116 protein-coding genes and 3 pseudogenes (1 of these 119 cut by a window edge) are annotated in these 110,829 nt (G+C 63.7%); 52 read left to right on the top strand and 67 right to left on the bottom strand.

Annotated features, from left to right (window positions below; all coding sequences use genetic code 11):
- Window positions 1-632 carry the 3' portion of a GntR family transcriptional regulator gene (locus tag MESS2_RS24315; RefSeq protein WP_008877185.1) on the top strand. Its footprint begins 46 nt before the window's first position, so the window shows 632 of its 678 coding nt (coding positions 47-678); its start codon lies beyond the left edge, outside the window; it ends in the stop codon at window positions 630-632.
- 22 nt (window positions 633-654) lie between these two features.
- Here the strand turns inward: MESS2_RS24315 and MESS2_RS24310 are convergent, their stop codons facing one another.
- The 3 genes from MESS2_RS24310 to MESS2_RS24300 form a co-directional block, all read right to left on the bottom strand.
- Entirely contained in the window at window positions 655-1,683 is a 1,029-nt protein-coding gene (locus tag MESS2_RS24310) for a hydroxyacid dehydrogenase (RefSeq protein WP_008877184.1), read from the bottom strand.
- A gap of 213 nt (window positions 1,684-1,896) precedes the next feature.
- Window positions 1,897-2,361 (bottom strand): NUDIX hydrolase, encoded by a 465-nt coding sequence (locus tag MESS2_RS24305; protein ID WP_008877183.1) that lies wholly within the window; start codon window positions 2,359-2,361, stop codon window positions 1,897-1,899.
- Between the two features lie 21 nt (window positions 2,362-2,382).
- A complete protein-coding gene (locus tag MESS2_RS24300; RefSeq protein ID WP_008877182.1) occupies window positions 2,383-4,095 on the bottom strand; it encodes an HAD family hydrolase in 1,713 nt (570 codons plus the stop codon).
- Window positions 4,096-4,294: 199 nt separating this feature from the next.
- Here MESS2_RS24300 and MESS2_RS32830 point away from each other — a divergent pair, with 199 nt between their 5' ends.
- A complete protein-coding gene (locus MESS2_RS32830) occupies window positions 4,295-4,459 on the top strand; it encodes a hypothetical protein (protein WP_008877181.1) in 165 nt (54 codons plus the stop codon).
- 82 nt (window positions 4,460-4,541) lie between these two features.
- On the opposite strand, the gene MESS2_RS24295 is transcribed toward MESS2_RS32830, so the two are convergent.
- On the bottom strand, window positions 4,542-4,958 hold the full coding sequence (locus MESS2_RS24295; protein ID WP_008877180.1) for an HD domain-containing protein: 417 nt from the start codon (window positions 4,956-4,958) through the stop codon (window positions 4,542-4,544).
- A gap of 25 nt (window positions 4,959-4,983) precedes the next feature.
- Window positions 4,984-5,175 (bottom strand): hypothetical protein, encoded by a 192-nt coding sequence (locus tag MESS2_RS24290; protein ID WP_040593900.1) that lies wholly within the window; start codon window positions 5,173-5,175, stop codon window positions 4,984-4,986.
- Window positions 5,176-5,333: 158 nt separating this feature from the next.
- Here MESS2_RS24290 and MESS2_RS24285 point away from each other — a divergent pair, with 158 nt between their 5' ends.
- The 3 genes from MESS2_RS24285 to MESS2_RS24280 all read left to right on the top strand — a co-directional run bounded on the left by MESS2_RS24285 (window position 5,334) and on the right by MESS2_RS24280 (window position 6,838).
- Window positions 5,334-6,107 carry a glucose 1-dehydrogenase gene (locus MESS2_RS24285; RefSeq protein ID WP_008877177.1) on the top strand — a complete coding sequence of 258 codons (774 nt, stop codon included), beginning with the start codon at window positions 5,334-5,336 and terminating at the stop codon, window positions 6,105-6,107.
- Window positions 6,108-6,228: 121 nt separating this feature from the next.
- Window positions 6,229-6,570 (top strand): FGGY family carbohydrate kinase, encoded by a 342-nt coding sequence (locus MESS2_RS34185; RefSeq protein ID WP_008877176.1) that lies wholly within the window; start codon window positions 6,229-6,231, stop codon window positions 6,568-6,570.
- Complete coding sequence (locus MESS2_RS24280) at window positions 6,461-6,838, top strand: SDR family oxidoreductase (RefSeq protein ID WP_040593899.1); 378 nt, start codon at window positions 6,461-6,463, stop codon at window positions 6,836-6,838. The genes MESS2_RS34185 and MESS2_RS24280 overlap by 110 nt, the downstream gene beginning before the upstream one ends.
- A 174-nt stretch (window positions 6,839-7,012) precedes the next feature.
- On the opposite strand, the gene MESS2_RS24275 is transcribed toward MESS2_RS24280, so the two are convergent.
- The 5 genes from MESS2_RS24275 to MESS2_RS24255 form a co-directional block, all read right to left on the bottom strand.
- Entirely contained in the window at window positions 7,013-7,900 is an 888-nt protein-coding gene (locus tag MESS2_RS24275; RefSeq protein ID WP_008877174.1) for a hypothetical protein, read from the bottom strand.
- A gap of 391 nt (window positions 7,901-8,291) precedes the next feature.
- Window positions 8,292-9,128, bottom strand: a complete 837-nt coding sequence (locus tag MESS2_RS24270) for an N-acyl homoserine lactonase family protein (RefSeq protein ID WP_008877172.1) — start codon at window positions 9,126-9,128, stop codon at window positions 8,292-8,294.
- A gap of 10 nt (window positions 9,129-9,138) precedes the next feature.
- A complete protein-coding gene (locus MESS2_RS24265) occupies window positions 9,139-10,134 on the bottom strand; it encodes an ABC transporter permease (RefSeq protein ID WP_008877171.1) in 996 nt (331 codons plus the stop codon).
- Window positions 10,131-11,660, bottom strand: a complete 1,530-nt coding sequence (locus tag MESS2_RS24260; RefSeq protein WP_244440076.1) for a sugar ABC transporter ATP-binding protein — start codon at window positions 11,658-11,660, stop codon at window positions 10,131-10,133. The genes MESS2_RS24265 and MESS2_RS24260 overlap by 4 nt, the downstream gene beginning before the upstream one ends.
- A 53-nt stretch (window positions 11,661-11,713) precedes the next feature.
- Window positions 11,714-12,655: a sugar ABC transporter substrate-binding protein gene (locus MESS2_RS24255; RefSeq protein ID WP_008877169.1), complete on the bottom strand. Its 942-nt coding sequence runs from the start codon at window positions 12,653-12,655 to the stop codon at window positions 11,714-11,716.
- Between the two features lie 158 nt (window positions 12,656-12,813).
- Between MESS2_RS24255 and MESS2_RS24250 the strand changes: the two genes are divergently transcribed.
- Window positions 12,814-13,827, top strand: a complete 1,014-nt coding sequence (locus MESS2_RS24250) for a LacI family DNA-binding transcriptional regulator (protein WP_008877168.1) — start codon at window positions 12,814-12,816, stop codon at window positions 13,825-13,827.
- An 839-nt stretch (window positions 13,828-14,666) separates the two neighbouring features.
- Window positions 14,667-15,101 (top strand): hypothetical protein, encoded by a 435-nt coding sequence (locus MESS2_RS24245; RefSeq protein ID WP_008877164.1) that lies wholly within the window; start codon window positions 14,667-14,669, stop codon window positions 15,099-15,101.
- A 71-nt stretch (window positions 15,102-15,172) separates the two neighbouring features.
- Here the strand turns inward: MESS2_RS24245 and MESS2_RS24240 are convergent, their stop codons facing one another.
- The 5 genes from MESS2_RS24240 to MESS2_RS24220 all read right to left on the bottom strand — a co-directional run bounded on the left by MESS2_RS24240 (window position 15,173) and on the right by MESS2_RS24220 (window position 17,946).
- Complete coding sequence (locus tag MESS2_RS24240; RefSeq protein WP_008877163.1) at window positions 15,173-15,409, bottom strand: DUF378 domain-containing protein; 237 nt, start codon at window positions 15,407-15,409, stop codon at window positions 15,173-15,175.
- An 82-nt stretch (window positions 15,410-15,491) separates the two neighbouring features.
- Window positions 15,492-15,794: a DUF982 domain-containing protein gene (locus MESS2_RS24235; protein ID WP_008877162.1), complete on the bottom strand. Its 303-nt coding sequence runs from the start codon at window positions 15,792-15,794 to the stop codon at window positions 15,492-15,494.
- A 173-nt stretch (window positions 15,795-15,967) separates the two neighbouring features.
- A complete protein-coding gene (locus MESS2_RS24230; protein WP_008877161.1) occupies window positions 15,968-16,252 on the bottom strand; it encodes an acylphosphatase in 285 nt (94 codons plus the stop codon).
- A gap of 20 nt (window positions 16,253-16,272) precedes the next feature.
- Window positions 16,273-17,463 carry an NADH-quinone oxidoreductase subunit D gene (locus MESS2_RS24225; protein ID WP_008877160.1) on the bottom strand — a complete coding sequence of 397 codons (1,191 nt, stop codon included), beginning with the start codon at window positions 17,461-17,463 and terminating at the stop codon, window positions 16,273-16,275.
- Between the two features lie 75 nt (window positions 17,464-17,538).
- A complete protein-coding gene (locus tag MESS2_RS24220) occupies window positions 17,539-17,946 on the bottom strand; it encodes a hypothetical protein (RefSeq protein WP_008877159.1) in 408 nt (135 codons plus the stop codon).
- 242 nt (window positions 17,947-18,188) lie between these two features.
- Between MESS2_RS24220 and MESS2_RS24215 the strand changes: the two genes are divergently transcribed.
- The gene (locus tag MESS2_RS24215) at window positions 18,189-18,626 is read left to right on the top strand and encodes a CBS domain-containing protein (RefSeq protein ID WP_008877158.1); all 438 of its coding nucleotides are present in this window, start codon (window positions 18,189-18,191) and stop codon (window positions 18,624-18,626) included.
- A gap of 51 nt (window positions 18,627-18,677) precedes the next feature.
- Here MESS2_RS24215 and MESS2_RS24210 read toward each other — a convergent pair whose 3' ends face one another.
- The 4 genes and pseudogenes from MESS2_RS24210 to MESS2_RS24195 all read right to left on the bottom strand — a co-directional run.
- Window positions 18,678-19,352: a superoxide dismutase gene (locus tag MESS2_RS24210; protein WP_008877157.1), complete on the bottom strand. Its 675-nt coding sequence runs from the start codon at window positions 19,350-19,352 to the stop codon at window positions 18,678-18,680.
- Between the two features lie 162 nt (window positions 19,353-19,514).
- Window positions 19,515-19,874 carry a YybH family protein gene (locus MESS2_RS24205; protein ID WP_008877156.1) on the bottom strand — a complete coding sequence of 120 codons (360 nt, stop codon included), beginning with the start codon at window positions 19,872-19,874 and terminating at the stop codon, window positions 19,515-19,517.
- An 84-nt stretch (window positions 19,875-19,958) separates the two neighbouring features.
- Window positions 19,959-20,636: a GntR family transcriptional regulator gene (locus tag MESS2_RS24200; protein WP_008877155.1), complete on the bottom strand. Its 678-nt coding sequence runs from the start codon at window positions 20,634-20,636 to the stop codon at window positions 19,959-19,961.
- A gap of 210 nt (window positions 20,637-20,846) precedes the next feature.
- Window positions 20,847-21,374 (bottom strand): annotated as a pseudogene (locus MESS2_RS24195) (transketolase family protein); the annotation flags it as partial.
- 44 nt (window positions 21,375-21,418) lie between these two features.
- Between MESS2_RS24195 and MESS2_RS30315 the strand changes: the two are divergent.
- The gene (locus tag MESS2_RS30315) at window positions 21,419-21,721 is read left to right on the top strand and encodes an aminotransferase class IV (protein ID WP_051069160.1); all 303 of its coding nucleotides are present in this window, start codon (window positions 21,419-21,421) and stop codon (window positions 21,719-21,721) included.
- Window positions 21,722-21,849: 128 nt separating this feature from the next.
- On the opposite strand, the pseudogene MESS2_RS31445 reads toward MESS2_RS30315, so the two are convergent.
- The 8 genes and pseudogenes from MESS2_RS31445 to MESS2_RS24160 all read right to left on the bottom strand — a co-directional run.
- A pseudogene (locus MESS2_RS31445) lies at window positions 21,850-22,114 on the bottom strand (helix-turn-helix domain-containing protein); the annotation flags it as partial.
- 149 nt (window positions 22,115-22,263) lie between these two features.
- Window positions 22,264-22,488: a hypothetical protein gene (locus tag MESS2_RS24185; RefSeq protein WP_008877150.1), complete on the bottom strand. Its 225-nt coding sequence runs from the start codon at window positions 22,486-22,488 to the stop codon at window positions 22,264-22,266.
- A 36-nt stretch (window positions 22,489-22,524) separates the two neighbouring features.
- A complete protein-coding gene (locus MESS2_RS30305) occupies window positions 22,525-22,851 on the bottom strand; it encodes an LOG family protein (protein ID WP_008877149.1) in 327 nt (108 codons plus the stop codon).
- Window positions 22,851-23,192: an SLOG cluster 4 domain-containing protein gene (locus MESS2_RS30300; RefSeq protein ID WP_008877148.1), complete on the bottom strand. Its 342-nt coding sequence runs from the start codon at window positions 23,190-23,192 to the stop codon at window positions 22,851-22,853. Before MESS2_RS30300 ends, MESS2_RS30305 begins: the two co-directional genes overlap by 1 nt.
- A 35-nt stretch (window positions 23,193-23,227) precedes the next feature.
- Window positions 23,228-24,055: a hypothetical protein gene (locus MESS2_RS24175; protein WP_008877147.1), complete on the bottom strand. Its 828-nt coding sequence runs from the start codon at window positions 24,053-24,055 to the stop codon at window positions 23,228-23,230.
- A 489-nt stretch (window positions 24,056-24,544) separates the two neighbouring features.
- Window positions 24,545-24,931 (bottom strand): ester cyclase, encoded by a 387-nt coding sequence (locus MESS2_RS24170; protein ID WP_008877144.1) that lies wholly within the window; start codon window positions 24,929-24,931, stop codon window positions 24,545-24,547.
- A gap of 12 nt (window positions 24,932-24,943) precedes the next feature.
- Entirely contained in the window at window positions 24,944-26,113 is a 1,170-nt protein-coding gene (locus tag MESS2_RS24165) for an NAD(P)/FAD-dependent oxidoreductase (protein WP_008877143.1), read from the bottom strand.
- 2 nt (window positions 26,114-26,115) lie between these two features.
- Window positions 26,116-26,802: a GntR family transcriptional regulator gene (locus MESS2_RS24160; RefSeq protein WP_008877142.1), complete on the bottom strand. Its 687-nt coding sequence runs from the start codon at window positions 26,800-26,802 to the stop codon at window positions 26,116-26,118.
- A 162-nt stretch (window positions 26,803-26,964) separates the two neighbouring features.
- Between MESS2_RS24160 and MESS2_RS24155 the strand changes: the two genes are divergently transcribed.
- Window positions 26,965-28,341, top strand: a complete 1,377-nt coding sequence (locus tag MESS2_RS24155) for an aspartate aminotransferase family protein (protein WP_008877141.1) — start codon at window positions 26,965-26,967, stop codon at window positions 28,339-28,341.
- Window positions 28,342-28,395: 54 nt separating this feature from the next.
- Window positions 28,396-28,518, top strand: a pseudogene (locus MESS2_RS31440) (YkoF family thiamine/hydroxymethylpyrimidine-binding protein); the annotation flags it as partial.
- An 18-nt stretch (window positions 28,519-28,536) separates the two neighbouring features.
- Here MESS2_RS31440 and MESS2_RS24150 read toward each other — a convergent pair.
- The 13 genes from MESS2_RS24150 to MESS2_RS24095 form a co-directional block, all read right to left on the bottom strand.
- On the bottom strand, window positions 28,537-29,628 hold the full coding sequence (locus MESS2_RS24150) for a siderophore-interacting protein (protein WP_008877140.1): 1,092 nt from the start codon (window positions 29,626-29,628) through the stop codon (window positions 28,537-28,539).
- A complete protein-coding gene (gene fhuB, locus MESS2_RS24145; RefSeq protein ID WP_008877139.1) occupies window positions 29,621-31,624 on the bottom strand; it encodes a Fe(3+)-hydroxamate ABC transporter permease FhuB in 2,004 nt (667 codons plus the stop codon). The genes MESS2_RS24150 and fhuB overlap by 8 nt, the downstream gene beginning before the upstream one ends.
- Complete coding sequence (locus tag MESS2_RS24140; protein ID WP_008877138.1) at window positions 31,617-32,501, bottom strand: iron-siderophore ABC transporter substrate-binding protein; 885 nt, start codon at window positions 32,499-32,501, stop codon at window positions 31,617-31,619. Before MESS2_RS24140 ends, fhuB begins: the two co-directional genes overlap by 8 nt.
- Before the next feature lie 78 nt (window positions 32,502-32,579).
- Window positions 32,580-34,751, bottom strand: a complete 2,172-nt coding sequence (locus MESS2_RS24135) for a TonB-dependent siderophore receptor (RefSeq protein WP_040593898.1) — start codon at window positions 34,749-34,751, stop codon at window positions 32,580-32,582.
- A 125-nt stretch (window positions 34,752-34,876) separates the two neighbouring features.
- Window positions 34,877-35,299, bottom strand: coding sequence for a helix-turn-helix transcriptional regulator (locus MESS2_RS33570; RefSeq protein ID WP_008877136.1), 423 nt, complete (start codon window positions 35,297-35,299; stop codon window positions 34,877-34,879).
- A gap of 29 nt (window positions 35,300-35,328) precedes the next feature.
- Entirely contained in the window at window positions 35,329-35,706 is a 378-nt protein-coding gene (locus MESS2_RS33565) for a hypothetical protein (protein ID WP_008877135.1), read from the bottom strand.
- 183 nt (window positions 35,707-35,889) lie between these two features.
- On the bottom strand, window positions 35,890-36,720 hold the full coding sequence (locus tag MESS2_RS24125) for a 3-methyl-2-oxobutanoate hydroxymethyltransferase (RefSeq protein ID WP_008877134.1): 831 nt from the start codon (window positions 36,718-36,720) through the stop codon (window positions 35,890-35,892).
- A 1-nt stretch (window position 36,721) separates the two neighbouring features.
- Window positions 36,722-37,183 (bottom strand): D-ribose pyranase, encoded by a 462-nt coding sequence (gene rbsD, locus MESS2_RS24120; RefSeq protein WP_040593897.1) that lies wholly within the window; start codon window positions 37,181-37,183, stop codon window positions 36,722-36,724.
- Window positions 37,180-38,163 carry a ribokinase gene (locus tag MESS2_RS24115; RefSeq protein WP_008877132.1) on the bottom strand — a complete coding sequence of 328 codons (984 nt, stop codon included), beginning with the start codon at window positions 38,161-38,163 and terminating at the stop codon, window positions 37,180-37,182. The genes rbsD and MESS2_RS24115 overlap by 4 nt, the downstream gene beginning before the upstream one ends.
- A 23-nt stretch (window positions 38,164-38,186) precedes the next feature.
- Window positions 38,187-39,704 carry a sugar ABC transporter ATP-binding protein gene (locus MESS2_RS24110; RefSeq protein ID WP_008877131.1) on the bottom strand — a complete coding sequence of 506 codons (1,518 nt, stop codon included), beginning with the start codon at window positions 39,702-39,704 and terminating at the stop codon, window positions 38,187-38,189.
- A 61-nt stretch (window positions 39,705-39,765) separates the two neighbouring features.
- Window positions 39,766-40,734 (bottom strand): sugar ABC transporter substrate-binding protein, encoded by a 969-nt coding sequence (locus MESS2_RS24105; RefSeq protein ID WP_008877130.1) that lies wholly within the window; start codon window positions 40,732-40,734, stop codon window positions 39,766-39,768.
- A gap of 51 nt (window positions 40,735-40,785) precedes the next feature.
- Window positions 40,786-41,808, bottom strand: a complete 1,023-nt coding sequence (locus MESS2_RS24100; protein WP_008877129.1) for an ABC transporter permease — start codon at window positions 41,806-41,808, stop codon at window positions 40,786-40,788.
- Window positions 41,809-42,046: 238 nt separating this feature from the next.
- A complete protein-coding gene (locus tag MESS2_RS24095) occupies window positions 42,047-42,880 on the bottom strand; it encodes a phytanoyl-CoA dioxygenase family protein (protein ID WP_157357805.1) in 834 nt (277 codons plus the stop codon).
- A gap of 114 nt (window positions 42,881-42,994) precedes the next feature.
- Here MESS2_RS24095 and MESS2_RS24090 point away from each other — a divergent pair, with 114 nt between their 5' ends.
- Window positions 42,995-43,849: a helix-turn-helix domain-containing protein gene (locus tag MESS2_RS24090; RefSeq protein ID WP_244440075.1), complete on the top strand. Its 855-nt coding sequence runs from the start codon at window positions 42,995-42,997 to the stop codon at window positions 43,847-43,849.
- A gap of 107 nt (window positions 43,850-43,956) precedes the next feature.
- Window positions 43,957-45,396, top strand: a complete 1,440-nt coding sequence (locus tag MESS2_RS24085; protein WP_008877126.1) for an FAD-binding oxidoreductase — start codon at window positions 43,957-43,959, stop codon at window positions 45,394-45,396.
- Between the two features lie 68 nt (window positions 45,397-45,464).
- Here the strand turns inward: MESS2_RS24085 and MESS2_RS24080 are convergent, their stop codons facing one another.
- Genes MESS2_RS24080 through MESS2_RS24070 form a run of 3 tightly spaced genes read right to left on the bottom strand, consistent with a single transcriptional unit; the run spans window position 45,465 to window position 47,795 of the window.
- Window positions 45,465-45,974 (bottom strand): cytochrome c, encoded by a 510-nt coding sequence (locus MESS2_RS24080; RefSeq protein ID WP_008877125.1) that lies wholly within the window; start codon window positions 45,972-45,974, stop codon window positions 45,465-45,467.
- Between the two features lies 1 nt (window position 45,975).
- Complete coding sequence (gene cueR / locus MESS2_RS24075) at window positions 45,976-46,374, bottom strand: Cu(I)-responsive transcriptional regulator (protein WP_008877124.1); 399 nt, start codon at window positions 46,372-46,374, stop codon at window positions 45,976-45,978.
- 14 nt (window positions 46,375-46,388) lie between these two features.
- Entirely contained in the window at window positions 46,389-47,795 is a 1,407-nt protein-coding gene (locus MESS2_RS24070; RefSeq protein WP_244440073.1) for a multicopper oxidase family protein, read from the bottom strand.
- A 174-nt stretch (window positions 47,796-47,969) separates the two neighbouring features.
- Here MESS2_RS24070 and MESS2_RS33085 point away from each other — a divergent pair, with 174 nt between their 5' ends.
- From MESS2_RS33085 to MESS2_RS24055, 4 genes are all read left to right on the top strand, one after another.
- A complete protein-coding gene (locus MESS2_RS33085) occupies window positions 47,970-48,224 on the top strand; it encodes a hypothetical protein (protein ID WP_008877122.1) in 255 nt (84 codons plus the stop codon).
- A gap of 206 nt (window positions 48,225-48,430) precedes the next feature.
- On the top strand, window positions 48,431-49,216 hold the full coding sequence (locus MESS2_RS24065; RefSeq protein ID WP_008877121.1) for a ThuA domain-containing protein: 786 nt from the start codon (window positions 48,431-48,433) through the stop codon (window positions 49,214-49,216).
- Window positions 49,217-49,226: 10 nt separating this feature from the next.
- Window positions 49,227-50,285, top strand: a complete 1,059-nt coding sequence (locus MESS2_RS24060; RefSeq protein WP_008877120.1) for a Gfo/Idh/MocA family protein — start codon at window positions 49,227-49,229, stop codon at window positions 50,283-50,285.
- The gene (locus tag MESS2_RS24055) at window positions 50,282-50,707 is read left to right on the top strand and encodes a GFA family protein (protein ID WP_244440072.1); all 426 of its coding nucleotides are present in this window, start codon (window positions 50,282-50,284) and stop codon (window positions 50,705-50,707) included. The genes MESS2_RS24060 and MESS2_RS24055 overlap by 4 nt, the downstream gene beginning before the upstream one ends.
- An 18-nt stretch (window positions 50,708-50,725) precedes the next feature.
- Here MESS2_RS24055 and MESS2_RS24050 read toward each other — a convergent pair whose 3' ends face one another.
- The 9 genes from MESS2_RS24050 to MESS2_RS24010 all read right to left on the bottom strand — a co-directional run bounded on the left by MESS2_RS24050 (window position 50,726) and on the right by MESS2_RS24010 (window position 60,003).
- Complete coding sequence (locus MESS2_RS24050; protein ID WP_008877118.1) at window positions 50,726-51,469, bottom strand: amino acid ABC transporter ATP-binding protein; 744 nt, start codon at window positions 51,467-51,469, stop codon at window positions 50,726-50,728.
- Between the two features lie 25 nt (window positions 51,470-51,494).
- Entirely contained in the window at window positions 51,495-52,169 is a 675-nt protein-coding gene (locus MESS2_RS24045) for an amino acid ABC transporter permease (RefSeq protein ID WP_008877117.1), read from the bottom strand.
- Window positions 52,166-52,843: an amino acid ABC transporter permease gene (locus tag MESS2_RS24040; RefSeq protein ID WP_008877116.1), complete on the bottom strand. Its 678-nt coding sequence runs from the start codon at window positions 52,841-52,843 to the stop codon at window positions 52,166-52,168. The genes MESS2_RS24045 and MESS2_RS24040 overlap by 4 nt, the downstream gene beginning before the upstream one ends.
- Window positions 52,844-52,933: 90 nt before the next feature.
- On the bottom strand, window positions 52,934-53,722 hold the full coding sequence (locus MESS2_RS24035; RefSeq protein ID WP_008877115.1) for an ABC transporter substrate-binding protein: 789 nt from the start codon (window positions 53,720-53,722) through the stop codon (window positions 52,934-52,936).
- A gap of 102 nt (window positions 53,723-53,824) precedes the next feature.
- Window positions 53,825-54,988: a saccharopine dehydrogenase family protein gene (locus MESS2_RS24030; protein WP_008877114.1), complete on the bottom strand. Its 1,164-nt coding sequence runs from the start codon at window positions 54,986-54,988 to the stop codon at window positions 53,825-53,827.
- A complete protein-coding gene (locus MESS2_RS24025) occupies window positions 54,985-55,491 on the bottom strand; it encodes an Lrp/AsnC family transcriptional regulator (RefSeq protein WP_008877113.1) in 507 nt (168 codons plus the stop codon). Before MESS2_RS24025 ends, MESS2_RS24030 begins: the two co-directional genes overlap by 4 nt.
- A gap of 246 nt (window positions 55,492-55,737) precedes the next feature.
- Window positions 55,738-56,463 (bottom strand): 3-keto-5-aminohexanoate cleavage protein, encoded by a 726-nt coding sequence (locus MESS2_RS24020; protein ID WP_008877112.1) that lies wholly within the window; start codon window positions 56,461-56,463, stop codon window positions 55,738-55,740.
- A gap of 304 nt (window positions 56,464-56,767) precedes the next feature.
- The gene (locus MESS2_RS24015; protein ID WP_008877111.1) at window positions 56,768-58,123 is read right to left on the bottom strand and encodes a sigma-54-dependent transcriptional regulator; all 1,356 of its coding nucleotides are present in this window, start codon (window positions 58,121-58,123) and stop codon (window positions 56,768-56,770) included.
- Window positions 58,120-60,003, bottom strand: a complete 1,884-nt coding sequence (locus tag MESS2_RS24010) for a sensor histidine kinase (RefSeq protein WP_008877110.1) — start codon at window positions 60,001-60,003, stop codon at window positions 58,120-58,122. The genes MESS2_RS24015 and MESS2_RS24010 overlap by 4 nt, the downstream gene beginning before the upstream one ends.
- A gap of 240 nt (window positions 60,004-60,243) precedes the next feature.
- Between MESS2_RS24010 and MESS2_RS24005 the strand changes: the two genes are divergently transcribed.
- The 6 genes from MESS2_RS24005 to MESS2_RS23980 all read left to right on the top strand — a co-directional run bounded on the left by MESS2_RS24005 (window position 60,244) and on the right by MESS2_RS23980 (window position 65,182).
- Window positions 60,244-61,575 carry a dicarboxylate/amino acid:cation symporter gene (locus tag MESS2_RS24005; RefSeq protein WP_008877109.1) on the top strand — a complete coding sequence of 444 codons (1,332 nt, stop codon included), beginning with the start codon at window positions 60,244-60,246 and terminating at the stop codon, window positions 61,573-61,575.
- A gap of 168 nt (window positions 61,576-61,743) precedes the next feature.
- Window positions 61,744-62,040, top strand: coding sequence for a type II toxin-antitoxin system RelE/ParE family toxin (locus MESS2_RS24000; protein WP_008877108.1), 297 nt, complete (start codon window positions 61,744-61,746; stop codon window positions 62,038-62,040).
- Between the two features lie 34 nt (window positions 62,041-62,074).
- On the top strand, window positions 62,075-62,383 hold the full coding sequence (locus MESS2_RS23995; protein WP_008877107.1) for a HigA family addiction module antitoxin: 309 nt from the start codon (window positions 62,075-62,077) through the stop codon (window positions 62,381-62,383).
- 375 nt (window positions 62,384-62,758) lie between these two features.
- The gene (locus MESS2_RS23990; protein WP_008877105.1) at window positions 62,759-63,853 is read left to right on the top strand and encodes a glycosyltransferase family 2 protein; all 1,095 of its coding nucleotides are present in this window, start codon (window positions 62,759-62,761) and stop codon (window positions 63,851-63,853) included.
- A 79-nt stretch (window positions 63,854-63,932) separates the two neighbouring features.
- A complete protein-coding gene (locus tag MESS2_RS23985; RefSeq protein ID WP_008877104.1) occupies window positions 63,933-64,292 on the top strand; it encodes an antibiotic biosynthesis monooxygenase family protein in 360 nt (119 codons plus the stop codon).
- On the top strand, window positions 64,292-65,182 hold the full coding sequence (locus MESS2_RS23980) for an alpha/beta fold hydrolase (protein WP_008877103.1): 891 nt from the start codon (window positions 64,292-64,294) through the stop codon (window positions 65,180-65,182). The genes MESS2_RS23985 and MESS2_RS23980 overlap by 1 nt, the downstream gene beginning before the upstream one ends.
- 54 nt (window positions 65,183-65,236) lie before the next feature.
- On the opposite strand, the gene MESS2_RS23975 is transcribed toward MESS2_RS23980, so the two are convergent.
- The 5 genes from MESS2_RS23975 to MESS2_RS23955 all read right to left on the bottom strand — a co-directional run bounded on the left by MESS2_RS23975 (window position 65,237) and on the right by MESS2_RS23955 (window position 70,402).
- The gene (locus tag MESS2_RS23975) at window positions 65,237-66,043 is read right to left on the bottom strand and encodes an ABC transporter permease (protein WP_008877102.1); all 807 of its coding nucleotides are present in this window, start codon (window positions 66,041-66,043) and stop codon (window positions 65,237-65,239) included.
- A complete protein-coding gene (locus tag MESS2_RS23970; RefSeq protein ID WP_040593895.1) occupies window positions 66,043-66,876 on the bottom strand; it encodes an ABC transporter permease in 834 nt (277 codons plus the stop codon). Before MESS2_RS23970 ends, MESS2_RS23975 begins: the two co-directional genes overlap by 1 nt.
- 24 nt (window positions 66,877-66,900) lie before the next feature.
- On the bottom strand, window positions 66,901-68,016 hold the full coding sequence (locus MESS2_RS23965; RefSeq protein ID WP_008877100.1) for an ABC transporter substrate-binding protein: 1,116 nt from the start codon (window positions 68,014-68,016) through the stop codon (window positions 66,901-66,903).
- Window positions 68,017-68,095: 79 nt separating this feature from the next.
- Window positions 68,096-69,190 carry an ABC transporter ATP-binding protein gene (locus tag MESS2_RS23960; RefSeq protein ID WP_008877099.1) on the bottom strand — a complete coding sequence of 365 codons (1,095 nt, stop codon included), beginning with the start codon at window positions 69,188-69,190 and terminating at the stop codon, window positions 68,096-68,098.
- 315 nt (window positions 69,191-69,505) lie between these two features.
- The gene (locus MESS2_RS23955; protein WP_040593894.1) at window positions 69,506-70,402 is read right to left on the bottom strand and encodes a LysR substrate-binding domain-containing protein; all 897 of its coding nucleotides are present in this window, start codon (window positions 70,400-70,402) and stop codon (window positions 69,506-69,508) included.
- An 82-nt stretch (window positions 70,403-70,484) separates the two neighbouring features.
- On the opposite strand from MESS2_RS23955, the gene MESS2_RS23950 reads away from it, so the two are divergent.
- The 11 genes from MESS2_RS23950 to MESS2_RS23900 all read left to right on the top strand — a co-directional run bounded on the left by MESS2_RS23950 (window position 70,485) and on the right by MESS2_RS23900 (window position 81,708).
- On the top strand, window positions 70,485-72,113 hold the full coding sequence (locus MESS2_RS23950; RefSeq protein WP_040593893.1) for a zinc-binding metallopeptidase family protein: 1,629 nt from the start codon (window positions 70,485-70,487) through the stop codon (window positions 72,111-72,113).
- Entirely contained in the window at window positions 72,100-73,032 is a 933-nt protein-coding gene (locus MESS2_RS23945; RefSeq protein ID WP_040593892.1) for a dimethylarginine dimethylaminohydrolase family protein, read from the top strand. The genes MESS2_RS23950 and MESS2_RS23945 overlap by 14 nt, the downstream gene beginning before the upstream one ends.
- Before the next feature lie 134 nt (window positions 73,033-73,166).
- Window positions 73,167-73,781, top strand: a complete 615-nt coding sequence (locus MESS2_RS23940; protein ID WP_008877095.1) for a cupin domain-containing protein — start codon at window positions 73,167-73,169, stop codon at window positions 73,779-73,781.
- A gap of 140 nt (window positions 73,782-73,921) precedes the next feature.
- Window positions 73,922-74,863 (top strand): ABC transporter substrate-binding protein, encoded by a 942-nt coding sequence (locus MESS2_RS23935; RefSeq protein ID WP_008877094.1) that lies wholly within the window; start codon window positions 73,922-73,924, stop codon window positions 74,861-74,863.
- Window positions 74,864-74,954: 91 nt separating this feature from the next.
- Entirely contained in the window at window positions 74,955-75,755 is an 801-nt protein-coding gene (locus MESS2_RS23930; RefSeq protein WP_008877093.1) for an ATP-binding cassette domain-containing protein, read from the top strand.
- Window positions 75,752-76,771, top strand: coding sequence for an ABC transporter permease (locus MESS2_RS23925; RefSeq protein ID WP_008877092.1), 1,020 nt, complete (start codon window positions 75,752-75,754; stop codon window positions 76,769-76,771). The genes MESS2_RS23930 and MESS2_RS23925 overlap by 4 nt, the downstream gene beginning before the upstream one ends.
- 1 nt (window position 76,772) lies before the next feature.
- The gene (locus MESS2_RS23920; RefSeq protein ID WP_008877091.1) at window positions 76,773-77,876 is read left to right on the top strand and encodes a phosphotriesterase family protein; all 1,104 of its coding nucleotides are present in this window, start codon (window positions 76,773-76,775) and stop codon (window positions 77,874-77,876) included.
- 31 nt (window positions 77,877-77,907) lie between these two features.
- On the top strand, window positions 77,908-78,678 hold the full coding sequence (locus MESS2_RS23915) for a glutamine amidotransferase (protein ID WP_008877090.1): 771 nt from the start codon (window positions 77,908-77,910) through the stop codon (window positions 78,676-78,678).
- A gap of 2 nt (window positions 78,679-78,680) precedes the next feature.
- On the top strand, window positions 78,681-79,592 hold the full coding sequence (locus MESS2_RS23910) for a ribokinase (protein ID WP_008877089.1): 912 nt from the start codon (window positions 78,681-78,683) through the stop codon (window positions 79,590-79,592).
- Entirely contained in the window at window positions 79,589-80,461 is an 873-nt protein-coding gene (locus MESS2_RS23905; RefSeq protein ID WP_008877088.1) for a BtpA/SgcQ family protein, read from the top strand. The genes MESS2_RS23910 and MESS2_RS23905 overlap by 4 nt, the downstream gene beginning before the upstream one ends.
- Window positions 80,458-81,708, top strand: coding sequence for a Zn-dependent hydrolase (locus MESS2_RS23900; RefSeq protein WP_008877087.1), 1,251 nt, complete (start codon window positions 80,458-80,460; stop codon window positions 81,706-81,708). Before MESS2_RS23905 ends, MESS2_RS23900 begins: the two co-directional genes overlap by 4 nt.
- Here MESS2_RS23900 and MESS2_RS23895 read toward each other — a convergent pair.
- Entirely contained in the window at window positions 81,705-82,124 is a 420-nt protein-coding gene (locus MESS2_RS23895) for a VOC family protein (protein ID WP_008877086.1), read from the bottom strand. The two genes, MESS2_RS23900 and MESS2_RS23895, sit on opposite strands and share 4 nt — an antisense overlap.
- 763 nt (window positions 82,125-82,887) lie before the next feature.
- On the opposite strand from MESS2_RS23895, the gene MESS2_RS23890 reads away from it, so the two are divergent.
- The 5 genes from MESS2_RS23890 to MESS2_RS33560 all read left to right on the top strand — a co-directional run bounded on the left by MESS2_RS23890 (window position 82,888) and on the right by MESS2_RS33560 (window position 88,562).
- Window positions 82,888-84,090: an acyltransferase family protein gene (locus MESS2_RS23890; RefSeq protein WP_008877084.1), complete on the top strand. Its 1,203-nt coding sequence runs from the start codon at window positions 82,888-82,890 to the stop codon at window positions 84,088-84,090.
- Window position 84,091: 1 nt separating this feature from the next.
- Window positions 84,092-85,195, top strand: coding sequence for a glycosyltransferase family 2 protein (locus MESS2_RS23885; protein WP_008877083.1), 1,104 nt, complete (start codon window positions 84,092-84,094; stop codon window positions 85,193-85,195).
- 46 nt (window positions 85,196-85,241) lie between these two features.
- Window positions 85,242-86,231, top strand: a complete 990-nt coding sequence (locus MESS2_RS23880; RefSeq protein ID WP_051069162.1) for a glycosyltransferase family 2 protein — start codon at window positions 85,242-85,244, stop codon at window positions 86,229-86,231.
- A gap of 9 nt (window positions 86,232-86,240) precedes the next feature.
- Complete coding sequence (locus MESS2_RS23875; RefSeq protein ID WP_008877081.1) at window positions 86,241-88,052, top strand: ABC transporter ATP-binding protein; 1,812 nt, start codon at window positions 86,241-86,243, stop codon at window positions 88,050-88,052.
- Between the two features lie 90 nt (window positions 88,053-88,142).
- Window positions 88,143-88,562, top strand: a complete 420-nt coding sequence (locus tag MESS2_RS33560; RefSeq protein ID WP_244440070.1) for a hypothetical protein — start codon at window positions 88,143-88,145, stop codon at window positions 88,560-88,562.
- Between the two features lie 51 nt (window positions 88,563-88,613).
- Here MESS2_RS33560 and MESS2_RS23865 read toward each other — a convergent pair whose 3' ends face one another.
- Window positions 88,614-89,579, bottom strand: a complete 966-nt coding sequence (locus MESS2_RS23865) for a VOC family protein (RefSeq protein ID WP_244440069.1) — start codon at window positions 89,577-89,579, stop codon at window positions 88,614-88,616.
- 151 nt (window positions 89,580-89,730) lie between these two features.
- Between MESS2_RS23865 and MESS2_RS23860 the strand changes: the two genes are divergently transcribed.
- Window positions 89,731-90,540 (top strand): class I SAM-dependent methyltransferase, encoded by an 810-nt coding sequence (locus MESS2_RS23860; protein ID WP_008877078.1) that lies wholly within the window; start codon window positions 89,731-89,733, stop codon window positions 90,538-90,540.
- Window positions 90,541-90,672: 132 nt separating this feature from the next.
- Window positions 90,673-90,981 carry a hypothetical protein gene (locus MESS2_RS23855; RefSeq protein ID WP_008877077.1) on the top strand — a complete coding sequence of 103 codons (309 nt, stop codon included), beginning with the start codon at window positions 90,673-90,675 and terminating at the stop codon, window positions 90,979-90,981.
- A 43-nt stretch (window positions 90,982-91,024) separates the two neighbouring features.
- Here the strand turns inward: MESS2_RS23855 and MESS2_RS23850 are convergent, their stop codons facing one another.
- Together MESS2_RS23850 and MESS2_RS23845 are read right to left on the bottom strand one after the other, a co-directional pair.
- A complete protein-coding gene (locus MESS2_RS23850) occupies window positions 91,025-91,657 on the bottom strand; it encodes a Vgb family protein (protein ID WP_008877076.1) in 633 nt (210 codons plus the stop codon).
- A gap of 31 nt (window positions 91,658-91,688) precedes the next feature.
- The gene (locus MESS2_RS23845; RefSeq protein WP_008877075.1) at window positions 91,689-92,909 is read right to left on the bottom strand and encodes a hypothetical protein; all 1,221 of its coding nucleotides are present in this window, start codon (window positions 92,907-92,909) and stop codon (window positions 91,689-91,691) included.
- Window positions 92,910-93,051: 142 nt separating this feature from the next.
- Between MESS2_RS23845 and MESS2_RS23840 the strand changes: the two genes are divergently transcribed.
- Window positions 93,052-93,801, top strand: a complete 750-nt coding sequence (locus MESS2_RS23840) for a DUF899 domain-containing protein (protein ID WP_008877074.1) — start codon at window positions 93,052-93,054, stop codon at window positions 93,799-93,801.
- Window positions 93,802-93,914: 113 nt separating this feature from the next.
- Window positions 93,915-94,208, top strand: a complete 294-nt coding sequence (locus tag MESS2_RS23835; protein ID WP_008877073.1) for a hypothetical protein — start codon at window positions 93,915-93,917, stop codon at window positions 94,206-94,208.
- A 118-nt stretch (window positions 94,209-94,326) separates the two neighbouring features.
- Here the strand turns inward: MESS2_RS23835 and MESS2_RS23830 are convergent, their stop codons facing one another.
- Window positions 94,327-95,181, bottom strand: coding sequence for an aldo/keto reductase (locus tag MESS2_RS23830; RefSeq protein WP_008877072.1), 855 nt, complete (start codon window positions 95,179-95,181; stop codon window positions 94,327-94,329).
- Between the two features lie 194 nt (window positions 95,182-95,375).
- Here MESS2_RS23830 and MESS2_RS23825 point away from each other — a divergent pair, with 194 nt between their 5' ends.
- Complete coding sequence (locus MESS2_RS23825; RefSeq protein WP_083918677.1) at window positions 95,376-96,047, top strand: ankyrin repeat domain-containing protein; 672 nt, start codon at window positions 95,376-95,378, stop codon at window positions 96,045-96,047.
- Between the two features lie 400 nt (window positions 96,048-96,447).
- On the top strand, window positions 96,448-97,908 hold the full coding sequence (locus MESS2_RS23820) for a coiled-coil domain-containing protein (protein WP_008877070.1): 1,461 nt from the start codon (window positions 96,448-96,450) through the stop codon (window positions 97,906-97,908).
- Between the two features lie 49 nt (window positions 97,909-97,957).
- Here MESS2_RS23820 and MESS2_RS23815 read toward each other — a convergent pair whose 3' ends face one another.
- Window positions 97,958-99,481, bottom strand: coding sequence for a winged helix-turn-helix domain-containing tetratricopeptide repeat protein (locus MESS2_RS23815; RefSeq protein WP_008877069.1), 1,524 nt, complete (start codon window positions 99,479-99,481; stop codon window positions 97,958-97,960).
- Here MESS2_RS23815 and MESS2_RS23810 point away from each other — a divergent pair.
- A complete protein-coding gene (locus MESS2_RS23810; protein WP_244440068.1) occupies window positions 99,481-99,816 on the top strand; it encodes a hypothetical protein in 336 nt (111 codons plus the stop codon). The genes MESS2_RS23815 and MESS2_RS23810 overlap by 1 nt on opposite strands.
- Before the next feature lie 210 nt (window positions 99,817-100,026).
- Here the strand turns inward: MESS2_RS23810 and MESS2_RS23805 are convergent, their stop codons facing one another.
- Window positions 100,027-100,644, bottom strand: a complete 618-nt coding sequence (locus MESS2_RS23805; protein WP_008877067.1) for a TetR/AcrR family transcriptional regulator — start codon at window positions 100,642-100,644, stop codon at window positions 100,027-100,029.
- A 479-nt stretch (window positions 100,645-101,123) separates the two neighbouring features.
- On the opposite strand from MESS2_RS23805, the gene MESS2_RS23800 reads away from it, so the two are divergent.
- The 3 genes from MESS2_RS23800 to MESS2_RS23790 are packed head-to-tail and all read left to right on the top strand — an operon-like array spanning window position 101,124 to window position 104,892.
- Window positions 101,124-101,609 (top strand): (2Fe-2S)-binding protein, encoded by a 486-nt coding sequence (locus MESS2_RS23800; RefSeq protein WP_083918676.1) that lies wholly within the window; start codon window positions 101,124-101,126, stop codon window positions 101,607-101,609.
- The gene (locus MESS2_RS23795; RefSeq protein WP_008877064.1) at window positions 101,606-102,589 is read left to right on the top strand and encodes an FAD binding domain-containing protein; all 984 of its coding nucleotides are present in this window, start codon (window positions 101,606-101,608) and stop codon (window positions 102,587-102,589) included. The genes MESS2_RS23800 and MESS2_RS23795 overlap by 4 nt, the downstream gene beginning before the upstream one ends.
- Window positions 102,586-104,892, top strand: coding sequence for a xanthine dehydrogenase family protein molybdopterin-binding subunit (locus MESS2_RS23790; protein WP_008877063.1), 2,307 nt, complete (start codon window positions 102,586-102,588; stop codon window positions 104,890-104,892). The genes MESS2_RS23795 and MESS2_RS23790 overlap by 4 nt, the downstream gene beginning before the upstream one ends.
- An 87-nt stretch (window positions 104,893-104,979) precedes the next feature.
- Here MESS2_RS23790 and MESS2_RS23785 read toward each other — a convergent pair whose 3' ends face one another.
- Window positions 104,980-105,990 (bottom strand): zinc-dependent alcohol dehydrogenase family protein, encoded by a 1,011-nt coding sequence (locus MESS2_RS23785; RefSeq protein WP_008877062.1) that lies wholly within the window; start codon window positions 105,988-105,990, stop codon window positions 104,980-104,982.
- Between the two features lie 105 nt (window positions 105,991-106,095).
- On the opposite strand from MESS2_RS23785, the gene MESS2_RS23780 reads away from it, so the two are divergent.
- Window positions 106,096-107,025: a LysR family transcriptional regulator gene (locus tag MESS2_RS23780; protein WP_008877061.1), complete on the top strand. Its 930-nt coding sequence runs from the start codon at window positions 106,096-106,098 to the stop codon at window positions 107,023-107,025.
- An 11-nt stretch (window positions 107,026-107,036) separates the two neighbouring features.
- On the opposite strand, the gene MESS2_RS23775 is transcribed toward MESS2_RS23780, so the two are convergent.
- Entirely contained in the window at window positions 107,037-107,801 is a 765-nt protein-coding gene (locus MESS2_RS23775) for a slipin family protein (protein ID WP_008877060.1), read from the bottom strand.
- Window positions 107,798-109,189 (bottom strand): NfeD family protein, encoded by a 1,392-nt coding sequence (locus MESS2_RS23770; protein WP_008877059.1) that lies wholly within the window; start codon window positions 109,187-109,189, stop codon window positions 107,798-107,800. The genes MESS2_RS23775 and MESS2_RS23770 overlap by 4 nt, the downstream gene beginning before the upstream one ends.
- Window positions 109,190-109,615: 426 nt before the next feature.
- Here MESS2_RS23770 and MESS2_RS23765 point away from each other — a divergent pair, with 426 nt between their 5' ends.
- Together MESS2_RS23765 and MESS2_RS23760 are read left to right on the top strand one after the other, a co-directional pair.
- Window positions 109,616-109,840, top strand: coding sequence for a hypothetical protein (locus MESS2_RS23765; RefSeq protein ID WP_008877056.1), 225 nt, complete (start codon window positions 109,616-109,618; stop codon window positions 109,838-109,840).
- Window positions 109,841-109,945: 105 nt separating this feature from the next.
- Window positions 109,946-110,689 carry a 2OG-Fe(II) oxygenase gene (locus tag MESS2_RS23760; protein WP_008877055.1) on the top strand — a complete coding sequence of 248 codons (744 nt, stop codon included), beginning with the start codon at window positions 109,946-109,948 and terminating at the stop codon, window positions 110,687-110,689.
- The last annotated feature ends 140 nt before the right edge of the window (window positions 110,690-110,829 follow it).

Genomic DNA, 110,829 nt, shown 5'->3' with positions numbered 1-110,829 from the left:
GGACGCTGGCGCTTGAACGCATGCGCGAGGCGATCATGGACTTCCATTTCCAGCCCGGCGAAAGGCTGGTCGAGCGGCCGCTTTGCGATCAGCTCGGCGTCAGCCGTTCGGTCGTGCGCGAAGTCCTGCGGCAATTGGAGGCGGAAGGCCTCGTGCAGATGATACCGGGCCATGGGCCTGCCGTGGCGAAGCCCGATCTCGGCCGCACCGACGAGATCTACGAGTTGCGCGCCTTGCTGGAAGGCATAGCGGCGCGGGCTTGCGCGAGCTCGGCTACCGACGCGCAGATCGCTGTACTCGACGGTGCCCTGAAAAAACTTCTCGAAGCCTGGGCGTCGGGTGCGCCGGTCGAAGTGATGCGGGCGACGACCAAATTCTACGAGGCGCTGTTCGATGCGGCCGACAAGCGCATTGCCTGGGAGATCGTCACCGGGCTGAATGTTCGCATCAACCAGCTGCGTTCGATGACCATCGCCTCGGAGAACCGCCGCGAGCCGGCGATCGCCGAAATGCACGCCATCATGGACGCCATCCGGTCGCGCGAGCCGGAGGCGGCGGAAGCGGCGGCACGGCGGCATGTCGAATCCGCCTGGCGGATTGCCCGCAACGCGCTTCGGCTGGATTCGCTCTGAGCCTGTGTGTGCTTTTCCGACCCTAGTTCTTGTCGACCGGCTTCGAGCGCATTCGCGAAACGGTCTCGCGTTCGGCCCGCTTGGAGCGCATCGGCGGCAGGCCGCGGTCGATCAGGTCCATGTCCTCCAGCACCATGTCGCCCATGCGCTTGAAGGCGATGTCGAGCGCGCCGGCACGATGGGCGGAGCGCAGGAAGCCGGGCAGCGCGCGCACGGGATGGTCCTTGGCCAGCGGCTCGTCCGGGAAGACATCGCTGGCGGCGACGATGTGGCCGCTGCGAACGGCGTCCATAAGCGCCGGAAAATCGACGACACCGGCGCGGCTGAGCAGGATGAAGGCCGCTCCCTTGCGCATTTTGGCGAAGGCTTCCGCGCCAAGGAATCCCTGGTTTTCGCTGGTCACGGAAGCGACGACGAAAACGAAATCGCTCTCCGACAGGACCGTATCGAGCGATGCAGGTTCGACGCCGTTCTCGATCAGGATCGACGGTGGCAGCCACGGATCGAAGACCTTGGTCCGCGTGCGAAAGCCGGACAGCAGCCGGTTGAGCGCGCGGCCGAGATCGCCGAAGCCGATGATGCCGACATCGGCGCCGGAAAGCAGCCGCGCCGTCTTATTGCCGTCGCCGCCCCACAGCTCCTTGCCCTGCCGAAAAGCGAGGTCGGCATCGACGATGCCGCGGGCGAGGTTGAGCGCCATGGCGAGGCCGAGTTCTGCCACCGGCTCGGCAAACACCAGGCCGGTGGTGACGACATGGATGCCGCGCGCAAACAGCGTCTCATAGGGCATGTTGTTGATCAGGTTGCTCTCGACATTGAAGACGCAGCGCAGCGCCTTCATCTTGTCCAGCGTTTCGGGTGCGATCGACGGCTGGCCGACAATGTAGCGCGCCTTGGCGATCACATCTGCCGGAAGCGCGGCGACGCCCTCGGGCGTCGTTTCGACGATGCGATATTTCGCCCTGAAGCGCGCCAGCTGCGGCGGCGTGAAAATGAGGTCGAGCGTGCGCGGTTCCGGCGCGCTGATGACCAGCGGCAATGAATGCGGCATTTCTCCTCCTGCGCCTATAATCAGGGCATCCGTGCAAATCTGACTATTCGATGATTGAACGGTTTACCAGTGTTGCCGCAGGGCTGGCTATCGGCGGCAGTTGCCGCGCGTCGAGATGACGGTGCGCTCTGACGCAACGGCCTCAACGTCTTTGCCCGCCCTCATTTCGAGTGACCATGAGATGGCTGCAGGGCGCCTACGCCCCGGTTGCGGTCATCCTGCGTCATGCAGTTCGGCAAAATCCTTCAGTATTGGGCGCTGGCCTTTCAGGATCTTGGTTTCGGCCTCGGGCAAGCTGAACCATCCCACCTTGTCGACCTCCGGAAACTCCCGCATCGAGCCGGACCTTGGCGGCCATTCCATCAGGAAATTGTTGCTCCTCGCGGCGGCCGCATCGACATTCGTTTCCACGCACCAGGCCAGCACGATCTTGCCTCCCGGCTGCTTATAGCGGCCGAGAGGCTGGAAGCGTCCGTCGATGCGCACGCCCAACTCCTCTTCGGTCTCACGCCGCGCCGCAGCCAACTCGTCCTCGTCCGACTCGATGAGGCCCTTCGGGATCGACCACGCGGCTTCGTCCTTCCTTGCCCAGAATGGCCCGCCCGGGTGCACCAGCAGAACCTGCAGCAGGCCCGAGCTGCGGCAATAGATCAACAGTCCGGCACTTGTGACAGGCATCCGCGGGTCTTTCTCATCGGCCTATTCCGTAGGAGCAGTGGCGGGAGCCGTGTAACGGCGACGCACCGCATCAAGAACCAGTTGGCGGCTCTCCTGCGCCGACAATGTCTTGTCCTTTTCCGCGGCCGCGGTTTCACGGGCCAGTTCCTTGTCCCTGATCTGGTGGCGGAACCATTCGGAATAGTCGCCGCTCCGCAGATGGTGCTCCCAGGTCTTGTCGTCGATGCCCTCCGCCATCTGCGCGAAAATCATCAGATTGTGCGCCCTCAGATTCATAGCATTGTCGGGGCCTTTGAAATAGAAGCTGCCGGCCTCATCGAGCTGGCCTTCGGCATATTTGCGACTGTGCCGCTTGAGGGACTGGCGCGGCTCGATCGCTTTGATTGTCGCAGGTTTCTTGTTCGCGTGCGGCCGCCAGAAAAGCACGCGTTCGCCCTTTGGCGATGACATCTCCCTTGGCGCTTCCATTCCGGTTTCCTGGCAGAATGTCTTGATGACGCTCTTCGCCTTGGGGCCAAGCGCGATGACGGCCGTCACCAGGCGCAGGGCGTCGGTCGAGATTGCTTCCGGATGCACCGTGATCAGGATCGTGCCCGGCAATTCCAAAGACAGGACCGCACGGGTGTCGTCGCGCCGCTTGGGCAGAAGGTGATGCGCTTCGTCGATGACCAGAAAATGCGGTCGCGCCGTGCGGTAACGGAAATTGCCCAGGCCGGGCAGCAGGTCGGCAAAGAAGTCTGGTCGCTCGTTGACCCTCAGAGACAGTCCGTTGACGACAACATTGGTGTCCACCTTTTCGATCAGGTCAAGCAACTGTTCCTTTGTCGGCACGCTCGAACCGTCGCCAAGTCGGACGGCGCCTTGCAGCCCATCATAATCCCCTTCCGGATCGAAGATGCAAAACTGAAAGCCGGTCTCCACGAAGCGCTCCGTCAGCGCGGTGGCCAGCGTGGACTTGCCGATGCCGGAGCTTCCGGCGATCAGAACGGTATCGGTCGGCGACAGATATGTCTCCTTTCCGGCCGTGGTGCCAAGCAGGATGCCGTCGCGCGGCTCCCGCACAAGCTCGCGATCATGCTTGATCAGCTTGCCGATCAGTTCCTCGACGCCCTTGCCGCGGGCGCCGCGCGTGACAAGATCGGCGGTGTCCTTGACTGCCGGCAACGCGTTGTCGACGGCGACACTGCAACCGCAGGCCCGCAGGAAGGCATGGTCGTTTTCCGCATCGCCAATGCCGACCACATTGCGCGGTGAGAGGCGAAGATCCTGGAGCGCGGCGGCCAGACCCGCCGCCTTGTTGATGCCGCTCGGCAGGATCATCACGGCGCCCTTGTTGAAGATGATCTCCAGTTCCAGTCCCAGTTTCTTGATGACATCGAGCACAGTCACCTGATGAGGTTCCCAGGTGGCGACGATCGAGCGCCCGACCGAAAGCGGCTTGACCCCGCGCTTCTTCAGCCTGGCGACGAGATCGGGCGATGGCGATGGCGAAATGGTGCGCTCTTCCTCGCTGGCAGGGGTGTAGATCAGGGCGCCATTTTCTGCGACCACCTTGTCGAAGATGCCAAGTTCGGGAAAAATCTGCTTAAGGTCGGGCAATTCGCGGCCGGTGACCAGGATAAGCTTGCGGCCGGTCTTCTTAATCCGTTCGAGTGCTGAAAACGTCTTTTCGGAAACGATGCCGTTGTGCGCGAGCGTGCCGTCATAGTCCGTTGCCAAGGCTATGAAATACATATCCGGGCCTTTCATGTCAGGCATCGCCATTTGCGCCAATTACAAATCACGCTGCCCAAGGGTTGCCTGGGAACAACGCATGTCCGGCGAAAAGGTTTACGATGCGTCATTCCTTTGGCAGTGCGGAACCCACTCCGCCCAGCCATCGTTGTGAAGTTGCGGGTAGCCACAGTCTCCACAGGCAAGGTCAGGTGAAAGCATGGTTGAGAAAGCTACAGCCGGAAGAAAGAGCAAAAGCGTCGACAAGGATGCTCTCCATCTTGCCGACGTGTCGCCCAGACAGGCAAAGGAGTTGCTCGAAAAGCACCACGGCGACCGCAAGAAGGCAGAGAAGGAAGCGAAGAATTTCAAGGCCGAGGGGTGATCGACCTTGCCGATGCGGGGCAAGTCGGAACGCCGTACATGCCTCGAACAAGTGCGGCATTTCGCCAGGCCCAAACAGGCCTTCAATTAGGGAACTCCTCGTCAAGGAGCCGAAGGCCTTTCTCGTATTTTGATGTTGAAGCGCCGATCTGTCGTGCCTGCCAGATATTGTCGGCGAGATCCGCGCGTTTGACCGGCAGCGCCAGGGGATTGGACGCCGCTCTGCGCACGAAAGCAAGCTCATCTTCGTCGGGCCGGCGGGTCATGGCATCGACTGCCGAGACTATGGACGTTCCGAAGCCGGCCGCCTCCAGCCGATCGCGGCTCCATCCGTCGCCTTTCTCAAGAACGTCGTGAAGGTAGGCGATAGCCTTGCCATCAAGCGTGTCCACGGCATCAACGACGCGGCGGCAATGCTCGATATACGGCTCTCCGGTCTTGTCTTTCTGCCCGGCATGAGCCTGTTCGGCAATCTTTGCCGCACGATAAAGCACGCTCATTCATTCCTCACCTTGTCCGATGAAGTCATTGCCTAAACCGGCAATTCGCCGCCGGGTTCCATTCGAGGAGAAGCGCTTCGGCGACAAGGCGAAGATCATCGAGGTGCAGGGAAGGTGCGGAAGCGACATTCCCTGTCTCGACGATCGTCACCAAGGAGATCGAGTTGAGCGGCGCCTTCCGCTTCCACGAGGAATTCAGGACCGCGGTATCGTTCATTGCCGACGGCCTTGTCGATGTCTCACCATTGCTGACGGCGGTCGTCAGCGCCTACGATGTGCGGCAGGCCTTCGATCTGGCTGCCGACAAGTGCCGGCGCATGAGGTTCAACTGCAATCTTGACCGCCTGACGGTGGCCGCCATTTGGGAAAGACGCTTTGACCGACCTATCGGACCTGTTCGGCCTTGCCGGCAAAACCGCCTTCATTTCAGGATCGAGCCGGGGCATCGGCCTGGCGCTTGCCAAGGCCCTCGGCAAGGCGGGTGCCGCCGTCATCATCAACGGGCGCGATGAAGATCAGGTTCAAAAGGCCCTGGAATCGTTGAGCGCATCGGGAATCGAAGCGATCGGTTCCACTTTCGACGTCACCGTGGCCGAAGATGTCGAGCGCGAAATCGGCAGGCTCGCAGCGGAATTCAGGCCTATCGACATCCTCGTCAACAATGCCGGCATGCAGCACCGGGCGCCCTTCGCCGACTTCCCGGCCGATATGTTCGACAAATTGATGCGGACGAATCTCTACAGCGCGTTCCATCTCACCCAGCCGGTCGTCCGGTCGATGATAGGCCGCAAACAGGGTTCGATCATCAACATATGCTCGGTGCAGAGCGAACTCGGGCGTCCCTCGATCGTGCCATACACCGCATCGAAGGGCGCAATGAAAATGCTGACCAAGGGCCTTGCGGCGGAACTTGGTCCGCACGGCATTCGGGTCAATGGTTTGGCGCCCGGCTATTTCCGGACGGATCTGAACGAGGCGCTGGTGAAAGATGCCGAGTTCTCGCGCTGGCTGACTGGCCGGACGCCGCTGGCCAGGTGGGGCGAGGTCGACGAATTGGGCGGCGCGGCGATCTTCCTGGCTTCCAATGCATCGAGTTTCGTCACCGGCCAGATCATCTATGTCGATGGCGGAATGACCAGTACCGTGTGAGTTGAGGCGCGAGTCTTACCATGTGTCTGCCCGGTAGGAATCCGCATCGGCGAACTTGCTTGACGGCAGTCGCGGCGAGCGGCATGTCTACTTGTTGACTCAAAGAGACAAGTGACCTTCCATGGGCGATCGATACATCATTGGCCTGGATGTCGGAACGTCGGTGACGAAGGCCGCGCTGTTCGACCGGGCCGGTCGCAAACTGGCGGCGACATCGCTGCGCACGGCCGTTCTTTCGCCGCATGCCGGCTGGTACGAGATGGAGCCTGACGAGCTTTTCGACGCCGCTTGCGCGGCCTGCCGCGAGTTGATGGCAGCGGTCGGCATTGCCAGCAGGTGGTGCGGCCGGAATCTTGTGGAACGACGGCAGGGCACAGGAACTGGTCGACCGGTTGACCGCGGCGAATCCATCCCTGATGTCGCAACTCTTCGACAGTTCGGGGCAAACCGGTGCAGTCGATGAAGAAGTCGAGAAGGCGCTGGTCACGGCCGTGCCTTTCGGCCGTCGCGGTACGCCGGAGGAAGTTGCCAACGTCTATGCGTTCTTGGCCTCGGACGAAGCGAGCTACGTTACTGGCGCCGTCTGGCTGGCCGATGGAGGCGTCACGCCGGCCAAGGGCGCGGTCGGTGCGTTAGCAAAGGGCGAGGTCACCGCGCCGCCGCCTGTTATGCTTGGCCTGCATCATTCGCATGATGGCAACCGCAACAAAGACATCGTGAAAATCCAATAGCATGCCCGCTTCCGCACCCGCGTGCAGTCCTTGTCAGAAGCCTGACAGGTCCGCATTTCCGAGGCGCTCTATTCCGCACCCGGCGTTAGCGAGATGCTCCATCTTCGTCGACAGCCGCAGCATGCAAGCTCTGCCGGCCTGGCACCGGCGGAAAAAGGAAACAATCCCCGCCTCTTAAGTTACCACCGAAAGGCTCGCCGAGGTCGGCTGCAACACGCCTGGGAATGGCCCGATCCTGGCCGGGCGATGCCCGGACTGGAAGAGGTTGCTGTGGAGGTTGGCGATCCACTGCTTGCCTTCGGTCGTCAGCTCCAGATAGCGGATCGCGTCGCCGATATAGGGCTCGACCTGCAGCGTGAAGAAATCGGTGAAGATGGCGCCGAGATCGGCGGCGGTCTTGCAGCCGAGCTTTTCCACCATCCCGATCTCGGAGAACTCGGCAAACAGCGCCGGCAGCTTGCGGTGGTAGAAGGGATCAGCGAGCTGGCCGATCAGATCCGCGGCCCTGACCAGCGCCGGCTCGGTGTTGGTTAACTGGTAGGCCGGATCGTTCGGTACCGGAAAGCGCGTCATCTCGATCGCCTCGACAATGCGCTCCTCGTTGATGAACTTCGAGGAAGCAAAACGTTGGCGCGCATAGATCTTGGCGCGCTCGATATGATAGGGCGCAAGCACAGCGTCGGAGGCGCCGCGCGGTGGCGTATGGCGGTCGCCGGCCTCGTTAATGACGAAGCTGTCCTCGGTGTCGCCCTCGCACACGCCGTGCACCATGCCAATGTCGTGGACAAGCAGCGCGCAGGTATAATGCAGCCAGTCATCGGGGGTCAGGGATTCCGAAAGCAGCCGGCCGCGGATGATCTGCTGGCCAGCGAGCGTAACCATCAGCGTGTGCTCGATGTTGTGATAGAGGGCGTTCGAATTGCCGATGCGCTCCAGGACAAGGCGGGCCGCCCCGCCTATGTAGCTCGCATATTCCGGATTGCGATGCGAGAAATACTGGAGATAGAGTTCTGACAGATTGTCGCCAAGCCGGTCGGCCATGATGGAGATTGGATTGAGCATGACAATCGTTCCTGACCGCTTTGAAGCACGACAAGGCGCGTGCAGCGGCCATCCTAGCACGGTTCCGGCGTGGATTTTATCTTAGGACCAAGGTCCCAAGGCAGCGACGACTTCCGAATGTTGCTGCGGTCGCCATCGCAACTCACGAGGCCGTGGCAGCTGTCGGTTCCATGCCGCTGAGGGCGCTCTCGGAGACCGGCTTCGTCTGAAACCTCCAGCGTGGTCAACTGCAATGTCTGTTTCCAGGCGGAGGCAAAGTCGCCCCATGGCCGCTATGCGTGCAAAGCTGTCGTTGACAAACTATAGGCATGAGGTCGCCATCGGGTCCATTCTCGTCGGCTCGGGCCTGTCCGCTCGTCAAACCGCGCATGACTGAATCTACGTCCTAGACTTATCCGGCCCTGACGATACGAAATCCTTCGAGCTCGGCCACGATGGGCAGACCCTTCCATCGCTCGATGTCGTGCAGGATGATCAGTTGCCCAAGATCGCCGCCGATCTCGGTGTTGATGCGGTCGATGGTCTTGAGCTGTTCCCAGACGCTGCCGACGGCATTGTTCAGCGGCGCGTAGACGCCGTCGTGCTTGTGTCCGGTGAGCTGCCGGCTCGAATAGACGCAGTCGCCGGAGATGACCAGCCTGCCGCGCGCGGACTGGACGATGACGAATTGCTGTCCGATCGTGTGGCCGCTTCCCAGGCGGACATGGATGCCCGGCAGCACATCGTCCTTGTCGCCGTCGATCAGCGAGACGCGGTGTTCGACCGATGCATCGAGGGCGGCGCGCAGCGTATCGGGATCGATGATGGCGGTCAGATAGCCGAAGCGGGGAGGCAATGCGATCGCCTCATACCAGGAGAGCAATTCGCTTTTCTGGATGTGCAGATTGGCGTTCGGAAACTCGGCGATCGATCCCATGTGATCGAAATGCGCATGGGTGACAAAAATGTCGGTGATTGCGCCGGGTCCAATGCCAAGCTCAGCCAGCATGCGAACCGGCGAGACCCAGTAGGGAATGCCGAATCTCAGCGAGAAGGCGTCGCTCGATTCCTGAATGAAGCCGGTGTCGACCAGCACGTTGCGGTCGCCGCGCCGCAGCAGGACGAAGGAGAAAGGCAGATCGACCTTGCCATCGTCATACATGCCGGCGACGAGATCCACCCAGGGCTGCTGCTTGGATCGGGCGAACTCGATGACGTAGACCTCCCAGGGCTTGTTATCGCTTGTCATCGTTTCCTCCTCAGCGTTCCGCCAGCGAGCGGCCGAGACTGGCCATGCCCACGGCAATGATCAGAATGGCGCCCTGCAGCACATATTGCGAGAAAGTCGGGGCGCCGAAAATGTTGAGGCCGTTGAAGCCGAAGGCGATGATGAGGGCGCCGACCAGCGTGCCCAGCACATGGAATTCGCCGTCGCGCAGCGTTGCCGAGCCAAGGAAGACGGCGGCGAAGGCGGTGAGCAGATAGGAGTCGGCCGCACTCGCCGTGCCGCTGCCGAGCCGCGAGGCAAGCAGTATCCCGGTGAGTGCCGCGCACATTCCCGAAATGACGAAGCCGAGGATCTTGATGCGGTCGACATTCACCCCGGCAAGGCGGGCCGCCACGGCGTTGCCGCCGACCGCCTGGATCTCCTGGCCGAGTGGCGTCCGCTCGACCAGCAGCCAAAGCCCGCCGAGAACGAGGATCATGACGATGATGTTGTTGGGGATGCCGAACAGCCAGCGGCCAAGCGAGAGCTGGAGGAACGCCTCCGGCACGCCGGCGACAATGGGAACGCCGGCGGAATAGGCGAAGGCGAGACCAGTCAGGATCGTGCCGACGCCGAGCGTCGCGATGACGGAATTGACCTTGACCTTGGTGACGATGAAGCCGTTGACGAGGCCGATCACCGCGCCCAATGCGATGACGATGACCACCGCAAGCGGGATCGGCAGCTTGTCGTGGACCACAAGCCCGGTGATCAGAATGCCGTGCAGGCTGGCGGCGAAGCCGATGGACAGGTCGAGTTCGCCGACGACCACGGCGAGCGTCAGCCCGCCGGCAATGATCATGGCCAGCGAGGCCTGGTTCAGCACATTGGTGAAATTGTTGACGGTGGGAAAGGCGTGCGGCGACAGGATCGAAAAGGTGACGATCATCGCCAGAAGTCCGATGATTGTCCCGTAGCGGGCAAAGATGCCGAGCACCGCCTTGGTTCCGGGCGACAGACGCCGGGCGCTAATCGCAACATCGCTCATGCCACATGATCCTCCATCAATGCTTGCGGGTCGACGTAACTTGCCTCGACGATCGCCTTTCGCGACACTGCCTGGCCGGTCAGTTCGCGAACGATGCGGCCTTCCGCCATCACCAGCACGCGGTCGCATAGATCGGGCAGTTCATCCGGTTCCGACGAGATCACCAGAACCGCCATTCCGGAGTCTGCCTGCTGGCGGATCAGCCGGTGGATCTCTGCGCGCGCGCCGATATCGACGCCTCGCGTCGGTTCGTCGAGGATCAGCACCTTCGGCGTGCGCTGGAGCCAGCGGCCGATCGCGACCTTCTGCTGATTGCCGCCGCTGAGGCGGCCAACGGGCGTGCTGGCGTTGCGCGCCTTTATCGACAACGACCGGATCATCTCGCCGGCCATTAAGGTGCGGGCGCGGCGGTTCATCAGCGGCAGGTATCGGCCGTGCACAAGCTTGTCGAGATTGGCGATGCTGAGATTGAAGGCGATGCTCTTGGACAGGAACAGCGCTTCGGCCCGGCGCTCCTCGGGGATCAATCCAAGTCCGGCCCGGACAGCGGCCGCGGGGGAGGCGGGCTGATAGGGCTGGCCCGCCAGCCTCATCTCGCCGCTGTCAGGCCGGTCCGCCCCAAAAAGCAGCCGGGCGAGTTCGGTCCGCCCGGCGCCGACAAGGCCGCCAATGCCCAGCACTTCGCCGGCGTGGAGTTTGAGGCTGACACCGCGAACCTTCGGCGCCCGCGTCAGCTTGCTCGCTTCCATCACGACATCGCCGCGCGGCCTTGTTGCGGCTGTCCGTTGCGAGTCGCGAATGGCGCCGCCGACAATCGCCTCGACCAGCGCGGGCCGGTTGAGTCCTTTCCCGGCGAGTTCGGCCACGGAGCGGCCGTCGCGAAACACCGACACGCGCGAGCAAAGATTGAGGACCTCATCCAGCCGGTGCGAAATATAGAGCACCGCCACTCCTGACGCGGAGAGATCGCGCACGATCGCAAAGAGCCGTTCCGCCTCGCTCGCGGCAAGCGATGCCGTCGGCTCGTCCATGACGATCAGCCGCGCCTTGCGCACCAGGGCGCGGCAAATGTTGATCAGCCATATCTCGGCCGTCGAGAGGCCCTTCACGCTGGCATTGAGCGGTGCCGATATGCCGACGCGCCTGGCGATGGGTGCTACGTCGCGCGCGATCGCCCGCCAGTCGGTCAGGCCGAAGCGCGATTTCTTCGGTACGCCCAGCATGATGTTCTGCAGCACGGTCATGCCCGGCACAAATGCCAGCTCCTGGTGAATGAAGCTCATGCCGAGTTCGGTCGCACGCTGCGGCGTGGCGATCTCTCGAGTTTGGCCGTCGATTTCGATACGGCCGGCATCGGGATGGTTCAGTCCGGCGAGGATGCGAATGAAGGTCGACTTGCCGGCGCCATTGGCGCCGACAAGTCCATGGATTTCACCTGGTGCAATGTCGAGCGACACACCCTTCAGCGCCTGTGCGCCGCCAAAGGCCTTGGCGATATCGTGTGCGACCAGGAACGGAGTTGTCATCGGCGCCGCCTGCTGCGGCGCACCCCTTGTGAACGCCGTCTGCAAACCAAGTCCTACTTTATGGCTTCCGGATGGTCCTTGAGAAAGGCGTCGACGGTTTCCTTGGTCACCAGCACGGCCGGGACTTCGGCAGCCTTGGCTTGCCATGCGCTGCCTGCGTCCTTGATGTCCTTCAGCATCTTGACCATGTTGTAGCCCTCGGTGAAGCTGTCCTGCCAGGCCGTCGCGGTCATGAAGCCGTTCTTGATGTTCTCCAGCGCCTGGGCATTGCCGTTGATGCCGTAGACGAGGACGTCGTCGCGGCCTTGCGCGCGCAGCGAACCGATGGCGCCGATCGCCGGGTCGTCCCAGCATCCCCAGATCGCCAGATTTTCCTGGCCGGCCGGATGCGAGGCCAGCCAGGCATTGGCGTATTGGGCGCCGTCCTCGAAATAGCCGGGAATGCGCACTTCGTTCTTGGTGACGGTGATACCGGGATTTTTGGCGACGATCTCGTCCATGACGACTTCACGGTTCCGGCAGACTTCGCCGGTCCGGTAGGTGAGGGCGAGTATCGAACCCTTTCCCTCCATTTTCTTGACCATCAGATCCACGACCGGGATCGCCATCGGGCCGCCCGAGCCGTTGGTGGCGGCAACCGTCGAGCCAAGCCCGCCGCCCCAGGTCACGACAGGTATTCCAGCGTCGCCGGCGGCAGCCAGGCCGGCGCCGATCGACGAATAGGGGAACACCATGTCGATGATCGCATGCGCCTTGAGCTGCGCGAAATTCTGGATCGCCGAGTTGGCCTGATCGGCGCTGCCGGCTGCATCGACGACATTGGTCTGCCAGCCAAGCTCGTCGGCGGCTTTCGTGGCGCCCTGGATGTAGCGGACATTGTTCGCTTCGGTGGCGCTGATCGACACGATGCCGAGAAGCGGCTTGTCCTGCGCGGCAGCACCAGAAGTCGCCAGCGAGAGCGCTGCAAGCGCGATGATGTAGGCAATTTTCTTCATGATTTTCCTCCCTTCGCCTATCTGCCGTCAGAGCCTCATTGACAGCAAACCGTTTCGCTAACGTCCCGCAAAATGCGACCCAATGCAAGCATGAATCCGCTGGACACGGCCATAAATCTAAACCAGACTTTGGCGAAACGATTAGCTATCAGGGCAAAATGGCCACTATCAAAGACGTTGCCAGAAAGGCAGGCGTGTCGACCGCGACAGTCTCGGCCGTCATGAACGATTCTGCCTTTGTCAGCCCCGAGTTGAGGGCCCGCGTCGTCACCGCCATTCGCGAACTGCGCTATGAACCGTCGCAGGCCGCCCGCAATCTGCGCCGCAACCGCAGCCAGTTGATCGCCCTGGCGGTGGCCGATCTTTCGAACCCGTTCTACGCACGCATCGTCTGGTCGGCGGAGGCGGCCGTCGCGGCATGGGGCTATTCGCTGGTTCTCTTCAACAGCGATGAAAAGCCCGACACCGAACGGCGCATCCTGTCGCGGATTCGCACCCTTGGCTGCGACGGCATGGTTCTGGTTCCCGTGGGCGCGGCAAATCAATATCAGCCACATGAGTTCGAGGGCATCGCGACCGTGCTTCTCGGCCGCTCGATCGAAGGCAACAGCGCCGATACGGTGACCATAGACAACCAGGCGGCCGGCCGGCAGGCGGTCGATTATCTGCTCGATCTCGGGCATCGCCGTATCGGCTCGGTCACCGGTCCGATGCAATTGTCGACCAGCAAGGGCAGGCTCGACGGCATGATCGACGCGATGGCGGCGCGTGGGCTTGCGCCGCAGCCCGGCCATGTCAGGTCCGGCGAATTTCGCGAAGAAGCCGCCTATTCGGTTGCCCGCGACATGATGGGCTCGCCCGATCGCCCGACCGCGATCTATGTCGCCAACGGTGTCATGGCGATCGGCGTGATGCGCGCCATCGCCGATCTTGGCCTGCGCTGTCCGCAGGACGTCTCGATCGCCTCGACGGATACGGTCGCCGGCGCCGGCGGCCTGAAACCGCGGCTGACGAGAACGGAGCACCCCATTGCCGACATGACCAACGAAGCGCTGCGCCTGCTCGTGGACCGCATCGAGGAGAGGGGGTCCGAGCCCGTGCGCAACATCGTTTTTCAGCCGGCGCTGATCGTCGGCGAAAGCTGCATGCCGTTGCGCGTGGAGGCCGGCTGAGCGGCAGGCTCACTCGGCTTCGGTGGTCAATGTGCGGATATCCGTCAGCACGAGGTCGGGATCGAGGAAATCCATGCTGTAGATGTTGCGGACCAGCCCTGCCTCGTCGATCAGGAAGACGCGAAGGATATGCCCGACCGAGGCCTGTTGTCAGTTGGCATAGAGGCGCGCGGGGCCGAATGCACATCATGTGCGGCCGGCCGAGTTCCCGCTTGGTGAAAGTCGATTGCAAAGCGCGGCGACCGGCGGCAGCACCGGGACGACGGCGACCGCCCAGACCATGCTGTTGTCGAGATACCCGCGTAACTGGTTGAGAAGTTGCCGGGGCCGGTGCCTTGGGGAGAATGATCACGACGGCCAGCAAGGACTACAGGCCGTGCTTGGGCGGCGCGTCGTTTTCATCCGGATTGGGGACGGGGTCCTCGTCCGGGAGCCGCTCCGGGTCTGGTTCACGCATCGGTTTCGGCTCGGGAAGCGGCGGTGGCGTGGGCACAGGCGTGGGCGTTGGTTCGGGAGTTGGAAGAATGGCCATGGGATGATTTCCTTCCGCTCGGCGCTCTCTGCCTTGGCGTGTCATCGACATCGGCAGAACGCGAATTTTCGGATTCGCCACACCAGGTGTTCGCTCTGCGGCTGATGCAGGCAGAACGACCGCGCCTGCCTATGGTTCCGATGTGAGCCTCTGACGATCCTGCACGGATTGGGCGCGCTCGTGGCAGGTCGGCAAATTCAGCAAAGTGTGATCGAAAAGTCCGCGCATGCGGGCCTTGCCGACGTCACGCAGCGCCATAATTTCATTGAGGGCCCGGGCAAATTCACCTGCTGAATAGGAGGCGGCCGTGAAGCACCAGACACTTGACCAACTGCATGCCGTTGCCGACGTTCACGCTGAAGCAACATATCTCGTAGAAACCAGGAGCCAACGTCTCGAACGCTGGGCGAAGCTTCTGGAGCAGAATCCCGATCGGCGCCTCGAAGCGCTCCCGGGTACCGAATACAAACCCGCGGAAATTCGCGAAATGATGCGCTACGAAGGCTCGCCGATCACTGTGGCCTTCGAGGATCCGATTTTTCGCGCGCAAGGCTTGAAGGATGACACCTACGGTGAAGCCAGGCGCTTCTTCGAACTAACCGACTGGCAGTTGCACGACATCGTCTGCCATTGCCATGTCGGCGCCACGATAAGAGCGCGATGGGCTGCCTCTCGCGTGCGTGCGGCGATGTCCGAGAGGCATGGCTTCTTCGCCTGGTTGCGGGGAACGTTCGCGTATTGACGCTGCTGCGTAAGGTCGGCTTGTTCGGATGATGGAGGCGGCGAAATGATTCCACCGCCTCGCATCAATAGTCATTGATGGCGGATATGCCGTTCGGCGGCGATCTCGCCATCGGTGAAGCTCGATACCATCGGCATGAGCTGCCAAAGTGCTGACAGGCCCACGATCACATAGGCGATGCGGGCTGCGGCGACGCTTGCACCTCCGAAAACTCCAGCAACGATGTCGTAACCGGAGAGTCCGACGGAAAGCCAGTTCAGCCCGCCTAGGATGATCAGGATCAGGGTGATGATGTTCATGGCGCGCATTTGAGCCTCCATTTGGAGTTGCAACGCTGCCCGAACGTCGCTTGCCTGTCAGGGTTCCGCGACCTCTCCAACTTGTGAACGCTCAGACCGGTATGCCGCCGCGGCCGGTGTTTGGCGCCGTCATCCACGGCAGAACGCCCGAAACGTCTTCGAGGATATTGACCGACCGTGCAAAGCCGGCGAAGGCGTCGCGCGCAACCGAGACAGGCACAAGGCCGTCATGGGCGCGATGGCAGGCTCGCTTTGCCGTATCGTAGATGGGTCCGCGGCGGTTCCTGGGCCATTCGTCGAGAAAATCGAGAGCGTCCGCAACGCAAGCGATCTCCAGCGCGATAAATTGCCCATCCTTCACGAAAACAGGGTTGTCGAAGGTCTTGTCGTTCATCATTTCCTCCAATCTTTTGAGCGAGGTCTCGACCAGGGAAAGCGGCCAACGCCGATAGCAGCGGGGCCTTCGGAAAAATATGTGAGGACCGGTTTTCGCCGTCAAGAAGCTGGGCGCCGATCCTCGCGACGGGAAGGCGTGGTGGAGGTCCGCCAGCGCGCCGAGGGCGAAATCTAGCCGATGACCCTGAAGCCGTCAGGCTCCTGGCCGGGATCGATGTCCTGGGATGTCACACTGGAGACCGACGCCCCGTTCGGCCCTGTCCAGAACCGGTCCATCATCGTCGAAACCGCGCCCTCGGTCCCGACGATCAGGGCTGTTACGGATCCGTCGTCCTCGTTGCGAACCCATCCGGCAAGGCCCAACCGTTCGGCCTCGATGCGTGTCCATACGCGAAAGGAGACGCCTTGCACCCTGCCGCCGATCCTGACGCGGATGGCCTTGCGCTCTTCGCCCATGGTCGCCTCCGTAGTGTCGGTCAGCGGTCGATCTCGCCGAACACGATATCAAGCGATCCGATGATCGCCGCGACATCGGCGATCATATGCCCGCGCGACAGAAAATCCATCGCCTGCAGATGGGCAAAGGACGGCGCACGTATCTTGCATCGATAGGGAGTATTGCTTCCGTTCGAAACCAGATAGACGCCGAATTCTCCCTTCGGCGCCTCCACCGCGGCGTAGACCTCTCCGGCGGGCACACGAACACCCTCCGTATAGAGTTTGAAATGGTGGATGGTCGCCTCCATCGAACGTTTCATCGTCGCGCGCGGCGGTGGCGTGATCTTCTGGTTCGGGATCGCAACCGGTCCGCTGCCTTCCGGCGAGCGCAATTTCTCCAGACATTGCTTCATGATGCGGACCGACTGGCGCATTTCCTCCATGCGGACGAGGTAGCGGTCGTAGCAGTCGCCGTTCTTGCCGATGGGAATGTCGAAATCCATCTCGGGGTAGCATTCATAGGGCTGCGCCTTGCGCAAATCCCACGGTGCACCCGATCCGCGCACCATCGGGCCGGAGAATCCCCAGGCCCAGGCGTCGTCGAGAGCGATGACGCCGACATCGACATTGCGCTGCTTGAAAATGCGGTTGCCGGTGAGCAGGCCCTCAAGGTTGTCGCAGACCTTGAGGAACGGGTCGCAGAAATCCCAGATATCGTCGAGAAGCTTGGGGGGCAGGTCCTGATGCACGCCGCCGACCCTGAAATAATTGGCATGCATGCGAGCGCCGGAGGCACGCTCGTAGAAGACCATCAGTTTTTCGCGCTCGGCGAAGCCCCACAGCGGCGGGGTCAGCGCGCCGATATCCATGGCCTGCGTCGTGACGTTGAGCAGATGCGACAGAAGCCGGCCGATCTCGCAGAACAGGACACGGATAAGCTGCCCTCGCCGGGGAACCGATATTTCGAGCAGCTTCTCGGCGGCAAGGCAGAACGCATGCTCCTGGTTCATCGGCGCGACATAATCGAGCCGGTCGAAATAGGGCAGGGCCTGCAGATAGTTCTTGTACTCGATGAGTTTCTCCGTGCCGCGGTGGAGCAGGCCGATATGGGGATCGGCGCGGTCGACGATCTCGCCGTCCAGTTCGAGCACCAGCCGCAGAACGCCGTGAGCAGAAGGGTGCTGCGGTCCGAAGTTGAGGGTGAAGTTGCGAACTGCGGCCTCGGTCATGGCGGTCCTCCGCGATGCTGCATGTTTTCACGGCCGAAGCCGAAGGATCCTGTCCGCCGCTCCCGGGACTGCCTGTCAGGTAGTTGTCTGAATGATCAGCGTCAGGGTGCCGTCGCCATCGACGTTGGCAGCGACAACCTGCGAGGAGTTGAGCCCGTTGGCCGCCAGCGCCGATGTTGCCTGCGGCGATGCGTCGATAGAGCTTTGCAGGACATGCAGATCCTCGGCGCTGGTCTGGGTAATCACCGCCTCTGCTTGCGTCTTGAGATCCGGAGGCAGATCCTCAAGGGCGATGATCGCCACACCGGTAAAATTCTGATCGGAAAAACCTTGGTCAGGTGATGTTTGATCAGGCAGGGTCTGATCAGGCAGGATTCCTTGCGCAGGGGGGTCGATTTGCGGGAGCGGGTCGATGGTTTGCGCGTGGATCGGCTGAGCCAGGGCCAGTCCCGAAAGGGCGGCGATCGTCGTCAACATGCGCATGATCTTTCCTTCCGTTTTGCTCGAGGAGGGCCATCTTGGTGACCACACAACCACCATGCCGGACTATGGTTCCTTTCCGTCGCGGAAAAGGCCATCAGTGAAGGCTCTGCCATAACGGACATAGGGTTCATGACGGCCGCTCGACCTGTCATCGGGTGGTCGAAAGATGGAACGTTTCCGACAGGCGTTCATTCCTCCTTGATCACAGGACCGGCGGGGCGCTGAAACTCAAGGAGAAGATCATGAGAATTAGCGATTGCATGACGCAAAACGTTCGGGTCGCCAATCCGGACCAGACCTTGCGGGATGCCGCACGCACCATGGCCAGCCTCGACGCCGGTGTTCTGCCGGTCGGTGAGAATGACCGGCTGGTCGGAATGATCACGGACCGCGACATTGCCATCCGCGGCATCGCGAAGGGCAAAGGTCCCGATGCCAAGATCAGGGACGTGATGAGCGCGGAGGTGAAATTCTGCTTCGACGACCAGGAGGTCGGCGAGGTGCTTCAGAATATGGGCAATCTCAAACTGCGGCGAATGCCGGTGATCAGCCGCGACCGGCGGTTGGTCGGCATCGTCTCGATCGGCGATCTCGCGACCAATGGCGAGGCAGCTTCGGCCGGCGAAGCGCTGGGCGACATTTCGCAGCCGGGCGGCGATCACTCGCAGACGGCGCACTGACGGATCACATTCCTTCGCAGGGTGAGGACCGGCGGCCTGACCCTGCCGTTTCTAGGCGGAGAACTGCTCGCTAGCGAATTGCCAGTTCACCCGGTCGCTCAGCGTCGCGCGGACATGGTCGGAGCGCCGGTTCTCGTAGTCGAGATAGTAGGCATGCTCCCAGACATCGATGCCGACGACGGGTGTTTTGCGCTCGCCGATCGGATTGCCTGCATCCTGGAGACTGAGTATCGCCAGCTTTTCGCCGTCCCTGACCAGCCAGACCCACCCGGTGCCGAAGACCTTTTCGGACTCGGCGACCATCTTGTCCTTCAGGCCGTCGAGGCCACCGAAATCCCGTTCGATTGCCTGCAGCAATGCCCCTTGCGGACCGGCGGGGCCGGCTTTGAACTGCTGCCAGTAGAAATTATGGTTCCACGCCTGTCCGGCATTGTTGAAGATCGCCTGATCGCCGTCGTTCTTGGCTTTCCTGATCACCTCTTCCAGTGAAAGCGCGGCGTAGGGCGTGTTGTCGACAAGCTGATTCAGTTTCTCAAAATAACCTTTGTGGTGCTTGCCGTAGTGAAGCCTGACTGTGCGGGCCGAAATGGTCGGCGCCAGCGCATCTTCATCATAAGGCAGGCGTGGCTGCTCGAAGGGCGCGGCGGCGAAAGCGCGGCCGGACATCACTGTCGCGGTCGCCGCGGCACCGGTCAAAATGAGCATAGCTCTGCGATCGAGAAGCATGGATCGGTCCTTTCATGTGCTGGAGGTGTGCGATAGGTGTGCGATTGGGGTTTGGCTACCGGTCAGGCGCTTGCCACGCCAACGGATGGGGCGGGCGATGGTTCCCGCTATGCCGCGAGCGATCGTCAGAGGAGGCAGTTTGCGGCAGGAGCGGCCCCGACGCTACGCGACGGAGAAGCGGTCGATAACCCATAGCCATGTGCCGTCGGATTGGCGGCGGGCGACCTCGGCGGTGATGGTGCCGTCGGGCAGATGGGTTGACGTGAGCGCCAGGTCTCCGTTGATGACAGCCGGTGCCTGATCTCCGGCAGCAAATTTCCGGCCCGTTGCGGTGATGTCGGCAAAGAGTGCCCGGATCGCTTCGCGGCCAAGCGTCAATTGGCCTCCACCGCTATCGACGACGGCATGCTGTTCGAACAGGGCCGCCATTCCGTCGATGTCTCCTGCCCATTGCCGGGAAATCAGCAGGCGCTCCAGATCCTGGGGATCACGCGCCGGCTCGCGGCTCGGCTCGTCGGTCATGGCACGCGTCCTTTCTCGGCAATCCGGCTGGCGCAAGCGCAGGGAACCTTATGCAGGCTGGAACTACTTGAATATCAACAGGCCCTAGGCCACGACGAATTCCTCGTGGGTGCGCAGAAAGCGCAGGAAATCCTCGCCACCGAGGATCAGGTCTCGCTCCATGGCGGTGCGGGCCTTGGCGGAATCCTTGTCGCGCAGCCCCTCGATCACGTGCTCATGCTCGGCCGCACCGACATATTTGTGCTCGCCTTCGTTGAAGAAGACGGTGAGCATCGGTCCCATCGAGACCCACAGGCTCTCTATGTGGGCGACCAGCATTTCCATCTGGGAAAGCCGGTAGACGGTGAAATGGAAGTCCCTGTTGTAGCGAAAGGACTGGTCGGGGTCGCCGGCCCGATCGGCCTTTTCGAACAGCTTCTGGATGCCGGTCAGCTTGTCGATATCCTCAGAGGTGACATGCTCGGCGGCAAGGCCGGCCGCCAGGCCCTCCAGCGAGAGCCGGATGGTGCGTACTTCCATGTAGCGCGCCAGCGTCAGGGCCGGAACGGTGACGAAACGGCCCGAGCGCAATTCGAGGCCGCGTTCGCTGACCAGCCGCAGGCAAGCCTCGCGGGCAGGGGTGACGCTGGTGCCGAGCCGGTCGGCCAGATCCTGCATCACCAGCCTCTGGCCGGGACGAAACTGGCCAGCGATCAATCCTTCGCGAAGCGCAACATAGGCGCGCGCCGAAAGATTGCCCTGCTCGAGCGGCTGAATGTTCACGGCGTCGTTCTCCTCGACATCTTTGTTTTAGGCATCGGCGCTGATTCGACAAGATACAGCCAATAGATGCGTTTTTTCCTTTTTTCCTTCGCGGTGTTGTTTTCCTGTTAAAGCGCGTCGCCTCTGAAGAGACGCGCTTTAAGTTTTGTCTTTGTGCATGTCGTTATCCCAAAAAACCGCTCCGCACTTTTGGGCGACATGCATCAGGCGCGTGAGATCGGAGCCGATGCCGTGGATGACGGCCTTGCCGAATTCGAAGGGCGCGTCGTTGGCATAGACGACCGATTCATGACCGCGCGCGATGCGGAAATAGATCGGCCCGGGATGATGCACCGAAGCGCGCAGCGCGGCTGCGAATTGCGGTCCGTCAGCGGGCGACACCACGGTCAGGTCGGCAATGGAGCGCATGATGGCGATGTCCTCGGTGGCGTGATGCGAAGTGCCGTAAAAGCCGAGCGAGATGCCGGTGTGATGGCCGATGAGGCGGACAGGCTGCGCGCAATAGGCGACGTCCATGCGGATCTGTTCGCAGCAGAGCAGCGCCAGGAAGGAGGCGAAGGTCGCGACATAGGGCATGACGCCGGTCGTGGCCATGCCGGCCGCGGCCGAGACCATGTTCTGCTCGGATATGCCGAACTGGGTGAAGCGCTCGGGAAAGCGCCGGGCAAAACCGATCAGGCCGTTGGAGTGCTGCAAATCGGCGGTGCCGGCGACCACCGGATGGCCAGCCTCGGCGAGTACCGCTGGCCGAAGCCACCATTCCGCTTACCGACCGCGGTTTCGTGCGGTCCGATGCAACCTATGACGTCACTCATGTGTGGAAGGGGCGCTTCTTCCGGCTCGACGACCATATCGAGCGCTTCCAGGCTTCGATGCGCGGCCTGCGCATGAGCCTGCCCTACTCCTCGGCCGAGATTGCCGAAATCCTGATGGAATGCGTTCGCCGCAGCGGGCTGCGCGACGCCTATGTGCAGATGATCTGCACGCGCGGCGTGCCGCCGCACGGAACCCGCGATCCCAGGCTTTGCGAAAACCGCTTCTATGTCTTCGCCCAGCCTTTCGTCTGGATCGCCAATGACGAGTAACGCCGTGACGGGCTGAAGATGGTGGCGAGTTCCGTACAGCGGATCCCGCCGGAATCGATCGATCCGCGCCTCAAGAACTTTCACTGGCTCGATCTCACCATGGGCATCTTCGAGGCTTACGACAAGGACGCCACCGTCGCCGGCGAGACGCCTGCCAGGCTCGCGATATGTTTGCCGGTGAAGCGCTGGCGCCGCAGCGCCACGATGCGCTCTGTCACGGCCTGGCCCGTGGCGTTCGGATTGCGCCTGGGCCGCGACGAGCGGTCGGCCATGCCGGCACGGCCTTCAGCGCTTGTAGCGCTCGACCCACCGCTTCACGACCTTCGCCGTCACCGCGTATTGCAACGCCGCCTGGGCTTGGGAAAGCCTGCCTTCTATAACCGCAAGCGCCATCTCCTCTCGACGCAGAGGCGTGAGGCGGGCATTCTTGTGGATGTTCGTTCGGATCCTCCGGTGAGTGCTGAAGCGTGGTAACTCCAGTCTCCTCGGTTCGGTCCGAATGAACAACCTCCTGAAAGCTCACAGCTAGAGCGGCTTGGCGATCATCCTCCCAAGCCGAGATCGCGGTCCGCAACGCGCCATTCGGCGGCGCCGACGCGGCGGCGGGGGCTGCGGCTGTCGTTGAGGAAGTCGGTGATCCTTGCCGCCGACTTCGCCGAGGCGAAGGTTAGCAGCCGATCGTGATGGACGACGGGCTCGCCGTTCTCATTGTCCCAGATCTCGAACCGGCAGCTTGGGTTCGGTATGGCTTCGAAACGGTTCTTCATATCGATGGTTCCGGTCGCTTGGTTACCTTGGGCGGTCTAAGATGCCAGGGCTGGGTTGACGGAAAGGCGCGCGCCCTGCGGTAGCGGCGCCGGCGTGAAGCAGACGCCACGCTGCAGCATGGGCAGGATGGCCGCCGGCATGTCGGCGATGAGGCAAGCCGTTGAAAGCTCGCCGCTTAGGAACCCTCCGTCCTCCAGATGGACGAGCAGGTTTAGCCAGGGCGACCAGAAGCCGTGGAAATTGGCAACCAGTATCGGCTTCTGGTGCCGGTCGAGCTTGCGCCATGTCATCACCTCAGCCAGTTCCTCGATGGTGCCGATGCCACCCGGCATCGCGATGAAGGCATCGGCATAGTCGAACATCAGCCGCTTGCGATGTCGGGAACCGAAATGATCTGGGCGATGCCGCGCGGCATGCGCATTCGCTCCAGAAGAAACTGCGGTGCGACCGCGATCACCTCGCCGCCGGCATCGGCTGCTGCGGCGGCGACCGCGCCCATCAAGCCTTCGCCGCCGCCGCCATAGACGAGGCGGACGCCGGCTGCTCCGATTTCGCCGCCCAGTGCGGCGGCGGCTTGCGCGAGACGCGGATCGTTGCCGGCCTTGGCGCCACCGAACACGCAGACGGTGCCGATGCGGGTCTGGGTCGGATAAAGCAGTCCTTCCAGGGAGGGGGTGCTGTGATCGTTTGAATTTCCGAACATGGTTCTTTCTCCACAGTTGAAGATCGGGCGCGGCATCAGGCGTCGTCTAACCGCGCTGTGGTGGGCAGGGCAGGCGCGCTTTCGCTGGCGCGGTCGGTAAACAGGAGAAGGTCTGCCCTGGCCCACAGCAGGTAACAGGCGAGCAATGTCAGCGGCTCGGCAACAAGGGCACAGGAACCGCCCAACCACACCTCAGGCAAGGCGGCGCCCACCGACAGTACCGCCGCAAGCATCGCCGGCAGGCGACTGGCCAGCACCGCGCTGCGGAACGGATCGGGCCACCCAGCCGGCCATCCGGGCATGTAGGCGCCCGGCCTGTGGGTAGCGCTGCCGAACTTGCCGAGCGCATGCAGCCCCCCGGCGGTCGCCGCCAGTACCGGCTGGCCGAGCAGGAACAGTGCGGCGCCAAGCCCGATCGCGCCGATCCCCGACAGGAGATCGCCGAGGCGGTTGAGTGCGGGATCGGGGATGTCCCGCCCGGCCCATGCGCGGTGATAGACCTCGCCGCTGCAGAAGAAGACCAGTGTCGCCAGCGTCAGCGCCACGGCACTGCCGCTACCAGCGAAATAGTCGAACAGCACAGTGCCGCCGCGCGTGCCGGTTCCCCGAGGGGCGGCGAGATGGAGCGCGACGCCCATCAGCAGCCCGAGCGCATTGCCAAGATTGTAGTAGCCGCCAGGGCCGGCCATGCGCGCCCTGATCGCCGCTGCAAATCGCGAAACCGCCTCCGCGCCTGTAGCCTCCGGTTTCGCGTCGAGACTCGACGGTTCGAAGGACAATAGATCGGCCAGCGCCGAGGCAGTGCACCGGTCGGATTGCGCGTCGTCCCGGCGGTACGGCGCGTGAATGTTGTCGAGCGGCATCGGATCCTCCTCATGAGTTGCGACGACACCCCGGCAAGCACCAGGCATGGCACACCATTCGCCCATCGTCCGGTTGGCTTGCCTGCTGGTGAGCCGCGCGCGATGTGTGCATCGGCGGTGGCTTGTGGTGTCCGGTGCTCTGGCACCTGTCTGACGTGTCGGCCCAGCTGTTCTGAAAGAATGTCGCCTGTTCGATGCCCGTGGCTTCGATGCGAAGTGCTTGAGTGACAGCCATCTGGACCCCCCGTCATGGAGCCGATGGGTCCGGGGAGCTCGAAGCCTCCGGTAAAATCGGCTGTGATCGACGGGCCAAGGTTCTGCGACCCCGGCTTACGGATCGCTTACGGGCGTTTTTGGCTACGCTTTATAGCCAGCAGCGGGCGCGCTGGCCTGGCTGATGTCGCCGACCGCAAGCTTCATCAATGGCGCGGTGATCAGCGTCGATGGCGGAGAAACCGCTGGTCTCATGGCATCTAAATCTGATGGGAGCTAAAGCTGAGCTTCGATAGCCGCCTTGTCCACGACAGACCACACCTGCAGGATCTTCCCGTCGCGGAATTCATAGATCACGTTCTCCGAGAAGGAGACTCGCTTGCCGTTTAGGGGGAGGCCGAGGAAATTTGCCTTTGGCGAACAGTCGAAATCTATCCGGCTCGCTATGTAAGGCGGGTCGGCAATCAGCATCCGGACGTTGAAATAGAGGTCCGGAATTTCATCGAAGTCTTTCTCCAGCATCTGGCGATAGCCCGACAGGCCAAGCCGCCGGCCATTGTGGATCGCGTCGTCATCAACGAACTGTCCCAGCTGCGGCCAGTCCTGCTTGTTCAGGCAGGCAATGTAGTCCCGGTAGATGTCGGAGAGGGTGGTTCCGGTCACGGCAATTGTCTCTCAATGCCCCGCTGCAAAGGCGGCGCCCCGGTTTCGAGCTTGGCTTGGCACTAAGCGCTGCGCGACGTATTCGGCGATCGCCAGGCTGGAGGTCAGGCCGGGGCTTTCGATGCCGAACAGATTGACCAGGCCGTCAACGCCATGGACCGAAGCGTCCTGGATGACGAAATCGGCATTGGCCTCGCCGGGACCGGAGAGTTTTGGGCGGATGCCGCTATAGGCCGGCTGCAGGCTGCCATCGGCCAGGTCCGGCCAGTATTTGCGGATCTCGTTGTAGAAGCGTTCGCCGCGCGCCGGATCGACGCGGTAGTCGAGCGTATCCGTCCATTCGACGTCCGGCCCAAAGCGGGCGACGCCGTCGAGGTCGAGCGTCAGATGCACGCCGAGCCCGCCTGGTTCGGGCACGGGATAGATCAGCCGTGAAAAGGGGGCCAGGCCGGCGACTGAAAAATAATTGCCCTTGGCATAGCGAAGTCCGGGCACGAATTGCGGGTCAAGCCCGTCGATCGATCGGGCAAGCGCCGTGGCATCAAGCCCTGCGGCGTTGATGAAGAATTTGGTCGCGATTTCAAAGCGCTCGCCGCTTGTGCTGTCGATCGTGTCGAGCACGATCAGTCCACCCTCGGGGAGCCCACCGTCGATGCGACCGGAGACGATGCGGGTGTTGAGGCTGAGCGCCGCGCCGTGCTCCTCGGCGTCGCCCTGCAAGGCGAGCATCAAGGCATGGCTGTCGATGATCCCGGTGGAGGGCGACAACAATGCTGCCTTGCAGCGCAGCCTGGGCTCCAGTTCGAGCGCCTCGGCGGCGGTCAGAGGCACCAGGTCGTCCACGCCGCAAGCCGATGCATTGGCCCGGATGGTGGCAAGCACCGGCTCCTGGTCGGCATTCGCGGCGACGATCAGCTTGCCGCAGCGGGCATGCGGGACCGCGTGCTCCTCGCAGTAGCGATAGAGCATATTCCGGCCGGCCACGCAGAAGCGCGCCTTCAGCGATCCGACGGGATAGTAGATGCCGGCGTGGATGACCTCGGAATTGCGCGAGCTGGTCCCGGTGCCGATGGCGTTCGCGGCCTCGAGGATCAGCGTGTCCATGCCGCGGCGCGCCATGTCTCGCGCGATCGCAAGGCCAACAACGCCGGCGCCGGCGACGATGCAGTCGACATGGTCCATGCTCAGGCGGCCCCGGCCTTGACGTCGTGCCTGCTGATGAGCCGTTCGAGGATCACTTTTCCACCTTCCGTTATGTCGGCGACAATCGCCCGCTCGGCGGCATCGGCATTCTGTTTCTCGACGGCGGCAAGCACCGCATAGTGGTTCTCGATCATGGCACGGCCGCCCTCATGATATGATTCCGCGATCAGCGGTCCCATCTGCAGCCAGAGCCGGTTCAGTATGCCGCGCAGCACCACCATATCGGCGATGTCGGCGAGCGCGAAGTGAAAGGTCTGGTTGAGCGCCAGCGCCTCCGTCCAGTTTTTATCGGCGATCGCCCGTTCGTTCAACGCAATAAGGCCGCGCAGATGTTCGACGTCCTTGGCGGCCGCCTTGAGCGCCGCTTCCCGCGCGGCGAGCCCTTCGAGCTTCAGCCGGATCTGGCGGATTTCGCGATAGCGCCTCAGCGTGATGACGGGAACGCGCACCTCGCGCGCCGATTTCTGCACCAGCGCCTCGTCCTGGATCAGCCGCAGGATGGCGTCGCGGACCGGCGTCACGCTGGTTCCGAGGGATTGCGCGAGGTCGCGGATGGTCAGCCTCGCATCCGGCGCGAACCGTCCCTCGATCAGCGCTTCGGCGACACGAGAATAGACCGTTTCGCCGAGGTTCTCGCGTTCGAGAGTCTCGAAGCTGAAAGTCTGCATGCGTCTCCGCCCTCCCTGCCAGCCCCCTGGGAAAGGACTTGACGCTATATCTTATAAGAAACATGATGCATCAAACAGCATAGTGCAAGAGGGAACGCCAATGCGCGCCGAGTGGCGGGCAAGTGCGAGAATATCCCTGGAAGCAGGCAGGACAGGACCCTCATGGACGCAAGATCGAACTCCCCCGAAGCCCGCGACATCAGCTATCACATGCATGCCTACACCAATGCCCGCAGGCATCAGGAGTCCGGGCCGCTCGTCATCGAGAAGGGCGACGGCATCTATGTCGAGGACCTGGCCGGCAATCGTTACATCGAGGCAATGGCTGGGCTGTGGAGCGTGGCGGTCGGCTTTTCGGAGAAGCGGCTGGTCGAGGCGGCGACACGGCAGATGGCCAAGTTGCCCTTCTATCACGACTTCGGCTCGAAATCGCATTCGTCGCTGATCGATCTGGCCGAAAAACTGGTGCAGATGGCGCCGGTGCCGATGAGCAAGGCGTATTTCACCAATTCCGGTTCCGAGGCCAACGATACGGCCATGAAGATGATCTGGTACCGGTCGAATGCGCTTGGCCAGCCGGCGCGCAAGAAGATCATCAGCCGCAAGCGGGGCTATCACGGCGTCACCATTGCCGCGGCGAGCCTGACCGGGCTGCCCAACAATCATATCTCGTTCGACCTGCCGATCGCCAATGTGCTGCACACCTCTTCGCCACACTATTGGCGCGAGGCGCTGCCGGGCGAGAGCGAAGAGCAGTTTTCGAGCCGGCTTGCCGACGATCTGGAAAAGCTGATCCTGGCCGAGGGACCGGAAACCATCGCCGCCTTCTTCGGCGAACCGATCATGGGCGCCGGTGGCGTCATCGTTCCGCCGGCCGGCTACTGGGCGAAGATCCAGGCGGTGCTGTCGAAATACGACATCCTGCTCGTCGCCGACGAGGTGATCTGCGGCTTTGGCCGGACCGGCGAGATGTTCGGCTCGCAGACGTTCGGCATCAGGCCCGACATCATGGTCATGTCGAAGCAGATCTCTTCGTCATACCTGCCGATCTCGGCGCTGCTGATCAACGAAAAGGTGTTCGAGCCGATTGCCGACGAAAGCAATCGCATCGGTACGTTCGGGCACGGCTTCACCGGCGGCGGCCATCCCGTCGCGGCGGCGGTCGCGTTCGAGAACCTGAACCTGATCGAGGAGCGCGACCTTGTCGGCAATGCGCGCACGGTGGGTGCGCATATGCAGAAGCGACTGCGCAAACTGGCTTCGCACCCGCTTGTCGGCGAGGTGCGCGGCGTCGGCCTGATCGCGGCGGTCGAACTGGTCGGCGACAAGGCGAACAAGACGCCCTGGGGCGCCGTCGGCGCGCTGGGCGGGCTGGTCAACGGGTTCCTGCAGCAGAACGGCGTGATCTCGCGCAACATGGGCGATGCACTGGCCTTCTGCCCGCCGCTGATCATCACCGAGCCGCAGGTCGACAGCATGGTCGATGCCTTTGAAAGATCGCTTGAAGCCGCCGCCAGGCAGGTCGGACCGCCGGCCTGACCGGGCGTTCGGAGGGCGGCTGCACCTCCATTGCAAGGCTCGACGCCGCGTTGACTGAGAGGCGACGCCGGACCGGTGTTCGCGACGCTGTCGGAAGCGTTCCTTCGCTTCGGCGCACCGCAGGGTCATGTCGCGCTCGACCTCACCGTGTCGGCGAACAGCCCGAGCTTGCGGTAAGCAAATCGAACCGGTCGGTCAGTCTGTCCGCGCGGTGTCGCCTTCGTACCCGCAGCGCCAGTAGGCGACCACGAGATGCGCGTCGCGCGCCAGCTTCCGGTCCTGCCTGAGATGGGAGCGGATGGCGCGGAAGTTCTTGTGCTCGCAGCCGACCCAGGCAAAGACGCTGCGCCCGTCTTCGGGCCATTGGACCTCGCGGACGGCATCCTGAAGCAAGGTCGATTTGCCTGGGGCCGCGCCGTTCCTGTGCAGCCACTTCAGGTCCAGCGTGGCCTGCGAAACCAGCTCCTGTTCCTCGCCGCCATCGGCAACTTCGATGCGGATGACGGCGTGCACGCCTGCCGGCAGTGCCTCGACGATGCGGCCGATCGCGGGCAGGGCGGTCTCGTCGCCGGCAAGCAGGCACCAGTCGGCTGCGGGGATGCCACCGCCACCCGGCCCGGTCATGCCGACGACGTCGCCGATCCGTGCGTTGGCGGCAAAGCGTGCGCCGGGCATACCATCGCCATCGTGCAGGACGAAGTCGATATCGACCTCTCCCTTGTCGACGTCGATGCGGCGGATCGTGTAGATGCGCACGTCCGGCCGTCGTTCCGCTTCGGGCCATGAAGGGCGGCCATCCTCGCCGGTGACCGGCCAGGCGGGTACGGCGCCATCCCTTGGCAGCAGCAGACGGACATGAAGCCCACCCGTCGCGAAGCGTCCGAGGTCGCTGCCGGCGAGGGTCAGCCGCCGCATATGCGGCGTCAAGCTGGCGGTTCGCACGACGCGCATCTCGCGGAAATAGGGCAGTGGCTGGCCCGCCGCGCCATCGCCCTGCCAGACAATTGCGGGGCTCTCCGCCGAAGCGAAATGCAAAAGATGCTCAGCGATGGAGAGCTTGACGTAGGCCAGGGATGTCTCGTCATTGCCCTCTGCGAAAACCTTGAGGCAGCCTTGGCAGGCTTCCAGACTGGCGGAGCCGAAGGCCGTGTCGATGCGGCTGCGGGCGCCGTCGATGGTGACGTCGCCATGATCGGCAAAATGGGCGCAAAGCCGCTGCATGATGTCTTGCGGACATGACAGCGCGATCTCGGCGGATGCCTTGAGGTTTCTCGGCATGTCAGCCATGACGCGGCACTCCTTTTGCGAGCAGATGGACGAGATACGGTCCGCCAAGCAAAGAGGCGAACAGGCCGGCGGGCAGCTCGTATGGAAAGGCCGCCATGCGCGACAGCCAGTCCGACACGATCATCAGCAGCGCACCGATCAGCACCGCGCCGGCGAGGTGAGCGCGGGCGCGGGCAAAGCCGACCAGCCGTGCGAGGTGCGGCGCGATGAGGCCGACAAAGCTCAGTGGTCCGACGAACATCGCGGCAAGTGCTGTCAGGATGGCGGCGAGGACGATCAGCGTCAGCCGTCCGTTGGCGACCGGCAGGCCGAGGCCACGCGCGGTGTTTTCGCCGAGCGGCAGGATATCGAGCCAGCGAGCGGCGAGAAACAGCGGCAATGTCAGCAGCACCAGGCAGGCGATCATGAGCCAGGCATCGACGCCGGTCGCCTGGCTGGTCGAGCCGCTGAGCCAGCGCAGCAGGACGTAGGACTGCGCATTTCCCATCGCGATCGTCGCGGTGATGACGGCGCTGCACAGCGCGCTCATGGTGACGCCGGCAAGCAGTAGCCGCTCGGCGCCGAATTTCGCCCGCGCACCGATTGCCAGCATGGCGATCAGCACCGCTAGCGAGCCGAGCACGGAGCCGGCAAATTGCCAGCCGGGCGCGGCCGCCGCGCTGAACGCCAGCACCGCGGTCAGGCCGGCGCCGGCGCCGGTGCCGACACCCAGCACCTCGGGGCTTGCCAATGGATTGCCGGTGATGCGCTGGATCACCACGCCCGCCACTGCCAGCATGGCGCCGGCGGCCGCCGCCACGCCGATGCGCGGCGCGCGCCAGGCGGCGAGATCAGAAAGCATCTCGCCGCCGGCGACCGACCAGCCGGCCGGCCCGCGCCCGAGAACGAGCGCCACCCAAGCCGCGAGAAGCATCGCCAGCAACAACAGCAGGATGATGAGCCATGGATCGCCGGCCTTGCGCGGGGAAGCGCCATGCGCGCCGAGGTCCGGCCATTCGAGCATGCGCAGCCTTGGCAGCAGCCAGAGCAGAACGGGACCGCCCAGGAGCGCGGTGCCGGCGCCGGTCGGAATGCGCTCGCCACCAGTGCCGGCCGCCAACTGCACCAGCCCGTCCGTCAGCCACAGCAGGATGGCGCCAATCAGCGGCGCGGCGAGCAGCTTTTGCCGCAGCGTTCGCGCGCCCGAAAGCGTGGCGAGCGCGGGCGCCGCAAGGCCGACGAAGCCGATGACGCCGACCTCGGCGACCACGGTGGTGGCCATCCACACGGCAAGCGCGATGACCAGAAAGCGGCTGCTGTGACGCGCGATGCCGAGACCGCGCGCCGAGGCGTCGTCAAGGCCAAGGATCGTCAGGGGCCGCAGTAACAGCAGCGCCGCACCTACGCCGATCGCAAGCCTGACCGCCAAAGCGATGGCCGGTCCCCAGTCCTGCTGGACCAGCGATCCGCCGCCCCAGATGAACAGCGAGAACAGATAGTCGCCATTGGCGAGGATCAAAGCGGCGCTGATGGAGCTGGCGGTCAGCGCCACCATCATTCCCGCAAGCACGACGGAGACGGGCTCCAACCCGCGTCGCCAGGTCAAAGACAGCACAAGCAGCACCGCAACAATGCCACCGGCAAAGGCGACCGGTCCTTGCGACCGTCCCATCAGGAACGGCGCGTAGACGGAGGCCGCCGTCATGGCCAGTTGCGCGCCCGCCGAAATGCCGAGCGTCGACGGTTCGGCCAGCGGGTTGCGCAGCACGTGTTGCAGCAACAGGCCGGACAGGCCAAGAACGGTGCCAGCCAGCACCGCGACCGCAGCGCGCGGCAGCGTGCTGTAGAAAAGGATGACACGGTCGAGGTCGATGCCGTCGCCCGGCGCGGTTGGCCACTGCATGCCGACGCGCCAGGCGAACAGGAGTGCCGCCACTCCGGCCAAAAGACCCCAGAGCGCGATCGGCGACAGCGCATGGCCAGTCGCGGCGGGCTCGGTCATGGCGCGGTCAGCCATGGGCCTGCCCGGCAAGTGCCGCCGTGGCGAGGCGTGCGAAGCGGCGCGCCGAGGGCAGGCCGCCGAAATGATTGATCGGTTCCAGCACCGCGACACGGGCCCCGCGGACCGCCGGCAGTGCGTTCCACAGGGCATTTGCGGGTAGCGAGCGGCCGACATCGGCCGGCAGCGGCGAGACGACGAGGATCGATGCATCGGGAACGCGCGCCAGCGCCTCCAGGCCGACCGGCGCGGCGGCGCTGTAGTCCGTCTCGTCGGTCCAGGCGTTCTTCATGCCGAGGCGCTGAAGCACGTCGCCAAACATCGAATCCCGGCCAAAGGCACGGAAATGGCGTGAATCGCCAAGGCTGATGACGAAGACTGGCCGCCCTGAGCCGACTGGCAGCGCGGCGCGTAATCGGGTGATCTCGACGGCCGTTTCGTCGACATAGCGTTTCGCCTCAGCCTGTCGGCCGAGCTCTTCGCCAAGCGTCAGCGCTGCTGCTTCGGCCAGCGGGTAAGGTGGCACGCCGGGCGCGTAGACCGCTTGCGCAAGCACCGGCGCAATGCGCTCAAGCATGGGACGCTGGTATTCGTAGAAGTTGGAGATGACGATGAGATCCGGGGCGACGATGCGCAGCAGCTCGTAGTTGGGCGTGCCGCGCAGGCCGAGATCGGCTACCGATCGGGGGACGGTCGGCTCGACCGCGATCTTGCGGAACTGGATGAGTTCGGTCGCCGCGACCGGCTCGATGCCGAGCGCCAGCAAGGTTTCCAGCATGCCCCAGTCGATCGCCGCGACGCGCAACGGCGCTGCGCTGGCGGCGACCGGCGGCAGCAAGGCGGCGGCCGCCAGCGCAAGCACCTGCCGCCGGTTGGGGAAGGGGATTATCGCCAAGGTCTATCTTCGTGTTTTACCATGGTCTTTCCCGAAAACCGGTTTCCACTTTTCGGGATCATTGTCTACAACACATGACTACCAAGTCGTATGGGCCTTCAGCTTGAACGACCGGCCTTCGCCATAGGAGCAGGCGACGCTGGTGGTGGTCTGGCAACTGGAGACATAGGTCTTGTCGAACAGATTGGTGATGTTCAGGTCGAGGCCCCAATTCTCCTTCTCGTAGCCGAGCTTCAGATCGGCCAGCGTGACGGCCGGCACCTTGTTTGTGTTCGCATTGTCGGCCCATGAATGGCCGATATAACGAACGCCGGCGCCAATCGAGATGCCGTCATACCAATCGCCGCGGAAAGTGTAGTCGACAGAGGCGGAAGCCATTACTTCCGGCACGATGAAGGGCGTCTTGCCGATGAGCGCCGGGTTGGTGTCCTTGGTGATATCGATGTCGTAGGCGGTAAAAGCACCCGTTACCCTGAAATCCTCGGTGACGTTGACCTTGCCTTCCAGCTCCACGCCGCGCGAGCGCATTTCGCCGGTTTGCATCTGCGTGAAGAGGGTGACGTTCGAAGGCACGTTCTGGCGCGTCAGGTCGAAGAGCGACAAGGTGAACAGGCCATCGATGAAGGTCGGCTCATATTTGACGCCAACCTCGTATTGCACGCCCTCTTCCGGCTTGAACAGATCGCCATTCGCGTCGGTTCCGATGATCGGATTGAAGAAGGTGGCGATGCTGGCATAGGGGGTGACGCCGTTGTCGAACTCGTAGGCAAGGCCGGCGCGGCCGGAGAAATCGCCAACGGTGTTGCTCTGCGTGCTGGAACTCGCTGAGTAAAATGTCGGGCCGTTGTCGGCGCTGAGCCAGCCCCGGTCGTAGCGGCCGTTCAGCGTCACCAGCCAGCCATCGCCGAAACGGAGCTGGTCCTGCGCATAAAAGCCGAGCTGCTTCTGCGTCAGGTCCTGGTTGAGGTAGCTGACACGCGGCGTCAACGGCGCGCCGTAGACAGGGTCGAAGGCGTCGATCGGTGGGGTCGTCCCGAAGAGGGCTGACGACTGCACCTGGTCGATGTTGTAATATTTGTAGTCGATACCGGCCAGCAGCGTGTGTTCCACCGGGCCGGTTTCCACCTTGCCCTCGATCTGCAGGTCCGACAGGAATGTCATGGCATCGGTATTGTGGCCGAAGTTGATGCGGTTGAGCTGTGTCGCACTCGCCCAGCCGTTGGGGTAGATGTTGACCTCGTCGATGGAAGCAGCGCTGAAGCGCATGTTGGAGCGCACGGTCCAGTCATTGTCGAAAGTGTGCTCGAACTCATAGCCAATCGACCCTTGTTCGCGCTTGTAGAGATCGACACTCGGTTCTGTGAAATTGGCGTCGGGATCGATGCGGCCGTAGTTCACACCGCCAAAAATCCTGTCGACGACGGTTCCTTCATAAGGCAGGAAGCCGCCGCCATTGTGGTTCTCGTCGATGTGGCTGAAATTGGCGAGCACGGTCAGCCGGGTCTGCTCGTCGGGCTGCCAGGTGATGCTGGGCGAGATGAAGCCGCGCCAGCCGTCCTGCAGGTCGCTATAGGTATCGCCGCCGGCGACGCGGCCGTTGACGCGGTAGCTGACCACGCCGTCGCTGGCCACGTCGCCAATGTCGAAGCCGAGATAGACATTGCCGGCATCGTTGACGCCGGTCTCGACATAGCGCTGCCTGCCGTCGGGACGCTTGCTGACATAGTTGACGATGCCGCCCGGATTGCTGCCGCCATAGAGCACCGAGGCCGGGCCCTTCAGCACTTCGATGCGCTCGAGCCCGAAGGAATCGACATAGAAGCCGCCGAATGCGTAGCTGAACAGCTGCAGCCCATCCATGTAGACGCCGGTGTCCGTCGCCTGGAAGCCGCGGATGAAAATCCAGTTGGTGTCGCTGTCGGGCCCGAAGGGCTGCGTGAAGACGCCGGCGGTGTAGCGCAGCGACTCGTCGATCTTCTGGGCGCCCTGATCGTCGATTTCCTGGCGGCCGATGACCGAGACGGATTGCGGGATCTCCTTGAGTGCGGTCGCGCTCTTGGACCCGGTCGTGGTCTTCTTGGCGACGACGCCGTCGACCGGTCCGGTCGCGCTGTCGCCGGCATCGCCCTCGACCACCACGGGTTCGAGCTGGGTGGCGGTCTGCGCATCCTGCGCGAACGCGGTCACGGGCGGGATCATGGCGATGGCGGCGCCTGCCAAAAGCAGCTTCATCCGACAGATTCTGTTCATAAGGCAAACCCCAGGTTCTCGAAACGCATATACCTGACTGTTTACCTCAACTTATGTGTGGATCATTGGACGGATTTGCGCGGTTTGTCGGGTTTTGTCCAAAAGGCGGAGCTTGCGGGGAAATGTCATTGGCGCCGGTGGGCGGCCATCCATGCGCCCGGCGTCAGCCCAACGATTGATTTGAACACCCGCGTCAGATGCGCCTGATCGAAAAAGCCGGTGGCTTCGGCGATATCGCCGAGCGACGCCTGTTCATGCGCCATCATGGCCTGGATTTTCCTGACCCGCGCCTGCATCTGCCAGCGATGCGGCGGCACGCCGGTGGCCGCCTTGAAGGCGTGGCTGGTGGCGGTTTCGGACAGGCCGGTCAGGCCGGCGAGATCGGCGAGGCGAATCTTGCCCAGGCAATGCGCGTCGATATAGTCGGTGACCAGGCGCAGCTTGCGGCGGGACAGCGGCGCGCGGCGCCGTTGTCCGTCCGGTCGGCCTATATCAAAAAGCCCGGCGAACAACGCGTTCAACAGGCCTTCGCCATAGAGATCGTGCATCGGCAGGCCGCTGTCGCATTCGGCCGCGATCAGGCTGGCGAGCGCTGCGATCCGATCGTCGCAAAACTGGAAGCCGCCTCGTCGAAATGCAGATCGAGATGCTTGATGCGGCGCAGGCCCCCGACCCAGCCCCTGATCGGCACTCCCGCCGGTATGTAGGCCATGGAAAATGCCCGGTCGTGACGGCGCAATTCGCCCCGCGCCCCTTCGACGAAAAAGGCGCCGTCGCCATCCACCTTCAGCGTGACAAAGAGCCGGGGATCGGGAGACACATAATAGCCTTCCGCTTTGTCCCCGCATGAAACGTCCCAGAGGTCGGCGACGACGCCGTCCCAGACATGCCCTTTCAGGCCGCCTATGACGGAAAAACCCTGAATGCGACTTTCCATGCGCGGAGCGAAGGCCACTTTCGTTTCCCTGTAATGGCATGATTTCTCGGCCTTGATATATTTCATGATAGAAATTATCAAGTTTTGTTGGGAAACAACAGTGGTCAATCGCTTCGAGGTTTGGCGAAAGCCGAAGCAACATCCGATCTCCCCCGCAAAAGGGGAGATCGGCAGCTTCGCCGACGGCGAGCTTTTTGGACCCTAATTTCGCGCTGCTTCGAGACGCGCGCGAAATTCCGCGAGCTCCGCCTCGGCGATGCCGGCGACTTCGGCGTCGCTGGGATAGCTCCCGCCAGCGACCTCCCTGCGAAAGCCCGACAGCGCCTCGACCCGCGCGTCCCTGACGGCCTTGTGCAAGGCGGCCAGATTGCCCCAGGCTCGCGCGTGGCGCGGCAGCCGGGCGCTCTCGCCGCAAATGTCCGAGGTGAACAGGAAGATGACGTCGGCGGCAGTGCCCGAGCCGAGCGAGACGGTGACGAGCGAGGTGCGGCGGTTGATCTCGGCCATCACCTCAGCCGCGATGATTTCGCATTCGACGGCGAAGGCGCCGGCATCCTCGAGTCGCCGGAAGCGGTCCCACAGCTCGATCGCTTCGGCCGAGGTCTTGCCGACCGCCCTGATGCCGCCGACCCAGGTGGATTTGCGGGGCACGAAGCCGAGATGGCCCATGACAGGTATCTGTTCATTGGCGAGCAGCCGGACGCTGTCATGGCCGCGCCCGGTGATCACCGCATCGGCGCCTGAGGTGATGGCGCTAAAGGCGGTGCGCAGGATCTCGTCGCCGGTGACGGCGTCGGCGAAGCCGAGGGCAGCGGTGACGAAAACGCGGCGCGATCCTTCGCGCACGCGCAAGACGTTGGCGGCGCGGCAGACCACCATCTCAATGCCGGCGGCCTCAGCCGCCGCCGCCTCATCGGCTGTCTCCGCCGTCACCTGGGCGGCATGACGCCCGGTTCCCTTGAGCGCGCGCAGATCCGCGACGGTTACGCTGCGCTCGACCTCGCGGCCACCGAAATCGAAGATGCGCGGCATCTCAGCCTTTCATCTTTTTGGCGTAGTAGTCGGGCGCGACGACACCTGGCTTGGAGAACCATGCGGGCACGTCGACGCCTGAATAAAGCAGGATGTTGCCCCACGGATCGAAGGCGCCGGTGCGCACGATGACCTTGGCCTTCGCCGCCATCTCGCCGAGGATGGTTTCGTGCTTCGTCGTCTCGAAGTCGGCGTCGGGGAACAGCCGCTTCAGCTTGGCCAGCAGCGGCGCATTGTGCACCGGCAGCGTGTCGGCATAGCCGACGCGCTCGGCGATGAAACTGGCGGCGATCGGCGCCAGCACCGTTTCGAGGTCCGGCACGTCGGGCGAGATGGCGAGGTCGATGCGCCAGGCGCTTGAGGGGATCGGAAAGCCCGCATCGCAGACGATCATCAGGTCGCCATGGCCCATCGCGGCGATGGCGTGCGCCAGTTCGGCATTGAGCAGCCGGTTTCGGTTCATGTCGTTTCCTTCTTTGTTGTCTTTAGGGGCCATGTTGTCTTCAAGGCCTGGGCGTAGAGCGCATCGGCCTTGGCCCGCTGGGGCAGGCCGGGAATGACGCCGAGTTCGGTGCAGGCGATCGCGCCGCAGACGACTCCGAAGCGGACCGCCTCGACGATATCGCGGCCTTCGGCGAGCGCCACCGCGAAGCCAGAGTTGAACGCATCGCCGGCGCCGGTCGTGTCGACCACGCTGACCGGCACCGCCGGCACCATCACATCGAGCTCGTCGGTCAGGATCAGCGCGCCGCTGCGGCCGAGCGTCACCACGACGTTGCGGACACCGCGGCGGCGCAATTCGCCGGCGAGTTCGCGCGAGGAGCGCGCATCGTCGGCAGGCAGGCCAAGCAGGATGCGCAGTTCGCTCTCGTTCGGAGTCAGATAGTCGACCGAGGCGAAGATCGCGTCCGGAAGCTGGCGTGCCGGCGCGGGATTGAGGATGGTGCGGGCGCCATGCTTGCGGCCGAGCTCCATGGCGCGGGCGGCAGCGGCGATCGGCACTTCGAGCACGGTCATGACGACGTCGCTTTGCGCGATGCGCTGGTCTGCCGTATCGACGGTCTCGGCATCCATCAGCTCGTTGGCGCCCATGTCGAGGATGATGAAATTCTCGCCCTTGTCGTTGAGGATGATGAAGCCGACGCCGGTGGCGCGCTCGGTGCGCGTCGTGACCAGGCTCGAATCCACGCCTTCCTCGGCATAGAGATCGGTGGCGATGCCGGCCAGCTTGTCGGCGCCGATGATGGCGACCAGCGACGAGGCGGCACCCAGCCTTGCCGTGGCGACAGCCTGGTTGGAGCCCTTGCCGCCCGGCCCCATGTCGAAATCGGTGCCGAGCATCGTCTCGCCGAAGATCGGCAGCTTGGGCGCCCGCATGGTGAGCCCGACCGCGAAGCTGCCGACGATTGTGATCTTGGGCGTGATCTGGGGTCTGGTGGTCATCAATGCCTCGTTCAATGCCTCATTCAGGACGCCATGGCGCGCGCCAGGATCGCTTCCTCGTTGATGCCGGCGCCGGTCAGCTCGCCCGAGATCCGGCCGTTGCGCAGCACCAGAACGCGTTCGGCGTTCATGATCAATTCCGGAATCTCCGACGAGATCATGACCACCGCCACGCCTTCGCCGGCAATGCCGCGCAGGATGGCGTAGATCTCGGCCTTGGCGCCGACATCGACGCCGCGCGTCGGCTCGTGCAGGATCAGCACACGTGGGTTGGTGACGAGGCTGCGCCCGAGGATGATCTTCTGCTGGTTGCCGCCGGACAATGTCGCCAGTCTCTGGCCAAGATGTGAAATGCGCGCGTCGAGCCGGGCAACCTGCGCGCGTGCCTCTCGGCGGACCGCCCCGCGCCGCATGAAGCCGGCAAGCGAAAAGCGCGGCAGCGAGGCCGAGACGACATTGTCGGCGACGCTCATCGCCAACAGCGCGCCGGCGCCGCGCCGGTCCGCCGGCACCAGGGTCATGCCGTTGCGGATCGAGGCGTGCGGATCGGCGGCGCGCAATTCCTTGCCGTCGATGCTGATGCGGCCGTCACGGCTGCACAGGCCGAACAGCGCTTCGCCAAGCGTGTCCTTGCCGGAATCCGGCAGGCCGCCAATGCCGAGGATTTCGCCGGCGCGTGCGTGAAAGCTCAAGCCATCGAGGCCATCTGCTGTCAGCTCCTCGACCGACAGCACGATCGGCGCGGCATCAGATCGCGCCTCGGGCTGCAGCGACCACTGCGCCGCCGTGTCGAGATCGCGGCCGACCATGGCGCGGATCAGCCGGTCTTCCGACAGGCCGTCATTGTCCAGCGTCTCGATGGTGCGGCCGTCGCGCATCACCGTGATGCGGTCGGCAAGGTCGAGCACTTCCTTCAGATGATGCGAGACGTAGATGACGGTGACGCCTTCGCCGCGCAATTGCCGGACGATGTCGAACAGCCGCCCGCTCTCGCGTTTGGAAAGTGCCGAATTCGGTTCGTCGAGGACGAGCACGCGGGCGCGCTGGCGTATGGCGCCGGCGATCTCGACCAGCTGCATTTCCGCGACGGAAAGCCGGCCGACCCTGGTATCGGGATCGAGCTTGCCCATGCCCAGGCGAGCCAAGGCCGCGCGTGCCTCGCGTCGCATCTTGTCACGCGGCACCAACGACACTGCGGAGCGCGCCGCCATGTCCGACATCATGATGTTGTCGGCGATGGTCAGCGTCGGGCAGAGCGCCAGTTCCTGGTAGACAACGGTGATGCCGGCGGCCCGGCTGGCGAGCGGCGAGGCGATGGTGGCCTGTCTGCCGTCGATGCGGATTTCGCCGCTGTTCGGCTGCAGGTCGCCGGCAAGGATGTTCATCAAGGTCGACTTGCCGGCGCCGTTCTCGCCGATGACGGCATGCACTTCACCGGGACGGAAGTCGACGGAAATACGGTCGAGCGCCAGCACGCCGGGAAACCGCTTGGTCAGGCCGGAGATTTCGACGATAGGGGCAGGCGTCTGTTGCTCGGTCATGAGGCTGGCTGAACGGAGAGCTGCCGACCTCAGGGCCGGCAGTTCTTGTTACGCTGGCATGTTACTTCTTGGCGACCTCGGCGATGTTTTCCTTGGTGTAGACGCCGACGCCGGTGTCGAGATTTTCGATCGGCTGACCTTTCAGGAACTGGACGATCAGGTCGACCGCGGCAAAGCCCTGCTTTTCGGGCGCCTGGTCGATCGTCGCCTGGACATTGCCGTCCTGGACGAGCTGTACCGTCTGGTCGAGCAGGTCGAAGCCGACCACCTTGACCTTGTCGGCCGCCTTGTTGCGTTCGACCCAGGTGCCGGCGGCCGGCGTCGAGCAGCATTCGAGCGACAGCACGCCTGATATCGCCGGATTGGCCAGCATGGCGTTCTCGATCGCGGCATAGATCTTCTGCGGGTCGGTGCCGGTGTTGAGCGTGGAGACCACCTCGATGCCGGGCTCGGCCTTGAGCGCCTCGCGCGCACCCTTTTCGCGGTCAAGCGACCACTGGGCGGCGGCGTCGATCGTGGTGATCATCACCTTGCCCTTGCCGCCCAGCACCTTGGCCATCAGCTTGCCGGCCTCACGGCCCGACTGGACGAGATCCTGGCCGGCGAAGGCGAGGCGCTTGCTCTCCGGATTGTCGGTGTTGAAGGTCACCACCGGGATGCCGGCGGCGATGACGCGGTCGATCAGCGGCGCCAGCGCATCGGTCGAGACCGAGGAGATCGCCAGCCCGTCCATTTTGCCCATCAGCGTCTCGATCTCGCTGATCTGGCCGTCGGCATCGGCGCCGACGGGACCGATAAACTGGGCGCTGACCTTGTCCTCCGTGGCGGCGCGCTCGACCCCGGTCTTCATGAACGGCGCGAATTCGTTGGAGACGTCATGATAGGAGACATAGATGTCGAGCGGCTGACCGGCGGCGATCTTGGCCTTGATGCGGTCGGCCAGCGCGAAATCGGCGAGCTTGGCGCCGGCATGGGCCGACAGCGGCAGCAGGCTGAGTGCGGCTGCGAGAATGACGTGTCTGAGTTTCATGGATAGTCCTCCCTTGTTTGGCCCTTGATTTGACCTGTTGGTTGCTCTGCTTCAGTTGGTCCGGCGCGTGCTCCATTTGTCGATGCCGACCGCAATGATGATGACCAGACCGATCATCAGCTCCTGGACGAAGGGCGACACGCCCATCAGCACCAGCCCGTTGCGCATGACGCCGATGATCAGCACACCGAGTATGGTGCCGAGGATCGTGCCTTCGCCGCCCGACAGCGAAGCGCCGCCGACGATGGTGGCCGCGATGACGTCGAGCTCCAGCCCGACCCCGGTGCGTCCGGCCTGGCCGCTCGGCAGGAAGGCCATGCTCAAAATGCCGGCGAAGGCGGCCAGCACGCCGATCAGCACGAAAGCGCAGATCTTGACCGAATTGACGGAGATGCCGGAGACGCGTGCCGCCTTGGCGCTGCCGCCGACGGCGTAGACGCGGAAGCCGAAATTGGAGAAGGCCACCACCATCCAGGCGAGTGCGGCGATGATGACGAAAAAGACGAGCTGCATCGGGATGATGCTGAACAGATAGCCCTGGCCCATGAAGCCGAAAGACTGCAGGACGCCGGGAAGGGCGCCATTGCGGGCATTCACGGTCACCGGCTGGCCGTTGGTCAGGATGAGGGCGGCACCGCGCACGATGGAGAGCATGCCGAGCGTCGCGATCAGCGAAGGCAGGCGGCCATAGGTGGAGAGCACGCCGTTGATGAGGCCGATGGCGACGCCGGTGGCGAGGCCCACGCCGATTGCCGGCAGCAGCGCCCAGCCGGCGATGATCAGCATGCCGGTGGCGAGGCCGGAGAACGCATAGGTCGAGCCGACCGACAGGTCGACTTCGCCGGCGATCAGCACGAACGTCATGCCGACCGCCATGATCCCGAGCAGGGAGATCTGGCGACCGACATTGAGCAGGTTCAGCGAAGTCAGGAATCCGTCGGTGGCGAAGGACAAAAACAGGCACAGCACGAGCAGCGCGATGAACACGCCCGCCTCGCGCGCCCGCAACAGCCGCGCCAACGTCAATCGGTCCGTGGCCGGCGCGCGCGCGCCGCTCCTGACCGCATCGGCCATACAGCAATCCTCCCTGCGTGTGGCGAGAGGCCGGTCGCGACCGGCTCCGCTACTCTTCTCCCGTTCTTCCGTCATCGACCCGGGCTGAGCTCGCGCCCCGATCGATGCATGAGAGCCTGATCGTCCGAAACAGATTCAGGATGCGGCTCTATCTCTTTGTTCGACCTGATCTTTTCCAACCCGAAGGTCAGGGATCAAGGTCCGGACGGGTGTGACCGCCCGCGCCTCGTTTTCGTTGTCAGGACGCCTTGCGGAAGGAACCGGCCGGCACCTTGTGCAACTCGTCGTAGTTTCCGTATTCGCGCACCTTCTTGAACGGCGCGTTCTCGATGGCGTTGTAGGAGCAGATATAGCCCCAGCGATAGGTATTAGAACGGTTGGCGTCGGAGCGATGCAGCAGATTGCCGTCGAAGATCAGCGCGTCGCCGGCTTCCATCTCGACATAGATATGCTTGTAGCGCTTCAGCGCGGCTTCCAGATGCTCCTGCTCGACATTGGTCTGGTCGTTCTCGCGGATGTGGTTGAGGCGGCCGAGCTTGTGCGAACCCTTGAGCACCTGCAGGCAGCCATTCTCGCGGGTCGCCTTGTCGAGCGCGACATAGATGCTCATCATGTCCGGCGCGAGACAGCCGTAATTGTACCAATAGCCGAAATCCTGATGCCATTCCCAGGCGCCACCTTCGTTGGGCTGCTTCATCGTCATCTTGTGGCTGTAGAGATAGATCGGCTTGCCGACCGCGGCCTCGGCAAGATCGACCATGCGCTCGTCGCGTGCTAGCAGCCCGTATTTGTCGTCCTCGGCCTTGGTCCACATCTTCAGAAGCGTGGTCTTGCCTTCCTTGTCGCCCTTGGCCATCACGGAGCCGCTCTTGTTTTCCGCTTCCAACTGCTTGCGGGCGTGGTCGCGGAAGTCGTTCACCTCCGCCGTGGTCAGCAGCCCCTGGCGAATGATGTATCCGTCGCCGGCGTAGCGCTCCTTTTCAGCCTTGGTCATCGCGAGCATCGTCTTGCCTCCCTGGTCTTCGCGAACCGGGCCGTCATTGGCGCCGTGCGCCTTGAAAGCCCGGAGCAAGGCGAGATTTCGGGCTGATGAATGCCGACCTCGCCTGCCTCTTGAGGACGACCATAACGCCGCTTGCCAGGGAACAAAATGGACAGCAGGGCGCAGTTTTTGTATAAAACACGCATGAAGGCAAGAACGTCGGTTCTCGAGAGTTTCCACTATGTGCCGGCCGCCGGCTGGACGCGCACGGCGTTCAGCGTTCTGCGCGCCGGCAAGGTCGCCGCGGCGCCGGATTACCGGATAGAACGCGCGGCCTATCCCGGCCAGGACATCCTCTACTGCCTGTCGGGCCGCGGCGTCGTCGAAACGCTGGGGCAGCGGCTGGAGGTACGCCCGGGTCAACTGGTGTGGATGGCGAACGAGGCGCCGCATGTCCATGCCGCCGACGAGCACGACCCGTGGAGCCTGCTCTGGTTCAGGCTCGACGGGCCGGACCCGGCGATCCTGCGCCGCAAGCTGTTCGGCGAGGGCAGCTTGCGGACCGTGTTCACCGACGCAGTGAACCCGGTGCCCTGGTTCGAGCGGCTGTTTTCGGCGCTGCGGCGACGCGACGCCAGTCTCGATCTCAGGCTCAACCAACTGGTCGCCGAATTCGTGCTTCTGGTCGACCGCGCGCTGGCCGGCACCGGCACCGACGATCTGCCGAAGGCACTGGCCGCCGCCGTGGACGCGATGCGTGGCGAACCCGGATTCGCCTGGAGCGCGCCGGATCTGTTCTCTGTTACCGGCCTTGGCCCTTCGCAGATCCGGCGGCTGTTCCAGAAGCATCTGCGCACGAGCCCGCATCAATGGCTGATGCGCGAGCGGCTGATGCAGGCGCAATCGCTGCTGGTGCAGAGCGACCAGCCGCTGGCCGAAATCGCCGAGGCCTGCGGCTTCTGCGACGTCTATCATTTCGGGCGGGAGTTCAAGCGCTCGGTGGGAATCTCGCCGGCCGCCTGGCGCCGCAGCGAATTGGGCACCGGGCCGGGATACTGAGAGCCCGCAGCCGCAAGCTGTCCAGAACTTGCGATATCCCTAATATAAGCGCACACTTCCGAGTTGGACGGCGGGAGAATGGCTCATAAGCAAAGCGGGAGGAAATCATGAACAGCATGAGCCTCACTACACTCGAACGCGGCAAGACGACGATCGATGCCGCGGCCCTGGAGGCGCTTTCGACGCAGTTACGCGGCACGGTGCTGAGGGAGGGCGATGGCGCCTATGACGAGGCACGCAGCATCTGGAATGCCATGATCGACCGGCGGCCGGGGCTGATCGTGCGCTGCGCCGGCGCCGCCGACGTTATCGCGGCCGTGAATTTCGCCAGGGAAAACCGGCTTCTCGTCGCGGTTCGCGGCGGCGGCCACAACATTGCCGGCAGCGCCGTCTGCGACGGCGGCCTGATGATCGATCTTTCGCCGATGAAATCGGTGCGGGTCGATCCGCCGACGCGGCGGGTGTGGGTGGAGCCCGGGGCGACGCTTGCCGATGTCGACCAGGAAACACAGGCTTTCGAACTGGCGATACCGACCGGCATCAACTCGACCACCGGCATATCCGGCCTGACGCTGGGCGGCGGCTTCGGCTGGCTGACGCGGAAATTCGGCCTGACCATCGACAATCTTCTCAGCGCCGATGTGGTGACCGCCGACGGCAAGCTGCTGCGCGCCAGCCAGACCGAGAATCCGGACATGTTCTGGGCGCTGCGCGGCGGCGGCGGCAATTTCGGCATCGTCACGGCTTTTGAGTTCAAGCTTCACCGGGTCGGTCCCCAGGTTCTGTCGGGGCTTGTCGTTCATCCTTTCGCCGATGCCCAAGCGGTGCTGCGGGAATATCGTGACGCGCTTGAGTTGGCGCCGGACGAACTGACCTGCTGGGTGGTCATGCGGCAGGCGCCGCCACTGCCCTTCCTACCGGCCGAATGGCACGGCAAGGAGGTTCTGGTTCTGGCCATGTGCTACTGCGGCGACCTTCAGGAGGGAAAGAGAGCGACGAAAAGGCTTCGCGCCATCGGCACGCCGATCGTCGATGTCGTCGGTCCCAATCCGCTCACCGGCTGGCAGCAGGCATTCGATCCGTTGCTTACGTCAGGCGCCCGCAACTATTGGAAGAGCCATGATTTCACCGGACTTTCCGATAGCGCGATCGAGGTCGTCACATCAGCGATAGCAAAGCTTCCGGGGCCAGAGTGCGAAATATTCATCGGCCATGTCGGCGGTGCGGCGGGCCGGGTGAAAGCCGACGAAACGGCGTTCCCGCAACGCAGCGCGCATTTCGTCATGAATGTCCACGCGCGCTGGCGCGAACCGAAAATGGATAAGGCCTGCATCGATTGGGCCCGCGGTATCTACGAGGCGACCAGGCCCTATGCCGCCGGCACGGCCTATGTGAATTTCATGCCCGAGGACGAGGCGGATCGGGTCGAAGCGGCCTATGGCGGCAACTATCGGCGGCTTGTGGAGATAAAGCAGCGCTACGACCCGCTGAACCTGTTCCGCATGAACCAGAATCTGCGGCCGAAGGAAAAACTGCAGGCCGCGTAGGCTGGGCGCATGATGCAACGCCCGCGCCTCTGACAGTAGAAGCGCGGGCCGGTTCGGATGGCGGGCTGTTACCGGACCTTTTGCCGGAACTTCGAATGACAGCTTGAGCAATTCTGCAGGATGAGATGCAGGAGGTGCTCGGCTGGAAGTTTGGCGGGATCGGCCTCCGCCGCCGGCCGTTTGCCGAGCAGGCTGCCGCCGCCCATCGCCGGGCCGGAACCCATTCTCATATCGCTGGTGATGCCGACCGGTGCCTGCCTGGCCTTGGCGGCCAGTGCCTCGGCCAGCGTCCCCATGTGATTTGCCAGCGCCTCGAATTCCGCACGGGCTTGTTCAATTTCCAACCTGGCGCCTGAAGGCGCGCCCAATGTCGCGCTGGGAAATTCCGCGATCAGGGCAGGGCCGGTGCGGGCGCGGATGGTCTCGGCCACCGCCTTGAAGGCCGCGGCGTCATAGGCCTGTCTGCCGTCGAACATTCCGGCAATGGTTTTCGCGGCGGCGGCCATCTCCTTCATCGAAGCCTGGCGTGCCTTGACTCTGAAGACGCGCAGGCAAGCGAGAGCGCCGCGGCAGCCCATTTCACTGGACCAGGCCTTCTCCCGCCAGCTCGTCGATGATCGGGCAATCCGGCCTGTCGTTGCCATGGCAGTGCTCGACCAGGTGATGCAGCAGATGGCGCAAGCCGTTGAGTTCGGCGATCTTCCTGTCGATCTCCACCAGCCTGGCTTCGGCAATGGCCTTGACGTCCGCGCTGTCGCGGGCCCTGTCCTGGTAAAGCGACAGCAACTGGCGGCATTCGTCGACGGAAAAGCCAAGGCTGCGCGAGCGTTGTAGAAATTTCAGGCGATGAATGTCGGAGGCCGAATAGTCGCGATAGCCATTGTCCGTCCGGGCCGGGCGCACAAGACCTATATCCTCGTAGTAGCGGATCGTCTTGGATGGCAGGCCGGTTTTTTCGGATGCGATGCCGATGTTCATGGTAGAAAGTCTCCTCAGGCTTGCACGTCGACGATGCCCATCATGCCGAGCTGCTCGTGCTCGAGGATATGGCAGTGATACATGCGCGGCCCCGGCCGGTCCTGCCGTAGCAAGAGCCGCACCGTCTCGCCGCGCGCCACGTTCACCGTGTCCTTCCAGGCCCGGTAGGCCGGTTTCCTGACCTTGCCGCCGCGTTCGTACTCGACCACCTGGAACTGCGTGCCATGCACATGGAAGGGATGGTCCATGTCCGCCTTGTTGACGATCTCCCAAAGCTCGACCTCGCCTGCCTTGGCGACGGTATCGACACGGTTCATATCGAAGGTAGCGCCGTTGATCAGGAACCCCATCTCCATGCCGTTGGCATTCATGGCCATGGTTTCGGTGAAAACGAAGCGCCGGCTGACCGAGGGCGCATCAAGCCGCGCGATCGGCCGCAGCATGTCCGGCAGCGGCGGGACCGGTTCGGCCGGCGTCTGCGACACATGGGCGGTGAGCAGTGTCAGGCCGGCATCGGCAGGTCGGCCGGCACCCATCCAGCCGCGATCGTAGTCGAGCGTGTACAGCGTGACCGGCCCGGGCTTGTCGAAGGAGACAATCAGGTCGAGGCGTTCCGCCGGGCTGAGCAGGATGTCGTCGGCTGCGACCGGCGCCTCCAGCAGGCCGCCATCCGTTCCGATGATTGTGATGGGCGCGCCGTCAAAGGAGAGTCGCAAGAAGCGCGCGTTCGTCGCATTGTAAAGCCGGAAACGCCGCTTCGTGCCAAAGGGGACTGTTAGCGCGGGATTCTTCTGTCCGTTGACCAGCACATGGTCGCCGACGCGCCCGTTCATCAGGTCAACCATCGTATTGCCGGGCAAGGTGCCATCGGCCGCAAGGCGTAGGTCGGTGAATACCAGCACGGTATCTCCATAGGCGGCCGGAATCGGATCGACCTTCGGCTTGACCACGAATGCGCCGGCAAGGCCGCGATAGACCTGCTCGGCCGTCTTGCCGTGCGGATGCGGGTGATACCAGTAGGAGCCGGCGCTGCCTTCGGGCAGGTCGAAGCTGTAGGTGCGATCGATGCCCGTCGCGACCGGGTCCATCGGATTGCCGTCCTGATCGGCCGGCACGGGCATGCCGTGCCAATGGATGGTGCTCGCCTCGTCCGGGATGCGGTTGGCGAAGGTGATCTCGACGCGGTCGCCCTCGACCGCCTCGATCAGTGGCCCGGGGCTGGTGCCGTTATAGCCGAGGATCGGCGTGTCCAGCCCTTCCGCAAAACGCATCGTAGCGGACTCAGCCGTCAGCTTCGCCCTGAACAGGCCAGGCGTGCTGGCTTCGTTAGCGAGGCGGGACAAGTCGCGAAGTGCTTCTCCTTCGGGCAGCGCGACAGCGCTCTGCGGCGGCGCGGCCATGTCGTGGCCCATGCCGGACATGTCATCCATCTTCATTTGAGCGAAAGCGGGCCGGCTCGCAAAAACGGTCGCAAGACCTGCCGCTAGAAAACCGCGTCGATGCATCTGCTGTCTCCCCGTATCAGAGCCGATGGATGTGTCATCCGACCACCTTCCCAATTAATCTAAGGGCTCCAGTAGCTGGAAGGTCAAGCTGTGCTACTCACTGCCGCCGCAGGCGCGCGAATAATTGCCGTTGCCGTTCCCGCTGAGGTTTTCGATTGCGATATCCGGTTCACTTGCCAGACCTTGCCTGCGCGGCGGGCGGCCGAATCCAATGGCTGCGCCGTTTTCAGGGACTATGCCCGCTTCCTCGCCGCCTACAAGAAGGGCAAGATCAAGCGCCTGGTCGTGGTGCCGCGCCTGAACGAGCCGCTGACGCGAGCCGCCCAGGACGGGCGAGGGGCTTAGGCGCCGGGCGCAAACCTCTAACGTCGGAGGGGACAGAGGGGGTGCGAAGGATCGCTACAGAACGGCTTTCATTCTGTTCTACTACATTCTTCGGTATGACGTTCCCCCCGATTGTCAGCAGCCGCCACTGAAACCGTTTTCATTCCCGGCCGGGCGGACTATGACTGGCCGGGGCGGGTCGGCTCCGGTTTCACCAAGAGGTTGTCATGACAATACGCGCTGTCGTCTGGGGCGAGAATATCCATGAGCGGACCAACGAGGTGGTCGCGGGCATTTACCCCGAGGGCATGCACGCGACGATCGCCAAGGCGCTGAATTCCGACAAGGCGATCTCCGCCTCGACCGCGACGCTCGAGCAGCCTGAACACGGCCTGCCGGCCGACCGCCTGGCGGAAACCGATGTGCTTGTGTGGTGGGGGCATAAGGACCATGGCGCGGTCGCCGACGAAATCGTCGAGCGCGTGGCGCGCCGCGTCTTCGAAGGCATGGGGCTGATCATTCTCCATTCCGGCCATTTCTCAAAAATCTTCAAGAGGCTGATGGGCACGCCGTGCACGCTGAAATGGCGCGAGGCCGGCGAGCGCGAGCGGCTCTGGGTGACCAGTCCCAGCCATCCGATCGCCGCCGGGATCGGCGAATATTTCGAGCTCGAAAACGAAGAAATGTATGGCGAGCAGTTCGCCGTGCCGGAGCCGCTGGAGACGGTTTTCATCTCCTGGTTCCAGGGCGGCGAAGTGTTCCGGTCGGGGCTGACATATCGCCGGGGCGCCGGCAACATCTTTTATTTCAGGCCGGGGCACGAGACCTACCCGACCTATCACGACGCCAACGTCCACAAGGTGCTGCGCAATGCGGTGAAATGGGCGCACAACCCGCAAGGCGCCAATCCGGCCATCCTCGATGCGCCGAACGTGCCGGTGGAAAAGGCGCTCGAGCCGATCGTCGAGCGCGGCGGCAAGCTTCATGCCGCCGGCGAAGCCGGCTTTCGTTGAGGGTAAGAAAATGCGTCTTTTGATACTGGGCACCGGCTGGATGGCGCAGGAGCACGCCCGGCAGTTCGGCAAGATCGATGGCGCCGAACTGGTCGGCGCCGTCGATGTCGACAAGAAGCGTGTCGACGAATTTTCCGACAGCCACGGCATTCCCAACCGGTTCACCTCGCTGGAGGATGCGCTGGCGTGGGGTGCGTTCGATGCTGCGGCCAACGTGACGCCGGATCGCATCCACCATCCGACCACGATGATGCTGGTCGCGGCGGGCAAGCCGGTGCTGTGCGAAAAGCCGCTGGCCGAAAACTTCGAGAAGGCCAGCGAGATGGCCGATGCCGCCGAGCGGGCCGGCATCATCAACATGGTCAACCTGACCTATCGCAATGTGGCGGCGCTGCAGAAGGCGCGCGCCATGGTGCTGGCCGGCGAGATCGGCCAGGTCCGACATGTCGAGGCGTCCTATCTGCAGAGCTGGCTGGTGTCCAGGTTCTGGGGCGACTGGCGAACCGATCCGAAATGGCTGTGGCGCCTGTCGCGCGGCCACGGCTCCAATGGCGTGCTGGGCGATGTCGGCATCCACATCCTCGATTTCGCCAGCTATGGCGCCGCACTCGACATCGATCATGTGTTCTGCCGGCTGAGAACCTTCGACAAGGCGCCCGGCAACCGGATCGGCGAATACGACCTCGACGCCAATGACAGCTTCGCCATGGCGCTGGATTTCTCCAACGGCGCGTTCGGCATGGTGCATGCCAGCCGCTGGGCGACCGGCCATCTCAATGAATTGCGGCTGCGCATCTATGGCGACAAAGGCGGCATCGAAGTCGTGCACAATCTGAACGGCTCGGAGCTGAAAGCGTGCACAGGCGAGGACATCGAGAACGCCAAATGGCAGGCCCTCGATCCCGGCTCGGTGCCGACCAACTACCAGCGCTTTGTCGATGCGGTGCAGAGTGGCATTCAGGCCGAGCCGTCGTTCCGCCATGCAGCCGAATTGCAGAAGGTGCTGGATCTTGCCGTCGTCTCGGATGAGAAACGGGCAGAGCTCAGGGCACACGCCGATACGCAGTGATATTTTCGAGGAGGAGCCAGCCATGGTCACGCCGCGCCGAATGTTCCTGCGGTCAGCTTTCCGCAACCTGTTCGGGTGAACCGGTACGGGTTTCGGTATGCCACTGCCTGGCTTGCAAGCGGCGCACCGGCAGCGCGTTCAGCTTCAATGCGCGGTTTCCCGAGCACAAGGTCTCGATCGAGGGACGTTCGGTGGAGTTCACGCGCATTGGCGAGCAGGGCGGCCGCGTCACCTACAATTTCTGCCCGGACTGCGGCACCAGCGTCCACTACCGGATTGACACGCAGCCCGGCCTGATCGCCATCCCGGTCGGCGCCTTTGCCGATCCGTCTTTCCCGCAGCCCTTCCAGTCCTTCTATCATGATAGCCGACGCTGCCAGTGGGTCGAGGTTCGTGCCGAACCGTTGGCGACCTTCGGCTGAAGTGCCGAAACCAGGCAACTAATGCCGCAGGATCTTGCTCAGAAAAGCGCGGCTGCGGTCGGTCTTCGGGTTGGAGAAGAACTCATCGGGCGTGCCGCTCTCGACGATGGCGCCGGCATCCATGAACACCACGCGCTGGGCGACCTTGCGGGCAAAGCCCATTTCGTGCGTCACCACCATCATGGTCATGCCTTCCTCGGCGACCGCGACCATGACGTCGAGCACTTCCGAAATCATCTCGGGATCGAGCGCCGAGGTCGGTTCGTCGAAGAGCATGATCTTGGGGCGCATGCCGAGGCAGCGGGCGATCGCCACGCGCTGCTGCTGGCCGCCTGACAGTTGCGCGGGATAGGCGTCGACCTTGTCGGCAAGGCCGACCTTGGCGAGCAAATCGCGCCCGGCCTGCTCGGCTTCAGTGCGCGGGATCTTGCGCACATGGATGGGAGCGAGCGTGACGTTCTCCAGCGCTGTCTTGTGCGGATAGAGGTTGAACGACTGGAAGACGAAGCCGATCTCCGTCCGCAGCCGCGTCATGTTGGTGGCGGGGTCGCCGAGGCGCTGGCCGTCGACCACCAGATCGCCGTCGCGGATCGTCTCCAGCCCGTTGATGCAGCGGATCAAGGTGCTCTTGCCCGAACCGCTCGGGCCGCAGACGACGACCACCTCGCGCGGCTCGACGCTCAGCGTGATATCCTTCAGCACATTGAGCGCGCCGAACCATTTGTTGACACCGCGAAAATCGATCATGCCGGTTTTGGTCATATTGCCTGACCCTTGGGGTTCGATGTCACAACTGCACCTCGCCATGGGCCGCGCCCATGCGCTGCTCCAGCCGTCTCGCCAGCATGATCAGGGGATAGCAGACGATGAAATAGCCGAGGCCGATGAGGAAGAAGACAAGCAGCCCGTTCGGCACACGCTGCACCACCAGCCAGCCGACGCGGGTGAGGTCGGTGAGGCCGATGGCCGAGACGACCGAGGAGTCCTTGATGAGCAGCACATATTGCCCGACCAGCGGCGGCAGCACGATGCGCATCGCCTGCGGCAGCACCACCTGGCGCATGCGCTGCCAGCGCGACAGGCCGGACGCCAGCGCCGCCTCGACCTGGCCGGTCGGCACAGAGCGGATGCCGGCGGCGACGATCTCGCAGATGAAGCAGGCGGCCAGATTGGTCAGCGCGATGATGCCGGCGGTGAAGGCGTCGAGCTCTATGCCGAGTTCCGGCAGGATGAAGAAGATCAGGAAAATCTGCACCAGGAACGGCGTGCCGCGGATCAGGTCGACCCAGGCGCCGATCACGCTGCTGATCAGGCGGTTGCCGCCGGTTCGCAGGATGCCGAGGCCAAAGCCGAGCAGCGTGCCCAGCACCAGGCTGATCAGCGACAGCACCACGGTCACGCCGAGGCCGCGCAAGGCGAGGGGATAGCTGCCGGCGAGGCTTTGCAGCTGCTGCCAGATCATGTGCTGCTCCTTGCCGGCTGCAGGCCGATCCAGCGCCCGGACAGTGCCGCCAGTCCCTTGAGACAGTAGTAGAGCAGGAGATAGAAGGCAGCGATGGTGATGAAGCCTTCCGCCGGCATGAAGCGGTCGGAGGCGAGCAGCTGGCCGGCGCGTGTCAGCTCGGCGACCGAGATCAGCGACAAAAGGGCGGAATCCTTGACCAGCACGATCGCCTGGCCGAGCAGCGGCGGGATCGTCACCTTGAACGCCTGCGGCAGGATGACCAGTCGCATGCGCTGGACATAGGTCATCCCCGAGGCGACGCCGGCTTCCACCTGGCCGCGCGGGATCGACAGGATGCCGGCGCGAATGATTTCGGCGACGTAGGCGCCACTGTTCAGCGACAAAGCGAGGATGCCGACGACAAGCTCGGGCAGGACGAAGCCAAGGCGGGGCAGGCCGAAATAGAGGAAATAGAGCTGCGCCAACAGCGGCGTGGCGCGCACCGTGTCGATATAGGCCTTGGCCGGAACGCGGAACAGCCAGCCGCGCTGCAGGTTCATGGCACTGAGCACGATGCCGACGGCGAGCGCACCGGCGAAGGAGACGAGGGACAACCACACAGTCGTGACGAGGCCCTGCCCGAATAAAGGCAGATATTCGACGATGGTGCGGAAGCTGAAGTTTTCGAGCATCGCTGGGTGGGATTCCGAGACAGACGAGGCGAACTCCGGACGGCTTCGCGCCGCCGAGACGCGCGCGAAACCGCTGGGATCTATCGCTGCTTAGTGGTCCTTCTTCCAGGCGTCGGAATTGACCCAATAGTCGAGGTTCTTCTGCAAGCGGCCGTCGATGCTGACCTGATCGAGGAACAGGTTCATCCAGACCAGCAGGTCCGGCTCGTCATAGCGGGTGGCGAAGGCCAGCGGCTCCTTCGACAGCAGATCCGGCATGATGGTGAAGCTGCCGGCCGGATAGGCGGTCGACTGGCCCTTCACCGCCGAGACGTCATTGACGCCGCAATCGGCCTGGCCGTTATTGACGGCGTCGAGCAGCAGCGGGCCGCCGCCCTTGTAGCTCTTTATGTCGGCGTCCGGGAAGGCGTTCTTGGCTTCCTTCTCGCCGGTGGCGCCAAGCAGCACGGCAATCTTAGTGCCTTTGGCCTTGCAGTCCTCGGTGGTCTTGAACTTGCTGTCGGCCTTGGTGAAGACGGTGCTGCCCGTATACATATAAGGTTTGGTGAAGGCGACCTTCATGCCACGCGCCAGCGTCGGCGTCATGTCGGCGACCAGAAGATCGGCCTTGCCCGACAGCAGCGCCGGGATCAGCCCGTCCCAGTCGAAATCGAGGAAGGTGATCTTGACGCCCATTTCCTTGGCCATCAGTTCGGCGAGTTCGACCGAGCTGCCGGTGCGTTCGCCGGCCGCACCGACCAGCGAGAAGGGCGGTCCCTGCGTCTGCACCGCAACGCGTAGTTCGCCGCGCTTGGTGATGTCGTCGAGCGTTCCAGCACCGGCTGCGGCTGTGAGGCCGGCGAGCGCAAGTCCTGCGATGAAAAGCCTGGCAATCTTCATTGGGCATTCCTCCTTGTTATCTCTTGTTATTTCGCCCTTTTGGGCTCCTTTTGAGCGGCAGCGCCGTTGCCGGCGGCGACCACCGTTCGAAAATCTGTCTCCTCAGTCCCAGCCGACCGTTTCGGTAACCCGGATGCCGCGCCTGGCCAATTCGTCGAGGAAGCGGCGGTCGGGCACATGCAGCAGCGGGTTGAGCAGGCCGGGCGTGGCGATTTCGCCGCGCGCCAGCATCTGCGCCACGATGCTTGCGGGATAGCCGACGCCGAGGCTCATGCCGAACAGGCCGGAGGCGAGGTCGCGTTCGATGATCAGGTCCGAGGTCACCGTCTTGCTGCGGCCGCCTTCGGTGCCAGAGAAGACATTGCGCATCACGCACAGGTCCTTCTCGTCGGCGCCATATTGCAGTTGAGGTCCTAGCAGCCGGCCGAGAAATTCGCGGGGGCTGGCGCCCGTGCCGGGCACCTTGTCCTCGGAAAGGAAGCCGAGCTCCTTGAGCGGCGCCCAGAAGGCAGACCAGCCAGGCCAGCGCAGCGAATAGCGGCCGGAGCGCTGCAGCCCCCTGGCGGCGGCAAGCATCTCGACATAGTGTGGCGCGTCGCCATTGGGGAAGGCTTCCAGCCTGCCCAGCCCGGCGACCTCGATTTCGTGGATGAAGCGGTTGGCGTGTTGGCGGCTGGCCGAAACCTCGACCCGCTTGCCATCCTCGATGAGCACGCTGTCGCGGTTCTGGCTGACCAGAACCATGTCGAAGTTCCAGCTCACCTTGTAGCACAGCGGTTTGGCCATCGCCTTCGGCTCGGGGATGCCGCCGCAATAGGAATCGATCGCGGTGATTGCGTCGAACTGCCGGGCGGCATGGGTGTAGAGGACAAGGTCGATGCCGGGGTCGAGCCCGCATTCGGTCATGATCGAAACGCCGGCCTTTTCCGCCGCCGGCGCCATATCGGCGATGGCCTTGCCGTAATTGGTGGTGACCAGTGGCGTGCGCGTCGCGATCGCCGCCTGCACGGCCTCGCGCATCAGCGGTTGCGGCAACAGGTCGATGACGGCGTCGACATCCGCCAGCACTTTGGCGAGCACCGGGCCGATCGCGCCTTCGGGCACGACGAAACGCACGCGGGCAAGGTCGGTCAGGCCGCCAAGCCTGGTCGCCCCGTCCGGCGCGGTATCGACGCAGACTACTTCTTGGACGCCGTCGCTGGCGACGAGATCGGCGATTGCCGCCCGGCCTTGCAGGCCGAGGCCGCCGAGCACCGCGATCTTCATGGCGTGCCCTTGCGCGCAACGTCTTCCGACCAGCAGCCTTCCGGCAGGCTGACCCATTTGTTGCAGGAGGCCATGACGACGAAGGTCTCGCTGCGCACGACTTCGCCCGGCTCACCGGCACCGGGGATCAACTCGCTGGTGACGCGATAGAGATCGGCGACATCGCCGGCCACGGTTACATCGACGATGATGTCGAAGCGCCCGGTGACCACGGCGGCCGAGTTCACGAAAGGCAGTTCGGAAATGCGCTGCGCCAGCTCGCGAGCACGGCCGCGCCCCTGCGCATTGATGCCGACGATCGCCGAAATCAGCTCGGGGCGCTCGGTCAGGTTCAGCAGCCCGACGATCTTGAGCAGGTTTCGGTCCAACAGGTTGCGCAGCCGCGTGCGCACCGTAGGCACCGAGATCGCCATCGTCTCGGCGAGCCGATTGATGCCGGGCTGGGCATCCTGCGACAACAATTTGACCAATCTCCGGTCGGTCTGATCGAGATGTTCCCGCAAGGCTCAGGCTTTCATAAGTTGAAAGAATTTAAGAATTTTTCTTTCTGATCTAAAAACAGCCTATGGAGAATTTTTTACAATAGCAAGAGGCTACTCCTTTTTGCCTACCGAAGTCGTCGACGCGGCGGCCTCGATGCCAAACGACCGGTTCGGAAGGCTCATGGTCAAACAGGAAGTCCGGACTTCCGCGACGGATCAGGCTTGAGTGCTGGGTCCGGCTTGCATCAGCTCGCGCTGGATCTGCCGTCAGCGTCCGGCCCGGAAGATCGCCACCGCTGCAGCTGTCAGTGCGGCGTTGCCGGATGCCACCCTTCCGTCCGGAAGCGCCTTGCCGTCCTCCAGCCCGACGCGCGTCGACAAGTTCCGCCGTGCTGCCCGGTGCACGAACGGCCAGACCGTGGCGTTTTCGCCATGCAGCAGGATGGCGCGATGCATCCCGGCGCGGTCAAGCACCGCCTCGATGCCGTCGCTGACCGCCCATGCCGCGGCGAGCTCCTGCTCGGAAATCTCGATGAGTATGCGCAGCACGCGATTGCCATGGTCGAGGCGAACAAGGCGCTCGGCGTCGGCGACGGAGGCGAGCCCGGCCTCGATGCCGACACCGCGTTGCCGCAGGCACCCCATGACTTCGGGGGCGGCCTGTTCCGACAGATTGACCGAGGCATAGTCGGGCAATTCGCCCCAGCCGGCGATCGCGGCCAGCGTGCGCTCCTCGTCGTTCTCGATCCAGGCGCCGATGGAGACACCGATCAGCGTCCCCGGGCAGGCGCGGCGGAGCGCGAGCATTGTCGGGTCCATTGCCGCCAGCGCCAGGCTTTCGCGGCCGTCCGGTCCGCGCGCATGGACATGAAGCTCGGCTGCACCAGCGGCCACGCAGGCCGCGCCGTCGCGCGCCATGGCTTTGGGATCAAGCGGCAGTTGCGGGTGGAAATCGGCGCTGCGCGCCCCATTGATGCAGGTCTGGACGATCATGGCGATGGCGGTCCGGTTTGCGGTTGGGGCCAGACTAACGCATGATCGCGGACACAGGAATCGGGTTCGCGCCGGGCGGCTGCTTCTTGGTGGCGAAGAGTCGCCGATGTTGGCGCTGCCCCTCATCCCCCTGCCAGGACCTTCTCCCCGTGTAGTGACGGGGAGAAGGGGGCTGGCTGCAACCTCGGCGCTTTTTCTGCTACGTTGATGATTGGCAAGATCTTCGGTGAGGGCGTCCTTCTTCCCGTTCTACGGTGAGAAGATGCCGGCAGGCAGATGAGGGGCAGCGCCGGCCTGTCGGCCCTTATCTGGAAAACTCGCTGCGCACGATACCGTGGCGCTGGAGCTTGTCGTAGAAGGTCTTGCGCGGGATGCCCAGCGCCTCGATCGTGCGCCGGACATCGCCTTCATTGCGGCCGAGCGTTTCGCGGATGATGTCGGCCTCATAGCGCTCCAGCCGCTCGGGCAGCTTCATGGCGGCGTCCGGCTGAACGGGGGCAGGGGATTGCGCCTGCGTTTCTTCTTCCAGTCCAAGCACGAAACGCTCGGAAAAATGCGCGAGTTCCCGGACATTGCCCGGCCAGTCATGCTCCCTGAGGTGGCGATGCACCGAAGCCGGGACAGCCGGCACCGGGCGCCGGAAGCGGGCGGCGGCGCGCTCGGCGAAATAGAAGAACAGCAAGGCGATGTCGTCGCGGCGTTCGCGCAGCGGCGGGATCGAAATCGTCACCACATTCAGCCTGTAATAGAGATCTTCGCGGAACGAGCCGCGCTGGCGCGCATCGCCAAGATCGACCTTGGCGGCGGCAACGACGCGCAGATCCACCGGCCGCACTTCGTTGGTGCCGAGCGGCGTGACCTCGCGCATTTCCAGCACGCGCAGCATCTGCACCTGCGTCGAGACCGGCATGCTTTCGATCTCGTCGAGGAACAGCGTGCCGCCGCTGGCATGCTCGATGCGGCCGATGCGCTTCTTCTGCGCACCGGTGAAGGCGCCCGCCTCATGGCCGAACAATTCGCTCTCGATGACGGTTTCCGGCAGCGTGCCGCAATTCAGCGCGACGAAATTGCCCCTGGCGCGGCGGCTCCAGCGATGCAGCAGGCTCGCCACCACCTCCTTGCCGGAGCCGGTCTCGCCGGTCACCAGCACGTCGACATCGGTGTCGGCGATCTGCCGCAGCATGCGGCGCAACCGCTCCATGGCCGGCGTCTGGCCGATCAGCGGCAGGCCGTCCTGCGCCTCTCCTGCCGCCTCGCGCAGGGCCCGGTTCTCCATCACCAGGCGGCGCTTTTCGGCGGCCCGCCTCACGCTCTGCACCAGCCGGTCGGCGGCGAAGGGTTTGGTGATGAAGTCATAGGCGCCGTCCTTGATCGCCTTGACGGCAACCGCGATGTCGCCGTGCCCGGTGACGAGGATGACGGGAATATCCGCATCCAGGCGCAGCACGCGATCGAACAATTGCAGGCCGTCGATCTCGGGCATGCGGATATCCGACACCACGACGCCGGCAAAACCGGCGTCGAGCCTGGCCAGGGCTTCGGCCGCCACCGCAAAGGCCGAGACTGAAAAGCCGGCCAACTCCAGCGTCTGCGCGGTGGCCTTGAGAAGATCGCTGTCGTCATCGATCAGGATGACCGGCGCTGCGTCGTGATCCGTCATGCCGTCCGCGCTGCTTTCAAGAGATGGATGGTGAAGCTTGTGCCGCTGTCGCCGCTCGCAACCTCGATGCGTCCGCCATAATCGAAGACGATGTCCTTCGAGATGACGAGGCCGAGGCCAAGGCCTTTTTCCTTCGAGGTGTTGAACGGCGTGAACAGCGACTTCAGCATCGCGGGCGGGATGCCGGGCCCGTTGTCGGACACGCTGACGATGACGCCGTTTGCCGTCTCCTCGACCGAAACCCGCACATGAGCGTCGTCGCGGCCGTCCAGCGCTTCCAGCGCGTTCTGGAAGAGGTTGATCAGCACCTGTTCGAGCCGGATCCGGTTGCCCATGACCTTGAGTGTCGGTGGCGGCAGGTCGAGGGCCAGCGCGTCGAGCCGGCCGGCAAAGCGGCTTTTCAAAAGCATGACAGCGCCTTCGATGACGCCGCGCAATTCGACCGGTTCGGCAGCGGTGCGGCCCTTGCGGGCAAAGGCCTTCAACTCCTCGGTGATGGTGCCGATGCGTTCGGTCAGCGCTGCGATGGCGCCGAGGTTTTCCTCGGCGGGCGCCGTCTGCTTGCGGTCAAGGAAGGTGCGGGCATTGTCGGCATAGGCGCGGATGGTGGCGACCGGCTGGTTGATCTCATGAGCGACGCCGGCGGCGACCTGACCGAGGATGGCGAGACGGTTGGCCTGGACCAACTCCTGCTGCACCACCTGGAGTTTTGCTTCGGTGCCGCGGTGGCCTGATATCTCGGCCTGCAGCCGGTCGCGGGCCTGGCTCAGATCCTCGGTCCGTTCGATCACGCGGCGTTCGAGCTCGCCGCGCGCCGCCAGTTCGGCGGCGATGCGCATTTGTGCCGATTGCCGCCGCCACAGGAGATAGGCGGCGAGACCAAGCAGCGGAATGACGACAGCGAGCGCCAGAAGCCGCATTTCGCGGATCGCAGCAGTGACCGGCGCTTCTGCCGGGACGAGATAGTCGAGCCGCCAGGGCGTCGAAGGAACCGGCGTCGAGAGGCGCAGATATTCCGCGTCGCTGCCGCCGGGCGTCACGGCATGGACGATCGACACATCGGGGCTCAGCGCCTCAGGGCGCGTGATCGGCAACGGCACCAGCGGCGCGTCGCCGAACTGCTGGCTGTCCCGGATAGCGGCAAGCGTCGGTTCGGCCAGCGGCGCCGATGTCATGAAGCGCCAGGACGGCACGCTGGTGATCAGCACGACGCCATGCTCGTCGCTGACATAGGCGGGGCGGTTCGCCTCGTGCCAGTCGGCCTCGAGCTGGTCGAACTCCATCTTGACGACAACGACGCCAAGCGGTGCGGCGGCATCGCCGACGCGGCGCGAGATGTAGAGGCCCGGACGCTTGCTGACGCTGCCGAGCGCGAAATATTCGGCGGTTCCGGCCTGCATCGCGCCCGAGAAATAATCGCGGAACCGGTAATCGTTGCCGACGAAGCTGATCGGCTCGCGCCAGTTGCTGGAGGCGATCGCGAAGCCGTCGGCGCCGATGACATAGAGAACCGCCGCCTTGGTGCCGGAGACCAGCCCTTCGAGCTTGCGGTTCAGCACATCGCTCGCAGCGGCGTTTTTCTGTGACAGCGCGTCACGCACCTGCTGGTCTTCCGACAAGAGCAAGGGAAGCGCGCGTGGGCTTTCCAGCACGGCGCGCAGCAGCGCGACCTTCAGATTGGCGTCGGTGCGCCCCTGCGCCGCCAATGTGCCGATCTCGGCGGTGCGGCCGTAAAGGCCGGCGCCGTACAACGCTGCTGCGGCGATCGCAAGGGCGATGGTGGCAAACAGCAACCAGGCGCGGTGCGCCCGCCTGCGGAGTTCTCCGGGCGTCGAAGACCCAGGTGTCGAAAATGGGGCAGCGGCGGGGCGTTGCAGCATCGCCTATCTGTGCATGATTTCGCACAAAACACAATTCGAGCTATGCGGATAGTCGCACTGACTGTGTGTGAAGCGGCCTTCTTAGCTCTGGAATATTCAATAAAATCAAAGGAAAGGCTTTCTTCCGCGCAGTTGGCACGGCAGTTGCAAGCACGAATTCAGCAGTCGCGAGGCTGCTGGAGGTCAAAGCAACTGCCCCGGGGAGTCGAGCTTTTCGATCGGGGCGCCATGGAGGACGTCATGCAGACAGCATTCGCTGCCGCCGAACCGCGCGGCAAACTTCCCTTCTATCGGCATCTCTATGTGCAGGTGCTGGCGGCGATCGCCGCCGGCGTGCTGCTCGGCCATTTTTATCCCGAGACAGGTGAGGCGCTGAAGCCGCTCGGCGACGCCTTCATCAAGCTGGTCAAGATGGTGATCGCACCGGTGATCTTCCTGACGGTGGCGACCGGCATTGCCGGCGTTTCCGACCTGCACAAGGTCGGCCGCGTCGCCGGCAAGGCGATGATCTACTTCCTGGTGTTCTCGACGCTGGCGCTGGTCGTCGGCCTTGTCGTCTCCAATGTCGTCCAGCCGGGCGCCGGCATGCACATCAACCCGGCCACGCTCGATCCCACCAAGGTGGCGACCTTCGCCGAGAAGGCGGGCGACACGACCATTGTCGGCTTCCTGATGAACATCATTCCCGACACGATCACCGGCGCCTTCGCGAAGGGCGACATCCTGCAGGTGCTGTTCTTCTCGGTGCTGTTCGGCGTTGCCTTGGCCATGGTCGGCGATCGCGGCCGTCCGGTCGTCGATTTCCTGCAGGCGCTGACCACGCCGATCTTCCGCCTCGTCGCCATCCTGATGAAGGCGGCGCCCATTGGCGCCTTCGGCGCCATGGCCTTCACCATCGGCAAATACGGCATCGGCTCGATCGCCAATCTTGCGATGCTGATCGGCACGTTCTACCTGACCGCGCTGCTGTTCGTGCTCGTCGTGCTGGGCGCGGTCGCCCGCTACAACGGCTTTTCGATCCTGGCGCTGATCCGTTACATCAAGGAAGAGCTGCTGCTGGTGCTCGGCACCTCGTCCTCGGAAGCGGCACTGCCCGGCCTGATGGCCAAGATGGAGCGTGCCGGCTGCAACCGTTCGGTGGTCGGGCTGGTCATCCCGACCGGCTATTCCTTCAACCTCGACGGCACCAACATCTACATGACGCTGGCCGCGCTGTTCATCGCGCAGGCGACCGACACGCCGCTCACCTTCGGCGACCAGATCCTGCTGCTGGCGGTCGCCATGCTGAGTTCCAAGGGTGCCGCCGGCATCACCGGCGCCGGCTTCATCACGCTTGCCGCGACGCTCTCGGTGGTTCCCACCGTGCCGGTCGCCGGCATGGCGCTGATCCTCGGCGTCGACCGCTTCATGTCGGAGTGCCGGGCGCTGACCAACTTCATCGGCAACGCGGTGGCGACGGTGGTCGTGGCGCGCTGGGAAGGAGAACTCGACCAGACCCAGTTCGCCGCAGCGATGGCCGGCGACCTGCCCGAGGAAGTCGACCTGTCGCTGCCCGGGCTGCAGCCGGCCTGACCGGTCGGGCTGCATGACCATTGCCCGGAGCCGGCTCGCCGCCGGCTTCGGGATAGAGCACTGGCCTTCCAAGCCGATGATCGCATATTGGCTGCCGATGGCGGGCTATTCTGTAAATTAGTTGCTTACATCCGATTGACTTGCGTAAGCAAGATGCTTACATATTGCATGATCAAATCGTTCAAGCACAAGGCGCTGGCGGACCTCTTTCAAACCGGAAAGACCGGAAAGACCGGGAAGACCGGGAAGATCGACGCCAAGATGCACAAGCGCATCCTTGTACGGCTTGACCGTCTGGAAGTCTCGGAAAAGCCGGAAGACATGAACATGCCGGGCTTCGACCTCCATTCTTTGAAAGGCTTCAACCCGACCCGCTATACGGTGCATGTTAACGGGCCGTGGTACATCACATTCGAGTTCGACGGCAATGATGCCGCCCAAGTCGATTTCGAACAATACCATTGAGACCATTGAGGCGGCAGATTGGAGCAGTCGATTTATGAGCGTGTATGAGCCGACGCGTCCGATGGAGCGCTGCCCGTCCCACCCTGGAGCGCTGCTTGACGACATTATCCCGGCAACCGGAAAGACCAAGGTGGAAATCGCCAATCTGCTCGGAATCTCGCGCCAGCAGCTCTATGACATCATCCGCGAGAAGAAGCCGGTGTCGCCGGCCGTCGCCGCGCGCCTTGGCAAGATGTTCGGCGACGGCGCCGCGATCTGGCTCAGGATGCAGGCTGCTTACGATGCCTGGCACGCGGAGCGCGAAGTGGATGTCAGCGCCATTCCAACGCTGCATGCCGCCTGAGACGTAACAGGCTTGTGAGCCTTGTTCTTGGCGAAGGGCTTGCTCCGGCCGCATTTGGGGGTCAGTATCCGCCATGCCTTCAAGGTGCCTGTCCGCTTCGATCCCGACCTGATCGCGACCGAAGCTTTTCCGTCGGGCTCGGTTGTCGTGTCGTCCCAGCCGAACCGTCGGAGCGTTGCTGCCGTCGACCCTGATCCGGGCGGCAGTTCCCGAAGGCGATGGCGGCCTCAGCATGAAGTCGCAAAGCAAGAGACGTGACCCGTCCTGACGGAAGGCGACAAGCTTTCTCTAGGGAATTCGTGGGACGCGCTTGAAGAGGGAGCAGGCCCGCGAGCGGGTTTGCTGAAACCAAAACAAGATGCGAGGTCAAATGCGATGCAGCCTGTCCCGAGCATTCCGGTATCCATCATCATCCCGAACTACAACTATGCGCGTTTCCTCAAGCGCAGCATCGACAGCGCCCTGGAGCAGGATTACGCCGATGTCGAAGTCATCGTTGTCGACGACGCCTCGCAGGACAATTCCACGACAATCATGAAATCCTATGGCGACAGGATCCTCGCCTGCCCGCGGGAGAAGAATGGTGGACATGCCGCCGCCTTCAACACCGGCTTTGCCGCAAGCTCAGGCAAGATCGTCCTCTTCCTCGATGCCGACGACTATCTCTATCCGACCGCCGTCTCGACGATCGTGGACATCTGGGATGCGGCAACCGCACAGGTGCAATCAAGGCTGCATATCGTCGACGAACGACAAGGCATGAAGCGAGGGGGCATCAAGCGAGAGGGCATCAAGGATGTCTTTCCGCCGCCCGAACTGCCGTTCGACAGCGGCGATGTCATGCCCAAGCTCCTGCACAAGGGGCGTTACCAGACGACCGTGACCAGCGGGCTGGCCTTCGACCGGACGACGCTGGAAACGATCATGCCGATACCGGAGCCGGAGTTCCGCCAGGGCGCCGATGGCTATCTTGCGACGCTGGCGCCGCTTTACGGGCATGTGCAATCCGTCGACGAATGCGTCGGCGCCTACCGGATCCACGGCGCCAACCATTCGGTCTTCGGTGAGAAGCTCGCCGAGCGGGCGCGCTGGCGGGTGAAGCACGATTTCCGCCGCCTGCAGGCGCTGTCGGACCAGGCGTCCGAGGTCGGCGTGACCGTAGTGCCACTGGATACGGTCCGCCACGATCCGGTGCATCTTGAAGAGCGGCTGGCGTCGCTCTGCGCGGACCGGCGCCAACACCCGGTGGCCGACGATTCCCGGCTGGCGCTGGGGGCAGCGGGCGCCGTCGCGAGCCTGGAAATGACGGCGTCGCTGCGCCGGCGAGCGGTCCTTGCCGCCTGGTTCCTGTCGGTCGGCATGCTGCCGCGGAAAATGGCGATGGCGGTGCTGTCGTGGAAGCTCGACGCCTCGTCGAGGCCGGCATTCCTGACCCGCCTGTCCAAGACCATCCGCCACGCGATGGGGTAGGCTGCCAAGTCGCGGCGTTCGGTCTCGTCGACCTGCGACTGGCAATGGAACAGGGCTCGCATTCAGATGTTTATCGGTGATGGCAGCGAAAACACCGACCATCGCCCGCATCTGGCGCGGCAGAACCTTGCCCGAGAATGCCGACGCCTATGAGCGCTACAATTATGAAGCCGGCATCAAGCCGCTGATCGACAAGGCGCTTGGGGTGCAGACATTCCGCGAAGACACGCCCACTTACGCGGAATTCATGACGATTTCCTATTGGGAGAATGTCGAAGCGATGGCCGCATTCACCGGCGGCGATCCGAAAAGCATCCACCATCTGGACCGGGACAAGGAATTCCTGATCGAACTGCCGGCAGGCGTGCAGGTGCTCAGCATCCGCTCCAGCCACGGCACGCTGGGGCCACAGGAAGGAGGAGAGGGCAGGGACGCGTGATGTTTTCGGGCTTCGAGGCGAGCAGCGTGAAGGTGGCGGACACGTCGATCTTCGTCAGGGTCGGTGGAGAAGGCCCGCCGCTGCTGCTTCTCCATGGTTTTCCCGAAACCCATCTGATGTGGAGGGATATTGCCACGGCGCTGGCGCCGCGCTTTACCGTGGTCGCCGCCGATCTCCGGGGTTATGGCCAAAGCGGTTGTCCGGCATCCTCGCCCGATCACACCCCTTATTCCAAACGAGCCATGGCTGGTGACATGGTGCAAGTCATGAACACACTGGGCTTCGAGCGCTTCATGATTGCCGGCCATGATCGCGGCGGGCGTGTCGCCTATCGGCTGGCGCTCGACCATCCCGGTCAGGTGTCGAAGGTCGCCGTCCTCGATGTCATCCCCACGGCCCCTGCCTGGGATCGCGCCGATGCCAGACTGGCGCTCGGCTTCTGGCCGTGGAGCCTGCTCGCGCAGCCGGCACCGCTGCCGGAGCGCATGATGGCGGCCGCGCCCGATGCGATCGTCGACAATGCGATTTCGCAATGGGGTTCGGCTGCGGATGCTTTTTCCGCTGAGGTCAGGGCGGCCTATATCGAGGCGCTGTGCGATCCCGACCATGGCCACGCTATTTGCGAGGAGTATCGCGCCGCCGCCGGCATCGACCGCGACCATGACAGGGTGGATCAGGCTGAGAGCCGGCGCATCGCTTGCCCGCTGCTTGCGCTGTGGAGCGACGAGGGCGGGCTGGAACACTGGTATGCGGGTGAGGGCGGACCGCTGGCGATCTGGCGACAATGGGCGGACAAAGTCGAAGGCCACCCGGTCAAGGCCGGACATTTCTTTCCGGAGGAGCACCCGGACGATACGGCAACTTCGCTCTCAAAATTCTTCGCGGCGTGAAGTCGCGCCGACCACTGGGTGGCCGCATTCGGAACGCGAGTCTTCCGTCCGGCTTTACTGCGCCCCGCGCAGCCTGACCACGACGCTGCGAACCGCCAGCACCAGCACGGTGATGATGATCAGGATCACCGAGAGCGCTGCGATCGCCGGGTCGATATTGTCGCGCAGGCCCATCCACATCAGCCGGGGCAAGGTGATGGCATTGACCGAGGTGATGAACAGAGTGACGCCGATCTCTTCCCAGGACAGCACGAAGGAAAGAAGTGCCGCGGTGATGATGCCGAACTTGATGTTGGGCATGATGATGCGGGTGGCGCGCTCCCAGACGGTTGCGCCGAGGCCGCGCGCGGCAAGGTCGATGCGGCGGTCGAGCTGGCTGAGCGAGACCAGGATCAGCACCGTGGCGAAGGGCACCGTCATCACCGCATGCGCCATGGCGACGCCGAGCCAGGTGTCATAGCCGAAGAACGAGCTGAAACCCGAAATCGAGGTGAGCAGGAAATAGAGCGTGATCGCCGAGACCACCGGCGGCACCACCATCGGCAGCAGCACGAAGCCGACAAGAGCTGCGGTGAAGCGCGGCTGGAACATCCAGACGCCGAGGCTGAAGCAGAGTGCCAGCACGGTCGAGAACGCGCTGCTGACGACGCCGATCCGGATCGAGAGCAGGATCGACTGGATCCAGCGCGGATCCTCGATCAGCGCCCGATAGTGGCGCAGCGACAATTCGCCGGACGGCATCGCCAGCATGCGGCTGGGCGTCAGCGATACCGGAATGACGGCAAGCAGCGGCAGGAGCAGGAACAGCGCCACCAGGACGGCGAGGACCAGCGACACGGGACCGGGGCGATAAGTCGGCATCAGATCAACTGCTTTGGTCTGACATAGCGGAACAGCAGCGCCATCAGCGCGCCGACGAACAGCACCAGCACGACACTGATCGCCGCTCCCAGGCCCCAGTCCGGGCTCTGGAAGATGCGGAGATAGATCAGCTCGGCGATCATCACGCTGCGGCCGCCGCCGAGGATCGCCGGCGTGACGAAGAAGCCCAGCGAGAAGACGAAGACGATCATCGCCGAGCCGATGATGCCGGAACGCGTCATCGGCACGAACACCGACCAGAAGGTGCGCATGCGGCTGGATCCCAGCCCGCGCGCCGCGAGCAGCACGCGGTCGTCGAGGCTGCGCATGGAAGAGGCCAGCGGAAAGACGGCGAAGGGAATAAGGAAATGCGTCATGCCGACGATGACGCCGAACTCGTTGCGCACCAGTGCCAGCGGTTCGGAGATGAAGCCTATTCCCTGCAGCCAGGTGTTGATCAGGCCGCGATTGGACAGAAGCGCCACCCAGCCGAAGGCGCGCGTCAGCACCGAGATCCAGAACGGCACCAGGATGCAGAATTCCGCGATTATGCGCTGCGCCGGCGTGCCACGCACCCAGACAACGGTGATGGCATAGGCCGCGGCGACCGAAACGACGGTGACGATGGCCGCGATGCGCAGCGTGCGGATGAACACCGACTGTACCAGATCGTCGGTGAGCAGCGCGTTGTATTGCCCGAGCCCCGGCGTCGGCAGGGTAAAACTCCATTTGACGACGCCGAGGAATGGCCAGGCATAGGCAAGGACGAGAAACAGGAGCAGCGGCGCCATCAGCAGCGCCGCGCCCATCCTTTCGGAGAGATATGCTCTCATCTTGGGCCGATTATCCCGCCCTGATCAGGCGGAGATGATCTTGGTGTACTCGTCGAGCGCCGGGCCGTAGTTCTTGGCGTACCAGTCCATGTCGAGCGCGATCTGCTTCTTCATGTTTTCGGGGTCGACCGGGTTGATGCGCTTCTTGTCGGCGGGGATCAGCGCATCCGCTGCCGGGTTCGCCGGGCCCTGGCCGAGCTTGTCGAACATGACGAGCTGTTTTTCCGGGTCCTGGGCGCTGGCGATGAACTTCATCGCCGCGTCCTTGCCGCCGGGATTGTTCTTGAGCACGGCGAGCGCGCCGGGCGAGATCAGGCCCTGGTCCCAGATGAACTTGATCTTGCCGCCCGAATCCTGCTCGATCAGCGAGGCGCGTGTCGACCAGACGATCGCCATCGAGGCTTCGCCGTTGAGCAGCACGCTCTGGCTTTCCGCGCCGCCGCCCCAATAGGCCACGACATTCTCCTTGAAGGCGGCGATCTTGTCATGCGCGCGCTTGAGGTCGAGCGGGTAGAGCGAGGCCGGGGCGATACCGTCGGCGAGCAGGGCAGCTTCCCAGCTCGACACGCCCCATTTGTAGAGCGAGCGCTTGCCGGGGAATTTTGCCACGTCGAAGAAATCGGCCATGCCGGTCGGAGCGTTGCTGCCGTATTTCTCGGAATCGTAGGCGATGACGTAGGAGAAGAAATAGGTCGAGGCGGCGTATTCCCAGCCAAAGCCCTCGCGCATCTTCTTCTTGTCGACGACCGTATAATCGATCGGCTCGAGCGCGCCTTGCGCGCCAAGCGTGATCGCCGAGAACGGGTCGACGTCGACAAGGTCCCAGGTCGGCGCGCCGCTCTTGAACTGCGCCGCGATCGCGCCTTCGGTCGGGCCGGAGCCGTCCATCTTGACGGTGATGCCGGTGTCCTTGGTGAAGGCCTGGCCATAGGCGGCGTCATAGGCGGTGATGGCGTCGCCACCCCAGTTCACCAGCACCAGCTCCTTGGCTTGCGCGAAGGCGCCGGTCGAGCGCAGCAGCATCGGCGTGCCGGCGAGCACGAGTGCGGCAAGCTGCGTGAATTGCCGGCGCGAGATCTCGCCGCGTGCCGTTCTGGCCGACAGCATCTCGATGGAATGTTTTTTTGTTTCATTTGTCATGTCAGTTCCCCTTTTTGTCGTTGGTGTTTGCGGTAGTTAGCGCGAATCCCGGTTTCATCACTTGAAGATTCGCAAATCGTCACTGTCCTGCATCCGGAAGGAGGAAACCTTTTTCCGCCGGCCAGGTCAGCCAGACGGAATTGCCCTTGCTGAGCGCCGCCGCGGCGACCTCGTTCGGCACCGACACGGTCACCTTGGCGCCCTGGCGCGTCGTCAGATCGAGCCTTGTCGCAGCACCGAGATAGGTCGAGGCGATTGCCGTGGCGGCGATGCCGTTTTCGCCTACCGCCGCTTCGCGCGCGATCGACATATGCTCGGGCCGGATCGCCAGGATGGCATTGCCGCCGACGGCGTCGGCATTGCCGCGCAGGCTGACGGCGCGGTCCTCGCAAAGGCCGGTGGCGCCATTGTCGGCGCTGCGCACGCCCTTCAGCGGCAGCATGTTGATCTCGCCGAGGAACTCGGCAACGAAGCGGTTGGCCGGCCGGTCATAGACCTCGTCAGGTGCGCCGACCTGCAGCAATTTGCCATGATTGAAGATGGCAACGCGCGACGACAGCGCCAGCGCCTCGCTCTGGTCATGGGTGACGAAGACGAAGGTGGTGCCGGTCTCCTGGTGGAGGCGCTTCATCTCGGCCTGCATCTGGCCGCGCAGGCTCTTGTCCAGCGCCGAGAACGGCTCATCGAGCAGGAGCACGCCCGGCTCGAACACCAGCGCGCGGGCGAGTGCGACGCGCTGCTGCTGGCCGCCGGAAAGCTGCTCCGGCAGCTTCTTCTCGTGGCCCTTCAGCCCGACGCGCTCGATCATCTCGCTCACGCGCCGCTTGATCTCGGTGGCCGATTTCTTGCGTACCTTGAGCGGGAAGGCGATGTTGGCCTCGACCGACATATGCGGGAACAGCGCATAGCCCTGGAACACCATGCCGGCGGCGCGCTGCTCGGCCGGCCGCTCGGTGATGTCGACGCCGTCGCTGAACAGGCGGCCGTCGCTCGGCTGCACGAAGCCGGCCAGGATCATCAGGAAGGTGGTCTTGCCCGAACCGGACGGCCCGAGCAGGGTCAGGAACTCGCCGCGGCCGATATCGAGCGTCAGATTGTCCAGCGCACGGAACGAGCCGAAGCTCTTGCCGATCCCGATTGCCTTGATCTCTGCGGCCCGGCCGGGTTGCTGCATCCTGCCTTGTTCCTCACGCTTGGCGCAAATCGTAGGCACGGGGCGCATTCACCGCAACCGAATAGTTTTCGCCTGATCGGCAAATTTGATTCACGCCTGGAGGACGTTGGGGATGTGGTGGGACGCCGAAGCTGCCAATCTCCCCCCTTGTGGGGGAGATGCCCGGCAGGGCAAAGGGGGGCGCTGTCCCGCCGGCCTCTCAAGTCCCTGCGCCCCAATTCCATTAGGATTGTTTCGGTGAACATCGAAGGTTGGCGTTCCTTCGCGCCCCCCTCTGTCCTACCGGACATCTCCCCCTGCGGAGATTGCCTAACCTCAATACGTCGCCAGCTTGTTCTCCGACAGCTTTGCCCTTAGCCAGTCGCTGAAGGCATTAAGCACCGGATGGCTGGCCTTGGCATGCTCGAAGACCAGGAAATAGGAGCGTGGTGAGGGGACCGACGCTTCGAAGGGCTTGACCAGCCGGCCTTCGCTCAGCGCCCGGCGGCTGGTCAGTTCGTCGCCCATGGCGATGCCCTGGCCGGCGATCGCCGCCGAAAAGACCAGGTTCATGTCGGAAAAGAAAATGCCGCTGTCCGGATCGGGATTCTCGACCTTGGACAGCGCCAGCCAGCGCGCCCAGTCCTCGGTGTCGCCGAGATGCAGGAGATTGGCGCGCAGCACGTCGGCCGGCCTGGAAAAGCCGCCGACCTTGTTGAGCAGCGTCGGGCTGCAGAGCGGCGTGAAGGAAATCTCGCACAACAGTTCGGCCGCCCGGTTCGGCCAGTTGCCGACGCCAAACGCGATAAAGGCGTCGGCATCGGCATTGCTGACATCGTCGAGGCGCCTTGGCGTCAGGATGCGCAGCGCGACATCGGGATACATCTGCCGGAACTCGCCGATATGGGTGCACAAGAACAGCGAGGCGAAACCCGGCGTGCAACTGACGCTGAACGAGCCGCCGACACCGGTGCCGGCATGGCGGCTTACCGCGTCGCCCAGCACGGTCAGCGCCTTGCGCACATCGCTGGCATAGCGCTGGCCGCGCGGCGTCAGCGCCACGCCCTTGCCGATGCGCTGCAAGAGATCGAAGCCGAGGTCGCGTTCGAGCAGGCGAAGCTGGTGAGAGACAGCGCTGCGGGTCAGGCGCAGTTCGTCGGCGGCGCGCCAGACACTGCCGTGGCGGGCAAAACTGTCGAGGGCGCGCAATGCCTGGGTGGAGGGTATTCGCAAGAGGCCTCAGGTGAACCGAATTTGCATAAGCCGGAAAAACATATCACTTTCTTGCGAGGCGCTTCACTGCTTTCTTCTGGTTATGGAGAAACCGTTGACCTCGGCTCAAGCGACCGCGCTTGCCTGTCTGGACGATATCCAGCCGCTGCTGTCGGCATGGACGCGGATCATCTTCGACTTCGGCGAGACCGCCTGGCGTGAATACCAGTCCGCCGCCTGGTATGTCGAGCGGCTGAAGTATGAGGGCTTTTCCGTCGAGGAAGGTTCCGGCGGCATGCCGACCGCCTTCTGCGCCCACTGGACCAACGGCGCCGGCCCGACCATCGGCATGTATGCCGAATATGACGCGGTGCCGGGCAACTGCCAGGATGCGACGACCGTGAAACGGCCGCGCCCCGGCCTCGGCGGCGAGGCCGGCGGCCACACAGATCCGCATTCGGGACTCGGCATTGCCAGTCTTGGCGGCCTGCTGGCGGTGAAGGCGGCGATGCAGCGCCACGATATATCGGGCACGCTGCGCTTCACCGGCGAGCCCGCCGAGAAGGTGCGGGGATCGAAGCCGATCCACGCCGCCAGGGGCTATTATGACGGCCTTGCCGGTATGATCTCCTTCCACCCTTTCTACATGCTGCCGCTCTGCAACACGGCGCGCTGGGACACGCATTGCGGCGCCGCCTATGCGATGATCTATCGCTTCATCTGTGACGAGCCGGAACAGTGGTCGAGGGCGACTGGCGATTCAGCACCCATCCCGCAGGCGCATTCGGCGGTGCGGGCGCCCGGCGCCAATGATGCGCTTTTCACGATGTACATGGCGTCGAAGTCGTTGCGCGATTCCATGCTGCCGCATCAGGGCGGCTGGTCGATCAGCGAGGCGATCCTGACGGCCGGACAGGCCACCGCCGACAATCTGCCGGCGGGGCTCGCTGAGATCCAGTACATGATCCGCGTGCCGACGCTTGCCATGGCCGAACAGGTGACCGCCGTGCTCGACCGCAACGCCGAGGCCGCCGCCAAGATGAGCGGCTGCCGCCACGAGCGGCACTTTGTGTCGAAGTCGCGGCCGGGGCTCGCCAACCATGCCATGGCAACAATTGCCTACGAGGCGCTGTCGGCGGTCGGACCGCCGCACTGGGACGAGACCGCGAAAACAATTGCCCGCGAAATCCAGATCAATGCCGGCGGGGTGGCAAGCGAAGAGCCTTTCATCGAGGAACTGGAGCGGCTGATCGCGCCCGAGGAGGCGGAAGCGATCCTGCGCCGCGACCTGGCGCCGTCGCAGGTGAATTCGACGTCCGACGACTACACCGACATGTCCTGGCATACGCCGACAGCCCGCTTCTATGTCGCCCGCCCGGCGCTGCGTTCCGAGAACGGCCATGCCTATCCGGCCTGGGCGATGAATGCGCTGGGCGGCATTCCCGAGACCATCGATCCGATGGTCAGCTGCGCGGCGAAGACCGTCGCGCTCGCGGCGTTGCGCCTGCTGGAAGACGACGCCGGCCGCGAGGCGGCGATGGATGAATTCGTCAGCCGCACCGGCGGCGGCGTCGGCGGGTCGAACTGGATCGCGCCGCTCTGCGACTACGAGCCGCCAATCGGCTTTCGCTGGCCGGAATATGTCACCACGCCGCGCGGACGCGACTGGTGGATCCCAAGCAACCAATCACCCCAAGCTGCCTCACGAGGAGAAATCCATGACCGTCCATGACCGCATCGTCACTGAGCCGTTTTCGCTGCAGCGCCGCAACCCGGCCGGCGGCACCAAGCCGCTGACCGCCTGGGGTTTCGCCAACGAGACCGACGTGCTCACCGACGTGCTGCTCGGCTCGCCCAATTTCCTGCGCCATCTCTCGACCAGCTCGCTGTCGAGGAAGCATCTGCGCGAGGCGCCCTGCAACATCCAGATCGCGCAGGCGCAACACAAGGACCTGGTCGCCGCCTACGAGCATTTCGGCGTCAACATCCACTGGCATGAACCGACGCCGGAACTGCCGATGCAGGTTTATTCGCGCGACTCCAGCGTCATGACGCCTTACGGCGCGTTCATCACCGCCATGGCCAACTGGTGGCGGCGCGGCGAGAACTATGCCGCGATCCGCACCTACGAAAAACTCGGCATCCCGATCTACGACATGGTCACCGCAGGCACGTTCGAGGGCGGCGACTTCAACGTCATCGAGGACGGCGTGGTGCTGATCGGCTGCGGCGGCGCCCGCACGCAGGAGGAGGGCGCGCGCCAGGTGCAGGCCTGGTTCGACAAGGAGGGCTGGGAGACCCGCGTCGCCTTCATCGACGAATATTACGTCCATATCGACCTGATGGTGGTGCCGATCGCCGAAAAACTGACGGCTGTCTGCCTCGCCTGCACCGAGCCCGGCATCGTCGACTGGCTGAAGGGCAAGGGCCACGAGATCATCGACGTGCCGTTCCAGGACACGATGGCGCTCGGCTGCAACTTCATGTCGCTCGGCAAGGACAGGGTGATCGCACCGACATCGAGCCAGACGCTGATCGGCCAGCTCAAGGCGCGCGGCTTCGAGGTGGCGGCGGTCGACATGAGCGAGATCTCCAAGACCGGCGGCGGCATCCACTGCATGGCCCAGGCGCTGAAGCGCGAACCGGCTTAGGAAGCAGCGGCGCTCGCTTGCCTGCCGGAGCTATGCTTCCGGTCCGACGCGTTGTTCCATTTTTCACAAGATGGACAACGTGTTTGATCGGTCTTACGCTTTGAGCTGAACCAGCGGAGATGTTCGCGGCCCCAATGAACAAGGTTGATATCAGGAACAAGGGTAGCGACGAGCGTTCGACTACCTCCAGCCTTTTGCGGCTCGGCACACGATTGAAGCTCTCCCGGCAGACGCGTGGCCTGACCTTGAAGGCGCTCGCCGCCGCTGCCAATTGCTCGGAAAGCCTGCTTTCCAAGGTCGAGAACGGCAAGGTCTCGCCCTCGCTTCCAATGCTCCACAGGCTCGTCGAGGTGCTCGGCACGAATATTGGCTGGATGTTCGAGGAGTCCGACGGCGAGGAAGGCATTGTCTTCCGGGCTGGAACGCGGCCGTTGATCGCACTCGATCCACTTCGGCGCGGCGAGGGCATTTCGCTCGAGCGTGTCATTCCCTATTCGCCGGGCCACCTCTTGCAGTGCAACATCCATCATATCGAGGCGAGCGGTGAAAGTGCCGGCCCGATCCAGCATGCCGGCGAGGAAGTCGGTTATGTCCTGGAAGGTGCAATCGAACTCATGGTCGGTGAAAAGACGTTTCGCCTGTCTGCCGGCGATTCCTTCGTTTTCGATTCCGAACTGCCCCACTGGTATCGCAATGTCGGCGATGAACGCGCCAGCATTTTCTGGGTGAACACGCCAGCGACATTCTGATTTGGCGAGCCCCATTTCCCTTCGCCGATGCCAATTCAAGTTGCTTGACAAGAATTCAAGTATCTTGAATTATACCGTTGCGCTCAGGCGCCAGGTAAGCCCGATCAAGGGCCTTTTCCGCAAAACCAAGGGGAACCGGAATGCGTCTTACCAAGATCCTTTCAGGCTGCGCCGCAGCCATCGCCATGACCCTCGCCCTCGGCTCCGCTTCAGCCATGGCCGAGACCTATGCGCTCGTCACCATCAACCAGCAGGCCCTGTTCTTCAACCAGATCAATGACGGTGCAACGGCTGCCGCCAAGGCTGCCGGCGTCGACCTCGTCATCTTCAACGCCAACAACGTGCCGAGCGCGCAGAACGACGCGATCGAAAACTACATTACCCAGAAGGTCGACGGCATCATTCTCGTTGCCATCGATGTCAATGGTGTGAAGCCGGCGATCACCGCGGCCAAGGCCGCCGGCATTCCGGTGATTGCCATCGACGCCCAAATTCCCGATGGCGACAACGTTGCCTTCGTCGGCGTCGACAACACCAAGGCCGGCGAGGATATCGGCAAGTTCTACGCCGACTACGTTAAGGCCAATATGAGTGGCACCGCCAAGATCGGCGTCGTCGGGGCGCTTAATTCGTTCATCCAGAACCAGCGCCTCGACGGCTTCAAGAAGGCCGTCGCCGACAGCGGCCAGAAAGTCACCTTCCTCGATACGGTCGACGGCCAGAACGTGCAGGACGTAGCACTTTCGGCCTCCGAAAACCTGATGACCGCCAACCCCGACATGACGACGCTTTACGCGACCGGCGAGCCGGCTCTGCTTGGCGCGGTTTCCGCCGTCACCAGCCAGGGCCGTACCGGCGACGTCAAGGTGTTCGGCTGGGATCTGACCAAGTCGGCGGTGCAGGGTCTCGAAGAGGGCTGGGTGGTCGCCGTCGTCCAGCAGGATCCGGCCGGTGAAGGCAAGGCAGCCATCGAAGCCTTCGTCAAGCTCAAGAAGGGCGAGAAGATCGACCCGATCATCAATGTTCCGATCACCATCGTGACCAAGGAAAATGTCGGTCAGTTCAAGGACATGTTCAAGTAATATCCTCCCCGACCGCCGGGCTGCGCATCAACCTGAAGGTTGCCGCGCAGCCCGGAGACCGATTGAACTTGTCGTCCAGAGAACTGGAACCATGATGAGCGATGACGAGACCTACCGCGTCAGGATGACCGGTGTTTGCAAACGGTACGGCCCTATCCAGACGCTGGACGATGTTTCGCTGAACCTGAAGCCTGGCGAGGTGCTCGGCCTTGTCGGCGACAATGGCGCCGGCAAATCGACCTTGAGCAAGGTTCTGTCCGGAGCGGTCATCCCGGATTCCGGCACCATCGAGATCGACGGCAAGGTCGTGTCCTTCTCCTCACCGGCCGATGCCCGAGCCGCTCGGGTCGAGATGGTCTACCAGGATCTGTCGCTCTGCGACACGGTGGATGTCGCAGGCAATCTCTTCCTTGGCCGCGAGCCGCGCAGCCGCGTTCTTGGCATCCCCTTTCTCGACAACAAGCGCATGCATGACGAGACGCGCGAGATGCTCGACCGGCTCGGCATTGTCATTGCCGACACGAGGCTCAAGGTCGAAAATCTCTCCGGCGGGCAGCGCCAGTCGATCGCCATCGGCCGCGCCGCCTCCTTCGATCCGTCGGTGCTGATCATGGACGAACCGACGGCCGCCCTCGCGGTGGCGGAAGTCGAGGCGGTTCTGGATCTCATTCGCGCCGTCAGCGCCCGTGGCGTCAGCGTCATCCTCATCACCCATCGGCTGCAGGATCTGTTCCTGGTCTGCGACCGTATCCAGGTCATGTATGAGGGCCGCAATGTCGCCGAGCGCAAGATCGGCGACACCAGCATCGAGGAGATCGTCAACCTGATCGTCGGCCGCAAATTTGTCGCGCGTTCGGCGCGCGCCAGCCGTGGTGAGGCAGCACAGCCATGAACGTCGCCTCATCGCCTGGGGATATTGGCGCCTCTCCGCCCAAACGCGCCCACAACAGCACCTGGAAGGATGTGGCGATAGCCAATGGCAGCGTTGTCTCCATCGCGCTGTTCTTCATTGTCGTCTGTGTGGTCTTCTCGCTGATCACCAACTCCTTCCTGACGACGCCCAATCTGCTGAACATCGTGCGCCAGTCCGCGCCGCTGCTGATCGTTGCGGCGGCGATGACCTTCGTCATCACCACGAGCGGCATCGATCTCTCGGTCGGGTCCGTGCTGGCGCTGACGGCAACGCTGTCGGCCGTCTTGCTGCAGGCTGGCCTGCCGTGGCCGCTGGTCGTCATCGCCATGCTGGCGCTCGGCGCGGCGGTCGGGGCATTGCAGGGCTTCTTCATCGCCTATGAGCGGATACCGGCCTTCATCGTCACGCTTGCCGGTCTCTCCGTCATCCGCGGGGTGGCGCTGCTGATCACCGGCGGCTATTCGATCCCCGTCGAGCCAACCAGTTTCTTCGTCAACATCGGCAGGGCCTGGTTTCTCGGCGTGCCGGTGCCGGCACTGCTCGCCCTTGTCGTTCTGGTCATCGCCTATCTCGCTTTCAACCAGACGCCGTTCGGCCGCTACGTGACCGGCATCGGGGCCAATGCCGAGGCCGTGCGCCGCGCCGGCGTCGATACGCGCTTCATCATGCTCTTCGTCTATATCCTGTCCGGCATGGCGGCGTCGGTGGCCGGCATCATTCTCGCGGCCCGACTCGGCTCCGGCTCGTCGAATGCCGGCCAGGGTTTTGAACTCGATGTCATCGCCGCCGTGGTGCTTGGCGGCACCAGCCTGTTCGGCGGGCGAGGCACGATCCTCGGCACAGTGCTCGGCGCGTTGACCGTCGCGGTCATCGGCAATGGCCTGATCCTCGCGCATATGTCGCCCTTCCTGACGCCGATCGTCACCGGCACAATCATCCTCGTTGCCATCTGGCTGAATTTCCGCCTGTTCAAGGGCGCAACGCGGAGCCGCTGACATGGATCATCTGTTCGACGACAAGCCAAGCAAAGACAAGCCAAGGGAACGCGCGCCGATAGGTGTTCGCTCCGGCACCGTGATGACCGTTGCCGGCCCGGTTGCGATCGCCGATATGGGCGTGACGCTGATGCACGAGCATATCCTGCTCGACGGCGCGACATCGTGGAAATGCCCCTGCCATCCCGACGAGAAGAAGATCGCCGAGCAACCGGTCAGCATGGAGATCATCGGCGAGTTGCGGATGAACCCCTACATGAACCGTGACAACGTCTCGCTCGACGACAGCGACCTGGCGCTTTCGGAACTGGCGAAATACCGGGCGCTCGGCGGCCACACCGTGATCGATGCGACCAATATCGGCATTGGCCGCGATCCGGTGAAGCTGGCGCGCATCGCCCGCGCCTCGGGGCTGCGGATCGTCATGGGGACAGGCTTTTACCTGCAGCACACCCACCCCGACTGGCTGAAGGCGATGGACGTCGACGACGTCACCGAATTCCTGGTCAACGATGTCGGCGGCGGGACGACGCAGCCCGACATCATGGCCGGCATCATCGGCGAGGTTGGCGTCAGCAAGGATTTCACCGACGAAGAGCGCAAGTCGCTGCGTGCTTCGGCCCGTGCCGCCAAAATCACCGGCGTGCCGCTGACCATCCATCTGCCCGGCTGGGAACGGCTGGCGCATGACGTGCTCGACGTGGTCGAGGCGGAAGGCGCCGATCTCAGGCATACGGTGCTGTGCCATATGAATCCGAGCCACAACGATCTCACCTATCAGAAAAGCCTCGCCGCGCGTGGCGCCTTCCTGGAATACGACATGATCGGCATGGATTTCTATTATGCCGACCAGGATGCGCAATCGCCTTCCGACGAACAGAATGCGCAGGCCATCCGCTCGCTCATCGACATGGGCCTGATCGACCGGATTCTGCTGTCGCAGGACGTCTTTCTGAAGATCATGCTGACGCGCTTTGGCGGCTTCGGATACGGCTTCATTCTCAAGCATTTCGTGCCGAGATTAAAGCGCCACGGCGTCGAGCAGTCGGCAATCGACCGCATGCTCGTCGACAATCCAAAGACCGTGTTCGCCGCGAGCCTCTAAGCCGCGGATCAGTTCGACATAGGGAGTAAACATGTCCAGGAAGAAGGTTCTTCTCGCAGGCGAGTCCTGGGTCTCGACCGCGACCCATATCAAGGGCTTCGACCAGTTTCCGACCGTGACCTATCACACCGGCGCCGACGAACTGCTGGCCGCGCTGAAGGATGGTCCGTTCGACGTCACCTTCATGCCGGCGCATGAGGCGCAGCGGAATTTTCCGCAGACCATGGAAGCGCTTTCGGCCTATGACGCGGTCGTGCTTTCCGATGTTGGCGCCAACACGCTGCTGCTTCACCCCGACACCTGGATCCATTCCAAACCGACGCCGAACCGGCTGCGCCTGTTGCGCGACTATGTCGGCGATGGAGGCGGCCTGTTGATGTTCGGCGGCTACTACAGCTTCCAGGGCATCAATGGCGGCGCGCGTTATCACAAGACGCCGGTCGAGGAGGTTCTGCCTGTCTCCTGTCTGCCGGTGGACGACCGCGTCGAGGTTCCGGAGGGCTATGCGCCGGTCGTCGTCGGCCCGCAGAGCCATCCGATCCTCAAGGGCCTGGGCAAGGATTGGCCGATCCTGCTCGGCTTCAACGAGGTTACGGTCAAGGACGGTGCGGACGTTCTCGCCACCGTATCTTCCGACTACCGTTCCCTGCCGCTGCTGGTGACCGGCAAATATGGCAAGGGCCGCACCGTCGCCTGGACCTCGGATGTCGGCCCGCACTGGCTGCCGCCTGGCTTCGTCGCCTGGAGCGGCTACAAGACGCTCTTCGAACAGATGCTGGGCTGGGCAACAGCCAAGGACTAGCCATGCGCGTCCATGTCATCGGCAATGTCTGCGTCGATACGACGTTTCGGCTGGACCGCTTTCCGGCGGCGGGAGAGACGCTGAACGCGTCGGAATATTCCGACGGACTTGGCGGCAAAGGTGCGAACCAGGCGGTGGCCGCGGCACGCACCGGGGCTGATGTCCGTTTCCGTGCGGCGATCGGCAATGATGCGGCCGGCGCTTGGATTAGGGAGCAGTTGAGCCGCGATCTCGATGTCCGTCATCTGACGACGCTGCCGCTGCCCAGCGACCGTTCGACAATCATGGTCGATGCGCGCGGCGAGAACCTCGTCGTCACCGGCGCCAGTTGCGCCACCGCCTTCGACCCCTTGGCCGACAGTGGCTTCGTGCGCTCGATCGAACGCTCGGACATCATGGTGATGCAGGGCAACCTTCGCCCCGATGCGACGACGGCCTGTCTGCGCGCGGCGCGCGCGGCGGGAGCCTTGGCGATCTTCAATCCCAGCCCGCTCGCAGCCGGCCGTGCACCAGATTTGCGCGCCGTCGGCGTCGTTGTCGCCAATGCGGGTGAGGCGGCGCAACTGACCGGCGCCAGCGATCCCGCGGCCGCGGTCCGCGAATTGATCCGTCAAGGTGCCGGCGCCGCGGTCGTGACGCTTGGGGCGGATGGCTGCCTGGTTGCCGACAGCAAGGGACCGATCGAAAAGATCGCAGCGCCCAAGGTGGCCGTGGTCGACACCAGCGGTGCCGGTGATGTCTTTTGCGGCTGCCTCGCCGGCTGCCTTGCAGCTGGAATCGACCTCGCCGCCGCGGCTCGGATCGCGGTACGTGCCGCCAGCATTTCGGTTGGGCGCACCGGCACGCTCGAGTCCTGCCCAGACGGGCACGAGATGAAAATGCTCATGGAAACGACAGAAGCGGAAACGGCATGACAAAGTCACCCAAATCCATCGGCTCCAAACCGGTTGGCCCCAAACCGATCGCTCAAGTTGCCGATGGCGCGTTGCAGTCGATCTTCGGCAGGAACAAGGTGGTGATCGGCGTCGTTCATCTCGCACCCCTGCCGGGCGCGCCGCGTTACAGTGGCGAGGCGGTCGAGGCCATCTATCAACGCGGCCTCGACGACGCGAAAGCCTATCTGCATGGTGGTTGCGATGGCGTGATCGTCGAGAACCATGGCGACGTGCCGTTTGCCAAGCCGGACGATATCGGGCCGGAAACCTCCGCCCATATGTCCGTCGTTTCCGACCGCATCCGCAGGGAATTCGGGAGGCCGATTGGAATCAACGTGCTGGCCAATGCCTCCATCCCGGCGCTGTCGATCGCCAGCGCCTCGGGTGCTTCCTTCGTCCGTGTCAATCAATGGGCCAACGCCTATGTCGCCAATGAGGGCTTTATCGAAGGCGAAGCGGCGCGTGCCATGCGCTTCCGCGCCAGGCTTCGGGCCAATGGCATCCGCATCTTCGCCGATGCCCATGTCAAGCATGGCGCACATGCGATCGTCGGCGACCGGCCGGTCGAGGAACAGGTCAAGGATCTGGTGTTCTTCGATGCCGATGCGGTGATCGCCACCGGCCAGCGCACCGGCCACGCTGCCGACCTCGGCTATATCAGGATGATCAAGGAAGCGGCCGGATTGCCGACGCTTGTCGGCAGCGGTGTGACGGCCGACAATGCCAACGACATTCTCGACATCGTCGACGGCGTGATTGTCGCCAGCTCGCTCAAATATGACGGGGTCTGGTGGAACCAGGTTGAACCACAGCGGGTGAACGCCTTCATCCGCGGCCTCAAGCGATGACTTTGCAGCCGGAAATCGACGGCGAGAGATTGCTCAGGCGGCTCGATGCGTTCGCCCGGATCGGCGCGACGCCGGCCGGGGGCGTCAATCGGCAGGCGTTGAGCGTCGAGGATCGCAGCGCCCGGCGTCTGCTGGCGGAATTGGCGCTTGAGCGCGGCTTCACGGTTTTTCAGGACGGCCTGGCGAACCTCTTCATCCGAAGAGAGGGCTCGGATGCCGCCCTGCCGCCGCTGCTGATCGGCAGCCATCTTGACAGTCAGCCGACCGGAGGGCGCTTCGACGGAGCGCTCGGCACGCTTTCCGCCTTCGAAGCGCTCGAAGCCCTGGAGGACGCGAAGGCGCAGACCCGAATGCCGGTCGAGGTCGTCGCCTGGACCAATGAAGAGGGCAGCCGCTTCGCGCCAGGCGTCATGGGCTCGATGGCATTCGCCGGTGCCGATACCGCTGCATGGAAATTGATTGTCGGCAGCGACGGCGCGTCTCTCGCGGAAGAACTCGATGCGACGATCGCGGCATTGCCGGAGGCGGCCCAGCGGCCGATCGGCATGCCGATATCGGGCTACATCGAACTCCATATCGAACAGGGACCGTCGCTGGAAAAGGAGCGGATGCCGATCGGCGTCGTCACGGCCGTCCAGGGTACGCGCTGGCTGGAAGTCTGCATTCAGGGGTCTGCCGGTCACGCCGGCACGACCGGCCTTGCATACCGTAGGGATCCGATGGTTGCCGCCGTTGCGGCGATGCACAGGCTGCAGGCAGCGATCATGCCGCTCGATGCCGACGCACGGCTGACAGTGGGCCGGATCGCAGCCCAGCCAGGGTCGATAAACGCGATACCGCAATCGGTGATCTTCACCGTCGACCTGCGGCATCCGCAACCGGAGCGGCTCGACGCCATTGAGGCCGAGGTGCGCCAGGTCTGCCGGGCGGAGGCCGAGGCCCGGAACTGCACGGCAGCGATCGCGCGATCGTTCGATATGCCCGGGGCAGCATTTTCGCCGGATATGATCGACGTCGTCGAAGAAGCCGTCAATTCTCTGCGGCTGCCGCACAAGCGGATGATATCGGGCGCTTTCCATGACGCGCTGTTCATTGCCCGCGTGGCGCCGGCTGCAATGATCTTCGTGCCGTGCCGCGACGGGCTCAGCCATAATGAGGCCGAATATGTCGAGCCTGCTCATGCAATCACCGGTGCGCGGGTCCTGCTGCAGGCAGCCATCGTGGCGGCGTCTGCGAAAAACAATTAAAACGAGATTTTCACGGAAGCGGCGCTGCGCGTTGCCGGCCCGTGATAGACCGCTTCGATGTTGTTGCCGTCGGGATCGAGCAGGAAGGCGGCGTAGTAGCCGGGGTGGTAGGGCCGCTCGCCCGGCGCGCCATTGTCCTGGCCGCCGCCGTCGAGCCCGGCACTGTAGAAGGCATCGACCATGGCGCGGTCCCTGGCCTGGAAGGCCAGGTGATGACGCCCGGTCAGCTTGCCCAGAGCCGCTCGGCTGTCGGCGCTCGAGACGAACAGTTCGTCGGCCCAGAAATAATCCTCGGCGCTGCCACCGATCGGAATGTCGAGCACCTTGAGAACTGACTCGTAGAAACGGCGACTCGCTGGGAGATCCCTGACCACCAGCTGGAGGTGGTCGATGAGACGGCCGCGATGAAGTTCCATGACTGATGCCTTCCTGGTCGCAAAGGTTGGTATCTAGCTTCGGACGATGCACCGTCAATGCAACGAGGCAATTTGAGGGATACGCTTTAGGTCTTGTTTTTGTGCATGTCGTTATCCCAAACCGCTGCCCACTTTTGGGCGACCTGCACTGGATAAAAAAAGCAACCGGATTGTCGGATTTCACGCAGCGACATCGTCCTTCGGACGCAAGCGGTGTGACGAAGCTCGAAAGAAGTCTCGCCGTGTCGCCATCGCTTTTCCTCCCTTGCCACGCAGGGAACTGCAAGCGGCCTAGAGTAATTGGGATGCCTTGAATTGGGCGTCCCACTCTATCCATCTGTTATGCAGAAACCAGTTTTTTGTCCTGATCAGCAACCGGCGTGCTGCACCGCAGCACGCTCGCATCTATAGCGAGCAGGCGAGGTTTGGACGAAAGCCTATCGAAAACCGTGCAAATTGAGCAGTTTTCTGCTTTTTGCGGACCGCGCCTCACGCGACTGTTTCAACGGCGTTAACATTTTGTGTTGCGGTGCACCATGGTTCTCCTATTCTCGCCTTTGGGGGCATGACTTGCGGGAAGAGGGATTTCCTCTCGCCTGGAGGTCTGGTCGCCTGGAGGTCTGGTGAAGCGTTGTGTTGACGCAGTCCGCAATTTGGCCCGCCGTCTGGCAGGCCTCCTGACAGGGGACGGCGGAGAGCCATTTGATCGCTCCGCTCAAGCCAATTGGCGATTTCGGGGATATCCCGCCGGTGAGCGCGGCTGATGGGACGCGATCCGCAACTGGACGCGCTGCGGGCCATCGCCGTGACGATGGTGATGTATTCCCATTTCTTCGCGGCGGGAGGGTCTTCCTTCTGGGGTCATATCGGCGTGCGACTGTTCTTCGTGCTGAGCGGCTTTCTGATCACGCGCCTTCTACTGGAGGCTCGCGCGGCCGCCGAGTTCGAAGCCTCACCCGCGCTGAAGTCCTTCTATGTCAGGCGGGCGCTGCGGATATTCCCTCCCTATTTTGCGGTGCTGGGTTTCGTTTGGCTGGTTGACCTGGAGCAATCCAGGGGATCGCTGGCCTGGCACGCGCTTTATCTGTCGAATTTCTGGTTCGCACTACGCAATGAATGGACGCCTTGGGTGCTTGCCCATCTTTGGAGCCTGAGCATCGAGGAGCAGTTCTATATCGTCTGGCCATTGATTGTCCTGCTGGCGCCACGCCGGCGCCTCGGGTCGATCTGCATCGGCGTCATCCTGTTGTCGCTGTCCTATCGCTTCTACTGGCCGGTCACGGGCGCTCCCAGCCTTGCGCGCGATCTGCTGCCGCCGGCATCGATGGACGCGCTGGCAGCCGGTGCGCTGCTTGCCGTCCACCGAACCGGAACCGCTCAATTGCCGCGGTGGCTGCGACTTGGCTGGCCGGCGTTCGCGGCCGCGTTCTTTGTCCTGCAGTGGTTTATCCCGACGCCGGCAAATTCCGTGCAGGAATGGGGCCGCTGGCTGCTGCTGGAAGTCCTTCCGCTCGCACCGCTTGTGGCGGTCGTCGCGAGCTGTTCGCCGGGCCTCGGCGGTTACCGCGGGAGGCTCGCCGAACTGCCGCCGCTGCTGGCCCTTGGCCGCGTCAGCTATGGCGTCTATCTCTACCATCCCGTCGTCCTGTCTCTTGCCGTCAAGTCCCAACCCTGGATCCCTGTCAACGTCTCGGAGCAAGGGCCGGGGCGGTTTCTGGTGGCAGGAACGGCGACCGTCATCGTCGCTTCAGTCTCGTGGCTGCTTTTCGAAAGACCGCTCAACAGCCTCAAGCGCTACTTTCCCTATGTCGCTCCGGGAGCCGGCGCCGCCGTCCGGGCCAGCGGCGGCAGCAGCGATGCCGGATGGCTCGCGGCAGGAGCGTATCCCCCGATATCGCCCCGTATATCGCTTGACGGCCGCAAATCGGCCTTGGCACGCGATCTCCAACGAACGGATCGGAACTGACATGGCTGCTCCCTTGGTGTCCGTTCTGCTGCCCATCTACAATGCCGGACCTTATCTGGCCGCCGCGCTCGGCAGCATCCTGCGGCAGGACTATGATCGCCTGGAGATCATCGCGATCGATGACGGCTCGACGGACAATTCGCTGCAGATCCTGCAGAATTACCGCAAATCTGACGATCGCATCTCCATCATCTCACGAGAAAACCGCGGCCTCATCGCAACCCTGAATGAAGGGTTGGCGGCGGCGCGGGGCGAACTGGTTGCCCGGATGGACGCCGACGATGTCGCCTATCCCTGCCGCCTGTCGCGCCAGGTGGACGTCTTCAAGCAGCAGCCCGACCTCGCTCTGTGCGGCGCGGGTGTCGATTTCCTGCTCGGCAACCGAATCGTCAAAGGCCTGCCCGACCCGGTATTCGAGGGCAATCTGCTGCGCATATTGTCGATGTTCTTTACGATATTCATGCACCCGACGGTGGTATACAACAGAAATATCATAAATGACGATATTCTATATTATGATGAAAACTACAAGCATGCTGAAGATTTCGATCTCTTCAGGCGGCTTGCCGACCGGTACCCGGCGACCATGATCCCCGAAAACCTGATCGCCTATCGCATCCACGGCGACAGCGTGACCAATCGGCACAAGCAGGAAATGCGAAGGACGCATTTGAAGATCGTGGCCGAGAATCTCGAGCGGGAAGGTCTCGCGCAAAGGACGCGAGAGTTGCGCGACATCGGCGATGCCGTCTCGACGGAGACGGTGCGCCGGGCCGCCGGGTGGCTTCTGGCGCTGGAAGAGAGGATTTCGCGACTGCCGGCGGAAACGCGGCCAAGCTTCGAGGCCGGCACGTTGAACCTGTTCTACTTCCTTTACCAACTCATATCAGGGGAAAGGCAACCGCTGTTGACGCATGAATTTTTGACGCGGACTGCAAAATGGGACCTCATTCGGCGCCGCGAGCGATATGTGTTGCGTGCCGGCGCCCATGCGCCGTGGCTCGGCCTTGTCTCGATGTCGGCCACCAGGCAGGTGGATGCCTGGTCGCGATATCTGCGGTCCGTGCCGGCCGCGACGGTTCTGTCTTCCGGTCGGCCGACCTAGGATGGCTGCCAAACCCGACCACCTTCCCCAACGCAACCGCTCGACGATGCTTGCGCCCGTCCTGGCAGATCCCCGGTCGCAGAATGGACCGGCGCCAGCGGTCAGCTTCATTGTCTGTACACGCAACCGCGTTACCGTGCTCGAACCTTGTATCAAGTCGATCCAGGCCGCGTGCCGCCGTCATGCCGCCTTCGCGGCCGAACTCGTGGTTGTCGACAATGGCTCGACCGACCGTACGGCGGAGTGGCTGGCCAGCATCGCCGACATGTCCGACGTCCCGTTCACGACCGTTTGCGAGCCACGCCGCGGATTGGCGGCTGCCCGCAACGCCGGGTTGGAGCGTGCGCGCGGCCGTGTGCTGGTGTTCGTCGACGACGATTGCGAAATCGACAGCGACTATCTCAGCGATTTGCAGCGACACTACGCGGCTGGAGAAAGGGTCATCCGGGGAGGCCGCGTCGAGCTCGGCGATGCCAGGGATTTGCCGTTCACCATCAAGCGGGCGCGGGTCCGCCAGCGGCTTACCCCCGATGTTCCCCCCGGTGGCTTTGTGCTGGGCTGCAACATGACGATGCACCGCGATGTCGCGGCCCGCATCGGGCATTTCGACGAGCGGTTCGGCGCGGGCGGCCCGCTGCGCTCAGCGGAGGATACGGATTATCTTGTGCGCGCAGTCCTGCTTGGCATCCCGGTCGAATATGTGCCCGACATGACGGTGTTCCATCATCATGGCCGGCGTGACCGCAAGGCCATCGAAAAGCTCCACCGGGACTACAGCCTGGGCAATGGCGGGCTTTGCCTGAAACATGTTCGCCGCGCGCCCTGGCTGCTTCGCCATTTCTACTGGGCCGCAAGGGGCGCGTTCCGGGAATTGGCGAATGGTCCCCGGTTCGACCGCGAACTCAGGCTGTCGCACTGGCCGATTGTCGTCATGAATGTGCTCGGCGCGGCCAAATTCGCCATTCTTTGGGCGGCGAGGCGGCCGGAGGCGCCGCAAGTGCGGCTGGGTCAGCAAGCAAATGCCGAGGCAAGGTGATATGCCACAATGCGACTGATGCCGCCAAGCCTGCCGATGCTGCGCCGCGCGCTTGGAAAGAGGCAGTTGCGCCTCCTTCCCGCCGTGGTGGTGCTTGGTCTTGCCAGCGCGGCCCTCGAAGGGTTCGGCATAGGCTTGATCATCCCTTTGCTGGGCATCATCATGGGACAGCAGGATCAAGCCGGAATGGCCGGCTTCTCCGCCGTCTTCCAGCACGTCGGATCTGACTTGAGCGAGCGCGACCGGCTGATCGTCATTTCGCTCGCCATCCTCGGCTCGATCGTCCTGAAGAACATTCTCGCCTTCGCCAACACGCTGCTGACGACCTTCATCCATGGCAAAGCAAGTCATTCGATCCGCAGTGCGCTTTCGGAGCAACTCCTGAAGGTGGGTTACCCATTCTTCCTGCAGCAAAGTCCTGGCCGGCTGCTCAACATCATCTCCAACGAATCCTGGCGGGCATCGGATGCGATCCAGATCATGCTGGCGGCAATCGTCAACGCATCGGCGGCAATCATCCTGCTGGCTTTTCTGCTGCTGCTTTCGTGGCAGATGACATTGCTGGTCACCTTGGGGCTGGCGCTGGTGCAGATCGCGCACGCCATGCTGTCGGCCAATTTGAAAGCGCCTAGCCGCAGCGTCGCCTCCCGCAACAGCGCCCTCGCCTCGCAGATGCTCCATCTCGTGCATGCCGGACGGCTGATCCGCATTTTCGGACAGGAGGAGCGCGAGAAAGCGGTATTCGACCAGGCATCCGACTCGGTTCGCCGGGCTGGTTTTGTCCTGCTTACCCGCCAGGGGGCGTTGCCGCCGCTAACCGAGGTTCTGCACGCGATGCTCTTTCTGGCGGTGGTGATCAGCGCCTGGTTCGCGGATATGAACTTCCCGCTGATCGTCGCGTTCGTCATACTGCTCTACAGGCTGCAGCCCTATATGCGGGCCCTGCAAATGGCCTGGAGCCAGCTGCAAGGCCTGAGCGGATCGCTTGAAGAGGTTCAATGGATGCTGGATCCGTCCGATAAGCCCGAGCCTCCGCAAGGGAGCGGACCGTTCCACTGCCTGCATCAGGGGATCAGCTTCGACGACGTGACGTTTACCTATTCTGGCACCTATTCCGACACCCATTCTGGCGCGGACCAGCGCGCGGCGGTGCTGCATGCGGCGACGTTCGACATTCGCAGCGGCCGCTCGACGGCGCTGATCGGTCGCTCGGGCGCCGGCAAGACGACGATCGTCAATCTCCTGTGCCGCTTCGTCGAGCCGGACGCCGGCAGAATTCTCGTGGACGGATCGCCGCTGAACCAGATCGATCCCAGCCAATGGAGGAAGCACATTGCATTGGCCAGCCAGGAGCTGGAACTGGTGGATGGCAGCATTTTTGAAAACATAATCTATGGGCAGGAGACGGCCTCGGCCGCCGATGCCGAGCGCGCCGCAAGGCTGGCCGAAGCGCATGAGTTCATCGAACGTCTGCCGCAAGGCTACATGACGGTGGTTGGCTACAGGGGCGTCAACCTTTCAGCGGGACAGAGGCAGCGGATCGCACTGGCGAGAGCACTGGTGCGCGATCCCGATATCCTCATTCTGGACGAGGCCACCAACGCGGTGGACGGATTGTCGGAAGCGGCGATCGTCGAGACGCTGAAGTCGAGGGCCGGCCGCCGCACGACCATAGTCATCAGTCATCATCACAGCACGATCTCGTTCTGCGACGACGTGGTGATCCTCAGCCACGGGCGCGTGAAAAAGCAGGCGCCTTTCGCCGCGCTGGCGACGCTGAGCATGGACGAGCTTTACCTGCACGAGCCGGTCGACCGATAAGGATCTCGCCAGCGGCTTTATGTCGCTCCATGCGGTGCTGGCGCGTGAGTATTTCGGATCGCGCATCATCGCCATTGGCCATCGTCGAGCATGGCGGATGACGCCCCGAAGCGCCGTCCGCGCAAAACCCGCCCCGCTTTTCCGGGGCGGGTCTGTTGCCTGAGGCGGAACTCTACACATGGCCGCGACAATGATGGTCGCCGCGACTTGGTGAAGATCGGGTTAACCGGGCAATTTGAATCAAATCCGGCTGTGGATATTTGCTTTCGGGTAAAGCGGGTCGGCCATCCTTCGCGGACGGCGGGCAAAAAGGAGAAGCTAATGAAAAGCGACTTTGCCGCCGCACACCTCCACCTTGAACGAGCCTGTCATTACCTGCGCGGCGGCGACGAGACAAGCAGCGAGGTTTGTGCGGCTCTGGATCTGCTGATCGATGCAATTGTCGCAGCCCAGTACAAGCGTCCGCCCGGAGATGTGGTGGAATTTCCCAGAACTGCAAGGCAGCGATAGTCGGCGAGCTCGGGTTGCCGGAAGCCGCTTAGCGGACCGATGAGCCACCAATCAATCGCCTGCGGCCATCATCCGCAGGCGATTTCCTTCCGGATCGGAGACGTCCAGCGTCCGTTCCGTCTGCCTTGCGGGTACGTTGGCATGGCGCAGCCGCTGCGCGACGGCTGCCATATCCTCCTGGGAAGGAAGCACCGCCGTGAAATGCTCGAGGCCCGCCGAGCCGGGCGGAGGTTCCGTCAGTTCGGCGCCGGCCCAGATGTTGAATGCGACCATGTGCCGGCGTTCGTCGGTCCCGCAGTCAAACAGCCCGAACGATGTGGACTGAATGTGCGGCTTGAAACCAAGCACGCCCAGATAGAACGCCATCAGCGTTTCGGGTGAGCGTGCGCGCATATGGATATGGCCGATGAAGGCATCCGCCGCCAGCGGGGCTTCGATACCATCCGCAGTGTCGAGCTCGAGCAGCAGCCGGTCGAGGTCCAGCGGCTCAAGGCCCGAATGCGCGGAGCCGTCCCTGGCAAGAAGCGAGACGCTACCGTCCGCCGTCACCGTGCTGGATGCGAAGCGGTCAGGCGTATCGAAACAGATCTCGATGCCGTTGCCGGAAAGATCGGAGGCGTATAGGGATTCGGATACCAAGTGGTCCTGGGCGCCGTGCTTGACGCGGGCCGCCCCAAGCCGCGCGGCGACACGGGCCAATTCCTTGCGCGTCGTCACGTGGACGGCGACATGAAAGAGATCGCGCGACTTTGGCGGCAGGGCAGTCGTCGCTCCGGCGTGCAGCACAATCAGAGACTTGCCGTCGACGCCGAGATCGGCCGTCCCGCCATCATTGGCGAGTACGGCGAGACCGATCACGTCACGCCAGAGCGGCAACGCAGCTGGAATATCGATGACACGCAGATGAACCGGGCCGAGACGGGTGGTGTTGGCCAGCAGATCTTCACTCTTCATCGAACACCGCCCGGACTGCAGCCTGAGAAGATTAACCGCGAACGATACAACTGTCTTGCGCAAAGTTCGGATTGACCGCTCGTGGGCGGAGAACCAGTCGAGGCATCCGAGCACGACCCGGGTTACACGTTCCTGGACCTCTGTTCCTGCGAGAGAGGCGGGCGTATTCTTGCTCCGGCCAATGGTCTGAAATTTATCTCGGAAGGAGATGGCGATGGCTGAGGCAGCGCGTCACGACGCCTGGCGGGCCGGGGATAGCTACGACCTCTACATGGGGCGATGGAGCCGTCAGATCGCTCCATTGTTCCTGGATTGGCTCGATCCGGCGGAGGGTCTGGACTGGCTGGAGGTGGGTTGCGGGACCGGAGCGCTTTCGGCAACCATCCTGGCGCGTTGCAACCCCAGGAGTCTGGTGTCGCTGGACCCGTCGGAGGGCTTTCTCGCCAAGGCGCGTGCCAACGTGGCGGATGAACGCGTTGCGTTTGTCGCAGGCGATGCGCAGGCCCTGTCCGTCGAATCCGGCAGCAAGGACATGGTCGTGTCGGCGCTCGTCCTCAACTTCATCCCGGACAAGGAAAAGGCACTCGCCGAAATGCGGCGGGTCGCCCGCAACGGAGCGACGGTTGGATTTTATGTATGGGACTATCCTGGCGGCGGCGTGGAATTCATGCGCGCCTTCTGGACAGCGGCGAAGGCGCTTGACCCCGCTGCCGCCGACCTTGCCGAGGACAGGCGCTTTCCATTCTGCACGCCCGACGGGTTGACCGATCTCGCAGGCAAGGCCGGCTTCGTTGCCGTCGACTGCACCAAGATCGAGATGCCGGCCGTGTTCAGGGATTTCGAGGACTATTGGCACCCTTTCACCCTGGGCGCGGGGCCGGCGCCCGGCTATTGCATGAGTCTCGCACCGGAAGCGCGCCAGCGATTGATGGAGAGGCTCCGCGACAGCCTGCCGCGCGGCGAGGACGGGTCCATTCCCATGAAAGCAAGAGCCTGGGCGGTCGGGGCCAAGATTGCCCGCTGACCGCGAGACCCCGTCGCGTCTGGCACCTTGGCCGGCACGATATCGCGCTTGAGTGCAAAGTTCGGGTTGACCGCTCCGGGACGCAAAGCGACTATCCATCCTGGTCGACGCGCAGGATGCAGGAGAAATGCAATGGACGAGCCCGATCGCTGGCGCCACATGACGAGTGCGCCAAGGGATGGCAGCCGGATCCTGGTCACGGTCAGGCCGTCCGAACAGGGGCCGGCGGAGGTCGATCTGGCCTACTGGTCGCGGGCCGATCAATTCGGCGCCGAGGGCTGGCGCGCCTCCGACTCCTCGCCCGGACGCGTGGTCGAATATGCCGAGCCGGAGCTGAAATGCTGGATGCCGCTGCCCAGAGCCAATCCGGGCCGAGCCTCCTCGATGCCGGCGCCGTGGGACGGCGAGGACGTGCCGCTGCTCGACGGGTCGGGAATTTGAGGCGAACGGGCAAGCTCACACAATAGGCGCGAGCCGCCGCGGCTCACCTTGGCCGACGCACCGCTCTCACCATGCCGCCGGGTCCGCTGCCGCAGAAGAAACAATCGCCGCCATCGGATTCGAGCCCCGACACGCCGGTGCCGGCCGGCATGTCCAGCCGCTGCAGAACTTCGCCGGTCCGCGGGTCGACCCGCCGCACATCGCTCTGGTCGCCCTCCCAGGTGCCGTGCCACAGTTCGCCATCGACCCATGTCACTCCGGTGACGAAGCGGTTGGACTGGATGGTGCGAAGAATCTCCCCTGTCTCGGGGTCGATCTGGTGGATCTTGCGGTCGCGGTTCTGCCCGACCCAGAGCGTGCCTTCGGCCCAGGTGAGCCCGGAATCGCCGCCGCCGCCAGGCGCCGGGATGGTGGCCAGCACCTGGCCGGTGTCGGGATCGATCTTCTGTATCCGGTCCTTGGCGAGCTGGAACAGGTGGCGGCCGTCATAGGCGGTGCCGGCATGCGCCGCGACATCGATCGAGCGCAACGTCTCACCGCTCGCCGGGTCGAAGGCGGTCAGCTTGTCGCCCGAGGCAAACCAGACTTTGTTCCCGTCAAAGCTCACCCCATGTACTCTCTCCACCCCCGGAAAGGGCCCGTATTCGCGCAGGATCTCGGCCGCTGACTGTTTCATGTCGCTATCCTCACCATGATGTCCTGCCTTCTTAACCGTTCGGCAGCGGCGCCGGGAGTAACAAGGTGGTCGTGAATCCGGCCACCGGCGGCGTCATCCAGCGGCGCGCGCGCCCATGCCCGAACGACTGCACCTTGCCAGACTCCGCAAGCTGCTCCAGCGCCCGCTGCACGCTGCGCTGTCCAGCGCCAAGCGCCAGCGCCAGCGCCGAGCTCGCCCAGGATTCACCATCGGCAAGGAAGGCAAGCACCGCCGCGTGCCGCTCTTCGATCGGCCGCGCCAGCACCACCACCTCGCCGGCCTGGCGCGGCGCCAGCGCAAAGCCCCGGTTCGTCGCACCGATGTCGGCGAGCGTCCGCAGTTCGGCGCGCAGCCGGCCGATCTCGACCCGCAGCCGCGCGCGGTGCGATTCGTCGGCGTGCCTGCCGCCGAAGGCCCGCGCGATGAGCGTCGCCCTCGACACATCTCCAGGCCACGCTTCGGCCAGAGCGCGCGCCAGCGCGAAAAGCACCGGGCGTGTTGCCAGCGAGACGGTGGTTTCCCGCTGGCGCGCGACATAGCGGAAGGTATCGACGACCAGCGCCGGCGAGGCCTGCAATGCCTCGACTTCCTCAAGCAGCAGCGGGCGCTCCTCACCATGCGCGATCAGCCGCGCCGCCGGCGTGTCCAGCGCCAGGAATGCGCTGTCGACCTCCGCCATAAGGCCCGGGATGCGGGCCTGGCGCGCGGCATGGCGTGCCCACTCCAACGCTGAGCGCGCTTTTCTCGTCTTGAGGCGCCGCATGGCGATGCCGGCGACAGCCAGTTCGTGCGCGGCTCTTGAGGCCGGCGGAAGTGGGCCGGGGTCGAGTCCGGCCAGCACAAGCTCGGCCTGGTCGAGCCGGCCGATCAGCAGCAGGCGCCGCACTTCGAGGTGTCCGGCATGCGCGGCGTTCAGCCGGTCGCCATGCTTTTCCAGCGTCGTCCGCGCCGCGTCAAGCGCCTTGGCCGGCCAGCCGAGGTCACGCGAGACCAGCGCGATCTCGGCCTCGGCGACGATGCATCTGGCGCGCGCCACCGCCTCTTTCGGGCCGAAAGCGCGCACAGCCCGCCGCAACAGCACCTTGGCGCGATCGAGGTCGCCGAGCTGCGCCATGGCGATGCCGCGCAAGGCGAGTGCCGGCGCGTCCTCGCGCAAGGCGATGCGGTCGAGCGCGCCGAGCGGATCACCCGCCGCCAGCGCCAATGCCGCGGCCGTGATCAGCGAGTCCATTCAAATCCCGTCACACCAAATCCCGTCACACCAAATCCCGTCACACTTGTAACTCCCACCTTCCAGCACAGCGGCGGTACTCTACCTCACGATCAACGCGCAACAACACGTCGCAACGACAGACTGGCAAAGGAGAAGACCAATGACCAAGCACACCGCAATGAAGACACCACCTGTTGTTTCGCAGCAAGCGTGGGAGGCCGCGCGCGAAGGGCTGCTGGTGAAGGAAAAGGCCACGCTCCGCGCCAAGGACGCGCTTGCCGCCGAGCGTCGGCGCATGCCGTGGATGGCGGTGGAGAAGCCGTATGCGTTCGAGGGGCCTGACGGGAAGGCGAGCCTGCTCGATCTGTTCGAGGGCCGCCGCCAGCTTATCGTCTACCGCGCTTTCTTCGAGCCGGGGGTCTATGGCTGGCCCGAGCACGCCTGCCGCGGCTGCTCGCTCGGGGCCGATCAGGTCTCCAATCTCGCTCATCTGAACGCCCGCGACACCACGCTCGTCTACGCCTCGCGCGCGCCGCAGGCCGACATTGCGCGGCTGAAGAAGCGGATGGGCTGGGAGATGCCCTGGTACACCATCACCGACAGCTTCGACGCCGACTTCGGCGTCGACGAGTGGCACGGCCACAACGTGTTCATCCGCGACGGGAAAAGCATCTTCCGCACCTATCTCATCAACAGCCGCGGCGACGAGGCGATGGGGACGGTCTGGAGCTATCTCGACGCGACGCCGCTCGGCCGCCAGGAGGTTTGGGAGGATTCGCCCGAAGGCTACCCCCAGACCCCGACCTACAAATGGTGGAACTGGAACGACAATTACGAGGCCGCGCCCGACAAGAAATGGGCCGAAGTCTCCGATGCCGGCGAGGCGGCATTCCGGAACAAGGACGACTAGGGCGGTGGATTTGGCGGGAGCGCCTGGCGCGCCGTTCATCCAGGGCGCCGGCGCTCCGCTCCTCCTTGGCTCGCGCCAGTGGCGCAGCCGCGCTCTGCTGCAGGAGACAGATCATGAGCATGACCCATACAGATGCCAGCGGCACTATCCCCAGTGAAAACGCAAATGCGGCTGGCGCGGCGGCCCCTGGCATTGCCGACTGGCTGTGCCTTGCCGCGGCCCCGACCTTCGCCCTGATGGCGCTGCTCACCATTCTCAGCGACGATGCGGCGATGCTGTGCATGGGGGCGAATGCCTCGCCGCTCACCGGCCTGCCTCTAACCGGAATGCCGGCGATGTATCTCCTGATGAGCGCCTTCCATCTGGCACCCTGGCTGAGGGTGATTTCCGGCCGGCAGGCCCAATAGGGGTCTACCAACCCCTCGTCCATCGGCAACGGCTAATCGACAGCCCAACTCGCCGGCTACGATCGAGGCAGGGCTCGCAGATCCGACCTGATACGCTGCACACCTTCAAGTTTGCTCGTCAAAACAGGAACGCGGCCGTGGCGGGGTTCGGTCCGGTGCGGCCGTCGGGCGAGTCCAGGCCGCGGATGGCCTCGAGGTCGTTCGGTCCCAGCTCGAAATCGAAGACGTTGAAATTTGCGGCGATCCGCTCCTGATGGATCGACTTCGGAATGACGATCAGCCCTTCCTGGAGATGCCACCGGATGATGATCTGGGCCACCGACTTGCCGTGCTTCCTGGCGATGCCTGCCAGGGTCGGGTCGCTTAGCAGCCGGCCGCTGCCCAGCGGGCTCCAGCTTTCGATGCGGATGTCGTGTTTTGTATGATAGTCCCAGATGTCGCGCTGCTGAAAGCGAGGGTGCAACTCGATCTGGTTGACCGTGGGCGTCACGCCGGTCTCGCCGATGATCCGCTCCAGATGGTCCTGGTTGAAATTCGAGACGCCGATCGACTTGATGCGGCCGGCTTGCCTGAGGTCGATCAATGTCTTCCATGCCTCGACATATTTATCCTGGCTGGGCACCGGCCAATGGATCAGGAACAGGTCGATCCGGTCTATCCCGAGCTTGCTCATCGTTTCGTCGAAAGCCCGCAGAGCGGCGTCACGCTGATGCGCGCCGTTGCGCAGCTTAGAGGTGATGAACAACTCGCGTCTCGGCACGCCGGCCGTGCGGATTGCCTGTCCGACCCCTTCCTCGTTCTGGTAGCCCTCGGCGGTGTCGATCAGCCTGTAGCCAGCCTCGATCCCCCAGCCCACGACTTGCGCCGTAATGGCGGGATCGACCTGCCACACGCCAAGGCCAATCTGGGGAATGGCGGAGCCGTCGTTCAAGGCAATCTGTTCGGGTCTGTTCAGGGTAATCTGTTCAGGCATGTTGAGATCCTTCTGTATCGCTCCGCCCGGCGCGCCAATCTTATCTAGTCCCGCCAATCGCCAAAGCGAGTCGATATCAGGAGAATGTGACGAAACGGACGTGAGGCGCCGATCTCGATGTCCATTTCGGGCAGACATCACTCAAGCTTTGACCCCGACGGACTTTAGGGTTCCTCCCCATTGTCGCGGATTGTATGATACTCTGCGGGAATATCCGGGAGACGGCTGCATTGACCAAAAGCTTGGAAGCCGAAGAGGCGAGAGGTTGGCCCAACCTGCTGGTCGCGGCGGAAAAAGGCGATGCGGAAGCCGTTCGATCGGAGTTGGCGGCCGGCGCCGACATCAACGAAATGGACGAAGGCGGCTGGTCGGCGCTTCATCTTGCAGCCCTCAATGCCCGCACCGCGGCAGTCGAAGCATTGATCGAAAATCCGGCAATCGATGTGAATTCCAGGAACAAATGGAAGAGCACGCCTTTGAGCCTGGCTTCAGCCAGGGGCCACTACGCCCCTGTTTCGGCCCTCGTCAAACATCCCAAGATAGAGATCAATGCGCGAGCCGACTACTACGGCAGGACGGCGCTGATTGAAGCAGCAAAGAACGGGCATCTGGATGTCGTCAAGTTGCTTCTGGAGAACGGTGCCGACGTAAATCTGACGGACAAGACAGGACGAAACAACGCACTCATCGAGGCCATCAAGGGACGGCACTACGAGATCGCGGAATATTTGCTGGAATCGGGGAAAGTGAACTTTCTCAACAAGGAGATGAGGCTGAACGCCCTGATCTGGGCTGGCAGCATCCGTAACCATCACCTCATCGAAAAGCTGGAAGCCGCGATCCATAGGTTCTTCGAGGGCAAGTAAGCCTCGCTGCGACGAAATACTGCCCGATGATTTGCCGAGCCTCTTCGAAGGCTCAAGTCTCCAACCGTGACCGGAATATCGCCCTCTCCCGGATAGAAGCCGGGCGAGCCTGCGCGAGGAAGTTGTACTGGAGACACATCGCTTGGCAGGGTTCATTCTAAGTGTTTTGAATGCTTATATTTTTCAATCCGGCTTCCATCTGCCAAGGTTACGGCCTCGTCACCGTTTGTGTCATTCGAACAGACGAGGACAGTGGCCATGCCTGTGCCTAGCGTTAACTTGGCCCTATGCGCTCACGATCGGGAAAGAGGTTGAGTCCGTATCCGGCCTGTATGGGAGGCGAGGATCAAACCCTGAAAACTCCCTTCCTGGTGGCGTTGTACGAGAGGGAGATCCGGTCATGAAATTCAAAGCTCTGATAAAGCGTGCCGAGGTTGTGGATGGAGCGTTCGAGCAGCTCGAATCCGATCTGGCGGATGCGTTCGATGAATGTATCAACCTGGACGATGAGTGGCCGCCGGAGGACGCGGTCGGTATCTCGGACGAGAATCTCGCGGCAAGGAATGACAACACGCTGCTTGAGTACAATCCGCTGTCCGAAGACGATGCGCTGCCAGAGGACAATTCGGGCGAAACCGCGCTGCGGCTGACTTCCCACGCCCAAACCCGACTGGCTGCCTTGAATGCCGTCGACGAGCTCTTCCACGATGCGCAGGAATATATGGGGGAGATCAATGCGAAGCTGTCGGAGATCGCGACCTCGCATCATTTGACAGGCGAGTACCTGAAACTTCTGCACGGAGACATTCTTCGCGCGAACGAATTGGAACTGACGAATGCCAGCCTGACCACGCAGCAACGGGCGCTGTCGGACCAGCTTCACGATGCGACCAAAAAACAGCGCGAGCGCGACAGCGTCATCGAGACCCTGCAGCAGCACGAGGCAAGCCTGATCGAGGACAAGGAGGCGCTTCGTAGCGCGCTGGCCGCGGCAAGGCTGGAACTGGTCGTGGCAGGCAATGCGAGCGCAAAACGCGAAGCGGAGTTCGGCGACCTCGTCAAAACGATTTCGGCCAAGGCGGTCGAGGTCGACAGGCGCTCGCGCGAGAACGAGATGCTGCGGGAAAAGCATGTCAGCCTTTCGATCGATCTCGACAAGGCGCTGAAGCGGGAAGCCGAGGCGCGGCACAGGTTGGATGAACTGTCGACGATGCATGCCAATGACGCGGCGCGGCTTGCGGACCTGCTGGCCGCGCTCGGCAAGAGCGAAAAAGAGGAAATGCGGCTGCAGAAATTGCTCGATACCGCGCAAGCCAAGCTGTCGGAAACGGCGGAAGCGGCGCGTATCAGGGACGGCGACAGGGAAGCCGAACTGCAACGCGGCCTCACGGAGATGGGCGGCCTGCGGTCTGAAATTCAGGGCCTGCAATCGCGATTGGAGCTTGCCTCGCATGAGAGCAGCGAAGCCGCCGGCGAGATCGCCAGGCTCAAGGTTCAATGGAGCGATGCTTTTGCCGAAAAGCAGATCGCGGAGCAGAAATTGTCCGCGCTCATCAAGGAGAATGAGCAAGACAAGATGAGCCTTTCGACGGTGAACGCGAACTTTTCGCAGCTTTCCCTGCAGCAGGCATCCGAACAGATCCAGCACGATGTCCAGAGGCAGGAGTGTGAGGATCTGCGCGCCGAAGTCGCGGTGCTCAATGCGCGGGTCAAGGAGCTGTTGCCCTATGAGCGGCTCCACAAGGTGACAAACGCCAGGTCGCGCGAGGACACCGTGGTCGAGATCACCGGCGCGGTTGCGGAGAAGGCGCGCGCCACCAGCAGGCGGCGCGTCCGTCCAAGCCTGCGCGCCGCATCGTAACGCGGCGGCCGTCATCAGCCGGCGCCAGGACCGTGGCGCCGGGTTTACCTCAGGTTTCGGCCTCATAGGCTGCAAGTGCCTTGGCGACGCCGGCAACGAGGTGTTCGATGTCGCTCGCATGTTCGAAGGCGAGCCCGGTTTGCGCAAACTCCAGTGGCGAATAGTCAGGCGCTATCCGCTTGACTTCCGCCATGATGCGCTGGGCTTCCTTCAGGTCGCCGAGTTGCGCGTGGCACCCCGCCAGCCTTGTAAGTCGCCAAGGGGTCTTCGAGGGGATCTTGGACATGCTGACAAGCGCGGCCTTGTAATCTCCAGCCGAGTATTGCGCGATGGCGCGATCAAAGTAATACCAATCGGGATGGATCGGGTTGATCCGTATCGCATTATCAAGCGCCGCGAGTGCCTCAAGCGGCCTGCCTCTCATCGTCAGCAAGTAGCCCATCTGGGCAACGGTATCGGCGTCATACGGATTGAGGTCGAGGGCGCGTTTGAGATGATGTTCAGCTGCTTCGAACCGACGGGCCGAGAGGAGAGCCTGGGCGAGCACGCGATGACAGCGTGGCTCTTCAGGAGCCAGCGTCACGGCATGCTCCGCGCGGTCGATCACCGAACCAAGCAAGGGCGCTGATGCGTCAGCGTAACCGCCGATTATGAGCTCGGTGAGCGCTACGTAGGAATGCGCCAATGCATAGGCCGGGTCCTTCGCGACCGCCGCCTGGAAAAGACCGCGCGCGACCTCGTTGTCGTCATCCCCATAACCGCGCAGACGGGCCAGTCCGCGCAGCAGAAGCTCGTATGCAGCCAGACTGTCTGGAGGCTTTGGCGATGCCTGCTTGATACCTGCGTCGTCGAGCCGGGCAACCAGCCGGTTCACTACACGGTGGGCGATTTCTTCCTGCATGTCGAAGATCTGGCCGCCAGACGCAGAAAACGTATCGCTCCACAGGACTCCACCCGTCGAGGCGGCAGTGAGACTGACGGTGACCCGCGTGCCGTCCGCACGCGTTGTCGCCCTGCCGCGAACCAGATAGGTGGCGCCAAGGCTGTCGCCAACGGCACGCCAATCGGAAGTCGAATCCGAGACGAAGGCAAAGCCGGAATTGCGCGCCAGCACGACGACTGTTCCAAAGCGAGCCAACGCATTGACGATATCTTCGGCAAAGCCGTCCACCAGAGGGGTGTCTTCAGGCGCACCTTCATTGGTGAAGCGCAGCACCGCAACGCTTGGCTGTCCAGCGCGCTCTTGCTTTGGAGCTTCGAGACGAGAGAGGATGTAGCCGCGTTTGGCAACCGTGCGGATAATGGTCTGGCTTTCGTCCTGCAGCGCCTTTCGCAACTCCCTGACCGCCTGCGTCAGTGAGTCCTCGGTCACGAAGACATCAGGCCACACCGCCGACATCAGTTCCGACTTGCTCGCGACACGCCCGACATTGCTGCTGAGATAGGTCAACAGATCAAACGCCTTGGAGCGCAGAGCAACAGGTTTCCCGTCGCGCAGCAGCAGCCCGCGGGCAAGATCAAGCTCGCAACTGCCAAGTGCCAGTGGTACGTTCCCTGGGTTTTCTCGCGACATTGAATGCCGATCTGACCAGCTCGACCAAACGCTGCCTGATTGGGGTCTCAATCGGCGCGGACGTCAAGGGATCAGGAGAATTTGGTTCGCCTTTACTTTGGCTGGAAGTCATCCGCCTCTCCATGGCCATGATCTCCAGCATTTCGAACATTGTTCCAGGCATGGGCGCACAAGGCGACGCAGCCATGACGGTGGATGCAAATTCCAGGAGTTCCTGCCGGGCGGCTTGGCGCGTGTTCTCATTCGGTGACATGTTCGACCTCATCCGGTTCGTTCTTCAGAACAATGAAGCCAAAGAACTGGCGCGTACCGGAAGATTTCTGAAATTCTGCTGAAATCTTGCGACGTCGAACCGCGCCCAAAATGGCGGCGCTGCCCGTCGGCCGGCGCCGCTTCGTGGTCTGGATGCACCTCGTTGCGCAATCACGACCTCCAGCTCATCATCGGCTATGACTGCTTCCAAGAAGTGGCAAAGCTGATCCCAATGGCCGACATTAGGCGCAAAGCGGACTTCGTCGCAGCACCGCGCTTTCGGCGGCCCAGCCTTACCCCTTCCCAGCCCCAAACCTCAAACCATCCATCAAGAGCTTGACCAGCCGGCGCGAGCGGTCGCGCCAGTCCTTGGTGTCGGGCGCCGAATAGATGCCGCCGAGCGCATGCAGGACATCGGAACTATCGACATCGTCGCGAATCGCGCCTGCTGCCACCGCCGCCTCGACCAGCCGTCGCAGCGCCTGCGTCACCCGGCCCGAAGTGTCCGAAAACAGCGTCGAGTTGGTGGACATCAGGATGCGCAGGCTCGTCGTCAGGCCGCGCTTGGTGGCGATATAGTCGACGAAGCGCTGCATCCATTGTTCCAGCGCGACATCGGGCGCCTCGGTGCGGGATAGCTCGTCGGCCGCCTGGCACAGCCCTTCCACCTCGCGGCGATAAACCACCTCGACCAGATGCTCGCGCGTCGGAAAATGCCGGTAGAGCGTGCCGATGCCGACGCCGGCCTGGCGGGCGATCTCTTCCAGCGAGGCATCGACGCCATGCGCGGCAAAGGCCGCCGCCGCGACCTCGACCAGCCGATCGCGGTTGCGTTGCGCATCGGCGCGCAGCTTTTTTGTCGCTGCGGCGTCGGGGTTGTCTTCAACGGTAACGGGCGGCTGCGAAGCCAATTTTTTCTCCACTCTCGAAATATGGGGCTTGAACCCGTGCGGGTCAGCCCCCACCTAATAAACGGAGGCTCCTCCGTTTTAGTGGAGCAGCCTTATCATATAATCAGGGAACCCGGTATGTCACGTCCTTCGAACCTGCAGGCCACAGCCTTCCCCAAACGCTGGAGATTGGCGAAGGCCAATGAGAGCGCAATCTCCCCCCTTGCGGGGGAGATGTCCGGCAGGACAGAGGGGGGTGCTGTCCCTCCAGCCTATCAACCAATCACAATCGCTGCCTCGGACTGGTTTCCATTTGGGCTAAATCGCAAAGGTAGCGATCCTTCCCACCCCCCTCTGCCCTGCCGGGCATCTCCCCCGCAAGGGGGGAGATCGGCAGCTCCGCCGCCTTCGCACACCTAGCCATCTGGTGACCTTGCCGCTTCCCGGCCAGGCGCCAGATCACTCCCCCTCAGCGTCAAGCAACTGGAGCCAGACGCACCATGACAAGCAAAACCCGAATCCCCATCCAACTTCAGATCAATGGACGTCAACACGAATTGGAAGTCGAGCCGCGCGTCACGCTGCTTGATGCCTTGCGCGACCATCTCGGCCTGACCGGGACCAAGAAGGGCTGCGACCACGGCCAGTGCGGCGCCTGCACCGTGCATGTCGACGGTGAGCGCGTGCTCGCCTGCCTGACGCTTGCCGTCCAGGCCGAGGGCAGGGCGGTCACATCCATCGAAGGACTGGCGCAGGAGGATGGCACGCTGCACGCGGTGCAGGCTGCCTTCCTCGAACAGGACGCGTTCCAGTGCGGCTATTGCACGCCGGGACAGATCATGTCGGCTGTCGCCTGCATCCGCGAAGGCCATGCCGGGTCGGATGACGAAATCCGCGAATACATGGCTGGCAATCTGTGCCGCTGCGGCGCCTATCCGCACATCGTCGCCGCCGTGCGCCAGGCAGCTGCGGAGGTCGCGTCATGAGGGATTTTTCCTATCTGCGCGCCAGTTCGGTCGATGCGGCGCAGCTGGCCTCGGCGCTGCCGGGCGCCATGCTGCTGGCCGGCGGCACCACACTCGTCGACCTGGCCAAATGCGGCGTTGCCGAGCCCGATACGCTGGTCGACATCACCCATCTCAAGGGGCTCGATGCAATCACGGTCGACGACCGCGGCGCCACCATCGGCGCGCTGGCGAAGATGAGCGGCGTTGCCGACCATGCCGACATCAAGAGCCGGTTTCCCGCCGTCTCGGAAGCACTGTGGCAGGCGGCCTCGGCGCAGATCCGCAACATGGCGACCATCGGCGGCAATCTGATGCAGCGCACGCGCTGCCCGTATTTTCGCGATGGCGAAAACTTTCCCGCCTGCAACAAGCGCGCGCCCGGCAGCGGCTGCTCGGCAATCGGCGGCGTGACGCGCGGCCATGCAGTGCTCGGCACAAGTGAGGCTTGCATCGCCACCTATCCGGGTGATCTCGCCGTGGCACTGGTCGCTTTCGATGCATTGGTGCATCTCGGCGACCGTCAGGTCGCGGTCGACGACTTTTTCCTGCTGCCCGGCGCCACGCCGGAGCGGGAACATGCGATCCAGCCGGGCGAGGTGATCACCGCGATCAGCATTCCGGGGACACCTGCTGCCCGGCGCTCGACCTATCTCAAAGTCCGCGATCGGCAGTCCTATGAGTTCGCCGCTGCAAGTGCCGCCGTCGGTATCGAGTTCGAGGCGGACGGCCGCACGATCCGCGACTTGCGCGTGGCGCTGGGCGGTGTCGCAACCAAACCGTGGCGGGCTCGTGGCGTGGAAGAAGCGTTGAGGGGCAAGGTGCTGGAGCCTGATGCTGTCAAGCGCGCCAGCCTGCTCGCCGTCGAAGGCGCCGTCGACCACGGCGCCAACCATTACAAGATCGAACTGGCGCCGCGCGTCGTCGCCCGCGCCATCCTGAAATTGGGAGAAACGGCATGACCGTTCACATGAAAAGACATGGTGAATCGAAACGGGGCGATGCGTCAGACGGCAGGGAGGCTGTCGGCGGCCGGCTGTCGCGCGTCGACGGCCCGCCCAAGATCACCGGTGCCGCCAAATACGCGGTCGAGCAGCAGCTCGATGGCCTTGCCTATGCGGTGCTGGTCGAAAGCACGATTGCCGCCGGCAAGGTGCGTTCGATCGACACGGAAGCCGCCGAAAGTGCACCGGGCGTGCTCAGGGTGCTGACGCCGGACAACATTCCGCCGCTGAAAACCGCCTCGGACTGGTTGGGCACGCCACCGCCGGACGCGCCCTACTACCCGCTGGCGCGCGACATCACTTTCAGCGGCCAGCATGTCGCGGCGGTGGTGGCCGAGACTTTTGAGCAGGCCGTTGCGGCCGCGGCACTCGTCAAGGTCAGCTACGACGAGGCCCCGGCCATCGTCGACCTCAGCGACGCCAAGGCCGGCGACGGCATTCCGATCGACGCCATGACCAAGGAGTGGGGCGACGCCGAGGCGGCCTTCGCCGCGGCCCCGGTCAGGATCTGCGCCGCCTACAACACGCCGCGCGAATATCAGGCGCCGATGGAGCCGCATGGGCTGATCGCGCGCTGGCAGGGCGACCAACTGACGGTGTGGGAGCCGAGCCAATGGCTCGACGGCATGGCGCGCACCTATGCCGAATGGTTCGGCGTGCCGTTCGAGAATGTGCGGCTGGTCTCGCCCTATATTGGCGGCGGCTTCGGCTCCAAGGCGCTGGCGCTCGGCCATGGCGCGGTGGCGGCGATTGCCGCAAGGATGCTGGAACGGCCGGTGAGGCTGGTGATGACGCGGCCGCAGACCTTCACCGGCTATGGCGGGCGCGCTGCGACGCGGCAGACGGTGACGATCGGCGCCGACGCCGAGGGAAAAATCCAGTCGATCGTGCATCGCGGCGTCAATGAAACATCCATCGACGGCATGTGGGTCGAGCCGTTGGGCTCGACCACCTCGATCATGTACGCGACGCCGAATTTCTCGTCGCGGCAGAATGTCGTGCGGGTGAACTCGGTGGTGCCCGGCGCGATGCGCGCACCTGGCGAGAATCCGAGCGCCTTCGGCATTGAAAGCGCCATCGACGAGCTTGCCTATGAGGTCGGCATCGATCCGCTGGAGATCCGCCTGCGGAACTATGCCGAAGAGGATCCGCACGCGAAGAAGGCCTGGTCGACGCGACAGTTGCGCGAGGCATACGCTGTCGGCGCCGAACGCTTCGGCTGGTCGAAGCGCAGCCCTCAGCCGCGCTCGATGCGCGACGGCAACCAGCTGATCGGCTGGGGTGTCGCCGCCGGCACCTATCCGGTGCGGCGCGCCTATGGCGAGGCCATGGTGCGCATCCTCGCCGACGGCTCGGTCGAGGTCGAAAGCTCGTCGATCGACATGGGGCAGGGCACCTATACGATCCTGGCGCAGACCGCCGCCGAAACGCTCGGCGTGCCGGCGGATAATGTCGTGGTCAAGCTCGGCGATTCCCGCTTTGCCCGCGCGGGCGTCACCGGCGGCTCGCGCTTGGCCGGCGTGATGACCGGGGCGGTGCACAAGGCGGCGAGTGCCGCGCTCGACGAACTGGTGGCCTTGGCCATCAGCGATCCGCGCTCGCCGTTCCATGCGCTGCAGGCCAACACGCTGGTCGTCGCCAATGGCCGCATCGCCTCGCCGCGCGGCGACGGCCCGGAGGTCTCGATCGCCGAGCTGCTCGCCAGCGTCGGGCGCGACCGGATCGAAGCCAAGGGCGACACGATGCCGGCCAATTCGACGGCCGAGGAGCGCTACAAGAACTACACCACCATCGCCATGGCGCTGCCGCACACCGAGGGCGACTATTCCAGGTATAGCTGGTGCGCGCATTTCATCGAGGTCCGCGTCGACGAGGATTTCGGCACGGTCAGGGTGTCGCGCGTGGTGTCGGCGCTGGATTCAGGCCGGCTCTACAATCCCAAGCTCGCCGAAAGCCAGTGGAAGGGCGGCATCATCATGGGTATCGGCCAGGCGCTGCTGGAGGAAGGCATCGTCGACCGCCGCCATGGCCGCATCGTCAACAACAACCTCGCCGACTACCTCGTGCCGACCAATGCCGACATTCCCGACATCGAGGTGATCTCGGTCGGCATTCCCGACCCGCATTCCTCGGCGCTCGGCGGCAAGGGGGTGGGGGAACTGGCCATCGTCGGCGTCGCGCCGGCGATCGCCAACGCCGTGTTCCACGCCACCGGCAAGCGGATACGGGACCTGCCGATCACGCTTGAGAAGCTGATATAGGGCGGCAGGCGGAGCTGCCGATCTCCCCACAAGGGGGAGATTGCGCTCTCATCCGCCTTCGCCAATCTCCAGCCTTAAGCCACCCGCTCACCACTCCAGCGCGAAGGCAAGCTTGCCGAAATGCCGGCCGCCGGCCGCCATATGCGCGTAGGCCTCGGCCGCTTGGTCTTGGGTGAACACCTTGTCGATGACCGGTTCGATCCGGGCAGCGGCGATGGCGCGCGCGGCGTCGCGCAGGTCGGACACCGATCCGGTGTTGTTGCCCAGCACCTTGAGCGCCTTGATGATGATCGGAAGAAGGTCGGCGGTGGCCTCTGTGCCGGTGACGAAGCCGATGACGAACACCGTACCGCCGGGGGCCGCGGCGTTGAGCGAACGGGCGAAGGTGGCCGATCCGCCGGTCTCGACGATCAGGTCGGCGCCGAGGCCGTTCGTCAGTTCGAGCACCTTCGCATCCCAGTCTGGCGTCGTGCGGTAGTTGATCAGATGATCGGCGCCCAAGGCCTTTGCGCGCGCCAGCTTTTCGTCCGATGACGAGGTGATGATGACCGTGCCGCCGGATGCCTTGGCGAGCTGCAAGGCGAAGATGCTGACGCCGCCGGTGCCAAGCAGGACGACGACCGATCCCGGTCCGACATCGGCCGAGCGCATTGCGTTCCACGCAGTGGTCGCGGCGATCGGCAGCGTCGCCGCCGTCTCGAAGGAGAGATTCGCCGGCATCGGCACGACGGCGTTGGCCGGCAGCGCCACATATTCGGCGAGCGATCCGGGCAGCGTCACGCCACGCATCTCGGTCATCTCACAGGGTCGCGGACGGCCGCCGATCCAGCGCGGTTTTGCATGGGCGATAACGCGGTCGTTGAGGGCGAGCCTCGACACGCCCTCGCCGATGCCGACGATCTCACCGGCGCCGTCGACGACGGGAATGAGCGGAAAGCTGGAACCTGGATATTTGCCGCTCGCCACCGCGACATCGACGAAATTGAGGCTCGCGGCGCGCAGGCGGATCAGCACTTCGCCGCGCTGCGGGTCAGGCGTGGGAACGGTGGCCGCGCGAAACGCGTCCAGTCTCGGGGCAGTCAGTTCGATGGCTTTCATGTCTCACTCCGGTTGATGGCCGATTGACGGGCCGGGATTGAGTGAAACTAGCTGCTGCGCTATTGGTATATAATCCTTGACTTTTACATTTGAGTTCTGCGACTTATGCAGCAATCCCATGAACCGGCAGCACTGGCCGAAATGGCAGCCTTCGCGGCGATTGCCGAAGCACGCTCCTTCAGCAAGGCGGCGGCTCGCATCGGGCGCGACCCGACGATCCTGTCGCGCCGCCTGCAATCGCTGGAAGAGCGGCTGGGCGTGCCGCTGCTGCACCGGACGACGCGAAGCGTGTCGCTAACCGAAGCGGGAGCGGAGTTCCTCGTGCGCGTCCGCGCCATCCTGGCCGCGGTCGACGAGGCCGAGGCTGCCGCGTCGGCGCATGCCGGCGGCGAGCCGCGCGGCGTGCTGCGGCTGGCGCTACCCGGATCGTTCGGACGCATGTGGATCGGCCCGCTGCTGCCGCAATTTCTGGCCCAATTTCCCGACGTCCGAATCGAGGCCGAGTTCTCCAACCGTTTCGTCGATCTCGTTGCCGAGAATTTCGATGTCGCTGTCCGTCTCGGCGCGCTGGAGGACTCGCGGCTGGTGGCGCGCAAGGTCGCGACACGGCGGCGGCTGCTGTGCGCCGCGCCGTCCTATCTCGCCCGCCGGGGCACGCCGGCTGCGCCGGAAGCGCTTCTTGAACACAGCTGCCTTGGTTTCACCGGATTCCAGACCTTTCCGGCCTGGGAGATGACCGACAGCACGGGCCGCCGCGTCACCATCGAGGTTTCCGGGCCGCTGGTCACCGATGATGCCGAGGTCCTGGTCGAAGCCGCCGTGCAGGGCGTCGGCCTGATGATGAGCACCGATTGGCTGGTCGGACGCGAGCTCGCCGACGGCCGGCTGGTGCCAGTGCTGGAGGACTGGACGCTTGCCGACGAAGGCGCGGTCTATGTCGTCATGCCTTCGGCCAAGGGGCAAGCCGCCAAGACACGTGCCTTCGCCGACTGGATCGGCAAACGCTTTGCGCCGGTCCCGCCGTGGCGGAGGTGAGCTCCACCCGCTCACCTCTCCTCACCCGGCTGCTTGATGAAATGACCGAGCAGGTCCATCGGCACCGGAAACACCACCGTCGACGAGCGCTCACCGGCGATGTCATGGAGAGCTTCGAAATAGCGTAGCTGCATGGCCTGCGGTGCTTCGGCCAGCATCTTGCCGGCCTCGACGAGCTTTGCCGCCGCCTGCTGTTCGCCGTCGGCATTGATCACTTTCGCGCGCCGCAGCCGCTCCGCCTCGGCTTGCTTGGCGATGGCGCGGACCATGTTCTCGTTGAGGTCGACATGCTTGATCTCGACATCGGAGACCTTGATGCCCCAGGCATCGGTGCGCTGGTCGAGAATCTCCTGGATATCGCTGTTGAGCTTGTCACGTTCGGCCAGCATTTCATCGAGCTCATGCTTGCCGAGCACCGAGCGCAACGTGGTCTGTGCCAGCTGGTTGGTGGCGGTCATGAAGTCTTCCACCTGTATCACCGCCCGCTCGGCGTCGACGATACGAAAATACAGCACCGCGTTGACCTTCACCGAGACGTTGTCGCGCGAGATCACGTCCTGCGGCGGGACGTCCTGGACCACCACTCGCAGGTCGACCTTCACCATCTGCTGCACGAACGGGATGAGGATGATAAGGCCGGGGCCCTTGACCCCGGTGAAGCGGCCGAGCGTGAAGACCACGCCACGCTGATATTCCCGCAGGATGCGAATGGCCGCGGATAGGAACATGACCACGACGAGCGCTGCTGCCAGATAGGCCACATAACCGATGATCATTGCCTTGCTCCATCGCTTCTCACATTGCGGCGCCGTATCCTCAGCACAAGACCCCTGACATCGGCCACCTCGACGCTGTCGCCTACCGCAAGGGGTTCGTCGGCTTTTGCCCGCCAGCGCTCGCCCCGGACGAGCACGTGGCCCTCGCTGCCCTGCCAGTCGAGGACCTCCGCCGGCAGCCCCTGCATGGCCTGTGCGCCAACACGCGGAACATTCTTGCGGGCCGCCCACAGATAGCTGCCGGTCAACAGCGCCAGGCCGAGCGTCAGGACGGCGGCGGTGCCGATAACGGCCCACGACATCTCGAAGCCGGGCCCCTCGATCCTGAGCAGCATGGCAGCGCCCAGCAGAAACGCAGCCACGCCTCCCAGCCCAAGGACCACGGTCGGGTTAAAGGCTTCGACGACCAGGAAGATGATGCCAAGCAGCATCAAGGCAAGGCCGGCATAGCTGATCGGCAGGAGATTGAGTGCATAGAGCCCGAGCAGAAGGCTAATCGTGCCGATCACGCCAGGCGCGACCGCGCCCGGGCTCGTGAACTCGAAGACGAGACCATAGACGCCGACCAGCATCAGGATGACGGCGATGTTCGGGTCCGTGATGACGGCGAGAAGCCGGATGAGCCAACCTGGCTCGAGCGTTTCAACCGGCAGCCCTTTCGTCGCCAATGCCTCCTTTTTGCCGGCGATCTCGACGGTCCGGCCGTCGGCCAGTTGAAGCAGTTCGGTGGTGTCGCGGGCGACGAAGTCGATGACATGCTCCTGCAGCGCCGCGCCGGCCGACAGGCTGGCCGCCTCGCGCACGGCCTTTTCACCCCATTCGGCATTGCGCCCGCGCAATTCAGCCAGGCTGCGGATCAGGGCAACGGCATCGTTCGTCGCCTTGGCTATCATCGCATCGCCCGCCGGTGCGTTCTTCTTGTCCTTGTCCGCCTCCGGGCCATCGTTCTTGCCGCCGGGAAACGATGGCAGCGGCCCGCCCATCTCGATCGGCGTTGCCGCGCCAAGATTGGTGCCGGGCGCCATCGCCGCCAGATGGGTGGCGTAGAGGATGTAGGTCCCGGCGCTCGCCGCATGCCCGCCGGCGGGCGCGACATAGCCGATGACGGGAACCGGCGAGGCGAGGATGCCGGCGATCATCTCGCGCATGCTGGTGACCAACCCGCCGGGCGTGTCCATCTGCAGGATGAGAGCCTGGACGTTTCGGTCCGCGGCCACTGCCAGCGCTTCCTCGAGTTGCCTGGCACTCGCCGGACCGATGGCGCCGCCTATCTCGACGCGCAACACAATTTTCTCCCGGCCGTTCGCCTCTCCGGTGGCGGAAGAGGGACAAACGGCCGCGGCAGCCACGAAAGCCGCGGCAAGCAGAACCGCACGCGCGAGTTTCACGCTCAAAGCTCCATATCTAGGATATGGGTCGGATTTTGCCGAAATCCATGACCCTTCGCGGCGGGTGACGCAGCGCACGGTCCTGCTGGCCGTCGGCCTGTTCAGCGGCGGCTACGGCACCGAGAAGCTCCGCCAATCGGGGACGTTCCGCGGCTGTGCAGACCCGACGACATGTTGCGCCATATAGACGAGGTCGGCGGCCATACCTGACGGCGGCGGACCCGCCGCTAAGTCCAGTCGATTTCCCCGTGATCGGTTCTTCTCGTTATCGCCCCAGCCGGCAGCCGATCACAAAACGCGACGACGTTCAGGCAGTCATATCGCGCGCTGGGCACGATCAGACCGTGAGTCGGACCGCGGCCCTGGCGCACGACGCGCCAGACCGTTCCGGAGTATTCGACCGGAGCGATCGCCTCGACGGCGTCAATGAGCTGGCTGTCGCGTCGTTTCCGCCCGGCCAGCCACGCGGCGGTGATCGTCAGCGCCGAAAGCGTGTTCGGCGCGCTGGGGGCAGCCCTTTTCCTGGACGAGCGGATATCATCAGTCGGGATGCTCGGGGCAACGATCATGCTCGGCGCCGTCCTCTATCTCGCCACTTCGGGAGGCGGAACGGTCAGGCCGGCGCCCGAAAACGGCGCCACCGGTGCTTGAGCTTGTGAGCCCGCATTTGGCGCGGTCGGTTGGCAGGAAACGGGTGGTCCGCGCGTGCAGTTTCACCCATCTCTGACGGCAGAGGAAGCCATTGGAGGCAAAGCCATGACCATCCATTCGATAGGTTCGAAAGCCGCGGTCCGATCGGCGGAAGCGCGTGTCGCCGGATATGATTGGGAAATGCTGGCCGGCGAACTGAGCAACTATGGCTGCGCGGTGACGGAAAAGCTGCTGACGCCGGAAGAATGCCGGCAGATCGCGGGGCTCTATGCGCAGGAGGGCCATTTCCGCAGCCATGTCCACATGGCGCGGCATGGCTTCGGTAAGGGCGAGTATCGCTATTTCCGCTATCCCTTGCCCGACCTGATCGGGGCTTTTCGCGGCGCGCTCTATCCGCGCCTTGCCGCGGTCGCCAACGACTGGAACGAACGCATGGGCATCGCCCAGCGCTACCCGGCCGAGCATGGCGCGTTCCTCGATCAGTGCCACGAGCAGGGCCAGACGCGGCCGACGCCGCTGCTGCTGCAATATGTCCCCGGCGACTTCAACTGCCTGCACCAGGATCTCTACGGCGATCTTGCCTTTCCGCTGCAGGTTGCGATCCTGCTTTCGGAGCCGGGAAAGGATTTCACCGGCGGCGAGTTCGTGCTGACAGAGCAGCGCCCGCGCATGCAGAGCCGGGCCGAGGTGGTGCCGCTCAGGCAAGGCGATGCGGTCGCCTTCGCGGTCCACAATCGTCCGGTCCAGGGAACCAAGGGCAGCTACCGGGTCAATCTCCGCCACGGCGTCAGCCGGCTTCGCTCCGGCATGCGCCACACCGTCGGCATCATCTTCCACGACGCGAAGTGAAGGTCGTCATAGACTTCGGATGGGACTGCGTAAGGCGACGGGAAGCTTCGTGTTAAGGGAGCCAGCTGTCGAAGTCGGCGCCGCCCCTCATCGCCCTGCCCGTCCTCCGCAGCAGCTGCGCTGCAGCTGCGGAGGGTGGA

This window comes from Mesorhizobium metallidurans STM 2683, from assembly GCF_000350085.1.
Taxonomy (GTDB): Bacteria; Pseudomonadota; Alphaproteobacteria; order Rhizobiales; family Rhizobiaceae; genus Mesorhizobium; species Mesorhizobium metallidurans.
Note: the sequence above shows the minus strand (reverse complement) of the source record. Positions and strands in the feature narration are given on the sequence as shown.

Bases quoted from the DNA above. Each gene is read 5' to 3' on its own strand.
- MESS2_RS24310 (WP_008877184.1), bottom strand. From the start codon at position 1,683: ATGCCGCATTCATTGCCGCTGGTCATCAGCGCGCCGGAACCGCGCACG.
- MESS2_RS24305 (WP_008877183.1), bottom strand. From the start codon at position 2,361: ATGCCTGTCACAAGTGCCGGACTGTTGATCTATTGCCGCAGCTCGGGC.
- MESS2_RS24300 (WP_008877182.1), bottom strand. From the start codon at position 4,095: ATGTATTTCATAGCCTTGGCAACGGACTATGACGGCACGCTCGCGCAC.
- MESS2_RS32830 (WP_008877181.1), top strand. From the start codon at position 4,295: ATGGTTGAGAAAGCTACAGCCGGAAGAAAGAGCAAAAGCGTCGACAAG.
- MESS2_RS24295 (WP_008877180.1), bottom strand. From the start codon at position 4,958: ATGAGCGTGCTTTATCGTGCGGCAAAGATTGCCGAACAGGCTCATGCC.
- MESS2_RS24290 (WP_040593900.1), bottom strand. From the start codon at position 5,175: ATGAACGATACCGCGGTCCTGAATTCCTCGTGGAAGCGGAAGGCGCCG.
- MESS2_RS34185 (WP_008877176.1), top strand. From the start codon at position 6,229: ATGGGCGATCGATACATCATTGGCCTGGATGTCGGAACGTCGGTGACG.
- MESS2_RS24275 (WP_008877174.1), bottom strand. From the start codon at position 7,900: ATGCTCAATCCAATCTCCATCATGGCCGACCGGCTTGGCGACAATCTG.
- MESS2_RS24270 (WP_008877172.1), bottom strand. From the start codon at position 9,128: ATGACAAGCGATAACAAGCCCTGGGAGGTCTACGTCATCGAGTTCGCC.
- MESS2_RS24265 (WP_008877171.1), bottom strand. From the start codon at position 10,134: ATGAGCGATGTTGCGATTAGCGCCCGGCGTCTGTCGCCCGGAACCAAG.
- MESS2_RS24260 (WP_244440076.1), bottom strand. From the start codon at position 11,660: ATGACAACTCCGTTCCTGGTCGCACACGATATCGCCAAGGCCTTTGGC.
- MESS2_RS24255 (WP_008877169.1), bottom strand. From the start codon at position 12,655: ATGAAGAAAATTGCCTACATCATCGCGCTTGCAGCGCTCTCGCTGGCG.
- MESS2_RS24250 (WP_008877168.1), top strand. From the start codon at position 12,814: ATGGCCACTATCAAAGACGTTGCCAGAAAGGCAGGCGTGTCGACCGCG.
- MESS2_RS24240 (WP_008877163.1), bottom strand. From the start codon at position 15,409: ATGCGCGCCATGAACATCATCACCCTGATCCTGATCATCCTAGGCGGG.
- MESS2_RS24235 (WP_008877162.1), bottom strand. From the start codon at position 15,794: ATGAACGACAAGACCTTCGACAACCCTGTTTTCGTGAAGGATGGGCAA.
- MESS2_RS24230 (WP_008877161.1), bottom strand. From the start codon at position 16,252: ATGGGCGAAGAGCGCAAGGCCATCCGCGTCAGGATCGGCGGCAGGGTG.
- MESS2_RS24225 (WP_008877160.1), bottom strand. From the start codon at position 17,463: ATGACCGAGGCCGCAGTTCGCAACTTCACCCTCAACTTCGGACCGCAG.
- MESS2_RS24220 (WP_008877159.1), bottom strand. From the start codon at position 17,946: ATGCGCATGTTGACGACGATCGCCGCCCTTTCGGGACTGGCCCTGGCT.
- MESS2_RS24215 (WP_008877158.1), top strand. From the start codon at position 18,189: ATGAGAATTAGCGATTGCATGACGCAAAACGTTCGGGTCGCCAATCCG.
- MESS2_RS24210 (WP_008877157.1), bottom strand. From the start codon at position 19,352: ATGCTTCTCGATCGCAGAGCTATGCTCATTTTGACCGGTGCCGCGGCG.
- MESS2_RS24205 (WP_008877156.1), bottom strand. From the start codon at position 19,874: ATGACCGACGAGCCGAGCCGCGAGCCGGCGCGTGATCCCCAGGATCTG.
- MESS2_RS24185 (WP_008877150.1), bottom strand. From the start codon at position 22,488: ATGAAGAACCGTTTCGAAGCCATACCGAACCCAAGCTGCCGGTTCGAG.
- MESS2_RS30305 (WP_008877149.1), bottom strand. From the start codon at position 22,851: ATGTTCGACTATGCCGATGCCTTCATCGCGATGCCGGGTGGCATCGGC.
- MESS2_RS30300 (WP_008877148.1), bottom strand. From the start codon at position 23,192: ATGTTCGGAAATTCAAACGATCACAGCACCCCCTCCCTGGAAGGACTG.
- MESS2_RS24175 (WP_008877147.1), bottom strand. From the start codon at position 24,055: ATGCCGCTCGACAACATTCACGCGCCGTACCGCCGGGACGACGCGCAA.
- MESS2_RS24165 (WP_008877143.1), bottom strand. From the start codon at position 26,113: ATGGACCATGTCGACTGCATCGTCGCCGGCGCCGGCGTTGTTGGCCTT.
- MESS2_RS24160 (WP_008877142.1), bottom strand. From the start codon at position 26,802: ATGCAGACTTTCAGCTTCGAGACTCTCGAACGCGAGAACCTCGGCGAA.
- MESS2_RS24155 (WP_008877141.1), top strand. From the start codon at position 26,965: ATGGACGCAAGATCGAACTCCCCCGAAGCCCGCGACATCAGCTATCAC.
- MESS2_RS24150 (WP_008877140.1), bottom strand. From the start codon at position 29,628: ATGGCTGACATGCCGAGAAACCTCAAGGCATCCGCCGAGATCGCGCTG.
- fhuB (WP_008877139.1), bottom strand. From the start codon at position 31,624: ATGGCTGACCGCGCCATGACCGAGCCCGCCGCGACTGGCCATGCGCTG.
- MESS2_RS24135 (WP_040593898.1), bottom strand. From the start codon at position 34,751: ATGAACAGAATCTGTCGGATGAAGCTGCTTTTGGCAGGCGCCGCCATC.
- MESS2_RS33570 (WP_008877136.1), bottom strand. From the start codon at position 35,299: ATGCACGATCTCTATGGCGAAGGCCTGTTGAACGCGTTGTTCGCCGGG.
- MESS2_RS24125 (WP_008877134.1), bottom strand. From the start codon at position 36,720: ATGCCGCGCATCTTCGATTTCGGTGGCCGCGAGGTCGAGCGCAGCGTA.
- rbsD (WP_040593897.1), bottom strand. From the start codon at position 37,183: ATGAACCGAAACCGGCTGCTCAATGCCGAACTGGCGCACGCCATCGCC.
- MESS2_RS24115 (WP_008877132.1), bottom strand. From the start codon at position 38,163: ATGACCACCAGACCCCAGATCACGCCCAAGATCACAATCGTCGGCAGC.
- MESS2_RS24110 (WP_008877131.1), bottom strand. From the start codon at position 39,704: ATGACCGAGCAACAGACGCCTGCCCCTATCGTCGAAATCTCCGGCCTG.
- MESS2_RS24105 (WP_008877130.1), bottom strand. From the start codon at position 40,734: ATGAAACTCAGACACGTCATTCTCGCAGCCGCACTCAGCCTGCTGCCG.
- MESS2_RS24100 (WP_008877129.1), bottom strand. From the start codon at position 41,808: ATGGCCGATGCGGTCAGGAGCGGCGCGCGCGCGCCGGCCACGGACCGA.
- MESS2_RS24090 (WP_244440075.1), top strand. From the start codon at position 42,995: ATGAAGGCAAGAACGTCGGTTCTCGAGAGTTTCCACTATGTGCCGGCC.
- MESS2_RS24085 (WP_008877126.1), top strand. From the start codon at position 43,957: ATGAACAGCATGAGCCTCACTACACTCGAACGCGGCAAGACGACGATC.
- MESS2_RS24080 (WP_008877125.1), bottom strand. From the start codon at position 45,974: ATGGGCTGCCGCGGCGCTCTCGCTTGCCTGCGCGTCTTCAGAGTCAAG.
- cueR (WP_008877124.1), bottom strand. From the start codon at position 46,374: ATGAACATCGGCATCGCATCCGAAAAAACCGGCCTGCCATCCAAGACG.
- MESS2_RS24070 (WP_244440073.1), bottom strand. From the start codon at position 47,795: ATGTCCGGCATGGGCCACGACATGGCCGCGCCGCCGCAGAGCGCTGTC.
- MESS2_RS24065 (WP_008877121.1), top strand. From the start codon at position 48,431: ATGACAATACGCGCTGTCGTCTGGGGCGAGAATATCCATGAGCGGACC.
- MESS2_RS24060 (WP_008877120.1), top strand. From the start codon at position 49,227: ATGCGTCTTTTGATACTGGGCACCGGCTGGATGGCGCAGGAGCACGCC.
- MESS2_RS24050 (WP_008877118.1), bottom strand. From the start codon at position 51,469: ATGACCAAAACCGGCATGATCGATTTTCGCGGTGTCAACAAATGGTTC.
- MESS2_RS24045 (WP_008877117.1), bottom strand. From the start codon at position 52,169: ATGATCTGGCAGCAGCTGCAAAGCCTCGCCGGCAGCTATCCCCTCGCC.
- MESS2_RS24040 (WP_008877116.1), bottom strand. From the start codon at position 52,843: ATGCTCGAAAACTTCAGCTTCCGCACCATCGTCGAATATCTGCCTTTA.
- MESS2_RS24035 (WP_008877115.1), bottom strand. From the start codon at position 53,722: ATGAAGATTGCCAGGCTTTTCATCGCAGGACTTGCGCTCGCCGGCCTC.
- MESS2_RS24030 (WP_008877114.1), bottom strand. From the start codon at position 54,988: ATGAAGATCGCGGTGCTCGGCGGCCTCGGCCTGCAAGGCCGGGCGGCA.
- MESS2_RS24020 (WP_008877112.1), bottom strand. From the start codon at position 56,463: ATGATCGTCCAGACCTGCATCAATGGGGCGCGCAGCGCCGATTTCCAC.
- MESS2_RS24015 (WP_008877111.1), bottom strand. From the start codon at position 58,123: ATGACGGATCACGACGCAGCGCCGGTCATCCTGATCGATGACGACAGC.
- MESS2_RS24010 (WP_008877110.1), bottom strand. From the start codon at position 60,003: ATGCTGCAACGCCCCGCCGCTGCCCCATTTTCGACACCTGGGTCTTCG.
- MESS2_RS24005 (WP_008877109.1), top strand. From the start codon at position 60,244: ATGCAGACAGCATTCGCTGCCGCCGAACCGCGCGGCAAACTTCCCTTC.
- MESS2_RS24000 (WP_008877108.1), top strand. From the start codon at position 61,744: ATGATCAAATCGTTCAAGCACAAGGCGCTGGCGGACCTCTTTCAAACC.
- MESS2_RS23995 (WP_008877107.1), top strand. From the start codon at position 62,075: ATGAGCGTGTATGAGCCGACGCGTCCGATGGAGCGCTGCCCGTCCCAC.
- MESS2_RS23990 (WP_008877105.1), top strand. From the start codon at position 62,759: ATGCAGCCTGTCCCGAGCATTCCGGTATCCATCATCATCCCGAACTAC.
- MESS2_RS23985 (WP_008877104.1), top strand. From the start codon at position 63,933: ATGGCAGCGAAAACACCGACCATCGCCCGCATCTGGCGCGGCAGAACC.
- MESS2_RS23980 (WP_008877103.1), top strand. From the start codon at position 64,292: ATGTTTTCGGGCTTCGAGGCGAGCAGCGTGAAGGTGGCGGACACGTCG.
- MESS2_RS23975 (WP_008877102.1), bottom strand. From the start codon at position 66,043: ATGCCGACTTATCGCCCCGGTCCCGTGTCGCTGGTCCTCGCCGTCCTG.
- MESS2_RS23970 (WP_040593895.1), bottom strand. From the start codon at position 66,876: ATGAGAGCATATCTCTCCGAAAGGATGGGCGCGGCGCTGCTGATGGCG.
- MESS2_RS23965 (WP_008877100.1), bottom strand. From the start codon at position 68,016: ATGACAAATGAAACAAAAAAACATTCCATCGAGATGCTGTCGGCCAGA.
- MESS2_RS23960 (WP_008877099.1), bottom strand. From the start codon at position 69,190: ATGCAGCAACCCGGCCGGGCCGCAGAGATCAAGGCAATCGGGATCGGC.
- MESS2_RS23950 (WP_040593893.1), top strand. From the start codon at position 70,485: ATGGAGAAACCGTTGACCTCGGCTCAAGCGACCGCGCTTGCCTGTCTG.
- MESS2_RS23945 (WP_040593892.1), top strand. From the start codon at position 72,100: ATGACCGTCCATGACCGCATCGTCACTGAGCCGTTTTCGCTGCAGCGC.
- MESS2_RS23940 (WP_008877095.1), top strand. From the start codon at position 73,167: ATGAACAAGGTTGATATCAGGAACAAGGGTAGCGACGAGCGTTCGACT.
- MESS2_RS23935 (WP_008877094.1), top strand. From the start codon at position 73,922: ATGCGTCTTACCAAGATCCTTTCAGGCTGCGCCGCAGCCATCGCCATG.
- MESS2_RS23930 (WP_008877093.1), top strand. From the start codon at position 74,955: ATGATGAGCGATGACGAGACCTACCGCGTCAGGATGACCGGTGTTTGC.
- MESS2_RS23925 (WP_008877092.1), top strand. From the start codon at position 75,752: ATGAACGTCGCCTCATCGCCTGGGGATATTGGCGCCTCTCCGCCCAAA.
- MESS2_RS23920 (WP_008877091.1), top strand. From the start codon at position 76,773: ATGGATCATCTGTTCGACGACAAGCCAAGCAAAGACAAGCCAAGGGAA.
- MESS2_RS23915 (WP_008877090.1), top strand. From the start codon at position 77,908: ATGTCCAGGAAGAAGGTTCTTCTCGCAGGCGAGTCCTGGGTCTCGACC.
- MESS2_RS23910 (WP_008877089.1), top strand. From the start codon at position 78,681: ATGCGCGTCCATGTCATCGGCAATGTCTGCGTCGATACGACGTTTCGG.
- MESS2_RS23905 (WP_008877088.1), top strand. From the start codon at position 79,589: ATGACAAAGTCACCCAAATCCATCGGCTCCAAACCGGTTGGCCCCAAA.
- MESS2_RS23900 (WP_008877087.1), top strand. From the start codon at position 80,458: ATGACTTTGCAGCCGGAAATCGACGGCGAGAGATTGCTCAGGCGGCTC.
- MESS2_RS23895 (WP_008877086.1), bottom strand. From the start codon at position 82,124: ATGGAACTTCATCGCGGCCGTCTCATCGACCACCTCCAGCTGGTGGTC.
- MESS2_RS23890 (WP_008877084.1), top strand. From the start codon at position 82,888: ATGGGACGCGATCCGCAACTGGACGCGCTGCGGGCCATCGCCGTGACG.
- MESS2_RS23885 (WP_008877083.1), top strand. From the start codon at position 84,092: ATGGCTGCTCCCTTGGTGTCCGTTCTGCTGCCCATCTACAATGCCGGA.
- MESS2_RS23880 (WP_051069162.1), top strand. From the start codon at position 85,242: ATGCTTGCGCCCGTCCTGGCAGATCCCCGGTCGCAGAATGGACCGGCG.
- MESS2_RS23875 (WP_008877081.1), top strand. From the start codon at position 86,241: ATGCGACTGATGCCGCCAAGCCTGCCGATGCTGCGCCGCGCGCTTGGA.
- MESS2_RS33560 (WP_244440070.1), top strand. From the start codon at position 88,143: ATGGCGGATGACGCCCCGAAGCGCCGTCCGCGCAAAACCCGCCCCGCT.
- MESS2_RS23860 (WP_008877078.1), top strand. From the start codon at position 89,731: ATGGCTGAGGCAGCGCGTCACGACGCCTGGCGGGCCGGGGATAGCTAC.
- MESS2_RS23855 (WP_008877077.1), top strand. From the start codon at position 90,673: ATGGACGAGCCCGATCGCTGGCGCCACATGACGAGTGCGCCAAGGGAT.
- MESS2_RS23850 (WP_008877076.1), bottom strand. From the start codon at position 91,657: ATGAAACAGTCAGCGGCCGAGATCCTGCGCGAATACGGGCCCTTTCCG.
- MESS2_RS23845 (WP_008877075.1), bottom strand. From the start codon at position 92,909: ATGGACTCGCTGATCACGGCCGCGGCATTGGCGCTGGCGGCGGGTGAT.
- MESS2_RS23840 (WP_008877074.1), top strand. From the start codon at position 93,052: ATGACCAAGCACACCGCAATGAAGACACCACCTGTTGTTTCGCAGCAA.
- MESS2_RS23835 (WP_008877073.1), top strand. From the start codon at position 93,915: ATGAGCATGACCCATACAGATGCCAGCGGCACTATCCCCAGTGAAAAC.
- MESS2_RS23830 (WP_008877072.1), bottom strand. From the start codon at position 95,181: ATGCCTGAACAGATTACCCTGAACAGACCCGAACAGATTGCCTTGAAC.
- MESS2_RS23825 (WP_083918677.1), top strand. From the start codon at position 95,376: ATGATACTCTGCGGGAATATCCGGGAGACGGCTGCATTGACCAAAAGC.
- MESS2_RS23820 (WP_008877070.1), top strand. From the start codon at position 96,448: ATGAAATTCAAAGCTCTGATAAAGCGTGCCGAGGTTGTGGATGGAGCG.
- MESS2_RS23815 (WP_008877069.1), bottom strand. From the start codon at position 99,481: ATGTCGCGAGAAAACCCAGGGAACGTACCACTGGCACTTGGCAGTTGC.
- MESS2_RS23800 (WP_083918676.1), top strand. From the start codon at position 101,124: ATGACAAGCAAAACCCGAATCCCCATCCAACTTCAGATCAATGGACGT.
- MESS2_RS23795 (WP_008877064.1), top strand. From the start codon at position 101,606: ATGAGGGATTTTTCCTATCTGCGCGCCAGTTCGGTCGATGCGGCGCAG.
- MESS2_RS23790 (WP_008877063.1), top strand. From the start codon at position 102,586: ATGACCGTTCACATGAAAAGACATGGTGAATCGAAACGGGGCGATGCG.
- MESS2_RS23785 (WP_008877062.1), bottom strand. From the start codon at position 105,990: ATGAAAGCCATCGAACTGACTGCCCCGAGACTGGACGCGTTTCGCGCG.
- MESS2_RS23780 (WP_008877061.1), top strand. From the start codon at position 106,096: ATGCAGCAATCCCATGAACCGGCAGCACTGGCCGAAATGGCAGCCTTC.
- MESS2_RS23775 (WP_008877060.1), bottom strand. From the start codon at position 107,801: ATGATCATCGGTTATGTGGCCTATCTGGCAGCAGCGCTCGTCGTGGTC.
- MESS2_RS23765 (WP_008877056.1), top strand. From the start codon at position 109,616: ATGAGCTGGCTGTCGCGTCGTTTCCGCCCGGCCAGCCACGCGGCGGTG.
- MESS2_RS23760 (WP_008877055.1), top strand. From the start codon at position 109,946: ATGACCATCCATTCGATAGGTTCGAAAGCCGCGGTCCGATCGGCGGAA.